At 68.3% G+C, this 83,281-nt stretch carries 85 protein-coding genes and 2 pseudogenes; 40 read left to right on the top strand and 47 right to left on the bottom strand.

Features of this window, described 5'->3' with window-relative positions; all coding sequences use genetic code 11:
- Positions 1-1,478: 1,478 nt before the first annotated feature.
- A complete protein-coding gene (locus A5780_RS14290) occupies positions 1,479-3,656 on the top strand; it encodes an SGNH hydrolase domain-containing protein (RefSeq protein WP_082976470.1) in 2,178 nt (725 codons plus the stop codon).
- Positions 3,657-3,898: 242 nt separating this feature from the next.
- On the opposite strand, the gene A5780_RS14300 is transcribed toward A5780_RS14290, so the two are convergent.
- From A5780_RS14300 to A5780_RS14315, 4 genes are all read right to left on the bottom strand, one after another.
- Complete coding sequence (locus A5780_RS14300; RefSeq protein ID WP_064908669.1) at positions 3,899-4,621, bottom strand: PHB depolymerase family esterase; 723 nt, start codon at positions 4,619-4,621, stop codon at positions 3,899-3,901.
- A gap of 127 nt (positions 4,622-4,748) precedes the next feature.
- A complete protein-coding gene (locus A5780_RS14305) occupies positions 4,749-5,369 on the bottom strand; it encodes a DUF6461 domain-containing protein (protein WP_146098807.1) in 621 nt (206 codons plus the stop codon).
- A gap of 1,008 nt (positions 5,370-6,377) precedes the next feature.
- The gene (locus A5780_RS14310; RefSeq protein ID WP_064906913.1) at positions 6,378-6,902 is read right to left on the bottom strand and encodes a hypothetical protein; all 525 of its coding nucleotides are present in this window, start codon (positions 6,900-6,902) and stop codon (positions 6,378-6,380) included.
- Between the two features lie 514 nt (positions 6,903-7,416).
- Complete coding sequence (locus A5780_RS14315; protein WP_064906914.1) at positions 7,417-8,097, bottom strand: TetR/AcrR family transcriptional regulator; 681 nt, start codon at positions 8,095-8,097, stop codon at positions 7,417-7,419.
- A gap of 81 nt (positions 8,098-8,178) precedes the next feature.
- Between A5780_RS14315 and A5780_RS14320 the strand changes: the two genes are divergently transcribed.
- The gene (locus A5780_RS14320; protein ID WP_064906915.1) at positions 8,179-9,588 is read left to right on the top strand and encodes an amidase; all 1,410 of its coding nucleotides are present in this window, start codon (positions 8,179-8,181) and stop codon (positions 9,586-9,588) included.
- A gap of 292 nt (positions 9,589-9,880) precedes the next feature.
- On the opposite strand, the gene A5780_RS14325 is transcribed toward A5780_RS14320, so the two are convergent.
- Positions 9,881-10,810, bottom strand: a complete 930-nt coding sequence (locus A5780_RS14325) for an AraC family transcriptional regulator (protein ID WP_064908670.1) — start codon at positions 10,808-10,810, stop codon at positions 9,881-9,883.
- 102 nt (positions 10,811-10,912) lie between these two features.
- Here A5780_RS14325 and A5780_RS14330 point away from each other — a divergent pair, with 102 nt between their 5' ends.
- The 4 genes from A5780_RS14330 (at position 10,913) to A5780_RS14345 (ending at position 15,685) form a co-directional block, all read left to right on the top strand.
- A complete protein-coding gene (locus A5780_RS14330; RefSeq protein WP_064908671.1) occupies positions 10,913-11,827 on the top strand; it encodes an MBL fold metallo-hydrolase in 915 nt (304 codons plus the stop codon).
- 232 nt (positions 11,828-12,059) lie between these two features.
- The gene (locus A5780_RS14335; RefSeq protein ID WP_064908672.1) at positions 12,060-13,007 is read left to right on the top strand and encodes a DUF1214 domain-containing protein; all 948 of its coding nucleotides are present in this window, start codon (positions 12,060-12,062) and stop codon (positions 13,005-13,007) included.
- Positions 13,008-13,174: 167 nt separating this feature from the next.
- Positions 13,175-14,263, top strand: coding sequence for a terpene synthase family protein (locus A5780_RS14340; RefSeq protein WP_082857176.1), 1,089 nt, complete (start codon positions 13,175-13,177; stop codon positions 14,261-14,263).
- Between the two features lie 135 nt (positions 14,264-14,398).
- Entirely contained in the window at positions 14,399-15,685 is a 1,287-nt protein-coding gene (locus A5780_RS14345) for a sensor domain-containing diguanylate cyclase (protein ID WP_064906918.1), read from the top strand.
- A 22-nt stretch (positions 15,686-15,707) separates the two neighbouring features.
- Here A5780_RS14345 and A5780_RS14350 read toward each other — a convergent pair whose 3' ends face one another.
- A complete protein-coding gene (locus tag A5780_RS14350; RefSeq protein ID WP_064908698.1) occupies positions 15,708-16,241 on the bottom strand; it encodes a dihydrofolate reductase family protein in 534 nt (177 codons plus the stop codon).
- A gap of 85 nt (positions 16,242-16,326) precedes the next feature.
- Positions 16,327-17,568 (bottom strand): cytochrome P450, encoded by a 1,242-nt coding sequence (locus tag A5780_RS14355; protein ID WP_064908673.1) that lies wholly within the window; start codon positions 17,566-17,568, stop codon positions 16,327-16,329.
- A gap of 338 nt (positions 17,569-17,906) precedes the next feature.
- On the opposite strand from A5780_RS14355, the gene A5780_RS14360 reads away from it, so the two are divergent.
- Together A5780_RS14360 and A5780_RS14365 are read left to right on the top strand one after the other, a co-directional pair.
- The gene (locus A5780_RS14360) at positions 17,907-18,902 is read left to right on the top strand and encodes an alpha/beta fold hydrolase (RefSeq protein WP_082976477.1); all 996 of its coding nucleotides are present in this window, start codon (positions 17,907-17,909) and stop codon (positions 18,900-18,902) included.
- A gap of 106 nt (positions 18,903-19,008) precedes the next feature.
- Positions 19,009-19,647, top strand: coding sequence for a TetR/AcrR family transcriptional regulator (locus tag A5780_RS14365; protein ID WP_064908700.1), 639 nt, complete (start codon positions 19,009-19,011; stop codon positions 19,645-19,647).
- Positions 19,648-19,671: 24 nt separating this feature from the next.
- Here the strand turns inward: A5780_RS14365 and A5780_RS14370 are convergent, their stop codons facing one another.
- The 4 genes from A5780_RS14370 to A5780_RS14385 form a co-directional block, all read right to left on the bottom strand.
- Entirely contained in the window at positions 19,672-21,195 is a 1,524-nt protein-coding gene (locus A5780_RS14370; RefSeq protein WP_064908674.1) for a bifunctional 3-(3-hydroxy-phenyl)propionate/3-hydroxycinnamic acid hydroxylase, read from the bottom strand.
- 73 nt (positions 21,196-21,268) lie between these two features.
- Positions 21,269-23,185 carry an acyl-CoA synthetase gene (locus A5780_RS14375; protein WP_064908675.1) on the bottom strand — a complete coding sequence of 639 codons (1,917 nt, stop codon included), beginning with the start codon at positions 23,183-23,185 and terminating at the stop codon, positions 21,269-21,271.
- The gene (locus A5780_RS14380; protein ID WP_064908676.1) at positions 23,182-24,120 is read right to left on the bottom strand and encodes a fumarylacetoacetate hydrolase family protein; all 939 of its coding nucleotides are present in this window, start codon (positions 24,118-24,120) and stop codon (positions 23,182-23,184) included. Before A5780_RS14380 ends, A5780_RS14375 begins: the two co-directional genes overlap by 4 nt.
- Positions 24,117-25,250, bottom strand: coding sequence for a VOC family protein (locus A5780_RS14385; protein WP_064908701.1), 1,134 nt, complete (start codon positions 25,248-25,250; stop codon positions 24,117-24,119). Before A5780_RS14385 ends, A5780_RS14380 begins: the two co-directional genes overlap by 4 nt.
- A 135-nt stretch (positions 25,251-25,385) precedes the next feature.
- Here A5780_RS14385 and A5780_RS14390 point away from each other — a divergent pair, with 135 nt between their 5' ends.
- Positions 25,386-26,057 carry a TetR/AcrR family transcriptional regulator gene (locus tag A5780_RS14390; RefSeq protein ID WP_064906923.1) on the top strand — a complete coding sequence of 224 codons (672 nt, stop codon included), beginning with the start codon at positions 25,386-25,388 and terminating at the stop codon, positions 26,055-26,057.
- Here A5780_RS14390 and A5780_RS14395 read toward each other — a convergent pair.
- The 3 genes from A5780_RS14395 to A5780_RS14405 are packed head-to-tail and all read right to left on the bottom strand — an operon-like array spanning position 26,037 to position 29,691.
- Entirely contained in the window at positions 26,037-27,800 is a 1,764-nt protein-coding gene (locus A5780_RS14395) for a bifunctional 3-(3-hydroxy-phenyl)propionate/3-hydroxycinnamic acid hydroxylase (RefSeq protein WP_082976472.1), read from the bottom strand. The two genes, A5780_RS14390 and A5780_RS14395, sit on opposite strands and share 21 nt — an antisense overlap.
- The gene (locus tag A5780_RS14400) at positions 27,797-28,825 is read right to left on the bottom strand and encodes a VOC family protein (protein WP_064906924.1); all 1,029 of its coding nucleotides are present in this window, start codon (positions 28,823-28,825) and stop codon (positions 27,797-27,799) included. Before A5780_RS14400 ends, A5780_RS14395 begins: the two co-directional genes overlap by 4 nt.
- Positions 28,822-29,691: an alpha/beta fold hydrolase gene (locus A5780_RS14405; RefSeq protein ID WP_231982955.1), complete on the bottom strand. Its 870-nt coding sequence runs from the start codon at positions 29,689-29,691 to the stop codon at positions 28,822-28,824. The genes A5780_RS14400 and A5780_RS14405 overlap by 4 nt, the downstream gene beginning before the upstream one ends.
- Before the next feature lie 145 nt (positions 29,692-29,836).
- Here A5780_RS14405 and A5780_RS14410 point away from each other — a divergent pair, with 145 nt between their 5' ends.
- A complete protein-coding gene (locus tag A5780_RS14410; RefSeq protein ID WP_063015740.1) occupies positions 29,837-30,703 on the top strand; it encodes an alpha/beta fold hydrolase in 867 nt (288 codons plus the stop codon).
- Between the two features lie 40 nt (positions 30,704-30,743).
- Here A5780_RS14410 and A5780_RS14415 read toward each other — a convergent pair whose 3' ends face one another.
- Positions 30,744-31,379, bottom strand: coding sequence for a TetR/AcrR family transcriptional regulator (locus A5780_RS14415; protein ID WP_064906925.1), 636 nt, complete (start codon positions 31,377-31,379; stop codon positions 30,744-30,746).
- 105 nt (positions 31,380-31,484) lie between these two features.
- On the opposite strand from A5780_RS14415, the gene A5780_RS14420 reads away from it, so the two are divergent.
- A complete protein-coding gene (locus A5780_RS14420; protein ID WP_063015741.1) occupies positions 31,485-32,267 on the top strand; it encodes an IclR family transcriptional regulator in 783 nt (260 codons plus the stop codon).
- A gap of 124 nt (positions 32,268-32,391) precedes the next feature.
- Here A5780_RS14420 and A5780_RS40015 read toward each other — a convergent pair whose 3' ends face one another.
- The 4 genes from A5780_RS40015 to A5780_RS14435 are packed head-to-tail and all read right to left on the bottom strand — an operon-like array spanning position 32,392 to position 35,814.
- The gene (locus A5780_RS40015; protein ID WP_156511404.1) at positions 32,392-32,529 is read right to left on the bottom strand and encodes a hypothetical protein; all 138 of its coding nucleotides are present in this window, start codon (positions 32,527-32,529) and stop codon (positions 32,392-32,394) included.
- Positions 32,526-33,662, bottom strand: a complete 1,137-nt coding sequence (locus A5780_RS14425; RefSeq protein ID WP_064908677.1) for a Rieske 2Fe-2S domain-containing protein — start codon at positions 33,660-33,662, stop codon at positions 32,526-32,528. The genes A5780_RS40015 and A5780_RS14425 overlap by 4 nt, the downstream gene beginning before the upstream one ends.
- 13 nt (positions 33,663-33,675) lie before the next feature.
- Entirely contained in the window at positions 33,676-34,581 is a 906-nt protein-coding gene (locus A5780_RS14430; RefSeq protein ID WP_064906961.1) for a VOC family protein, read from the bottom strand.
- Positions 34,582-34,629: 48 nt separating this feature from the next.
- Positions 34,630-35,814, bottom strand: a complete 1,185-nt coding sequence (locus tag A5780_RS14435; protein WP_063015744.1) for an acyl-CoA dehydrogenase family protein — start codon at positions 35,812-35,814, stop codon at positions 34,630-34,632.
- 406 nt (positions 35,815-36,220) lie between these two features.
- Between A5780_RS14435 and A5780_RS14440 the strand changes: the two genes are divergently transcribed.
- Positions 36,221-37,321, top strand: coding sequence for a TIGR03857 family LLM class F420-dependent oxidoreductase (locus tag A5780_RS14440; protein WP_082940930.1), 1,101 nt, complete (start codon positions 36,221-36,223; stop codon positions 37,319-37,321).
- A gap of 239 nt (positions 37,322-37,560) precedes the next feature.
- On the opposite strand, the gene A5780_RS14445 is transcribed toward A5780_RS14440, so the two are convergent.
- From A5780_RS14445 to A5780_RS14465, 4 genes are all read right to left on the bottom strand, one after another.
- Entirely contained in the window at positions 37,561-38,295 is a 735-nt protein-coding gene (locus tag A5780_RS14445) for an SDR family oxidoreductase (RefSeq protein ID WP_064908678.1), read from the bottom strand.
- Positions 38,296-38,530: 235 nt separating this feature from the next.
- Complete coding sequence (locus A5780_RS14450; RefSeq protein WP_064906929.1) at positions 38,531-38,806, bottom strand: hypothetical protein; 276 nt, start codon at positions 38,804-38,806, stop codon at positions 38,531-38,533.
- A 110-nt stretch (positions 38,807-38,916) separates the two neighbouring features.
- On the bottom strand, positions 38,917-39,837 hold the full coding sequence (locus tag A5780_RS14455; protein ID WP_064908679.1) for an NADP-dependent oxidoreductase: 921 nt from the start codon (positions 39,835-39,837) through the stop codon (positions 38,917-38,919).
- Between the two features lie 280 nt (positions 39,838-40,117).
- Positions 40,118-40,849: a hypothetical protein gene (locus tag A5780_RS14465; RefSeq protein WP_064906931.1), complete on the bottom strand. Its 732-nt coding sequence runs from the start codon at positions 40,847-40,849 to the stop codon at positions 40,118-40,120.
- A 526-nt stretch (positions 40,850-41,375) separates the two neighbouring features.
- On the opposite strand from A5780_RS14465, the gene A5780_RS40955 reads away from it, so the two are divergent.
- Positions 41,376-41,543, top strand: a complete 168-nt coding sequence (locus A5780_RS40955) for a hypothetical protein (protein WP_167356756.1) — start codon at positions 41,376-41,378, stop codon at positions 41,541-41,543.
- A 164-nt stretch (positions 41,544-41,707) separates the two neighbouring features.
- Positions 41,708-42,373, top strand: a complete 666-nt coding sequence (locus A5780_RS14470) for a maleylpyruvate isomerase family mycothiol-dependent enzyme (RefSeq protein ID WP_064908680.1) — start codon at positions 41,708-41,710, stop codon at positions 42,371-42,373.
- 76 nt (positions 42,374-42,449) lie between these two features.
- On the opposite strand, the gene A5780_RS14475 is transcribed toward A5780_RS14470, so the two are convergent.
- Complete coding sequence (locus A5780_RS14475) at positions 42,450-42,878, bottom strand: hypothetical protein (RefSeq protein ID WP_082940929.1); 429 nt, start codon at positions 42,876-42,878, stop codon at positions 42,450-42,452.
- Positions 42,879-43,309: 431 nt separating this feature from the next.
- Positions 43,310-43,591, bottom strand: coding sequence for a Sec-independent protein translocase subunit TatA (gene tatA, locus A5780_RS14480; RefSeq protein ID WP_064906964.1), 282 nt, complete (start codon positions 43,589-43,591; stop codon positions 43,310-43,312).
- 298 nt (positions 43,592-43,889) lie between these two features.
- Between tatA and A5780_RS14485 the strand changes: the two genes are divergently transcribed.
- Together A5780_RS14485 and A5780_RS14490 are read left to right on the top strand one after the other, a co-directional pair.
- Entirely contained in the window at positions 43,890-45,077 is a 1,188-nt protein-coding gene (locus tag A5780_RS14485; protein ID WP_063015756.1) for a CdaR family transcriptional regulator, read from the top strand.
- Positions 45,078-45,295: 218 nt separating this feature from the next.
- Positions 45,296-46,171 (top strand): Cof-type HAD-IIB family hydrolase, encoded by an 876-nt coding sequence (locus A5780_RS14490; protein WP_064908681.1) that lies wholly within the window; start codon positions 45,296-45,298, stop codon positions 46,169-46,171.
- 10 nt (positions 46,172-46,181) lie between these two features.
- On the opposite strand, the gene A5780_RS14495 is transcribed toward A5780_RS14490, so the two are convergent.
- A complete protein-coding gene (locus A5780_RS14495; RefSeq protein ID WP_082940928.1) occupies positions 46,182-47,033 on the bottom strand; it encodes an alpha/beta fold hydrolase in 852 nt (283 codons plus the stop codon).
- Positions 47,034-47,095: 62 nt separating this feature from the next.
- Here A5780_RS14495 and A5780_RS14500 point away from each other — a divergent pair, with 62 nt between their 5' ends.
- The 6 genes from A5780_RS14500 (at position 47,096) to A5780_RS41860 (ending at position 49,629) form a co-directional block, all read left to right on the top strand.
- A complete protein-coding gene (locus A5780_RS14500) occupies positions 47,096-47,632 on the top strand; it encodes a helix-turn-helix domain-containing protein (protein ID WP_063015759.1) in 537 nt (178 codons plus the stop codon).
- A 57-nt stretch (positions 47,633-47,689) separates the two neighbouring features.
- Complete coding sequence (locus A5780_RS14505) at positions 47,690-48,070, top strand: hypothetical protein (RefSeq protein WP_181064157.1); 381 nt, start codon at positions 47,690-47,692, stop codon at positions 48,068-48,070.
- Positions 48,071-48,193: 123 nt separating this feature from the next.
- Positions 48,194-48,349, top strand: coding sequence for a hypothetical protein (locus A5780_RS40960; protein WP_086007330.1), 156 nt, complete (start codon positions 48,194-48,196; stop codon positions 48,347-48,349).
- A 159-nt stretch (positions 48,350-48,508) separates the two neighbouring features.
- A complete protein-coding gene (locus A5780_RS14510) occupies positions 48,509-49,135 on the top strand; it encodes a nitroreductase family protein (protein ID WP_064908682.1) in 627 nt (208 codons plus the stop codon).
- Between the two features lie 141 nt (positions 49,136-49,276).
- Positions 49,277-49,417 carry a hypothetical protein gene (locus A5780_RS40020; RefSeq protein WP_156055825.1) on the top strand — a complete coding sequence of 47 codons (141 nt, stop codon included), beginning with the start codon at positions 49,277-49,279 and terminating at the stop codon, positions 49,415-49,417.
- Positions 49,418-49,473: 56 nt separating this feature from the next.
- Positions 49,474-49,629, top strand: coding sequence for a hypothetical protein (locus tag A5780_RS41860; RefSeq protein ID WP_231982956.1), 156 nt, complete (start codon positions 49,474-49,476; stop codon positions 49,627-49,629).
- Between the two features lie 16 nt (positions 49,630-49,645).
- On the opposite strand, the pseudogene A5780_RS41865 reads toward A5780_RS41860, so the two are convergent.
- Together A5780_RS41865 and A5780_RS14515 are read right to left on the bottom strand one after the other, a co-directional pair.
- A pseudogene (locus A5780_RS41865) lies at positions 49,646-50,032 on the bottom strand (alpha/beta fold hydrolase); the annotation flags it as partial.
- An 11-nt stretch (positions 50,033-50,043) separates the two neighbouring features.
- Entirely contained in the window at positions 50,044-50,733 is a 690-nt protein-coding gene (locus A5780_RS14515) for a DedA family protein (protein ID WP_051757078.1), read from the bottom strand.
- A 319-nt stretch (positions 50,734-51,052) separates the two neighbouring features.
- Between A5780_RS14515 and A5780_RS14520 the strand changes: the two genes are divergently transcribed.
- The 6 genes from A5780_RS14520 (at position 51,053) to A5780_RS14545 (ending at position 56,680) form a co-directional block, all read left to right on the top strand.
- Positions 51,053-51,850 (top strand): alpha/beta fold hydrolase, encoded by a 798-nt coding sequence (locus A5780_RS14520; RefSeq protein WP_197521754.1) that lies wholly within the window; start codon positions 51,053-51,055, stop codon positions 51,848-51,850.
- Positions 51,851-51,935: 85 nt separating this feature from the next.
- On the top strand, positions 51,936-52,706 hold the full coding sequence (locus tag A5780_RS14525) for a maleylpyruvate isomerase N-terminal domain-containing protein (protein WP_064908705.1): 771 nt from the start codon (positions 51,936-51,938) through the stop codon (positions 52,704-52,706).
- A 64-nt stretch (positions 52,707-52,770) separates the two neighbouring features.
- The gene (locus A5780_RS14530; protein WP_064908683.1) at positions 52,771-53,877 is read left to right on the top strand and encodes an FAD-binding oxidoreductase; all 1,107 of its coding nucleotides are present in this window, start codon (positions 52,771-52,773) and stop codon (positions 53,875-53,877) included.
- A 98-nt stretch (positions 53,878-53,975) separates the two neighbouring features.
- Complete coding sequence (locus A5780_RS14535; protein ID WP_064908684.1) at positions 53,976-54,344, top strand: nuclear transport factor 2 family protein; 369 nt, start codon at positions 53,976-53,978, stop codon at positions 54,342-54,344.
- Positions 54,345-54,388: 44 nt separating this feature from the next.
- Positions 54,389-55,204 (top strand): alpha/beta fold hydrolase, encoded by an 816-nt coding sequence (locus A5780_RS14540; RefSeq protein ID WP_064908685.1) that lies wholly within the window; start codon positions 54,389-54,391, stop codon positions 55,202-55,204.
- 42 nt (positions 55,205-55,246) lie between these two features.
- Positions 55,247-56,680 (top strand): MFS transporter, encoded by a 1,434-nt coding sequence (locus A5780_RS14545; protein ID WP_063015763.1) that lies wholly within the window; start codon positions 55,247-55,249, stop codon positions 56,678-56,680.
- Between the two features lie 53 nt (positions 56,681-56,733).
- Here the strand turns inward: A5780_RS14545 and A5780_RS14550 are convergent, their stop codons facing one another.
- Positions 56,734-59,478 carry an AAA family ATPase gene (locus tag A5780_RS14550; protein WP_064908686.1) on the bottom strand — a complete coding sequence of 915 codons (2,745 nt, stop codon included), beginning with the start codon at positions 59,476-59,478 and terminating at the stop codon, positions 56,734-56,736.
- 123 nt (positions 59,479-59,601) lie between these two features.
- On the opposite strand from A5780_RS14550, the gene A5780_RS14555 reads away from it, so the two are divergent.
- A complete protein-coding gene (locus A5780_RS14555; protein WP_063019192.1) occupies positions 59,602-60,030 on the top strand; it encodes a nitroreductase family deazaflavin-dependent oxidoreductase in 429 nt (142 codons plus the stop codon).
- A gap of 49 nt (positions 60,031-60,079) precedes the next feature.
- Here the strand turns inward: A5780_RS14555 and A5780_RS14560 are convergent, their stop codons facing one another.
- The 6 genes from A5780_RS14560 to A5780_RS14590 all read right to left on the bottom strand — a co-directional run bounded on the left by A5780_RS14560 (position 60,080) and on the right by A5780_RS14590 (position 65,889).
- On the bottom strand, positions 60,080-61,354 hold the full coding sequence (locus A5780_RS14560) for an MFS transporter (protein WP_064908687.1): 1,275 nt from the start codon (positions 61,352-61,354) through the stop codon (positions 60,080-60,082).
- Positions 61,351-62,460: a PLP-dependent cysteine synthase family protein gene (locus A5780_RS14565; protein WP_064908706.1), complete on the bottom strand. Its 1,110-nt coding sequence runs from the start codon at positions 62,458-62,460 to the stop codon at positions 61,351-61,353. The genes A5780_RS14560 and A5780_RS14565 overlap by 4 nt, the downstream gene beginning before the upstream one ends.
- Positions 62,461-62,559: 99 nt before the next feature.
- The gene (locus tag A5780_RS14570) at positions 62,560-62,970 is read right to left on the bottom strand and encodes a hypothetical protein (RefSeq protein WP_156769503.1); all 411 of its coding nucleotides are present in this window, start codon (positions 62,968-62,970) and stop codon (positions 62,560-62,562) included.
- Positions 62,971-63,211: 241 nt separating this feature from the next.
- Positions 63,212-63,820, bottom strand: a complete 609-nt coding sequence (locus A5780_RS14575; protein ID WP_063019167.1) for a sigma-70 family RNA polymerase sigma factor — start codon at positions 63,818-63,820, stop codon at positions 63,212-63,214.
- 485 nt (positions 63,821-64,305) lie between these two features.
- The gene (locus tag A5780_RS14585) at positions 64,306-64,506 is read right to left on the bottom strand and encodes a hypothetical protein (RefSeq protein ID WP_063019171.1); all 201 of its coding nucleotides are present in this window, start codon (positions 64,504-64,506) and stop codon (positions 64,306-64,308) included.
- Positions 64,507-64,698: 192 nt separating this feature from the next.
- Positions 64,699-65,889, bottom strand: coding sequence for an alcohol dehydrogenase catalytic domain-containing protein (locus tag A5780_RS14590; protein WP_064908690.1), 1,191 nt, complete (start codon positions 65,887-65,889; stop codon positions 64,699-64,701).
- 125 nt (positions 65,890-66,014) lie between these two features.
- Between A5780_RS14590 and A5780_RS14595 the strand changes: the two genes are divergently transcribed.
- Positions 66,015-66,389, top strand: coding sequence for a hypothetical protein (locus A5780_RS14595; RefSeq protein WP_064908691.1), 375 nt, complete (start codon positions 66,015-66,017; stop codon positions 66,387-66,389).
- A 4-nt stretch (positions 66,390-66,393) separates the two neighbouring features.
- On the opposite strand, the gene A5780_RS39135 is transcribed toward A5780_RS14595, so the two are convergent.
- Positions 66,394-66,843, bottom strand: a complete 450-nt coding sequence (locus tag A5780_RS39135) for an STAS domain-containing protein (RefSeq protein ID WP_181068631.1) — start codon at positions 66,841-66,843, stop codon at positions 66,394-66,396.
- Positions 66,844-67,080: 237 nt separating this feature from the next.
- On the bottom strand, positions 67,081-67,254 hold the full coding sequence (locus A5780_RS14605) for a CsbD family protein (RefSeq protein ID WP_030518399.1): 174 nt from the start codon (positions 67,252-67,254) through the stop codon (positions 67,081-67,083).
- Between the two features lie 185 nt (positions 67,255-67,439).
- Between A5780_RS14605 and A5780_RS14610 the strand changes: the two genes are divergently transcribed.
- Positions 67,440-68,036, top strand: a complete 597-nt coding sequence (locus tag A5780_RS14610; RefSeq protein ID WP_064908692.1) for a hypothetical protein — start codon at positions 67,440-67,442, stop codon at positions 68,034-68,036.
- Between the two features lie 37 nt (positions 68,037-68,073).
- On the opposite strand, the gene A5780_RS14615 is transcribed toward A5780_RS14610, so the two are convergent.
- The 6 genes from A5780_RS14615 to A5780_RS14640 form a co-directional block, all read right to left on the bottom strand.
- A complete protein-coding gene (locus tag A5780_RS14615) occupies positions 68,074-68,277 on the bottom strand; it encodes a hypothetical protein (RefSeq protein WP_030518397.1) in 204 nt (67 codons plus the stop codon).
- 62 nt (positions 68,278-68,339) lie between these two features.
- The gene (locus A5780_RS14620) at positions 68,340-68,714 is read right to left on the bottom strand and encodes a PLDc N-terminal domain-containing protein (protein WP_063019181.1); all 375 of its coding nucleotides are present in this window, start codon (positions 68,712-68,714) and stop codon (positions 68,340-68,342) included.
- A 192-nt stretch (positions 68,715-68,906) separates the two neighbouring features.
- Positions 68,907-69,644, bottom strand: coding sequence for a contact-dependent growth inhibition system immunity protein (locus tag A5780_RS40965; protein WP_231982957.1), 738 nt, complete (start codon positions 69,642-69,644; stop codon positions 68,907-68,909).
- A 124-nt stretch (positions 69,645-69,768) separates the two neighbouring features.
- Positions 69,769-71,721 carry a VWA domain-containing protein gene (locus A5780_RS14630; protein WP_064908693.1) on the bottom strand — a complete coding sequence of 651 codons (1,953 nt, stop codon included), beginning with the start codon at positions 71,719-71,721 and terminating at the stop codon, positions 69,769-69,771.
- Positions 71,718-73,112, bottom strand: a complete 1,395-nt coding sequence (locus A5780_RS14635; RefSeq protein WP_064906945.1) for an ATP-binding protein — start codon at positions 73,110-73,112, stop codon at positions 71,718-71,720. Before A5780_RS14635 ends, A5780_RS14630 begins: the two co-directional genes overlap by 4 nt.
- Positions 73,113-73,161: 49 nt before the next feature.
- On the bottom strand, positions 73,162-73,515 hold the full coding sequence (locus A5780_RS14640) for an STAS domain-containing protein (protein WP_146101037.1): 354 nt from the start codon (positions 73,513-73,515) through the stop codon (positions 73,162-73,164).
- 260 nt (positions 73,516-73,775) lie between these two features.
- On the opposite strand from A5780_RS14640, the gene A5780_RS14645 reads away from it, so the two are divergent.
- The gene (locus A5780_RS14645; RefSeq protein WP_063019190.1) at positions 73,776-74,744 is read left to right on the top strand and encodes a TIGR03557 family F420-dependent LLM class oxidoreductase; all 969 of its coding nucleotides are present in this window, start codon (positions 73,776-73,778) and stop codon (positions 74,742-74,744) included.
- Positions 74,745-74,821: 77 nt separating this feature from the next.
- Here A5780_RS14645 and A5780_RS14650 read toward each other — a convergent pair whose 3' ends face one another.
- Positions 74,822-75,268, bottom strand: coding sequence for an ATP-binding protein (locus A5780_RS14650; protein ID WP_227463021.1), 447 nt, complete (start codon positions 75,266-75,268; stop codon positions 74,822-74,824).
- 193 nt (positions 75,269-75,461) lie between these two features.
- Between A5780_RS14650 and A5780_RS14655 the strand changes: the two genes are divergently transcribed.
- The 7 genes from A5780_RS14655 to A5780_RS14685 are packed head-to-tail and all read left to right on the top strand — an operon-like array spanning position 75,462 to position 79,636.
- The gene (locus A5780_RS14655) at positions 75,462-75,950 is read left to right on the top strand and encodes a Na+/H+ antiporter subunit E (RefSeq protein WP_064908694.1); all 489 of its coding nucleotides are present in this window, start codon (positions 75,462-75,464) and stop codon (positions 75,948-75,950) included.
- Entirely contained in the window at positions 75,950-76,201 is a 252-nt protein-coding gene (locus A5780_RS14660) for an MrpF/PhaF family protein (protein ID WP_030518389.1), read from the top strand. The genes A5780_RS14655 and A5780_RS14660 overlap by 1 nt, the downstream gene beginning before the upstream one ends.
- Positions 76,194-76,490, top strand: coding sequence for a monovalent cation/H(+) antiporter subunit G (locus A5780_RS14665; RefSeq protein ID WP_063018962.1), 297 nt, complete (start codon positions 76,194-76,196; stop codon positions 76,488-76,490). The genes A5780_RS14660 and A5780_RS14665 overlap by 8 nt, the downstream gene beginning before the upstream one ends.
- Positions 76,490-76,732, top strand: a complete 243-nt coding sequence (locus tag A5780_RS14670) for a DUF4040 domain-containing protein (RefSeq protein ID WP_064906952.1) — start codon at positions 76,490-76,492, stop codon at positions 76,730-76,732. Before A5780_RS14665 ends, A5780_RS14670 begins: the two co-directional genes overlap by 1 nt.
- Positions 76,729-77,478, top strand: coding sequence for a hydrogen gas-evolving membrane-bound hydrogenase subunit E (gene mbhE, locus A5780_RS14675; RefSeq protein WP_064908695.1), 750 nt, complete (start codon positions 76,729-76,731; stop codon positions 77,476-77,478). The genes A5780_RS14670 and mbhE overlap by 4 nt, the downstream gene beginning before the upstream one ends.
- Complete coding sequence (locus A5780_RS14680; protein WP_063018968.1) at positions 77,475-77,822, top strand: sodium:proton antiporter; 348 nt, start codon at positions 77,475-77,477, stop codon at positions 77,820-77,822. The genes mbhE and A5780_RS14680 overlap by 4 nt, the downstream gene beginning before the upstream one ends.
- Positions 77,822-79,636: a complex I subunit 5 family protein gene (locus A5780_RS14685; RefSeq protein WP_064908696.1), complete on the top strand. Its 1,815-nt coding sequence runs from the start codon at positions 77,822-77,824 to the stop codon at positions 79,634-79,636. The genes A5780_RS14680 and A5780_RS14685 overlap by 1 nt, the downstream gene beginning before the upstream one ends.
- 6 nt (positions 79,637-79,642) lie before the next feature.
- Here A5780_RS14685 and A5780_RS14690 read toward each other — a convergent pair whose 3' ends face one another.
- From A5780_RS14690 to A5780_RS14700, 3 genes are all read right to left on the bottom strand, one after another.
- Positions 79,643-81,001, bottom strand: coding sequence for a TIGR01777 family oxidoreductase (locus A5780_RS14690; RefSeq protein ID WP_063018972.1), 1,359 nt, complete (start codon positions 80,999-81,001; stop codon positions 79,643-79,645).
- 72 nt (positions 81,002-81,073) lie between these two features.
- Positions 81,074-82,594 (bottom strand): class I adenylate-forming enzyme family protein, encoded by a 1,521-nt coding sequence (locus tag A5780_RS14695; protein WP_064908708.1) that lies wholly within the window; start codon positions 82,592-82,594, stop codon positions 81,074-81,076.
- 88 nt (positions 82,595-82,682) lie between these two features.
- Entirely contained in the window at positions 82,683-83,057 is a 375-nt protein-coding gene (locus tag A5780_RS14700) for a hypothetical protein (protein ID WP_369829525.1), read from the bottom strand.
- A 22-nt stretch (positions 83,058-83,079) separates the two neighbouring features.
- Between A5780_RS14700 and A5780_RS39140 the strand changes: the two are divergent.
- Positions 83,080-83,281, top strand: a pseudogene (locus A5780_RS39140) (phosphotriesterase-related protein); the annotation flags it as partial.

Consider the following 83,281-nt stretch of genomic DNA (forward strand, 5'->3'; position numbering starts at 1 on the left):
GGAGTGGGGGTTGGGTAGTTGCACAGGGCCTCTCGGGGTCAACGCCGACAGGCCCCGGCGCGGTTGCGCCGGGGCCTGGAATCTACGGAAGGGGGAATGATGTCATTACTGTTCACCAGCCCGTGAGGGCCGCTTCCACACACCGCATCCGCTGCTTTCCCGGATGCGGAACTGATGATCGTCTATTCAGTGACCACCTCCTGGATCGCCGATATTGCTGCGGTGCTCGGACATTCGATTGTTCGGTGATGCTTCGTCCCCTTCCGGCGGGTCCGGCCGACTGCTCCGGGTCTATCTGTCATCCGCCGGAAGGGGACGGTGGAACCTACTTCTTCCGGGCAGTTCACCTGCCCGGCCACTCGGACTCATTAATTCGAACAACAGCGACTCTACAACGGCATCGAGCGAATGTCTACACCCGACACGACAGATTTTCGGCTGCCAGGGGAAGTGTTTATGTCACATGTGTGGGCTGGGTTTCGCGGGCGTGGGGACCGGGTAGATCGGAAGTGCCCGAGCGGACGGAGGGGGCGAGGCTCATGGGCACGGCTCCACCCGGGCGCGGGTTCCAGGTCGTGGATCGACGGAGCGCAGCACGGCTATCGGGAGCCGACATGGGCAATGACCAGGTACTCGAAATCGCCACCGAGGCGATCCGGCGCTCATCAGCGCGGTTGATCGCCGCCGACGCCAGACTCGCCGCAGCTCAGGCCCGACTCACTCGGGCACAACAGCAACTCGACACCGCGCGCCGCACCGCGGCCCACCCCGGAAGACCCCTGTTTCATCCGTTCAGGCCCGTGAGCGGTCCCGCCAGCCTTCGCGGTTGAGCGTCGGCGAGTGCGCACAGCAGTCAGCAAGGAACACACTCGAAGTGGTAGCGTGGCCTGCGATTTCCCGGCTGGACACGGTGCCGGCGTGAGATGACCAGTGGCAGGGCTCCCTCGCCGGCACCGGGCCTTCCGGTCCCTCGATTCCCCGGCTCAATGAGGAAGTCGAGGGCACAACAAGCCGGCTTGGGCAAACCGGCCCGCGGAAACCCGTGGCACACACCAAAACATCGGCGAAAGCGCCGCCCCGACAGCGTGTGATGTTGTGGCGCTTCACAACCTAGCGCATCCCCCCGGACGAGCAAACCCGCATCCGGCAACTTCGCAGACATGAAATCGACAGCTCCGCTGCCTGTTTCGCTCGCGCGACCGCTCACCGTCTTCTACGGTGAGGTCGAGGGCCCCGGCGGACCGAGCCGCCGGGGCCCTCGTCGCGCTCGGGCGTGAAGGCGCCGGCGGTGACTTCGAGCGCAGACAACGGCCGGACCGGTTCGGACACAAGCGGTTACATTCCGATCCCGGATTCGTACAATTCAGCGACGCGAAAACCGCGTAATTCGACCATAAGTGGCACACCGGGCAGCGGCGAATTTCTTCAGGCCACGAAATCGGCACGTCGTCGCGTCATGACCGGGTCGATCCACCACAATGCTGCACATGACGGACACGGCCGTAAGCGGGTTGGCAAATCGGCAGGCAGACCGGGTTCACCAGGCATCGCAGCCCCGGGAGGGATTTCGGCCCGATATCGAGGGGTTGCGAGCAGTCGCGGTCGTGGCGGTTGTGTTGTTCCATGCCGGAATTCCGGGGATCAGCGGTGGATTTGTCGGTGTGGACGTCTTTTTCGTGATCTCCGGATTTCTGATCACCGGAATACTGTGCCGGGAGGTGAGGGCCGGCGGCACCGTCGCGCTGGCCCGTTTCTACGGCGCACGTGCTCGCCGGCTGCTGCCCGCGGCGGGCATCGTGGTGGTCGCCACCGCGATCGGCGCGGTGGTGCTGCTGCCGCCGCTGCAGGCGCGTCAGGTCCTCGGCGACGGGATCGCCAGTGCGTTGTATGTCGGGAACAATCGGCTCGCCCTGCGCGGCACCGACTACCTCGCGGCGAGCGAGCCCCCTTCGCCGTTCGAGCACTTCTGGTCACTCGGCGTGGAGGAACAGTTCTATCTGGTGTGGCCGCTGCTCATCGTCGCGGCGGCGTGGCTCGTGCGGCGCCGCCGCACCGGATCGGCCACCGCACTCCCCTACCTGATCATTCTGGCGGTGGTCGCCGCGCTCTCGTTCGCGATCTCACTGATCTGGACCGGCACGCTGCCGCCCTGGGCGTTCTTTTCGCTGCCCGCCAGGGCGTGGGAATTGGCCGCCGGCGGCCTGATCGCGCTCTCGGTTGCCGTGTGGTCCCGGTTGCCGCACTCGGTGGCCGCACCGGCCGGATGGATCGGCCTGGTTCTGGTCGTGGTGGCCTGCACCCAGTTGAACGGCAGGACACCGTATCCCGGCAGCGCGGCCCTGCTGCCCGTCGCGGGCACCACTCTGATGATCGTATCCGGCTGTGCCGGAGCACGTTTCGGGGTCGGCTCACTGCTGACCCGCGGTCCGGTACGGGCGATCGGCGGCTTGTCCTACGCCTGGTACCTGTGGCATTGGCCGGTGTTGCTGCTGGCGCCGCATATGCTGGGCCACCCGCTCGGGCGAGTCGGCGCACTCGGTGCGCTCGTGATGGCCGGCGGGCTTGCCATGCTCACCCAGTGGACGATCGAGAATCCGGTTCGCTTCGCGGCGCCGTTGCGGAACTCGGCCGTGCGCAGTCTCGCCTGCGGGGGCGCCTGCACCGCGCTCGCCGCGAGTGTGGCATTCGCGCTGCTCGTGCTCGTCCCCGCCCCGGTCGGTCACGGTGTGGCGGCACCGTCCCTCGTACTCACCACGCCCCGGGACTCGGCCGCGCCCGCCGCCGACCCCCGCGACGAGGCGGTCCGGCAGCTGATGGCACAGGCGCAAACCGCGGTCGCCGCCTCGGCCGAAATCCGTGCTGTCCCATCGAATCTCACCCCCTCGCTGGACAGCGCGCCCGGCGACAAGGCCGATGTGTTCACCAATGGCTGTGTCCGGTCGTGGCGCGAGGTCGGCCAGGCCGAGTGCGCCTCGGGTGATCCGGACTCGCCCACCACGGTGGCTTTGGTGGGCGATTCCCATGCGGCGATGTGGAATCCGGCGCTGGAGCCGATCGCCGAGGCGCGGCACTGGCGGCTGGAAACGATGGCCAAGGTCACCTGCCCGCTGCTGGACCTGCCCATCACCAGCCCGTACCTGGACCGGGAGTACACCGAATGCGAGCAATGGCGCGGCCAGGTGCTGAATCGGCTGCGAAACGAACACCCGCGGTTGATCGTCCTGGACATGTCCCGGCGCTACGGGGGCGATTTCGGTTTCGTCTCCTACGATCGAGCCTGGGTCGAGAGCCTGGGCCGCCTGGTTGCCCAACTCCGCGCGATCGGTTCGGCCGTGCTCGTTCTCGGGCCGATCCCCGATCCCCACACCACGGTGCCGACGTGCCTGTCCGAACACCTCGACGATGCCACCGCATGCGCACCCGCACGCCCGGCCGGGGTGAACGACGCCGGCGTCGCGGCCGAGCAGGCAGCAACGACGGCAGGCGGCGGCCAGTACGCCGATCTCACCCCGTTGTTCTGCACCGCCACCCGCTGTCCCGTCATCGTCGGCAATACCTTGGTGTTCCGCGACGACAACCACCTGACGGTCAGCTACGCCGAGACCCTCGAACCCGCGATCGGCGCCCTCACCGACCGCGCCTTCGCCCATGAATGACGCGCATCGGACGCCGGGAACGACGCACTGCCCGCTCGGCTCCTACGGGAGGGTCGTGGCGGACATGAAGTTCCACAGTCGATCTCGCAGGTCCTCGCCGGCCGCGCCGGACGGCCACTGATGCAATTGCCCGTTTTCCACCCGGTACTGCACGGAGGTCCCGCTCCGGCACGGTCCGTAGCCTGCCGTCGTGCCGAATGCGTCGCTGGACTTGGCCGGCGGGACGGGGCAGCCATCGCGATCTACCCATGCGTCGACGTTGGCCACACCGGCCAGCGGTCGGAGATCGGATCGATCTGCCCCTGGGCGATGCCGACGGAGATCGGCCGAGCGGGTTTGCAGGGCGATCCGGGACTGGGAATCAGCAGGGTTGGGTTCGGGAGGGTGGGATCGCCGCCCTCCCAGGAGGTTACGTCCGCGAAGACGTCGGGGGCGTCGCACGCCATCCGCTGCGACATGATGCCGCCGTCGGACCACCCGCTGCTGTAGACGCGTGCGGTGTCGACGCACCACGTCGCCTCGATGTCGGCGACGACCGAGCGCAGGAACTGGACATCGATCGAGCCCTGCTGAAACTCCCAATCGTTGCCCACCAGACCGTTACCGGGATCCAGCGGCAGATTGTTCGCGTTGCCCTGCGGGTAGGCGACGATGAAGTGGTGCGCGGCCGCATAAGGAGTCCAGCCCGAGACCTGCTCGAAATCTGCCGCATTGCTGGCATTTCCATGCTCGGCGAGCAGCAGCGGCACCGAGTGCCCCGTCAGGCCGGCAGGAACGTCGAGCCGATAGATCCTGGTACCGATAGTCCGCACGACCGTGCCGGCTGTCGGTGCCAGGCTGCACTGCGCCGCGGCGAGGCGGATTCCGGTCCGATCACTGTGTGCCACAGGCGCAACCTGGAACGACGTGACGACTGCTGCGATGGCGGCCACGGCCGCGGCGAGTCGAATTGCGATAGCGCGCATACTTTCCCATCGTCGAGCCGGCGACCGACAGCAGCCTACTGCGGCTGCGATTCTCACCAGTGGTAAACGGCCGAATCGGTACCGATGCGCGGTCGTGCCGGCAACGTGCGGCTGCGAGTAGCGGCGGCTATGCGGTCGGCGGTCGCAGCCGGCCGCTGAGGACGGGGCGTTGGATGAGGTCTTCCTGAGGGATGCCCACGCCGAGGTTCTCGGCCAGTTTGTAGAACAGGCCGCGGAATCCCAGGAGGCCGTATTCGCACTCGTCGCCGTCGAGCCGGGCGCCTAGTGCGTGCATCTGGTCGTCGAAGCGGTGCGGGTCGCTGCCGGCCCTGTCTTGTGGAGCGAGGTTCATACTCAGCAGCGTGTTGAGGCCGGTGACCAGCTCGCCGTTCTCGGCGTACAGGAACTCCACCATGGGGTTCTCGTTGTAAAGCAGTACGAGAGCAGCGGTTCCGGCGGAAGCCCGACGGACGAGGTCGCGATCCTCGGCACACTTCCAGCTGCCGTGTTCCCAGGCCCATGCCCACCGGCCGTACTGTCCTGCGCTCACCACATACGCGCCGTTCACGTAGAGGAGGTCACCGAACTCCGCGAAGAAATCGTCCTGCGCACGCACCGCCACCGTGTCCTGATCGACATCCATCCGCTCCAACAACTGCCGGGCCGTCATGTCGCGTGCGAAGGTGAGGCCGAGCAGAGGCAGATCGCGCCCGTACATCCACCCCAACCCACCGGTCTGGGCACTCATGATGCCCTGAGCTTCCCGAGAAACCCTGCTGGTGCGGCATTCTCGGCCACCGCGAGACAGGTACGCCTCGCGAAATCATCGGACACCGTGATCGGAATGCCAGGCGCCGTAGCAGCTGAAGCAGTCATAGCGGCAGATAGTGTCATGAAGCACCGACATTTCGGCGACGACCTCGCTCGCGAACCGCACCCACCGGCCTGATTCGACCTGTTCTTCGTGCGTCCGAGGAGACGCCGAACCGCTCAGCTCCGGCGCTCGAAATGTGCTGTCACACCGCCGGTTTCGCCGAGTGCGTCACGGACGATCCGGTCGATGACCTCGGCGGTATCGGTCGGATCGGCGCCGGGATTGCGTGCGCCGCGGCGGGGCCGTGGGAGGCCGCCAGGTCGGCAGCGGCGTCCAGCAGCGAGTCCAGGGTGTGCGTGGGTTTCGACTCACTTGGCCTCTCGTGTGGCGCCCGCTGCACGATGCACTGATGGAGGACTCGATCGACCTCGCCGAGACCACACTGGTTCCCGGATCGGCGCCCCGGAACCACCACAATCGAGCCGCTCGCTTCCCGCGTGGACGGATCCACCGTGATCAGGTCCGCAAGAGCAGGATCCGACTGTAAACGTGCCCGGATCGTCTGCGTCGCACTCGGAGCCGCACCCACGACGCCGGCATCGTCACCCTCGACCGAGTCTTCGCCACCCCCCTCGACCGAGGTAGCCTGCCATTGCCTGAGGGTGACGCGGAGGGAAACGCCGATTGAATACTTCGCTCAGCAGGTACTTTTCGCTCAATACTCGAGCGCTGAAGGTTTGCTAGCGATCGCGGAATGGGTAACAGAACAGTAAGGCCGGCGTCCTGCCCGGCGTCGGCCTGCGCGTGAGCCGGCAGGCATGACGGGTCACGCGAAGTCGTTGCGGTGCCGCCGGGCCGATCGCCACCCCGGCGGCATCGCTACGTTCGGTGAGACGGCAATGTTCGCCGACAACAGGCTGGGTCGCCGAGAGTCGGCCGTGGTCAGGGCGTCGGCGGCAGCATCGGGGACGGGGGCTCGTGAACCGTGACGAGAACGACGACGTCGCCGTAGGGGGCGCTGCCGCGTGCCAGCCGGTGGCCGAACTTCGCCAGGGGGATCTGCCACCGGTACTTGGCCTCGATCTCGGCTTGAACGAACGACACCAGCGTGCCTGCGGTCACCACCTGCGCGTGTCCCTGGCGCTGGTGGGACCCCAGCGCCGGATGTCCGCGCCAATCGCCGGCCTGGACGAGCACACGGCCGTCGCGCAGCAGATCGTCGGCTTCCGGAGCTCGGGAGGAGACGCGAAATGCCAGCTGGCCGAGTCCGATAGGGACAACCAGCCGTGGCACGGTCACCAACTGCTTCGGCCCGGCGACCCGGGTGACGAGCACCGTCTTGGCTTGCTGCCACTCCCGCGCGACCCCGGTCGCCGGAACCCGGTTTCGCGGCGTCGCCCGCGCCACCGGGACCGGGCGTGCGAGCCGAAGGGGTGCGGTGGGAAAATCGGTCAGGGTGTCTGTCATCTCATTCGCTCCTCTCCGCGACGAATTCCGTTGCTGCTATCGCCGCCAAGGCGTACCGGAGACCGGCCTGGACCACCGGCCGCGCCGTGCCGGGGCCGGCACGCGCCGTTCACGAAGGAGAGAGTGCCCAGTCCTCGAGGGATTTCACGGATTTGGCAGCTCGGGCTCGATCGGCCCCCGCACGAGCATCCTTGATCGGCCGACTTCGATAGTGCACGCACGTCGGCGCCGCGGCAACGATCCTGATCACAGCGGGCACGCGGCGGCGTGCAAGTGGGGCTCATCGACGCGCACTCGATCGCCGACGATTCCGAGTTGCGGCTGTCATGCCGACGCGGGCAACACGCCGCCGCGGACCTACTCGACCGAGTTCCACCCGTTAGCTGCGCCTTTGGCGTGCGGACCGGGGTGAGCACCTGGACCGCGCCTACAACCAGTCCGCCCAGCACCGCCGCAGGGGTGCGCACATCGGGATTCGTGCCCAGTAGGCGCACACGCGACGCGAATGACGTTGTCACGCATCGGATTCGGCGGGCGACGGATCGCCCTCGGATACCTGATCGTCCGCCGCGGCATGGCGCCGCAGTCGCAGAGCCAGCTCCACATGACCGTTGTCGAGCAAGAATCCCAGAAACAGCGCGCGAAACGCCGCATGCACCGAATCCGGCGGCAGCGTGCCCGGCACCGCCAGTTCGTGCAGTGCCAACCCGTGCGCCAGGGCCGTGAACGCCGGTGCGGCCGCATCGGGTTCCGGGGCTCCGGCCGCGCGCACACCAGCGGCGGCCGCCCGGCGTGCGGCATCGAGCGCCCGCGCGGCGGCATCGCGGAACTCCGGGTGCCGCGCGGCGTGCAGATAGGCCTCGAACAACGCCGGCGTCTCCGGTGAGCGCGGGGTCGCGGCCGACGACAGCGCGGCGGCGATCTCGTCGGGTGTGCTGTGCGCCTCGGCCAACGCCTCGGCGAGCGCGACCTGGGTATCGGCGTCGGCGTCGGTATAGACCCGCAGCGCTTCCTCGGTCAGCGCGTCGATCGAGTCGAAGAAGTAGCCGACCGTGGTCAGCGGCAGTCCGGCTCTTTCGGTGACCGCGCGATGAGTCACCCCGGCCACGCCCACGGTCGCGGCTACCTCGACAGCGGCCGCGAGCAGGGCTTCGCGTCGGGCCAGGGCACTGGGACGGTGGCGGCGCGCGGTCACGATGCAACCCTAGGCCATCTCTGTAACTTCTTACAGTTTTCCTCTGGGCAGAGTCTGTACATTCTTCTAGACTCAGCCGCCATGACGTCCCTTCACGCATTTCGCGACGATGCGCTCGCCGAGCACGACGCGGTCGCCCTCGCCGAACTGGTCCGCAACGGTTCGATGAGCCCGCAGGAACTCGCCGCCGCCGCCATCGAGCGAGCACGTGCGGTCGACCCGCAACTGGACGCCGTCGCCTGCGCGATCTACGACGCCCCGCGCTACCACTCGAAGTCCGATTCCGCCCTCTACGGCGTGCCGACGTTCGTCAAGGACAACACCGACCTGGCGGGACTGCCGACCAACCACGGCAGCGAGGCGTTCCGGGCGCGGCCGGCCGCGAAGAACGGCGCCTACGCCGAGCAGTTCCTCGGCACCGGGCTCACGGTGCTCGGCAAATCGCGACTGCCGGAGTTCGGCTTCAATGCCACCACCGAATTCATGACCGAACCTCCGACCCGCAACCCGTGGGATCTGGATCGCTCGATCGGCGCCTCGTCGGGCGGTTCGGCCGCACTCGTCGCTGCGGGCGTGGTCCCGATCGCCCACGCCAACGACGGCGGCGGATCCATCCGCATCCCGGCCGCATGCGGCGGGCTCGTCGGGCTCAAGCCGAGCCGAGGCCGCCACATCGACGGCGAACAGGCGCGGCATGTGCCGATCCACATGATCTCCGAGGGCGTGCTCACCCGCACCGTGCGCGACACCGCGGCCTTCGTCGCCGCTGCCGAAAACGTCTGGCGCAACCCGAAACTCGCTCCCATCGGCGAGGTCCGCGGCCCGGCACAACGACGGCTGCGCGTCGGGCTGCTCATGCACAGCGTCACCGGAGCCGAGGTCGACGCGCCCACCCGCGCCGCGGTCGAGCACACGGCCACACTGCTGGAGAAGGCCGGGCACGTCGTCGAACCGATCGCCCTCCCGGTCACCGAGCAGTTCGCGGTGGATTTCGTCCAATACTGGGCGCTACTGGCCGATCTCGCGGTGAGCACGGGCAAGCTCATCCTGGACCGGTCGTTCGACGCGGCCGCCACCGACGGACTCACGCGCGGACTGCGCGCCCATCACCGCCGCAATCTGCACCGCACGCCGGCGGCGCTGCGCCGGCTGCGGCGCATCCCGGCGGCATATGCGCGAATGTTCGCCCGGCTGGAAGTCGTTGTGTCGCCGGTACTCTCACACACCACACCGCCGCTGGGCCACATCGCCCCGACCGTCGCCTTCCCGGAACTGATCGACCGGCTCACCCGCTACGTCAGCTACACACCACTGAACAACATCGCCGGCACCCCGGCGATCTCCCTGCCGATGGGCCGCACCACCGAAGGCCTGCCGGTCGGCGTGCAACTATCGGCGGCCCACGGCGACGAACGCACCCTGATCGAACTGGCCTACCTCCTCGAAGCCGAACAACCCTTCCCCCGCATCCAGGAGCACCCGAACCCCTGACACCACGGTGCGGCGACAGGGTGTGGCTCCGTGCGTGCTGTATGGATGGATTGCGACAGCGGGTCGACGATGCGCTCGCATTGATGGTGCTCGCGCGCGCACCTCACATCGAGCGCACAAGGCGACGAAGTCGTGACCCGCATCATGGCCGCGATATGCGCACACCTCAGCTGAGTCGGCTCACCCGGGAGCCGGACGCATTCGAAGACGAATTCAGCAGCAGGACTGCATCATTCGTCACTTATCAGGGCTCGCTCGCTCTCCTCGGTGATAGAAGGGACCGGGGCGACGCTCACCGGTCGACAGCGGAAGGTTCGCGGTCGTTGCGGTAGCGGCCGGGGGATGTGCCGAATTGCTTCTTGAACGCGTGGGAGAAGGCGTAGGGGTTGGCGTATCCGACCTGTTCGGCGATGGTGGGCAAGGGGTCGGTGGTGTCGCGCAGCAGTGCGGCGGCTCGCGTCAGGCGCCACCAGGTCAGATATCCCATCGGCGGCCGGCCGACGAGGCCGGCGAATCGGCGGGTCAGAGTGGCGCGCGAGACTCCGGTTTCCGCGGCGAGGCTGTCGGTGGTCCAGGGCGCGGCCGGTGCGGAGTGCAGTGCCCGCAGGGCGGTGGCGGTGACCGGGTCGGTGAGCGCGGCCGACCAGAGACCGGCATCGTTGTCTCTCATCCACGCGCGGATCATGTAGACCAGCAGCAGATCGAGCAGGCTCGGAACGGCGATGCAGGAGCCGGGGCTGCGCTGGTCGGCTTCCAATGCGAGCAGGTCGATGGCGGCGCGCAGTTCGCGATGATCGCCGATGCGATCCGGGAGGTGGATGACGGTCGGCAACTCCGCGACGAGGGGATGCTGCCCTCGGCGGTCGAGCCGATATGTGCCGCACAACACCTCGAAACCGCCTGCGCCCGAGTCTGTTTCATTCGGCTGCGCGGCCCGCCATTGCTCGAACGGGATCGCCCGTGTCGTAGCCGGGGTGTCGGTGGCCCGGTCGGCGAGCAGATGCCCGGTCCCGTGGGGCAGCAGAACCGCGTCGCCGGTGCCGAGGGTCACCGGATCGCCCTGGTCGGGAAGCAATCGGCAGCTACCCCGCAACACGATGTGGAAGCCGGCGCCGGAGTAGGGCGCGAGCCGGGTGCACCAGTCGCGCTCGCGGGTGAACAGCCGGCTCGACGACGGCTGCCCCAGTCGCACGGCCGCGATCGCATCGCTCAGCACATCCACAGAGCAATCCTACGGAGAGCCGCTCACGGTTGATCCGTTTGCGTATTCAAGTGAGCATCCTGGGCATTGATCGGCTCGGTTGCGGTCCATACCGTCGCGAGTATGGAAAGTTCGCAGAGCATCGTGCTGGGTGATGTCGAAATCTTCCGCGTGATCGAATGGCACGGCACCCTGATGCCAGGCCCCGACCTGTTGCCGGACACGACCGATCGGACCTGGCGCGACAACGAGGACTGGCTCGCACCCGATCATTGGGATCCCGCTACCGAGTTGGCGGTCGCGGCAATCCAAACCTGGGTAATGCGCAGCGCCGGGCGCACGATCCTGATCGACACCGGCGTCGGCAACGGGCGCGAACGGCCCGCCCGCGCGTTGTTCCACCACCGTCACGGTGATTTCCTCGACCGTCTGGCTCGTGCCGGGGTGCATCCGGACGATGTGGATCTCGTGATCAACACTCATGTGCACGGCGATCACGTCGGCTGGAACACTCATGACGTCGACGGGCAATGGGTGCCGACATTTCCCAACGCGCGATACCTGATTCCGGCCGCCGACGACGCCTACTTCGGGCCCGACGGCGGCTACGCAGGCGGGCGCCGCCCCGACGACCGGCTGCTCTACGACGACAGCGTCGCACCGATCCACCGTGCCGGTCAGGCAGTCCTCTGGGACGACAGCTACCGGATCGACGAGAACCTGATCCTGGAATCCGCACCCGGCCACACCCCGGGTTCCGCGGTATTGCAGGTGAACTCCGGCACCGACCGCGCCGTCTTCGTCGGCGATATGGTCCACAGCCCACTGCAACTGCTCAAACCCTCGCACAGCAGCTGCCTGTGCCTCGACCCACACCGGGCCGCCACCACCCGGCGCCGAATTCTCGAACGCGCCGCCGACCGACGGCAATTGGTGATCCCCGCCCACCTCGCCGGGCCAGGAGCAGTCGAAATACGCCGCAGGGGAACACATTTCACACTCGGCGAATGGGCCGTGGCCGCAGCGGCACCACGCTGACATCGGCAACCCCGACCCCCGCATCGCCGACCCGGCCCGTTGGACGCCGCGGGCCACGCAGGGCCGTACGTGCAGTAGGCAGCACGATGACCAGCGCCGTCACCGGCCCGGCGCGGTGCCCATCGTTTCGAGACACGACTCGGGTCAAGATGCGCGAAGCGGCCCGGAACGGACCGCGTGGACCACAATAGGGACCGTATCGGGCTTGTCGGCAACAGTGAGGAGTACAGCGATGGCGGTGCATGTCAATGTCGACAATTTCGTGCGGGCCGAGACGGATCGGATGTTCGCCGATCTGCAGCGCGACGCCGGCGGGATCAACACCTTTCTGCACAATCGGGAACCGGCCTCGATCGATCGTCAGACCGTGATCCGCCTCAACCGCGACACCCTCTACAGCTTCGCCGTCGTCGACCTCGCCGCGGGCGCGACCGTGACGCTGCCCGAACACGGCGACCGATACCTGTCGGCCATGGTGGTCAGCGAGGACCACTACGTCGAAAAGGTCTTTCACGATGCCGGGTCCTATGAACTGCGGTCCGACGACTGCGGCACCGACTACGCCCTGGTGGCGGTACGGATCCTCGCCGACCCGAATTCCGCCGAGGACCTCGCGGCGGTTGCGGCCCTGCAAGACGGACTCTCGCTCACCGCCGGCTCGGCGCGCGAGTTCGTCCCACCCCACTACGACACCGCCGGGCTGGACGCCACCCGCACGGCGCTGCTGACCCTGGCCGCGGGCATGAACGGTTTCGACGCGACGTTCGGCCGCCGCGATCAGGTCGACCCGGTGCGTCATCTGATCGGTACGGCGGCCGGCTGGGGCGGGCTGCCCAGCGAGGAAGCCTCCTACGTCGGCGTGGCTCCCGACCTGCCGCCCGGCAACTACGAGTTCACCCTGCGCGAGGTGCCCGTCGACGGGTTCTGGTCGGTCTCGGTCTACAACGCGGCCGGCTATTTCGAGAGGAATCCGCGAAACAGCTACAGCGTCAACAACATCACCGGAGTGCCGAACGCGGACGGATCGGTCACGGTCCGGTTCGGCGACTTCCCCGACAGCGTTCCCAACGCGATCCCCACCCCCGAGGGCTGGAACGTCGTGGTCCGGTTGTACCGGCCCCGCCCCGAGATCCTCACCGGCGCATGGGCGCTGCCGGAGCTGGTGCCGGCGCGCGAGTGACCGCTCCACGACCGGCGGTTCGTGCCGGTTTCCGAAATGCGTTCGCTTCGCATACCCACTCCCCACAGCTGCCCCGGTGAAATACTGGTACCCGGTATCACCAACTGCCGGCGACAGTTTCGAGCCGGCGGATGCCGCTCACGGATTGGGAGACGTTTGTGCAGTACATGCCCCAGATCGCATCGGATATCGCCGCAATGCACGCCCAGTACCAGGAACTTCTCCATGAGGATCGATGGTCACTGCGCGCTCTGTTCAGTACCGACGACTGCGATATCGCGCAATATTGCAGCAGTTTCAGACCCAACCGGTTCGGCGCCCGAGCCTGCGCGGAGGTCGAGGCCTTCTGCCGCAGGCACCGGATCTGGCTGGAAAGGGGTGGTGCCGCCTACAACTCGATGACGCCCTACCTGCATCCACGCACGATCAGCCTCGCGCGGATGACGACGATCGGTATCTACAACGCAATCCTGTTCGCGCTCAACGACACCGTGGGCCGCGAGAAGTTCAGCCACCTGTCCGAGGCCGAGCGAGCGCAGGCACAACTCGAGGTCGACCGGCTGTGTCGATTATTCGAGTCCGGCCGGATCCGGCCGGACAACTCCACGCCCATTGTCGAGGCGACCGTCGAATTCTTGACGACCCTCACCGATCAAGCCGAGCCGGTGTGGCTGGAGCGATTCCGCGCATCGACGATCGACCATTTGCGCTCGGCGATCCGCGATCAGAATGTCGGCGCACGCGGTGACCTGCTCAGCGTCGACGACTACATCGCCCTGCGTAACGAGGTCTCGGGGATGTACCCCGCGATCCAGCTGTGCGAGTTCGCGCGCGACACCACCCTGCCCTGGGACCGGCTCGCGGCCGCGGGCCTCGCCGAGGATCTGCGCACGCTGGAACGTCTCACCGCCGAAGTCGGAGCGCTGATGAACGATGTCTTCTCCTTCGAGAAGGAGGTCATCGTGGACCGCTCGGATTTCAACCTCATCTCGATTCTGCTGCTCAATACGCCCGGCGCGACGCTGGCCGACGCCGTGCTCGGCGCCGCGCAGATCGTGCGCGAGCGATTCACCGACTTCCGCGGGCTACGGCAGGATCTGCTCGACCGCTGCCCCGCACTCAGCCCACCACTGGCCGCCGCCGTCACCGCCTACGCCGACGACCTCGATCAATGCGTCCAGGCGAGCTGGGTGTGGCAATGCGCCACCTCCCGCTACAAGGGCCGGTCGATATTCGCCGAGGCTCACCACCGGTGAGCAGTCCACCGATGACGTGACGAATCGGGCATGCAGTACCTTTGTCTGCAGCGTCACGATCAGCAGTACCAGCCGGGGGAAGTTTCGCCGGGCACCGAAGTAGCAGCAGAAGCGCATCGGACATGGGGAGTTGGAGTGGACGATCTGAGCACGGCACTCGCCCAGCAATGGGAGCGCGCGCTGGCGACGATTACCGCTCACCCTTCCTACGCCACCGTAGAAATTTCGTTTCTGCGCGATCTTCTGGAAGAACTCCACGCCAGTCTCACCGCGGAGACCTTCGACGCGGCCGCCGGCTCCCGAGCGGGAGCGGCGCTGGCGGGTGCCCGGCTCACCGATCCCGCCGTGCCGGTCGTATCCGCGCCGGTATTGCACCGACTCACCGAATTCAGCGATCACCCCGAGACCGGCCCGCGTATGGCCGCCCTGCTCGTCGCGTTCGGCCACGGCCACCACTTCCTCGCCGAAGCGATCCGGGCCGACGATGTCGAGGAAGGCCAGCGCCGGTTCCGGCTCGTGTTCGACCACGCGTCCATCGCCATCGCGATCGGCGACACGAATGGTGTTCTGCTGGAAGCCAATCCCCATCTGGCCGACATGATCGGGGTACCGGTCGAGTCGCTGCGCGGCATCAGCGTCTACGACTTCGCCCACCCCGACGATCAGGCCGCGATCCGCGCGATGGTCTACGACGACCTCGTGCCGGCCAGGGCGGGCACGGCGAAGATCGAACGGCGCCTGCAGCGCGCGGACGGCAGCACCGGATGGGCCACATTCGCGATCACCTATGTCCGGAGCGCCTTCGGGCCTGACTATCTGCTCGCCATCGGCGAAGACGTCACCGAACGCCACCAACTGCAGGAGCAGCTCCACTATCAGGCGCGCCACGACGCGCTCACCGAGCTGCCCAACCGCCGCCATCTCCTCGACACCCTCAAATCGGTGATCTCCGCGGCCGGCGAGGACGATCTGATGGGACTGTGCTTCACCGACCTGGACCACTTCAAAGAGGTCAACGACCGATACGGTCACGGCGTCGGCGACCAGGTGCTGGCCACCGTCGCCCGGCGCCTGCACGACAGCCTGCAAGACGACGGATGCCTGGTCGCGCGAATCGGCGGCGACGAATTCGTCACCCTCATCCCGCCCCCGGCCGACACCCGCAGAGTCGCGGCGGTCGCGGACCGCCTGCGCGGCGCCCTCTCGCATCCTCTCATCGTCGGCGGCCACCGGCTCCACATCTCCGCCAGCATCGGAGCCGTCGTCACACCGGTCGCCGGCAAGGACCCGGAATGGCTGCTCGACGCGGCCGACACCTCGCTGTACGACGCCAAATCCGGCGCCCGCGGCAACTGGATCCTGCACACCGTCCACGCGGCCGAGGGTGCCGACGACAGCTCCGCACGATGCGGAAACGCTTGAGGCGCACCGGGTTCGACGGCCGCTATGCGCGGGTAGGCAACACTCGATAGACGATCTCCACACCGCCACCGTCCAACGGCCGCGAACTCTCGAATGCCAGATCGGTCTGCGGATTCAGCGAATCGGTCAGGCGCATGCCGCTGCCCACGAAGAACGGCAGGATGACGAGTTCGAGTTTGTCGAGAACGCCGAGAGCGCGATAGGTCTCGATCGTGCCGGGTCCACCGATGAGATGGACATCACCGCCGCGATTGGCCGCACGCACCTTCTCCAGCAACCGGACCGGATCGTCGTCGACGATCACATCGTCGGGCGTGCCCTCGGGCCGATGCGAACCCAGGACGAAGACCTCCAGATCCGGCCACGGCCAGCGATCGGCGGTCAGCGCCGGTTCGAAGGTGGTACGGCCCATCAGGGCGGCCTCGCAGGTACGCAGGAATTCGGCGATGCCGTGGCTGCCCGGACCGTGCACCGGATCGACGACCTGAGGCGGCCAACCGTCCGGAGTCGTCACGTAGCCGTCGGCGCTCATACACAGGCGAGCCAGGATCCGCATCGATTCATCCATTCTGTCGAGTACGCAGAAGAGACGATGCCCGCGGCCGAAAATCATCGACGGTTCGCGGTGGTGGAGACGGTCCTCACTCGCCCCGGTAGCGCACCTGGAATTCCTTGATCCCGTTCAACCAGCCCGACCGCAATCGGCGTGGGTCCCCCAGTTTGCGAATGTCGGGAAGGTGGTCGGCGACGGCGTTGAAGATCAGGTCGATCTCCAGTCGGGCCAGGTTGGCGCCGATGCAGAAGTGCGCGCCCGTACCGCCGAATGCCAAGTGCGGGTTGGGATCACGAGTGATGTCGAAGGTGAACGGAGCGTCGAAAACCTCTTCGTCGAAATTCGCGGATCGGTAGACGATCAGGACCCGCTGACCCTTCCGGATCGGTACGCCACCGAGTTCGGTGTCCTCCAGCGCGGTGCGCTGGAACGTACTCACCGGCGTCGCCCAGCGGACGATCTCGTCGACGGTGGTCTTGGGCCGCTGCGACTTGAAAAGCTCCCATTGATCCGGGTTTTCGAGAAACGCGATCATGCCGTGCGTGATCGCGTTACGGGTGGTCTCGTTGCCCGCGACGGCCAGGAGGATGACGAAGAAGCCGAACTCCTCGGAGGTCAGCGCTTCCCCGTCGACGTCGGCGTGGACCAGTTCGGTCACGATGTCGTCGGCCGGCCGCGACTTTCGCGCCTCGGCCATCTGCCAGGCGTAGGCCAGGAGTTCGGCGGAGGCGGCCAGCGGGTCGACGCCGGCGTACTCCGGGTCGTCGTAGCCGATCATCTCGTTGGACCACCGGAAGATCTTCATCCGGTCCTCCTGCGGCACGCCGATCAATTCCGCGATCGCCTGCAACGGCAATTCGCACGCCACCTGCGTGACGAAGTCACCCGCGCCCGCCTCGGCGGCCGCGGTGACGATGGCCTCGGCGCGGGCGGACAACTCCGCGCGCAGCCCGTTGACCGCCCGCGGCGTGAACCCTTTCGAGATCAGCTTGCGCATCCTGGTGTGTTGCGGCGCATCCTGATTGAGCAGAACCAGCCGCTGCATCTCCATCCGCTCGGGGGTGAGTTCGACGCCGTATCGCGGCAGCGCGGTGTTCTCGGCATTGGAGAACACGTCGCTGCGCCGCGACACCTCCTTGACGTCGGCGTGCTTGGTCACGACCCAGAATCCGTCGTCCGGAAAACCGTCGGAACCGGGAGACTTGGCATTCCACCAGATCGGAGCCGCACGGCGCAGTTCCGCCAGCTCTTCGACCGGCACCCGCCGGGCCCACATATCCGGATCCGTGACATCGAAATCTCGCGGAATATCGGGACGCGTCGCACGCATATCAACCACCGGGCCGTCATCGCTGACTGAAACAGGTTCTAGAGGTATTCAAGCACAATCAGCGGCCGCTCATACCCGTCTCCAGCGACCTCGATGGTCGTGGCAACCGGCCGCGACGGTGGAATCCGGGGCATCCGGCGGCCGAAAGTCCTCCCGGCCGTAGACCAGTGGCCCGACCATGCCGGACATTGCACCCTTCCACCCGAACAGCGCTCTCGACGAGTCTGGATCCGACGCGGCTTCTTTTTCGTCCGAGGGCTTGCCGCATCCCGCGACGATGGGTGACCGGGTTGCGCAGCACCGACGGCGAGGCCGCCGAGACGACGTCAGGAGTTCCGATGCCCCACTGGCGAGGCCCGCTGCGACCCGACCGTCCGACCGAGGATGCTCTCACCCCGGCGGTTGCCGATGCGACTCTCGATCGAATCGCCGACGCCCCCGCCGCATCGGCGCCGCCGACCGGGTCAGAGCCACGACAACATCACCGCTCTGCGCGGCTGCGATCACGATCGGTTGTCGTCGAGGGCCGTATCGCCCGCTATTCGGCCGGCGGACACGGTCCCCGCGTGCTCTTCCTGCACGGCTGGGGATTGGGGAGATACGCCTATACCCGCCCGCTCGAGGAACTCGTTCGAATGGGAGTGCATGTCTTCGCCCCCGCGCTTCCCGGCTTCGGGGGCACGGCCGGGTTGCCGATCGAGAATCGCTCTCTCGCCGGCTACGCCCGGTGGGTCGGAGATTTCATCGAGGCGATCGACCTGCCGCTGCCGGTCACCGTGGTCGGGCACTCCTTCGGGGGCGGCGTGGCGATCCAGGCCGCGCACGATCTACCGGAGCTCGCCGAGCGGCTCGTGCTCGTGAACTCCATCGGCGGCTCGGCATGGACCGACGGTCGCGGGGTGGCACGCGCACTCCGTGAACGTCCGCTGTGGGACTGGGGCCTGCACTTGCCGGCAGACCTGCTGCCCGGTCGCCAACTGACCCGGGTCCTGCCGGTGATCATGCGTGACGCGGTGCCCAACGTCCTGCGGAACCCGACAGCGGTGTGGGAAGTCGCGCACCTGGCCCGGACCGCCAACCTCACCTCCGAGCTCAACGAACTCGCCGAGCGCCGGCTGCCCGTCTTCGTGGTGTGGAGCAAGCGAGACACGATCATCCCGGAATCCACGTCGATGTCGCTGCGGACCGCCCTGGGCGACCCCCGCACGATCACCGTGCCCGGCGGGCACGGCTGGCTCCTCGACGACCCGCACGCCTTCGGGGAAATCATCACCAACGTCGTCCGGGAACCGGATTCCGGCTTCGAGCCCGACACCCGGCCGACGGCACAGTAGCGATCGACACCGGCGAAGGGCACGCCGCCCCAGGGCTTCGGGCAGCACCGGTCTGATGTTTTCCTCAGATATGATTTCGGTGACGATTCCGACGCAGGAGGGCCTGATGACCACCGAATCCGTCACGCGCAACCGTGTCGATCGGCGCCGCGAGCGCACCCGCAACGCCCTGCTCGGTGCTGCCCGGAAGTTCCTGTCCGAGGGGCGAACCGCGGTGAGCATTCAGGAGATCACCGACGCCGCCGACGTCGGATTCGGCTCCTTCTACAACCATTTCGAGTCGAAGGAACAACTCTTCGACGCGGCGGTGCGCTCGGCGTTGCAGGTCTACAGCGAGATGCGCGACGCCATCGTCGCGCTCTACGACGACCCGGCAGAAGTGTTCGCGGTGAGTTTCCGCATGACCGGACGTTTGCAGCGGCAGGTGCCCGAGATGGTTCGGGTGATCCTGAACTCCGGGATGTCGGTATTGCTGCGCGAAGAAGGTCTGGCCCCACGCGCCCGTCACGACATCATCGCCGCGCAGGAGGCGGGCCGCTTCGACCCGATGGACCCGGATATGGCGGTGATGGCCGCGGGTGGGGCCCTACTGGGTCTCCTGCAACTGCTCGACGCGCAACCCGGCGCCGACGTCGAGACGCGGACCGACGACATGGTGTTCCACGTCTTGCGCATGTTCGGCATGAACAAGCGATCGGCGCACAAGCTCGCCACCAGCCCACTGCCACCACAGCCCCAGCTCTGAACACCGCCGGCCGACGCCGGCGCATCACCGCCGAACGCTCGGCGCGAAGTCCGGAAGCGAGGCACACAGCGCGGACAAGCTGCCGCGACCGTCCTGCACGGTGCCGTCGGGCCGCACGACAAGCGTCGACGCGTGACCGCTGCGCATCCACCGAGACAGCTCCGAGTTCGGTGCCGGGCACACGATGACACCGCCGCGTCGGCGGACCACAGCGCGGTCCCATGCCGTCGGATCTTCCAGGGTGATGACGGCGTATCGGCCGCCGATGACGTCGTCGACGCACTGCCCGTCCGGCATTCGATCGTTCGGAATCAAGCGACCGGCGAGAAGACCGTGTATCCACCTCGCCGTCACCGGTGAGGAGTCGCGCAGTGGTGGGGATTCACCGCTGGTGACCATCCGGGCGAATCCCGGGATGTGCTGCAGGTACGGCGCGATCAGGCCACGCAACCGGTTGCCCAGTTCGCCGCCTTCGGTCATGGTCAGCCCGGTGAGCTTCGCCAGCCGAATCATCTTGCGCGCGTGGGGTTTCCTTTCCCTTTCGTAGGTGTCGAGCACAGCGGCCGGCAACTCGGCGCGCAGCACTCCGGCCAGCTTCCAACCGAGGTTCGCGGCATCGCGGATACCCGCGCCCATCCCCTGCCCGATGAACGGCGGGGTCAAATGGGCCGCATCCCCGAGCAGGAACACGCGCCCCTGTCGCCACCGATCCGCGAGTTGCGCGCGGAAGGTGTATTCGGCGACGCGCACCACTTCCATCTGCTCGTACTCGGTCTCGCCGAGCCACGGGCCCAGGAGCGGACGGAGGGCAGCCGAATCCCGGTAATCGTCGGCGTTTTCACCCGGATGCAGCCGAAATTCCCATCGGTACCGCGTCTTCCCGATGCGCATATAGGTAGCCGCGCGATCGGGATCGCAGACTTGGTGGACACCTTCCCAGTGCTGCAGCTCGGTCGTGGCGGCGATATCGACCACAAGCCATCGCTGCTGGAATCGCAGGTCTCGCATATGTCCGCCGATTCGATTGCGCACCAGGCTGTTCGCCCCGTCGCAGCCCAAGACATATTCCGCTCGTACGGCCTCGGTCCGCCCGCCCGATCGATCGGTGAATTCCACGCGCACGCAGTCGTTCTCCCGGACTACGGCGGTGACGTCCGCATTGCCGCGCATTGTCACCTGCGGGTACCGAGCCAGGTTGCGACGAAGAATCGCTTCCAACTCCGGTTGGTCGAACAGGTTCGCCTCCGGATGTCCGTTGCGACCGCCCGTCGTATCCCGATCGAACTGTGCCAGCACGCGGTGATCCGGATCCGCCAATCGCAAACCCAGCGCCGGACGGGAGACGGCGTCGAATTCCGCACCGACACCCAGTCGTTCGAGGATCCGGCGGATTTCGCCGTCGAGGTGGACAGCGCGCGGCTGCGGGTAGACACCCTCCCACCGCTCGAGTACCAGCGATTCGATCCCGTACTGGGCGAGCAGCGTGGCCGCCGTCAACCCGGTCGGGCCCGCGCCGACGATCACGACCTGTACCACCGGCGAGGTCACGACAACACACCCCGCACCGCGGCGACGGACGCGATGGCAGCGGGACCGCCGCCGACCGCGGTGGGTCCGATCGTCATCGACGCCTCTCCACTCTCCAGGTGACGGCGTAGCGGGCCAGAACAGCTTCGACCGCGGCGCGGTCGGCGGTGGAGTCGAGCACCACCGTCGCGACGACGGCGCCGTCCTCGACCGCCGCGACGATGTCGGCAACACCGGCCGCATTCGCCAGCGCGTCGACCAGTTCGCACCGTGTCGCATCGGCGCGCAGGCCCAACTTGTACGGTTTGCCGACGTCGGTGACCGGCAGCGCGTCGAGGATGGTCACGGTCTTCGGTACGGCCGCGCGTTCGTGCATACGCTCGGCGGCCCAGCGCACCAGCTCGTCCTCGGTGACGTTCGCGTCCCCGGTGAGCGCGACGTAGGCGACCGGCACCTCACCGGAGTGCACGTCCGGGCGGCCGACGGCTCCCGCCGCGCCGACCCGGGGGTGGGACAGCAGGACGTCCTCGATGGTCGCGGGATCGATATTGTGACCGCCGCGAATGATGAGATCCTTTGCGCGACCGTGCAAATGGATGAAGCCCTCGGCGTCGATATGCGCCAGGTCGCCGGTGTTCAGCCAGCCGTCGATCACCGTGCCGAGTCCGTCGAGGCGGTGGCCGGCGTCGGTACGGCCGGTGACATAGCCCGCGAAGACAGTGGGTCCATCGACGACCAGCACGCCGATTTCCCCGGCAGGCAGGTCTTCCCACGCCCCGTTGTCGGCCGCGCGGACGACCGCGACGCGCTGGTAGGGCATGCGCTGGCCGACCGCGCCGGGTCGGGGAACGTCCGGAAAGCTGCGCGCGGTAGCGCACGTGGCCTCGGTGAGGCCGTACCCTTCGACGAGGGTCACGCCGGTATGTTTCTGAAAATCCTCGCGCACTGCCGCCGGCAGCGGCGAGGCTCCGACCATCGCGTAACGCAAGCTGGAGATATCCGCCTGGACCGGGCACCGGGCCAGCACCGCGTAGACGGTCGGCACGGCGCTCATCGCCGCAATCCGGTAGTGCGCCACGATGTTCCAGAACTCCGCGTACAGGGCGAGATCGCGGTATCCCAGCGGACCCGCCCACACGACCGACTGGCCGCGGAACAGCGGCGCGAGCAAGGTGACGACGAGCGCGTTGACGTGAAACAACGGCAGTGCCGCGAACCCCACCGCTTCGTCGTCGAGCAGCGAGTTGGCGGCGATCATCCACGCGTTGGCGACCTCACCGGAATGACGATGAGCGGCCAGCTTCGGCACACCCGTCGTTCCGCCGGTATGGAACAGCGCCGCCAGATCCGATCCCGTAGGCGGCTGCCCGGCGAATTCGGTCGAAACCTGTTCTGCGGCAAGCAGCTCGAGGTAGCCGACCACGACGCCGTCGATGACCGGCAGTGCCGGCCGAGGCTGCCCGGTAGCCGTCGGACGCATGACGAGCAGCGCGTCCAGCAGACCTCGCTCGGCCAGCTCACGCGCGGTGTCCCAGGTATCGGGCGCCAGCTCCGGACCCGCGGCGATCAGTGTCCTGGCGCCGGAACGGCGCAACAGTTCCGCGATGTGATCGCCGGACAGCCCTCCGTTGATGGGAGCGGCGATGCCCGCCAGCTGTGCGGCCAACGTCGCCGGAATCAGCTCGGCACAGTTCGGGGCGATGAGCGCGACCGCATCGGAGCGGCCCACACCCAGCTCGTGCAGCAGATTCGCGTAGCGATGGACGTCGGCGAGCAGCTCGGAGTAACTGCGCTGCAAAGGTTCTCGCCAGCGAGACGCATCGGGCAGCACAGTGAGTGCCCGTCGCCGCGGCCATCGCGTCGCGGCGCGGACGAGCAGCGCGTACGTCGATTCCGGCAAGCCACGCGCCTCGAGTGGAATCGACTCGATCGTCTCGAGGTCTGCCGGGCTCTCGTAGCGCGGCCACAACAGTTCCTCGGACGCGCCGACCAGGGACGCGGTGTCGGTCATCGGGCGTACCTCACGACCGTGCGCTGGCGGCCGAGGTCGAGCACGTCGTCGTCGGTGCCGATCGCGGCCTCCACCACGTCGCCGTCCCGCAGATACTTCGGATTCCGGGCCTGGCGGGAGAAGAACAGCTTCCACTTCACCTTCGGCGGCAGCAGGGAGCCGATGATCTCCACCGGCTTGGGCGGGGCACTGATCGCGGTGCCGACCGGCGTTCCGGTCAGCAGCAGGTCACCGGGGTCCATCCGCTGGAAGCGGGTCAGTTCCCGCAGCGCGTCGACCGGCCGGTAGATCATGTCGGCAACCGTCATGTCCTGCCGTAGTCCGCCGTTGACCCACAGCCGCAGCCGGAGGTCGGTGAACCGCTTCAGCTCGTCGGCGTCCAGCAGCACCAGCGCCGGCCCGACCGGGGTGAAGGTCGGGTACGACTTCGCCTCGTAGAACTGCGTTTTCGGCAACTGGACGTCGCGAGCGGAGACGTCATTGGTGACGACCAGCCCCGCGACGTAGTCGGCGAGATTCTCGGCGGTGACCTCCGAGCCGACCGGCATCTCCCGGCCGAAGACGAGCCCGATCTCCACCTCGTAATCCAGCAGGGACACATGGGCGGGCCGGATCACATCGTCGTACGGGCCACTGATCGAACCCGATGCCTTGCGGAAGAACGTCAGCGGCACGGTCTCGGGGTCACCGCCGGAATCCTTCACGTGGGAGGCGAAGTTCGTCATCTGCGCGACCACGCGGCACGGCGCGGTCACCGGAGATATCAGCGAAAGGGTCTCCACCGCAACGGTTTCGGAGCTGCGGGCTGCCGCGAGGACGGCGCCTCGATCCGCCAGCAGCTCCCGGGTGGTGGTCGCGGCGGTGTCGATCCGGGCGGCGCCCGCTGGTGTGCGCACCCACCAGCCGTCGACGGTGCGCAGTACGGAGATGGTCATGAGTTGGCTACTTTCAACAGGCCGCGCAGGCGGCGGAAATCGAATTCGTTGTCCTCGCGCAGCGCGGCGACGATCGCGCGTGCCTCACGCAACGACTCGGCTCCCGGCTTGATGCCGAGGAAGTCCTTCGTCGCGGGTGGTCCCCACTGGGCCAAACCGGACGCGCTCATCGGAGCCCAGCCCGGCTCGACGGTGGCATCGAACATGTCTCCGTCGCTGAAGTGTTCGACCATGAACCCGTCGGGGTCACGCCAATAGTCGAAGATCTGACTGCCCTGGATATGCCGGCCGATGCCCCAGGATCGGCGATAACCCTGCTCGCGCAGATACTCGCCACCCGCGGCGAGAGCGTCGAGGTCCGCCACCTGATACGCCGAATGCACGTACCGGTTCGACGGGCCCAGGGTCAGCGCGAGCGTGTGATGGTCGGCCGGAGTGCCCGCTCGATCGCAACGGATGAAACTCATGACCGGCCCGCGCTCCCGCTGGCCGGGGTAATAGAGGAAGTCGCTGACGATCAGTCCGAGATTGTCCAGGTACCAGTCGAGGGTCTCCCGGTATCTCGTGGTTTGCACGACGACGTGTCCCAGCCGCTGCACCCGCGCCGGCACTCTGGCCGGTCGCTGGGTGGCGTTGACCCGCACGATGTCGTGCCCCGTGTTCAGCAGGTGCGGTGGCTGCGGGGCGAGAGCATCGAGGTCATGCGCGCCGGCGACGACCCGCACCCGGAGCCCGCTCGGATCGGCAAGATCGACGGCCGCTCCCCCGAGTGACTCCGCCAGCGGCACGATCCGAGCGCCGCGCGCCTCGGACAGGCGCAGCAGGTCTGCGGAATCGGCGGCACGGAAGGCCGGGCCGACGAATCGGGATCGGGCGCCGCGCCGGATCAGGACACACGGTGCGCCCGGGTCCGTGCCCCGCAGGTGCAGCTGATCGGGCGTCCGCATCGCGGTCGTGAAGCCGAAAGCGTGAGCGAAGGTCTCCGCCTTGTCGAGATCGGGCTTGTCGAACTCGAGCCACGCGAGGTCGAGCACCTTGACGACCGGGTTGCGCGAACGCCCGGGGTGTTCACCCGGCAACGCGCCGTGCTCGCTGTGCAGGCCGCTGTGCACATCGTGATGGCCGCTCATCGGCCGCTCCTTCCCGTAACTGACGATATCGTCACTCACGAAGATATCCACAGTCAAGAGTTGATGAGAATTTCGTCAGTATTGACAAGAGCGGCTACTATGACGGGCACGGAGGCGAGAAGAGGTGATGCAGCGATGACCGCACAGACCGGAGCCCGGCCGAACCGGCTCGAGCGCCGCAAGGCACGCACCCGCGCCGCGCTCGTGACGGCCGCGCAATCGCTGCTGGCGGACGGAAAAGTGAACGTCCCGATCGTCGAGATCACCCAAGCCGCCGACGTCGGCATGGGCTCGTTCTACAACCATTTCCAAAGCCGGGAGGAACTGTTCCGGGCAGCGGTCGAGGAGGCGCTCGACCGGCACGGCGCACTGCTCGACCTGCTCTGCGAAGACCTCGACGACCCGGCGCAGGTGTTCGCTCAGAGCTTTCGGCTGACGGGCCGTATGCACCGGCGCAATCCGACCCTGAGCAAGGTTCTGATCAACAACGGGCTCGAGCTGGCCGGCTCGACGAAGGGGCTGGCTCCCCGCGCTCGCCGCGATATCGAATCCGCGGTCGAGGCAGGCCGATTCGACGTGCGGGATCCGGAACTGGCCATGACGATCGTCGCGGGCGCCACGATCTGCCTCGGGCGACTGCTGCACGACCAACCCGACCGCGACGACGGCGAGGCCACCGATTCGGTGACCGAAGATCTGCTGCACATGTTGGGCCTCTCGCGCGAGGACGCCCGCGAGATAGTCCAGCGTCCGCTGCCGTCGCTCGATACGTCCCCGCGCGATACGTCAGCGGCCGGCCTCGCCTAGCCTGCCGCTCGCAGCAGACGTCGAATGAGCAAGGGAGACAGCGGAAACAGGTGATCGCCTGACGTCGACGTCGAGCTGCCCGGTGAGTTCGGCGACCAATTCGCCTCCGTGCCCGGCCGGCGCGGTGCCGAAGACGAAGCGGTCCGGACGGAGCAGCACTATCCCGGCGGAACCGACGCCGGCCCTGGCGAACCATCGGATCAACGCGCCGGTGTGGTCTTCGACATCGGCATGGTCGTCACCCGTCGTGCGCCCGTCGCCAGGGGCACCCTGGGGCCGCCCGCCGAAGGGATAGACGGTGACGAATCGTGTTCCCAGCGCTTGCAACGCGGCCACATCGTCCGCATCGAGCACGGCACGGGGGTCGACGCCGTAACCGAGCACCGAGAAACCCAGGCCGAGTACATCGTCGAGACGCTGGTGACGGCCGTCGTAGGTGCGGACCTCCGGTTGCGGGGACAACGCCCCTTCCACGCCGCGCCACCCGAATCGCCGGCGGGGCAGTCCGAGGTATGCGTCGCGGCGGAACCGCGGACGCGGCTTCATCTTGGCGGCGCGGATCCAGCCACCGAGGCCGGGAGTGCGCAACGAGGCCTTCATCGCGATGTCGCGGGCCGCCGCGATCAGTGGGTTGTCGACCGACACCAGCGATTTGTTGAAGACCGAGAAGTCGATCATCGCCTCGGCGTGCGGGCGGCGTTCGGTTTCGTAGCTGTTCAGAATGTCCTGGCCGGCACCGTGTTTCAGGATCGCGGTGAGCTTCCAGGACAGATTGTCCGCATCGCGCACGCCCGAGCCCATACCCTGCCCGACGAACTGCGGTGTCATGTGCGCGGCGTCGCCGGCGAGCAGGATGCGCCCGACGCGCCAGCGATCGGCGACCACGGCGTTGAACGTGTAGACGAGCTTGCGCAGCACCTCGACCTCGTCCGGGTGCACGAAACGGGCGATATGCCGGCGGACTGTTTCCGGGTCCTCCATCTCCTGTTTCGTCTGCGATTCGGTGAGCATGAACTCGAATCGGTGATGTCCGTCCGGTTGGGGACACGACACGATCGGCAGATCGGGGTCACACACGAAATCGAAGTACGGCAGGTGCCGGAAGGCGTCCACTCCGTCTTTCGCCTTCAGGTCCACCACCAGCCACCGTTCCGGAAAACTGGTGCCGGTCATGTCGATTCCGAGCTTCGTGCGCACGACACTGCGCCCGCCGTCGCAGCCGATCAGGAACTCGGCCCGCACTCGCTCGGTGGTGCTCGGATCGGTTTCCGATTCGCGCTGACCGTAGCCGGTGCCACCGCATCCGACGTGCTCGACGACGACACCGTCGGGGCCCTGGTCGACATCGACAACCTCACGGCCCCGGCGCACCGTCACATGCGGGTATCTGCCGAGGGCGCGTTCGAGACCGTTCTCCAGATAGGGCTGGTACAGGAAGTTGACCACCGGCCAGCCCAGCGGGCGCTGGACCTGTTTGAACTGCACCAGCACACGTCCGTCGCGGCGCACCCATTGGACGGCGGAGTCGGTGTTCATATCCGCGGCGAGTTCGTCTGCGGTACCGGCGGTTTGGAAGATCCGCATACATTCGTCGTCGGTGTAGACCGCTCGGGCCAAGCCGTAGAATTCCGGTTCGCGTTCGAGCACCAGCACGCTGATCCCGCGACGGCCGAGCAGATTGGCCAGGGTCAGGCCGGTCGGGCCCAGGCCGACGACCACGACGTCGTAGTCGGTGGTACTCATCGTGACAATCCTTCTGCGAGCTCGGGAACGGTGATCTCCGGAGTTCCGATCGTCTGCAGCGCCTGCCGGAACTGGGCGAATTTGCCCAGGACGGTCTCTCCCACCGGGGTGTGGCCCCAGATGCTGATGCCCTGATAGGTCCTCGGCTCCCAGGTGGATTCGAGTTCCGGGCCGACCACGATCGGGTTCCAGCCGACCTCCAGCTCGAAACCGGAGGGGGTCACGCAGTAGAACGACAACTCCCTGTCGTTGGTGTGCTGACCGACCGACCATTGCATCCGGAACCCGAGCGCGGTGACCCGCCCGAAAGCGGCGAGCATATCGTCCAGCGTCGCGGATTGAATGTTGATGTGCTGCACCGAGGTTCGAATCGGATCGAGCTTCACACCGCGCACGTTGGCGATGGCGATCGAGTGGTGTCGCTCGTTGACCCGCAGGAATCGGATCTTCATCTTCAGCCCGGACACGGTCTCGTCGATGTAGTCCGACAACCGGGAATCGAAGACGGTCTGGTAGTAGCCGCGCATCGCCTCCGGTTCGCGCGAGATCATCGCCACGTGCCCGAGTCCGGCCTCACCCGTCACCCAGCCGGAGCTGATCATTCGCAGCGGCTCCGGGGTGGTGACCGGTGTCGTGAAGATTTCCTGGGCGATGCCTTTCGGGCCGGCGAAGCGCCACAACCGCTCTACCCCTCGCAGTACCGCGTCCTCGGGTGTCGCCTCGATGACCGGGATCCCGCGCTCGGTGACCCGCGCGACGATGCGGTCGAAGGTTTCATGATCGTCGACCTGCCAGCCCAACGCGATGACGTCCTCGGCCGAGCCCCGGCGGATCAGGAACCGGCAGGAGCGATCGTCGAGGCGAAACCGCACGGTATCGCTGTCGAGATCGTCGACGTGCAACCCGATCGCATCGGCCCCGAAGCGCCGCCAGTCGGTCAGCCGATGCGATTGCACGACAACGTATCCCAGGTGCACCGCACCGAACACCGAAGCATCGGTGCGCGGGCGGAGGAACTCGCTCATCGGTCCGCCTCGAGAAAGGCGGTGGCCAGGGTGTTGAACAGGTCCGCACGTTCCCACTGCACCCAGTGGCCGGCATTCGCCGCCAGGTACAGATCACAGTCGGGCATGGCGTCGGCCAGCATGCGCCCACCGGCGGGCCGATTGACCTTGTCGTCGGCCCCCCACACGACCAGCGTCGGATGAGCGACCTTGCGCAGGCGCGAGTCACGCGTGAAGTCCATTCTCCACAGCGTGCGCAACGCCAGCGGGCCCGAGGGCCGGCGCAGCGGCGGGTCCGCTATCACTTCCGGGTCGAGGCTGGCCCGGTAGCGGGCCTCGATGAGCTCGTCCGGCACCGCACTGCCGTCGTAGACCAGATACTCGCGAATGAACGTCGAGAGCTTCTCCCGGCTGGGTCCGGAGCCGGTGTAATAGCTCAACAATTCCCGCAGCCCCGCCGTCGGCAGCGCCCGCGTGGTGCCCACGCCACCGGGCCCCATCAGGATCAGCCTGTCGACCTTCTCGGGCCGATCCATCGCCAGCCGCAAGGCTGCCGCGCCACCGTAGGAATTGCCGACCAGGTGCGCGGACGCGATGCCCAGTTCGTCCAGCAGCCGGCCGATCGCCCCGGCGAGGTCACCGAACGGATCGGACTGGTTCACCCGCTTGGACGACCGGCCGTAGCCCGGCATGTCCGGCACGATCACACGAAACTTTCGCGCCAGCGCGTCGATGTTGCGGGAGTAATTCGACAACCCGGTCGCGCCGGCGCCACCACCGTGCAACAGAACCACAGCCGGGCCGGATCCGACCTCACTGAAGAAGATCTCCCGATCGCCGACCCGCACGGTCCGCCCGGTTCCGACGCCCTCGTCGATGCTAGTCACGACACCTCCACACCTCTTTGTTGATGAAATCATCAACTGTGGAGCACGGCCGCGTCAAGCTTTTCTGATGAAAATGTCAGAATTAGCCGACCGCTGAACGGGAAATATCGCCGGTGCCGCGCCTCGGCGATGGCAGGCTCGGCATATGAGTACCTCCGTCGACGCCCACGCCGTCCCCGAACTGCTGGAATTGCCCACCGAACACGGCGTCCTGCGCTACCGCGACACCGGCGAGGGCCCGCCGCTGCTGATGCTGCACGGATCCGGACCCGGTGTCACCGGCTGGCGCAACTTCAGCGGTAACGTGCCGACGTTCGCACAGCAGTACCGCACGCTCGTTCTCGAGTTCCCCGGATTCGGGGTCAGCGACGACTTCGGCGCGGCACATCCGATGATGTCGGCGCAGCAGGCGGTCACGGCGTTCCTCGACGGGCTCGGACTCGAGACCGTCCGGATCATCGGGAACTCGATGGGCGGTTTCGTGGCAACGGAATTCGCTCTCGCCGCGCCGCAGCGAGTCGAGCGCCTGGTGACCATCGGCGGCATCGGCACCACGATCTTCGGTCCGCAGCCCGGCGAGGGAATCATCCGGCTCAGTGAGTTCGTCGAGAATCCGACCCGCGACAGCTTGGTCGCCTGGCTGCGCTCGATGGTCTACGACCAGAACATGCTCACCGAGGAGCTGATCGAACAGCGCTGGCAGCAGGCCACCGAACCCGGCGTCCTGGAGAATTCGCGGCGGATGTACGGACGTGCGGCGCTGGCACGGATGGCGGAGGCGGCGCGTGCCGCCGATGTCACACCGGGCTGGGCGAACTTGCGCCGGATCTCCGTTCCGACGCTGATCACGTGGGGGCGTGACGACCGGGTGAGCCCGGTCGACATGTCGTTGATCGCGATGCGGACCCTGCCGCACGGCGAGGTGCACATCTTCCCTAACTGCGGGCACTGGGTGATGATCGAGCAGAAGCAGGCGTGGGAGGCGACCGTCTCGGCGTTCCTCGCCCGCTAGCCACAGTGCCGGCGCCGGTTCCGCCGCACCTGTTGTGCGGCTACGGGACCGGCGCCGAGGGCTGCCCCATCACCGCTCGCAGACCGACGAGCAGCATCTTCATGCCGCGCAGCTGCAAAGCCTCCACCTCGGAGAAATCGCCGCCGACCTCCTGGTCGACCCACTGGATGTAGGCCTGACGGCTGGTGTGCACGATCAGCTCCGCCGGAAGTCGGCGCAGAAACGGATCGTCGCCGAGTTCGACTCTCGCCGAAAGGAATTCCGTGATCGGCCCGCAGAGCTGCTCGCCCCATTCCAGCCAGCGCAAACGGTACTGCGGCGTATGGATCATCAACGTCATGAATGTGCGGTCGGACTCGGGCGTCCGGCGCTTGTAGACCTCGGTGGTGAACGCGCGCGCCAGCGTTTCGGCGACGTCGGCGTCGGCCGGCGCATTCTTCAGGAAGTCGATGATGATCGCCTGGCTGCGCCGGAACAGCGGCCCCATGACGTCTTCCTTCACCGGGAAGTGGCGATGGAAAGTCCTCGGCGCGATGCCGACCGTCTCGCAGATGCGCTCCACGGTCGCGGAGGTGTCACCGTCGGCGACGAACATATCGCGCGCGGTGTTCGCGATGGCCAGACGCAGTTCCTCCGCGCGGCGTTCGGTCAGCGTCGGCCTGGACGACTTGCTCACGGCCTCTGTCCTCCTTGATCGCAGTCCACAGTAACGCTTACACTCAAGTCTGTCAGAATCTGACATATAGTCACATTCTGCCGGTGTGGCGCTTGGAGGCAACAGATGGCAACGGTGCAGCTCGAACAAACCCCCAACGCGATGATCGATCGCGTGGCGTCGCTGCTGGAAGCATTCGTCGGGCAGCGGCCCATGACGCTGGCCGACATCACACGGCGGTCCCAACTGCCTCGCTCGTCCGCGCATCGAATCCTGCAGCGGCTCGTGGAACTCGGCTGGGTGGAACGCCACGGCTTCGAATATGTCCTGGGCATAAGGATGTTCGAGTTCGGGTCGCAGGTGGTGCGCCAGCGCAGCCTCAACGACGTGGCGACGGCCGTCATGACCGGATTGCACCGGCGCACGGGTCTGACCGCACATCTGAGCCTGCTGTCCGGCGCGGAAATCCTGCATCTCCATCGGGTCGGAGCCTGGCCGATGCCGGGGCGGCAGTGGGCGGTCGGCGCACGCCAGCCCGTCGAACTCACCGCGGCCGGTCATGCGCTGCTCGCGGCGATGGATCCGGAGCAGTGGCCCGAGTTGCCGTTCGCCGTCGCCCCCACCCGCTACAGCGTGCGGACTCGCCGGCAACTGGAACGCGAGTTGGAGAAGGTCCGCGATCGCAGCGGGGTCGCCGTGGACTCGCAGGGCTGCGCACTGGGAGTCACCGTGGTAGCGGCCGCGCTCGACATCGACGTGGACCGCGGTCGCATGGCGGTATCTCTGTGCGGTCCGACGCGCTCGATCAAAACCACGGCGGTCGTATCGGAAGTGCGCCTCGCGGCGAACGAGATCCGGCGCGCGGCCTCGGCCTCGCGCCGGATCGAGCCGCGGGCGGTGCGCGTCTGACGGTCGCTGCGCCGATGCAGCGATGCGTCCTCCCGCGGGGATGGCAGCGCATCGCACCTTCGGACACGCGCAGCAGAACGGGCCCCTGCCGTCGGATGACGGCAGGGGCCCGTTGCCTCCGCGCTCAGCTCACCGCGCTGTCGAGTACGCGCAGTTCCCCGGATTCCGCGGCAGCCCGGATGGATTCGCGAAGTTGCGAGCACTGCCGGCACTCGACCGGCGCCATCGGCACCTCCCGAACGCGTTCGTCGATCGGCGTCACGAAGTCGCCTCCGCCGCTTTGCGGGCGATGTTCTCGCGGACCTGCTCCTCCCAGCCGGCCAGCGGTCGCGTGGTGTCGAGTTCGAATTCGAACCTGTCGACCATTTCGGGAGCGACATCGGCGACATCGACGTAGAACTGCTGATACCAGCGGCGCAGCTGATATACCGGGCCGTCTTCCTCGCAGAGCAGCGGATTGTCGATGCGCGCCTTGCTCTTCCAGATCGCGACGTCCTGCTCGAAGCCGAGCTTGACCCAGTCGCCGAGCGCGACGGCAGTGGCCATCGCCTGCTCCTCGGGCAGCGTCTCGGCCTTCTCGACGATGATGCCGTATTGCAGGACGAACGAATTCTCGTCGATCGGATAGTGGCAGTTGAGCAACACGGTTTTGTAGTCGCCGTGTTCGTAGTGATAGACGAGGTCGTCGATCATGAACGACGGCCCATAGTAGGAGGCCACCGACGAGGTGCCGAGCAGTTGCGGCTGGCCCACCGGTCCGGGTAGGTCGGCGCGAGCGCCGCTTTCGAAGTACTGGGTCGCCACCGGTCCCTCGAAGACATTCTTGAAGAAGGTCGGCAGGGAGCCGTGGATGTAGAAGAAATGCGCCATATCCACGACGTTGTCGATGATTTCGCGGCAGTTCGTGTCGACCACCGTGGTGTACCAGTGCCAATCGGTCCAGTTGTCGGCGCCAGCACCCGCGATCCGCGGGATGGTGACGTCCTCCGGCGGCGGATTGCCCTCCGGATCGTTCCAGACGAACAACATGCCGTCTTGCTCGAGCGTCGTCCAGGCCCTGGTGCGCGCCAGTGGCGGCACCCGGCGGGCGTACGGGATCTGCTTGCAGCGCCCGTTGCCGCCCCAGCGCCAGTCGTGGAAGGGGCAGGCGATCTCGTTGCCCTTGACCTCGCCGTCGGACAGGTCGCCGCCCATATGCCGGCAGAACGCGTCGAGCACGTTGACCCGGCCGTCCTCACCGCGGAAGACCACCAGCTTGGTGCCGAAGGCCCGGATCGAATGCGGCCGTCCGTCGGCGAAATCTCTGATCAGCCCGAGACAATGCCAGCCGCGGGCGAATCGCGTGGGCACTGCCCCTGCCTCGATCCGGCGTACCTCGTCATGCGTCGTTGTCATGTCCACCGTCCTTTCACGCCTGTTTCATCTGCTTGGCCCACAGCCATTCATGTCCCCAATAGCTGTCGGCGGTGATCTCCTCGGCGGTGTAATAGGACTCGTCGACCAATTCGCCCGCGGTGCCGTATTCGATATCCCAGCCGCCGGGCACCCCGACGTAGAAGGACACCATTTTGTCGTTGGTGTGGCGGCCGAGTGTCGACGACACCGGGAAATCCCGTGCCATCACCTGGTCGAGCGCCTGCCCGACGGCATCGAGCGAATCGACCTCGACCATCACGTGAATCAACCCGGGATCACGGCCTTCCAGCGCGGGCATGATCGCCAGGCTGTGGTGGCGCTGATTCACTCCCAGGAACCTGATCCGCAGCGGTCCGGCACCGGGAGGTGAGGGCATCCGGAACGCCCCGCGCGACAGGAAGCCCAGCGTCTCGGTGTAGAAGGTGTAGGACTCCTCGAAGTTGGCGGTCGGCATCACCACGTGCCCGAGTCCCTGTGCGCCGGTGACGAATCGCTGCGCGTATTTGGTGACCACCGGACTGTGCTCGAGTACCGGACCGTGGAAGAACTCCAGCGGCGTCCCACCGGGGTCGGTCATGCAGATACCGGCTTCGACCTTGCGGCGGTCGGCCAATTCCTGTGACATGGCGGTGTATTCGTATCCGGCGTCCCGCAATGTCGCTTCCAGCCGGCGCAGCGCCGGCCCGTCCCGCAATTCCCAGCCGACCGCGCTCACCCGGTCGACATCGGAACGTTCGACGGTGATCCGCGACGGGCGCTCGTCCATCCGGAAATGCAGCGCGTCCTTTTCGTCCCCGAATCCCGGTGCGAAGCCGAGCACATCGAAGCCCAGCTCCCGCCAGCGATCCACATCCGTGGCGAGCACCCGGATGTAGCCGAGCCCCTTGATTTCACTCATGGACAACTGCTTTCACTCATGAAGACAACTCGCATTCGGTTCGCTCGGTCAGATCATCACGCGCAGGGGACCCTGCGGTACTTCCACACCCAGCGAGGCCATGGCCGACGCGTGATAGGTCGTGCTGGTGACGTGGATGGCGTGGTGCAACCCCGCGTGAGCGTCGCGCCAGAACCGTTGCAGCGCATTGTCCATGCGCAGCGCGTTGCCTCCGGCGCGGTCGAAGATGTCGTCGGCGGCCCGGACCGCCCGCCATGCCGACCGGATCTGATCCCGGCGCACTGCGGCGCGCATCGCGAAATCGATCTCCTTGCCCGCGTCGACCAGGTCCCAGATGCGGTCGACGTTGGCGAGCAGCTGCTGACGGGCGGCATCGATCTCCGATGCGGATTCGCCGAGCGCGTGCAGAACGTAGGGGTCGTCCTTGACCAGAGTTCCGGTGGCCCCCACCCGATTTCGCTGATAGTCGATGCCGGCGGCCAGCACGCCTTCACAGATGCCGATCGTCGCCGACGTGATGCCCAGCGGGAACATGGTCGACCACGGCATCTTGTACAGGGTCTCGGTGACGCCGTATTCCACGGCGGCACTGCCGTCGATGACCTTGCCCTGGTCCATCACCCGGTAATCGGGGATGAACGCGTCTCGCACCACGATGTCCTTGCTGCCGGTGCCCCGCAGCCCCACCACATCCCAGGAGTCCGCCACGATCTCGTAGTCCGAGCGGGGCAGGATCACATGCAGGGGCTGCGGCGGCATGATCGGTTTGCCGTCCGCGTCGCCGACCAAGGCGCCGAGGAAGATCCAGTCACAGTGATCGGTGCCGGAGGAGAACTGCCAGCGCCCGCTCATGACGTATCCGCCGTCGGCAGGAACCGCGACACCACCGGGCATATACGGTGATGCCATCCAGGTGTCGGTGTCCGCGCCGAGAACTTCCTCCTGCACCTTGGGATCGGCGAAGGCGAGCTGCCACGGGTGCACGCCGACGATGCCGGCCACCCAGCCCGCCGAACCGTAGAGGCTCGCGGTCTTCATCACCGTCTCGGCGAACTCGCGCGGATGCGCCTCGTAGCCGTTGTACTTCTTGCGCTGCAGCATCCGGATGACGCCCGCGTCCTTCAGCCCTTTGGCCATGTCGTCGGGCAGCCGGCCGAGCGAGTCACCCTCGTCGGCCCCGTTGCGGATCTCCTCGGCGATTCTGTCGATATTGCCGATCACTGTGTTGGACATACAGCTCAGCTTGGCCGCTGAACCCGCATTTGTGACGTGAGTCTCCTACTCATCGGAACACCGGATCACCGCCCGAGCTGATCGCGGACCCAACCGGATTCGCGTAGCGGCGCCGGGCGGATGTGCGCGCCGGCGTCCGCGCCTTACCCACCGCAGACTGTTGACACTCGGCAAGACACGTGTCTATTTTCGGTGAGTCCGCAAGCCACATCCCCTCTCGGGTGCCGCAGTTCCGACGCGTCGTGGCGAACAGGCCCTGTGATCGGAGAGCCGGTGACCGAAGCCGAACGCGAACTCGGCGGGACACCACACCCGATCGAGGAGGCGATCACGGACGCCGCGAGGTTCTTCACCCGCAGGAGATCGACCATCCGCGCAGTGGTCCGCAACGAGAAAGGACTCGCAGATGACCGACCCCTCCGACGGCAGCGGCCGACCAGAGCGGCTCGACGCCGATTCGTCTGTGCCCGAACAACTTTCGGAACTCGGCTACTATCTTCTCGCGGGAGCGGGGGGTGAGGGGCCCGCGGCGCTGGTCCAGGAGGCCCGCCGAGGCGAGGAGCTCGGCCTGGGCACCGCGTTCATCTCGGAACGATGGAATATCAAGGAAGCATCCTCACTGACCGGTGCGGCATGCGCCGTCACCACACGCATGCGGATCGCCACCGCGGCCACCAACCACAACACCCGCCACCCGCTCATCACCGGCTCGTGGGCGACCACCATGCATCGCCTGTCGGGAGGCCGCTTCACCCTCGGCATCGGCCGCGGCATCGGCGCGCTCTATGCCGGCTTCGGCATTCCCGCGGTGACGACCGCGCAACTGGAGGATTTCGCCGGCGTGATGAGACGGCTGTGGCGCGGTGAAGCCGTGATCGGCCACGACGGGCCGATCGGGAAATACCCGGTTCTGTTCCTGGACAGCGATTTTCGCGAACACATCCCGCTCGGACTGGTCGCCTTCGGACCGCGCACACTCGAACTCGGCGGCCGCGTCTTCGACGACGTCATCCTGCACACCTACTTCACGCCACAGACCCTGCAGCGCTGCGTCACCACGGTAAAAACGGCTGCCGAACGAGCCGGACGGGACCCCGCCACGGTGCGAGTGTGGTCCTGCCTGGCCACCGTCGGCGACCACCTGCCCGAGGAACTGCGCCTGAAGAAGACAGTGGCACGCCTCGCGACCTATCTCCAGGGCTACGGCGACCTCCTGGTTCGCACAAATGACTGGGATCCCGCTGTGCTGCAACGCTTCCGTGCCGACCCGATCGTGCAATCGGTCGCCGGCGGAATCGACAGCAAGGCCGGCGTCACCCAGATCGAACACATCGCCGGCCTGATTCCGGACGAGTGGCTCGCAGCCGCCGCCACCGGAAGCCCAGAACAGTGCGCCCGCCGCATCCGCGACGAATTCGGTTACGGCGCAGACCGAGTCATCCTGCACGGCGCCACCCCGGACGAACTGGCACCGATCCTCGACGCCTACCGCACCGGCCGGACGTGAGGGCAGTCCGGTCGCCGCACCGACCCTAGGTCCGGCCTTCGCCTTGCAGCACCCGCTCGGTGTGTGCGGTCGACGACGGCATCGGGAAGGTCGAGACCGTGGAGGTCGCCGTGGACGAGTTCGATCGGTTCCCCCGCCCGGACCGGTCGCCGCGGCGAAGCCACGCAGGTCCGCCCCAGGCCCGCCATTAACCATGTCGAAGGTACCGATGCCCTGCGCAAACCGGCAGGCGCGTCCGGTCAGTGCGAGCGCAGCCAGTCGCGGTAGTGGGTGCTGGCCAGGTGGGCGTCCGGGGGCGCTGTCAGCTCATCGCCTTCGACCGCGGCGAACAGGCCCGCGGTGTTGTCGGTGACGACGTGGCGGTGGTCGCCGGTGGCTTCCAGTGTGATGCGGCCGAGTTCGTCGAGAGCGAAGACATCCGGACCCGCGATATTGCGAATGCCCCGCAGTGGTGCGCCGGCGGCCACCTCCGCGACCTCGGCGGCGACCTCCGCGGAGCTGATCGGCTGGATCGGGGTGGCGGGCAGGCGCACGGCGTCGCCGTCGGTGGTCGCGTCCATCGTCGGTGCGACGAACTCCATGAACTGGGTGGCGCGCACGATCAAGTACGGAATCGGCCCCGCCTCGACCAGATTCTCCTGCAGGGTTTTCGCCCGGTAGTAGGCCAGGGCCGGCACACGGTCGACACCGACGATGGACAACGTCACGAGATGCCCGACACCGGCCGCCTCCGCGGCGGCCAGCAGATTGGTCACCGTGGTGCGGAAGAAGTCGATGGACGCATCGTCGAAGGTCGGTGAATTGGTCACGTTCACGACGACCTCGGCGCCGCTGAGCGCGTCGTCGAGGCCCTGCCCGGTGAGCAGGTCGAGGCCGGTCGAGCGGGCGTGCCCGGATGCCTCGTGTCCTGCGGCCGTGAGGCGCTGGATCACCTGGGAGCCGATCAGTCCGGTGCCGATGACGGAGACTTTCATGCTGCTCCTACGGTTGGGTTCGAACTCGGAGGCCCCGGATTGCCCGGGGCGACAGGTTTTTCCGCGTGCTGCCGGCATCGGTGGACGGGGCGCGATCACCGTGGCGGCGTCGTAGTCGAGCGCGGCAATACTATCGACGCGCGGTCGCCTGCCGGGGGCCTCCGAGGGGAGGGTTTCGACGCCGCCGCCGAGTTGCGGCCATCTCGTGATCCGACGCGGACGCGGCCGCCACGGCTCATCGTTTTCCGGGCGGCGTGATTCCGGCGAGGAGGACATCGGCGACATGGTCGGCATAGGTCAGGGGGTCGACATCCGGATTGGTGTCCAGATAGTCGAGCATGCTGTCGACCATCCCCTGATACGTCACCGCCAACAGCTGCGGATCGAGGTCCGCGCGCAGCTGTCCATGGTCCTGACCGCGCCGTAGTAGTGCGGCTTGCCGGGCATACAAGGCGCTGTACTCCCGGTCGCGCAGGGCGGCACCGCCGCCGAATGCGCCCAGATTCAGCACGATCTGGCGGATCGTGCGCAGCTCGGCACCGTGGGTGGCGGGCAGCTGCGCCGCGCGCCGGATCGCCGCGCGCAGCAGATCATCGACATCGGCGTCGAGGTCGTGTCCCGCTACTCGTCTGCGACCCGGATGATCGTCCGGCCCGGTGTGCGGTGGCGGCGAGCGAATGCGGACGCCGTGTCGGCGAGCGGTCGCACGGAGCCGACGATGGGCTCGAGCCGCCCCGACCGCACCCGCTGGGCGAGATCGGCCAGCCGCGCGCGGTCGGGTTCGACGACGAAGAAGACGGCGCGCCCGTCCCTGGGCTGCGTGGTCGGCGGCATGGCGATGGTGACGAGAGTGCCACCGGGACGGACCATTTCGGTCGAGCGCTCGAGGATCGCGCCGCCGATGACGTCGAAGACGACATCCACCGCACCGGCGTCCCGGCGGTCGTCGCTGTCCAGATCGAGAAAGGCCTGTGCGCCGAGTCCGAGGACGAGGTCACGGTCGCCGGCTCGGCCGGTGCCGATCACGTGCGCGCCCACCTCGCGCGCGAGTTGCACCGCGATCGAGCCCACACCGCCTGCGGCGCCGTGAATCAGGACCGTCCGGCCGGTTGTCAGGTGGGCGTGGTCGAACAACCCCTGCCATGCGGTCAGGCCGGAAATGGGCAGCGCGGCGGCCACGATGTAGTCGATATCGGCCGCGAGCGGGGCGAGGTTGCGGGCCTCCACCGCGGTGTATTCGGCCAGCGATCCGTTGCGCGCCCAGTCGGTCGGCCCGAATACCCGCTGGCCGACGGTGAGACCGGTGGTTCCGTAGCCGAGTTCGACGACGACACCGGCCAGCTCGTGTCCGGGAATGGTGGGTGTCCGGTCGCGGCCGGCACGATCGGACCACGTTGTCGGCCAGTCGAGTTCGCCGGGCGTGAAGCCGGCGGCGTGCACCCGCACGACGACGTCGTTCTCCGCGGCGTGCGGGTAGGGCATATCGGTCGAGGTGAGCCCGGCGATACCGGAATCACGGTCGCGCACGGTCATCGCTCGCATGCTGGAGTCCTTCCCGGGACATCCCCGTCGGCAGCGGCAGATAGTCGGGCCGGCTCGGCCGGGGCGAGCCGAGAACGCTCTCGACCGCCGTCGGACGCCGGAAGCCGGGGGCGAAATGCGCGAGCACATCGGAATTCACTGTGCCGTCGATACTTTCGGGCCGGTTCCGGAGTCCGTCGATGACCTCCGGCATGACGTGCGGCCTTCCGGCTGACGACATCCCCATTCCCTCGCAGTCGCGAAGACCGCGAGGGGGTAGGGAGGTCGCGGTGACCGTGCGCTATGCCGCCGCGGGGGTGGATGCATCGGCGGGGATAGGCGCATCGGTGGGAGTGGATTTCGGCGGGAGCGGCGCGGTGATCCCGACGATCGCGCCGACCGCCGCACCGAGTGCCCCACCGAGCGCGGCAGCGGGTGCGGCGACGACCGCGGCGCCGACGGCCGCGCCGATCAGCGGGCCGGCCACCAGACCGGTCGGCAGGAACGGGATACCGACGACGAATCCGGCCGCCGCACCGAGCGCCGCGGCGGGGATCGCGAGGGGCGCGGACACCGCCGCGCCGATGCCTGCACCGATGGCCGCACCGACCCCGGCATCGACCACCGTGGCGGCACAGCGATCGGGATCGGCGGGAACCTGTTCACAGAACGTCTCGATCGGATGCTGGTCCTCGACGGGCAGCGCATCCGCGATCGGGGCCGGCGACGCGGCCGTCGTGTCGACGGGCGCCGGGGCCGTGACGGCAGCAGCCGCGGTGGCGACGGACGGCACGTCTGCTGTCGCCGCCTGGGCCGATCCGTCGTCGCCGGGTGCGTTCTGCGGGGCGACGGCCGAATTGCCCTGGACGACAGGAGCGTCGGCGGGCGGCAGGGGCAGCGGCACCGGGACGGGAATCAACCCCTGCACATCGTGCGCCAGTGTTTGCCAGTCCACTGCCAGCGGCGGCACAGCGGGTGCCTGCGCGGCGTCGGCCGGGGTGAGAACGAGATCGCCGGGAGACGCCGTGGCCACTCCCGTGCCTAAAAAGACCGCAAGCGGCAACATGCTCGCAATCAACAATGGACGTGACATGCGCCGATGACCAGTCTCCGGCATTTCACACCTCCCGGGTGTTTATCTTCGAGTTTTTCCCGACCCTCTCGAATGGTTGTGCACGTTGCGGCTGAGGTAGTTTAAGCTCCAACCCGGACCGGGCAGTGGAGAAACGGCGAATCCACGTGCGTCGATCGAATGACGATTTCGCCGCCCGAAACCGTGAATCCCAGCGTGCGGCGCGGTCGACTACGAATTATCGGCAAATTTGTGGCAGAGTCCGATCGGAACGCGATCCGCAACGCTTCCGCGCTCTCCGGGACCGGTTTCGCCACGCAGGCTTCCGATTAGCTGTCAAGCTGCCGTCGATCGCGAGCGGGTTCACCGCGACGGGCTACGCTCAGGACCCGAGCACGGGACCGGCGGCCGAGTAGACGGGTCGGATCGTGGGCCGCCTTGCTCGAAATCCTCTTCCACGGCGGCTACTCGGCGTAGAAAAGAGGTCATGGGAAGACAGGCGACCGTTGTTGTCTACGTGCTCGCACTGGTGGCCGTCGTGGTCGGCGTGGACGTGCTGTTCTTCAGACACCATTTCTGGGCGCGGCTGCTGGTGAATATCGGGATCGTGCTGGTGTTCGCCGCGTTCTACCTCAGGTTCGTGCAGCGTTCGTGACGTGCCGGAAACGAGACGGTCGACGGTTCGGGCGCACATCGCCGATATCGCAACCGCCGAGCCGATGAATTCGCCTCCGCCCCTTCGTCTGTAGTGGGAACGCTCGTCCGCCCTGCGGGGACACCGTTGATCAGCGGCGCGGGCACCCGGACTGGAGGTCGTGGATGTCGAACAGGATCGCTCGCGCGGATATCTGGGCTATGGTCCGGGCCGAACGGGCAGCGCTGGCCGAAGAGCTCGCCGGCTTGGACGAGCAGCAATGGGACCGGCCGACGTTGTGCGGGGAGTGGACGGTGGAGGAGGTCGTCGCCCACCTCACCGCGACGGCCACCATCGGCCGGTTTCGCTGGCTCCGGAGTGTGCTCGGCGCCAGGTTCGACTTCGACGAGCACAACAATCGGCGACTCGCCGAGCATCGGGGCGCGACTCCCGCCGAAACTCTGGCACGGTTTCGAGCCGTCGCCACCAGCACGGTCGCGCCGTCGGGACATACCGCGGCCTGGCTCGGTGAGGTGGTGGTCCACGCGCAGGACATCCGCCGCCCCCTCGGACTGTCCGGCACGCCCTCCGTGGACGCCGCCACCGTGGTCGCCCGCTTCTACGCCGGACGCAATTTCACCGTGTCCAGCCGCAGCAGGATCGAGGGGTTGCGGCTGGAGGCGACCGACGGCCCCTTCACAGCCGGGACCGGTTCACCGGTCGCCGGCAGCACGATCGCACTGACCATGGCGATGGCCGGCCGAATCACCTACTGCGACGACCTCTCCGGTTCCGGAGCGGCCGTTCTGCGCGATCGGCTGAGCACGGCCACCGATCACACCATCGCATGAGTCCGGACCGGGATGAGGCCCGGAATACGCTGTAGCTCAGTGTATTCCGGGCCTACTCACGCGCGCGGTGCGGCGATCAGGGTTGAGGTTGCGCGCTGCGCGACATCCCGCGCCGGGTGAAGGGATTGCGCAGCCGCGGCTTCGGCGTGGCCGCCGATTCCGCGGGCGCGGTCTTCGCGACGGCCGGCTGCGCCGGCGGTGTCTTCGCGAGATCCTGACGAGTGGCGGTCATTTCGCGGCGCGACTGCCGCAGTTCGCGGCGTATCTCCGCATGCCGGCGCGCGGAGGAGAACGCCCCGCTCAGGGCGATGCCCAGGCCGAGCATGCCGACGGCACCGACCGCGGCACCGGCGGCGAACAGTTCGTTCTGAGTAGGGGTGAAATGGGCTCCGAACACGGTGAATTCGCTCGCCAGCACGTGCGTGTCGCCGGAATTGGCCAACGCTGCGGCGATTCCGACGACCAGCGCGGCGAACAGAATGATCAACCCGATGAATACGATCATGGCTACTACCGATTCTTAACATCGATGGACTGGTGTAGTTGGGAAATAACCCGCTTCCGGATCGTCAAACAGCAGTCTCGGCAAGCGCTTCGGATGCGCACTGGTGTCCCCGCCTCCGGAACCGGTCCCACTCAACGCTTTCGGACGGGGTCTACACCCTACGCGCGGTGGAGCTCCTGGACGCCGGGCCCGACCCCTTCCGGCACCCCGTCACGAACACCCAGCCGATCGAATATCCGAGAAAATCAAGAACAATTCATTGGCAAATACATCGCGCACGGCCGCACGCGCTATTCGGTCGTGGGCGCAGCGTTCGACTGCTGTAACCGCATCTTCGAATGATGCGCGTCCCGGGGCGGTCGCGCGGCGACAATGGGCCCTCGAGAACGTGTCGTCGAGCATGCGGCTTCCGGCCGCAGCGAACGATCCGGTCAGCTCGGGTGACGATCCTCCACGGCGGACGACGACGGAGTCGCCGGTTGCGCGGGCGGCAGCGGTGCCGCGGGCGCCGGCCGGTGACCCGCACCCGGGGCGCTCGGGGATGCGGTGTTCGGTGGGCCGGAGTCGCCGGACTGCATTTCGCTCATTTCGCTCTTGAAGATGCGCAACGAGCGGCCGAGACCGCGGGCGGCGTCGGGCAGGCGTTTGGCGCCGAACAACACCACGATCACCAGTGCGATGATCAGCCAGTGGGTCGGACTCAACGAACCCATCGAAACCTCCGTTCGTGCGCCGCAGTCGCTCCGACGGCGACCACCGGCTCGGCGGATTCCGCCGACGAGATCGTTCGCTCCGGCGGCATCATTGAACGAGTCCATGATAACTTGCTGAGCCGATACGCACAGCGAATTGCTCTCTTACCTGCTTCGATCAGTCTCACCAAAAAGGCCAGAGAACGTGAATATGAAGTAACATACGTGCGTTGCCGACATGGTTGCCACCAGGCCGGCAGGTAGAGAGTCGAAGAACCGGCCGCGGTTGACGTGCGCCGGACCGCAGCTGGAGGTTGCCATGGGTGTCGAGATCGCCGCGGCCCCGTCGTCCGTCGAGCAGCTGCCCGTCCAGTGGGCCGAACACGATGGGGAACGAACCGCCCGGGCACCGAGCCCACACCTGCCGCACGCCACACCGGCCGACGAGATCACCGGGCTCTGCCACGAGGTGCTGCGCGAATTGTCCTCCGGTGGACGCTGTTCGAGCGCGGCCGCACGACTGGCCGAGGCCGCGGACCGCTGGGCCCGGCGCGGCTCGAGCCTGGAGACCGTTCATCACACGGTGTTCGAAACATTCCGGCTGCACCTGGAGGCGCTGCGGACTTCCGGCGACAACCTCGACACGATCATGACGTCGGTCGGCCGTGTGCTGGACGCCCTCGAAATCGTGACCACCGGTGTCGCGGACGCCTATTCGGCGACGGTCCCCGATGCGCCCGAGGACTACCGGCCGAGCAGCGACGCGGTGACCTCCGCGCTGCTCGGCGGCCGGTCCGCCGCAGCGGCGGCGAGGGAATGCGGAGTGGAACTCGCCGACCACTATCACGTGCTGGCGATCTCGCTGCCGGCCGAATCCGCCGGGCACGCTCCGGCGGCCGATGTGTCCGTTCAGGCGCGACTGGCGATGCGCCGGGCCCGGGCCGTCCTGGAACGAATGGGCAACGGCGCGGTGTTGTTCCAGTTGTCCCCGAGCGGCGGCACCGTCTTGCTGCCCTACCCGTTCGTCGGTTCCGACCGCTGTCTCGATCACGTCGTGCACACGCTGGCCACGGCGACTCGGACACCGATCACCGCCACCGCGGTCCACGCCGCCCGCGCGGCTGTCCCCGCGGCGGCCACCCAAGCCCACGAACTGCTGGACACCGTGCACGCGTTGCGATGCCGGCCCGGGCTCTACCGCATGCGCGACCTGGCCCTCGAATACCAGCTCACGCGGCCCGGACCGGCGCTGGAAATCCTCGGCACCCTCCTCGACCCGCTCGACGACCATCCGGAACTGACCGAAACCCTGGTGCGGCACTGCGGCAACGAACTGAATCGGCAACGCACCGCACACGAGATGCGGGTCCACACCAATACGGTCGACTACCGGCTCAAACGCATCGGCCGGCTGATCGGAGTGGATCCGACCTCCCCGTCCGGGCTGCTCCAGGTCCGCGCCGCGCTCGTCGCCCGCGCCTATCGTGCGCACACACCGGCCCGCTGAGAATCCGACGGGCCGGATGCGGCCGAGGTGGAGCGCGGCGCTGCGGCTCAATGCGCGGCACGGGCGCGCGGCCGGGGGCATCGCACCGTCGCACCGGACGGCGTACATACTGGCCACGGAGAGACCAGACACGACGACCTCGCACAACGCTGTGGCGCGTTCGGGGCGGCGTGGTCGACGACGAAAGTGGGCAGGTGCGTAGCGGATCGACGGATGACATGCCGGAAGACAGTGGCGCCCTGGCCCGTTCGACGGTCCCGGCACCACCCTCGTGGTCCTCGATCCCGCCCGGTGACCAGGATGTGCGACTGGTCGTCTGCGATATGGACGGCACTCTGCTCACGGATTCCGGGACCGTGCCCGACACGTTCTGGCCGCTGCTCGACGTGATGCGGGCGCGGGGAGTGACCTTCGTGCCGGCCAGCGGGCGGCAATACGCGACACTCGCCGCCCTGTTCGAGCAGGCTCCGGACGAGGTCTCGTACATTGCCGAGAACGGTTGTCTCGTCGTGCATTCCGGCGTCACCGTGTCCGCGACCTGCCTCGATGTCGAGATCGTGCACCAGGTCGTGCGGGCGGTGCGGGAAGCACCCGCCGCCGCCGAGCTCGGTCTGGTGGTGTGCGGTCTGGACAGCGCCTATATCGAGCGTACGGATCCGGCATTCGTCGACGAGGCGGCGAAATACTACGCCCGCCTCGAGCGCGTCGACGACCTCACCGCGGTGACCGACAAGGTGCTGAAATTGGCGATCTACGACTTCACCGATGCCGAGCGGACAGCCGAGCGGGTGTTCGGATCGATCGCCGCCCGCGAGCAGGTCGTGGTGTCCGGGCACCACTGGATCGACATCATGAGCCGTGACGCGGACAAGGGTCGCGCGGTGCAGTCGCTGCAGGAGGCGCTCGGGATCCCGCCCGCCCGGACCGCGGTGTTCGGCGACTACCTCAACGACCTCGAGATGCTCGATGCCGCGCGGTGGTCGTTCGCGATGGCCAATGCGCACCCCGAGGTTCGTGCCCGCGCCCGCTACCTCGCACCCGCCAACCACGAGGACGGCGTCGTGACGGTGCTGGCGCGGATGTTCGGTTCCTGAGCACCGTTCGTCACACCGCGCGCTCGGGTGCGCCGGCCATCCGGAGCACCGCGGCGGCCACCTGATCCGGGCACTCGGCCGGCACGATGTGCTCGGAGTCGGCGTCCTCGAATCGGCCGCTCACCTGATCGGCGAATCGGCGTTGGTACTCGCGAATGGTGTCGTGGTGGCGAGCATGCAACCGGTTGGCGCGCCGCGCGGAGATGAGCACGACCTCGCCGCGCGGCGGCTGCGGCGGGTTGTCCCGGAACGGGCCGATGCCGGTGGCGAAGGCATCGAATTCGCTGCGCGTGCAGGCGATGCCGGCGGGGCTGAAATCCTCCCGCAGCATGGTCTCGTAGGTGTCGGCGGGAAACATCCGTCCGTAGGAGGCCGTCAGCACCCGCATCACCGGGCGCACGCGGGCGAGCGACTGTTGCACCGCGAGAACGCGATCCGTCTTCGCCGCGGTCGCCGCCCAGTCCGCGTAGAAGGGAGCCGCTTCCGGAGTCGGATCGACCAACACCATACCGATCGGCTGCGGCACAAGATTTTCCGCGGCGCGGCGCACGATCAGCCCGCCCATGCTGTGCCCGGCCAGGATCAGCCGACGCGGCGCCAGCGCCTCGACCAGCGCGGCCAGCGTGGCCGCCATCTCGTCGATGCTCTGCGGCGGCCGCACCCGGGCGCTGCGGCCGCGACCGGCACGGTCGTAGGTGACGGTCCGCACGACATCGCCGAGCCGGGACACCACCGGATCCCACAGGGTGCGCCCGGCGCCGGCGCCGGATTCGAAGAGCACGCAGGTCTCCCCCGCACCGCCCTGCTCGACATAGATCTCGATGCCGCGCACCGTCATTCGTTCGCCTGGCACGTTCCGCATCCGAATCCCCTCTCGATCAATCCCAACTTTGGAAATGGTACCAATAATGGGATAGTTGAGCGATGGACCCTGCCGATCTCCTTCTGCATCCGGTGCGACTGCGCATCGTGCACGCGCTGTCCGGGGACGCGCCGCGCAACGCGGGCGAGTTGTGCGACCGCCTGCACGACGTGCCCCGGACGACGATCTACCGGCACCTCGGCCTCCTGGTGGAGGGCGGCATCCTGGAGGTCGCCGACGAGCGGCGGGTTCGCGGTGCGGTCGAGCGGTCCTATCGGCTGCGCGCGGACCGTCCCGTGATCGACGCCGAAGCGGCCGCGGCCATGACACTCGACGACCACCGCCGCGGATTCGCCACCGCCATGGCCGTCCTGATCGCCGAATTCGACGCCTATCTCGCCGAGCCGGACGCCGATCCGGTCGCGGACTCGGTCGGCTATCGCCAAGGCACGCTGTGGCTTTCACCCGAGGAGCGCAACGCCATGCTCGACGGGTTCCGCCGCGTCGTCGCCTCGGTCAGCGGCAACGGTCCCGGCCCGGATCGCCGGCCCTATCTGATCAGCCCGATCATGTTTCCCGGCGCGCGAACGCCCGGCTGAGGCAGTCGCACGGCGTTCGTCATGCGTGCGGGAGGTGGACGTGCGAGGCTGAGCGACATGTCCGAACGTGCGGATGTCTCACCGAATCTCACCGAGCAGGGCCGCGGGCCGGCCATCGCGCGCGTCGCCATCGAACTGATCGCGTGGGTCGCAGCGCCGTGGGCGCTGGCGTCGTGGTCCGTGGTGGCGGCGGCGATCGCGGTGGTCGTGCTGATCGGCGTCCCGGCGATCTTCGCGACCCGCGGCGACAAGAAGCAGGTCCTCGTCGCCGTCCCCGGCTGGGCCACCATCGCGATGATGCTGGTGCTGATCGCCGCGGCGGTGCTGGGCGCCTGGTTCGCCTGGCCGGCCTGGGTCGCCGTGCTCGTCACCGTACTGGCGGTCGCGACCGTCGGCACCGAGCTGCCGCGCTGGCGGTGGCTGGCCCGCGCGCCCTGACGCCGCTTTCTCTCCCGAGACGTTCTGTTTACGGCCTTCGAGGCCGGGTATTTGCGATTTGTTATCGCAGTACGGCCGAACGCGGCAGCGCCTGGATAACAAAAGGCAAAGGGAGAGTTTCACATGATTATTCTGGGAGTCATCCTCCTCGTACTCGGGTTCGTTTTCAGCATCCCGATCCTCTGGACTCTGGGCATCATCGCCGTCGTGATCGGCGCGATCCTGGCCCTGCTCGGAGCGTTCGGACGTCCGGTCGCCGGCCGCGCACATTATTTCTAGCGACGGCGAATTCCTTTCTCCGGAGCGCGTACTCCCACCGTGTGGCGGGAGTACGCGCTTCGCCATTCGCGGGTGCGGACCGCATCGCTTCGGCTCAGGGAACAAAACCCGCGTCGGGCATCCTTGGACGGTATACGCCGACCCAGAAGGAGACCCGTAGTGACCGAACTGCTTCCGCTCACCCCGGACGAATTGCTGACCACCACGCGTGCGGTGCGCCGCCGTCTGGATCTGACCCGGCCCGTACCGCTGGACGTGATCCGCGAGGCGCTGGAGGTGGCCTTGCAGGCACCGTCCGGAGGCAACCGGCAGCATTGGCACTGGATCGTTCTCACCGATCCGGAAGTCAAGGCGCAGGTCGCGGAGCACTACCGGCGCTCACATCTGGCCTACCGGGAGGCCGGGGGCGAACCCGCCGACGAGAGCGCCGCCCGCATCGCCACCAGTTCGGATTATCTGCGCGAGGTGATGGCGGAGGTCCCGGTGCTGGTGATCGGCGCGATCAGCACGGGCAACAGCGGGGCGCTGCCCGACAACCAGGCGGGGCTGTGGGGTTCGCTGCTCCCGGCGGCGTGGAGCCTGGCGCTGGCACTACGCGCACGCGGCCTGGGAACCACTTGGACCACACTGCATTTGCAGTACGAGCGCGAGGTCGCGCAGATTCTCGGCATTCCCGACGACGTCCGTCAGGGTGTGCTCCTCCCGGTCGCCTACACCAAGGGCACCGACTTCCGGCCCGGCCCGCGCGTCGATCCGGACTCGGTGCTGCACATCAACGGTTGGTGAGCGCGTTCCGGAAGACGTTCGAAGCCACCGGGTTTCCGGATGTTGTGAGACAACCCATATGCCACTCAAGTGAGACATGTTGTGGCGCTTGGGGTTCGGGGTAGGTCTGGAGTATCGACCGATCGCGGAAGGAGAGAGCTCGTGAACGTTTCGATCACCGCTTCCCACCGTCGCCGCCGGGCCACCCCGAACGACACCGAGGACGACCGTTCCGCCGTCCTCGTCTTGATGGTCTGGGCCGCCTTGATCGTCGCGGCCGGGGTGCTGCTGATCTCGCTCTAGCGTTTGCCGCTCGGCTGTCGAGGTAGTCCGCTACGAACCTCGAGAAAGGACGCATCATGTCCCATCCGAATCATCCGAACGACAACGACACCGAGGAACCGCGGGGCGGGCGGCCCGGACCGGTGGACGAGGGCGACAACGGCGGGATGGCGACCCGGGAGGTCGCCGACGATGTCGGCACCGAGGAGAACGCCCAGGAACCACCCGACTGAGTCGGGACTTCAATCGGGCGGGCCGCTCGGCGGCGACAGACCACGCGAGGGCGGCACCCCAGTCGTGGCCGACCAGATGAAAGCGCTCGACGCCCGCCGCGTCCACCAGGGCGTACACGTCACTTGTCATGCGAGCCGTGGCATAAGCCGAACGCGCCACCGGGCGCGCACCCGGCGAGTAACCCCGCAGGTCCGGTGCCAGCACCCGATAGCCCGCCGCGGTGAGTGCGGGTGTCATCGCATCCCAGCAGTGGCGATCCTCCGGAAATCCGTGCAGCAGCAACACGGTGTCCGCCGCTTCGCTGCCCGAGTCGGCGGCGTATCGGTGACGTCGAAGACGAATCCTGCGTGCGTGAACGTGTCCATGTCCGTGCCTTCCCCTGACTGTGCGCGAACAAGTCACCGCCGCGAGCGTCAGGAGCCTTGTCCCCGGCGCGCTTCCGCCCGCTCCCCTGCCTCGTCCTCTCGCCGGCTGTCGTCGTGACGGGTGTCGCCGGATTCTTCCTCACCCGTGCCCGGAAAGAAGTGCCGCACGATCCGGTCGACGAGGAAGCCGAGGACGATCGCGCAGGCGATGCCGATCACGGCGGCCAGGAGTGGCTGATCGCGCAGCCAGCGCCCGAACGCACTGGCGATCGCCACCGAATACACCGCCCAGCTGACACCACCGATCACCGTCAGCGGCACGAATTTCCGGCGAGGGTATTCGGTGGCCCCGGCCGTCATGTTGACGGCGATGCGACCGACCGGGATATAGCGGCCGGTGATGACCAGCAGGGCCGCTCGTTTGTCGAGCATGCCGCGCGCCCAGTCGAACGCCCGCCGGATCTTCGGCTTGCGCATCCACGCGAACCGATCCGTGCCGATGGCGCGGCCGATCGTGTAGGCGAGGTTGTCGCCGATGATCGCGCCGACCGCGGCGGCGAGAATCAGCAGCCACACCGAGGGTTTCCCGGTCGAACTGCCGATGGCGGCCAGCGCGGCGATTACCGATTCGCTGGGGACCGGGGGGAAGAACGCGTCGACGATGCAGACGCCCAGCAGCGCGAAATACACCCATGGCGACCCGGCCGCGCCGGTGACGAGATCCTGCAGTTGGTTCATCCCATCGACACCTTCCTGGTCTTCTGGCGAGTGCCCAGGATCGCGTCCCCGAACCCGATCCGGCCGAGGGCGCACTCGGGTGGCGAGCGACCCGCTCATCGCTCCAGCGGGGCCCTCGCCACCACCTCGGTGCCAGCTCGAGGTTAGGCTAACCAATGTGATTGGGAGCACACAGGGGGCTCGGCCGGGACGATCCGTACGACCGCGAGCCGATCCGGCCGCACCGCACAGCCAGGGCGCGGCGAGCACGGCGCCCACCCGCGACGGGCGCCGGCTGTACTACATGCATCGGCCGGGACGGAACGAAAACCGTTCGTCCTTGGTCGTTTTCGAGAGTGGACTTGCCTGCACCCGCTCGTACTGGGCGGCGGTGCAGCGAGAATTCGACGACTACGCGGCGACCGTCGTCTACGACCGCAGTGGTCTGGGCCGCAGTGCCCCCGACACCGCGCCGCGCGGACTCCGGCGCCTGGCCGACGACCTCGTGGATCTGCTCGACCACCTCACCGAGCGCTTCGCCGCACCGCGGCTCGTACTGGTCGGCCACAGCTGGGGCGGCCCGATCGTGCGAGTCGCCGCCGCGGACCGACCGGACCGAATCGTGGGCACGGTGCTGGTCGATCCCACCGACGAGTTCTGCGACGAGCTGTTCACCGCGGCGTCGCGCCGGGCGGCCAGGACCGGGCAGCGGCTCAGCGCCGCACTCGCACGTCTCGGCGCATTGCGACTGGCCTATCGCGACGTCCTCGCCGCGCTGCCCGCCGATGCCCGCGCCGACTTCCGCGCCGAGGGCTTCACGGTCGCGGCGATGCGCACCCGCGCCGCCGAATTAGCCTGTCACACCACCGATCTCGAACTTTTGCGGCGCACCGACCCCGACCGACGCGAGCTCGCCGTCACGATCGTGTCCGCCGACTCGCCCTCCACCGGTATCTCGGCCCGCTCGCGTGCGGCGATCGACGCCGCGCACCGACGGCGGGCCGCCCGCACGCACGGCCGGCATGTCGTCGCCGAGCGATGTGGCCATATGGTGCCGACCCAGCGGCCCGGGCTGGTCGCCGCCGAAATAGTCCGGATCATCGAGGAATACGGGCCGGGCGGCCGAATCGTCCGGTGACATCCGGCAGCCGCGGGGTATGCCCGGATCAGAACGGATCCGCCGCGACACCGGGCTCCGAAAGGCCCGGTCGGAGGAGATGCCGATGGTTTCACACAGTGCCGCCGAGGCGTTGCCGGAATGGGAGGCCTTCGCCCGCGCCGTACAGTCGCGCCGGCCCGACGCGGGTACCTGGTGCGAAGGCTGGACCGTGCGCGATGTCCTGATCCACAACACCGGCAACGCGGAGGAGCTTGCCCGGGTGCTCGCCGCCCACGCGGCGGGCAGCCCGGTGCCGACCCGCGGTTTCGAGGAGCGGGAGGCGCCCTACCGCGCGATGCCGGACGCCGAGTTGTGGGCGGCGTTCGTGGACCGGTGCGAACAACTCGTCGAAACCGCCGAGGTGATCGACACGCTGTCTCCGCTGGAGGCGATCGGCTGGACCGGGCGAACCGTCGCCCCCGACTTCTTCCTCGAGCACTTGCGTCAGGAGATGGTGTTGCACCGCTGGGATATGACCGGCGACGACGCGACGGCGATCGACATGCTCATGCAGCCGTGGATAACTCGCCACAGTGTGCGCGACGTCGGCCTCCCGTTGCTCGCGCGCGGCAGCAGGGATATCGATTTCGGCCCCGAGGGCCGCATCGAGGGCCGCTTGCGCGCACCGGGTACCGACGACGTCCTGGTCGTCGCCGAGCCGGACGGCAACTCCATCGAGTTGGTGCCGCCGCACGGGCAGGCGACGGTGGAAAGCGATCCGGCCGTGCGCGCGCTGTTCCTGTGGGGCCGCCGCCCCGCCGATCCGACGCGCTGGCACAGCAGCGCCGGCCCCGAGGAACTGGGCCGGCTGCGCGCGCTGCTCACCGGATACTGAATCCCCGTCCATCGGCCGGCGCCGTGCCGGGATTGCGCACCGCGGGGGCGGGTAGTCCGCGGAGATGGGTGCCGCAACCGATGTCGCCGTGGTCGGAGCCGGAATCGTCGGCCTGGCCACGGCTCACGCGCTACGCCGGGCCGGGCTCTCGGTCACCGTGTACGAGTCGGGCCGGCCCGGCGGCGGTCAATCGGCCGGTCAGTCCCGGATCTTCCGCCACGCCCACACCGATCCCCGGCTGGTCGAGATGGCGGTGGCCGCCCGTCGCATCTGGCGCGAGTGGGAAAGCGACTTCGGCATCGAACTGATTTCGCGGGACGGGGCAGTCGCGCTCGGGGCCGGCGTCGCGGACAAGCTGGAGATCCTGCGGCGGACGCCCGGAGTCGATGCCCGCAGTATCGACTCCGAGGAGCTGGCGACCCGGCTGCCACCGCTGGCCGACTACGACGGCCCGGCCATGCTGGACGCGACCGGCGGCTCCATCCGCACCGTCGCCGCGATCGACGCACTCACCGATCGGTTGCGCGATGCGCTGGTCACCGACCACGTCCTCACGCTGCGGCACACCGCCGCCGGGACCGTCGAAGTACGCACCGGCACAACCTGTTCGGAATTCGGCAGCGTCGTCGTCTGTGCGGGCCGCGGTACCGCGCCGCTGGCCCGGTCACTCGGCCTCGCCCTGCCGGTCCAGGTGTCAGCGCACGTCCGGGTGACCTTCCGCCCGCGATCGGCGCCGCCCACCACACTCGCCACGCTGCAGGACAGCAGCGGCGCATTCGGCGAAACCGGCATCTACGCCGCCGCCTTCCCCGGCAACACGCAGTACGGGCTCGGACTGAGCGATTCCGTGCCGAGCAGCGACGGCGGATCGGTCGATCCCGCGGCTCTGGCCGGGCTGGCCGACCGCGCCGCCGGCTACGTCTGCCGCGCACTCCCCGGACTCGCACCCGAACCGGACGGCTATGTGCACTGCTGGGTGACCCGGCTGCCGTGGGGTGAGGACGGTCTGGCCGCCTGGCAGGACGGCGCCGCCACCTTCCTCGCCGGGCACAATCTGTTCAAACTGGCCCCGGTCCTGGGCGCCACACTGGCCGACAGCATCACCACCGGACAACCCGCCGCCACCGTGCACCCGTCGCGGCGCCTCGGCGATCCCGCCGCCGACCGGTAGAGCACTACCGTCGAAAGTACTTAAGCGCGACAGATTCCCGGTCGCCCGGAACTCCATAACTTTGTGGTCGGAACGTCACCACCACGAAGGAGAATCCCGTGAGCGACATCAACGACCTGGTCGAACGCTACCTCGCCGTCTGGAACGAGACCGATCCCACCGCCCGCGGCGCGCAGATCGCCGACCTGCTCACCGACGACGCCGAGTACACCGATCCGCTGGTGTCGGTGCGCGGTCACGCCGGCCTCGACGCGGCCGTCGCCGCGGTCCAGCAGCAGTTCGCCGGACTGGAATTCGGTCTCGGCGGCCCGATCGACAGCCACCACGGCATCGCCCGCTTCACCTGGCACCTGGGCCGGCCCGGTGAGGAGCCGCTGGTGATCGGATTCGACGTCGCCGTGCTCGGTGACGACGGCCGCATCCGCCAGATCCTCGGCTTCCTCGACAAGGTGCCCACCGGCGCCTGATCCCTCCCCGACACTTCTCTCCCCCTCCCAGAAAAGGACCGGTCATGTACTTCACCACCACCGACGGAACCACCCTCGCCTACGAGGACTACGGCACGGGCGAGCCGATCGTCTTCGTCGCCGGCGCCATGCTCAACACCGAGATGTGGGAGTACCAGATTTCGTACTTCACCGATCGCGGCTACCGCTGCATCGCCCTCGACCGGCGCGGCCACGGCCGCTCGGATCGCCCGTCCACCGGCTACGACATCGACACCACCGCCGACGATCTCGGTGCCCTGCTCGATCATCTCGACCTGCACGACGCCACCCTGGTCGGGCACTCCACCGGCGGCGCGGAGATCGCCCGGTATCTGGCCCGCCACGGTGAAAGCCGCGTCGCCCGAGTGGTTTTCCTCGCGGCGATCCTGCCCTTCATGAAGGCCACCGACGACAACCCCGACGGCATCCCGGAGGCGATGCTCGACGCGCTGCTGGACAGTGTGCGCACCGATCGCGGCCGGTGGCTGGCCCGCCAGTCGCAGATCTACTTCAACACCCACCTCAACCCGGACGTCTCGCCGGAACAGGTCGACGTCACCTACCGTCAGTGCCTGTCCACCGCGCCATGGGCGACGCTGCACATGCAGCAGGCGGTCTTCCACTGCGACAACCGGGAAGCGTTGCGCGGCATCACGGTTCCCGCGCTGATCGTGCACGGCGCCCTGGACTTCTCCGCACCCGCCGAGGTCACCGGCCGGCGCACCGCCGAACTGATGCCGCAGGCCGTCTACAAGGAGTACCCGACCGCCGGTCACGGCCTCTACACCTCGCACGCCGCCGAGTTCAACAACGATCTCCTGGAATTCGTCAAGGGCTGAGCGAACCCCTTTGTCCCGCAGCACAATCCCCGAGGAACACCCATGTCCACACCCACCCTTCTCGCCTCCGGCACCCGCCCGGCGAGCGCACCACCCGCACGCGCCACCCTGCTCGTCCTGCTGGCCGGGATCTTCATGGCCACTCTGGATTTCTTCATCGTCAACGTCGCGATCCCCGATACCCAGGCCGACCTGCACGCGAGCAGCGCCACCATGCAGTGGGTGGTCGCCGGCTACGGCCTCGCGGTCGCGGCCGGACTGATCACCGGCGGGCGACTCGGTGACCTGTACGGCCGCCGCCGGCTCTACGGCCTGGGCATGGCGGTGTTCACCGTCGCATCGCTGGCCTGCGCGCTGGCCGCGGGCGCCGGCGAACTGGTCGTCGCCCGGATCGCGCAGGGCGCCGGGATGGCGCTGCTGATGCCGCAGGTTCTGGGCATCATCAGCGTGGTGTTCACCGGCGCGCGCCGAGTGCGCGCCTTCGCCGCCTACGGGCTGGCGATGGGCCTGGCCGCGGTCTTCGGCCAGCTGATCGGCGGGCTGTTGATCCAGGCCGATCTGTTCGGACTGGGCTGGCGCACCATCTTCTGGATCAATGTGCCGGTGGGTGCGCTCACCCTCGCGGTGCTGGCCCGGCTGGTTCCCGAATCACGCGGAGACGGCGGCACCCGGCTGGACCGGCTCGGCGTCGGCCTGATCGCGACCGCTCTGGTGGCTGTGGTGTTGCCGCTGATCCAGGGCCGGGAACAGGGCTGGCCGCTGTGGACGTGGATCTCACTGGCCGCCGCGGCCGTGCTGGTCGCCGTCTTCGTCGCCGCGGCACGGCGATCGGCGGCCCGCGGCGGGGAGCCGCTGGTGAATCCCGCCCTGTTCGCCGAACGCTCGTTCGCGGTCGGTTCGATCATCGCGCTGAGCTACCAGATGACCATGGGATCGTTCTTCCTGTTCCTGGCGCTGTATCTGCAACAGGGGCGCGGCCTGTCGGCCCTGGGGTCGGGCCTGCTGTTCCTCGCGCTGGGCGCGGCGTACCTGTGCACCTCGATGCTGTCGGAGCGAGTGGCGGCACGGATCGGACGGCAGGTCGTCGCCGTCGGGGCGATGCTGCAGGCCGGCGGATATCTGCTCCTCGCGCTCACCGCGCACGAACTCGGCGGCAGCGGTTCGGTGCTCGACCTGCTGCCGGCGATGATCGTCGCGGGGGCGGGGATGGGCCTGGCGTTGGTGCCGATGCCCGGCATCGTGCTGGCGGGCGTGACGCCGGAGCACGCGGCCGCCGCGGGGGGCGTGCTGGCCACCGCACAGCAGGTCGGTGGCGCGGTCGGGATCGCGGTGGTCGGCATCGTCTTCTACGACCGGCTCGCAGCGCCCGGCGGATTCGTCCCGGCGTTCGTCGCGAGCCTGGTGCCGATGGCGCTGCTGTGCCTGCTCACCGCGGTGCTGGTGCAACTGCTCCCGTCGCCTCGCCTCCGCAAGTAGACAATCGCGGCCCCCGGTGTTCGCCACCGGGGGCAGCGGCATGTCCGCATCCGTCAATGCAGTTGCTCCGCAATGGTTTTCAGCTCGCCGCGCGAGGTGACCCCAAGTTTCGGGTACGCCTTGTAGAGGTGGTAGCCGACGGTGCGATGACTGAGGAACAACTGGGCGGCGATATCGCGATTGGACAGGCCCTGGGCGGCGAGGCGAGCGATCTGCAATTCCTGCGGGGTGAGTCCCGTTACTGCGGGCGGTCGCGAATCCGATTGTGTGCCGGGCCCTCCCGGGGCGGCGCCGGTCGCGACGAGCTCGGTGCGAGCGCGTTCGGCCCAGGGGCGCATGCCGATTCGCTCGAACATGTCCAACGCCTCGGCCAGCACCGTTCGCGCCTCGCTCTTGCGGCGGGCCCGGCGCAACCATTCGCCGTAGAGTTGCGCGGTGCGGGCGTATTCGACCGGCCGCGCCTCGCGGTCGTGCAGCCCCAGCGCCCGTGTGAAATGCGCTTCGGCGCTGTCGTCCTCGGACAGCAGTGCGCGGCAACGCAAGAGGAGCGCCTCGGCCCACGGCTGCCGGACCGCCTCGGCCCAGTCGGCGAGCCGATCGGCGTGGGGTTCGGCCCGGCCGGCGGCGCCGACCCGCACCGCCGCCTCGACCAGATCGGGTATCGAGCGCATCGCGCACAGGTGATGGCGCAGCGGGTCGCGGGTCAGCCGCTCGAAGCGCGACAGCGCGGATTCGGCTCGGCCCGAACCGAGTTCGAGCAAACCCAGCGACCAATGCGCCCACGCCGCACCGGGCGAGACGGAACCCGGTGTGCTGTCGGCGAGCCCCGCCTCGGCGTACTGCCGGCACCGCTGCTCGTCGCCCTCGGCGGCGTGAATATGCGCGAGGACGCTGCTGAGCTGGCTGACCCATTGGCGCTGGCCCAGATCTTCGGCCAGCCGCAGCGCCTCGGCCGCGGTGGTTCGCGCATCGCGCAGACGACCGGTGAAGATCTCCACTTCGGCAGCGAAGAACAACGTGGTCGGCAGGCGGCCCGCGGCACCGGCGCTGCGATAGTCCCGGGTCAGCGCGTCGGCCGGACCGTAGACGGCGGCATCCTGGCCGCTGGCCAGCGCCACGCCGCACAGCATCAGCCGCACCTGATCCGGTATCGGTCCGCGCCGCGCGGATTCTTCCAGCGTTTGCGTCAATTCCGGTGGCGCGCCGACGGTGTCGCGAGGATCCAGAACGCTCGCCATATAGGTCACGACCGGACGCAGGGGATCCGTGTCGGCCAGCGACACGGCGGTCAACTGCGCCACGCAGTCGCGGACATGCTGTTCGCCCAGGTACCAGCCGGTGTGCAGGGCCTGGACGAGCATGGTCGCCGCCAGCGTGGGATCGCGGTCGGCGACCTGCGCGGCGCCGTCGCGCAGCAGGGCGTCCGCCTCCGCGAAACGGCCCTGCCAGAAGTGCGCGAGACCTTCGACATGCGCGAGGCGAGCCCGCAATTCGATTGTCGCACCGGCTCTTCCGACCGCACGGCGGGCGAGCCCCGCGGCGCGCTCCAGATCGCCCGCGTTCAAGGCGGATTGGGCGGCCAGCGCCTCGCGGTGCGCGCGCAGTCCGGGCTCCGCGGTGAGCCGGGCGGCGCGTTCGTAGGCTGCGGCGGCCGCTTCGTGGCCACTGCGGGCGAGCGCACGCGCGGCCGTATCCTCCAGGGCCGCGGCGACTTCCGTATCCGGGCCGGTGGCCGCGGCGGCGGCGTGCCAGGCACGGCGGTCGGCGTCGGCGGGACCGTCGAGCGCGGCCGCCAACGCGCGGTGCGCGGTCACTCGCTGTCCCAGCGGGGCTCGCTGGTACACGGCGGCCCGGATCAGCGGATGGCGGAAGGCGATCGTCTCCGCCGTCTCGCCGCGCACCAGCAGTCCTGCCTCCTCGGCCGGGGCCAGATCGTCGATTCCGGCGCCGACGGCGGCCGCGGCGCACAATACCGCCGACAATTCGCCGGACTCCTCGGCCGCGACGATCAGCAGCACGTCCTGCGTCGACTTCGGCATCCGGCTCACCTGGCCGTGGAAGGCCAGCTGCAAGCGATCGGTCAACGCCAGCGCGGCGGGTTGGGCCGCGCCGGGCCCCTCACCGCGGGTGGCATCGGCCAATTCGAGCAATGCCAGCGGATTGCCCTGTGCCTCGGCCAGGACCTGCCGGCGTACCCCGGCGGGCAGTGCGCGACGGCCGAGCAGCGCGGCGGCGGCCTCGGAGTCGAGCCCGGCGATGCGGCGTTCGGGCAGATCGGCGGCCCGGGCGAACGCGGCACCGTCGCGGGCGGCGAGGATGATCACGACTCCCTCGGCGTACAGCCGCCGGGCGGCGAACAGGATCGTGTCCAGTGAGGCACGGTCGAGCCACTGTGCGTCGTCGATCAGGCAGACCAGCCCGGTCTCGCCGGCGTATTCGGTGAGCAGCGACAACACCGCCAATCCGACCAGCATCGCATCGCCGCCGGGATCGTCGCCCAGGCGCAGGGCCGCCTCCAGCGCCGCCCGCTGGCGCACCGGCAGGGCGGGCAGATGTGCCAGCGCCGGCCGCAGCAGCAACTGCAGTCCGGCGAACGGAAGTTCGGCCTCGATTTCCACCCCCGCGCCGCGCAGCACCCGCAGGTCGCCGCTGAGGTCGGCGGCGTGGTCGAGCAGGGCGGTTTTACCGATTCCGGGTTCGCCGCGCAGGACCAGCCAGCCGCTCTCTCCCGCGCGGGCCCGATCCAGCAGGGCGGCGATCGCCGCGGTATCGGCCGCGCGCCCGTACAGCTCAGCCATGGGACCGCGGGGTGGCGGCCGCCACGAAATGGATCACGAACACCGGACCGATGATCGCATACCGCGCATCACCGGTATTCCCACGTGCGCGCCTCCCGCCGCGGCCGCCGGTTCGACAGCAGAATGCAGCTCATGAGCGATTGGAACACCGCGATCATCGAGGAATTTCGAGCCAACGAGGGCCGCGTCGGCGGCGATTTCGAGGGCGCGCCGATGGTGCTGGTGCATCACCGCGGCCGCAAGTCCGGCCGCGAACTGGTGACACCGATGATGTACCTGGCCGACGAGGAGAACCCCGACGCCATCTACATTTTCGCGTCCAAGGCCGGGGCTCCGACCAATCCGGACTGGTACTACAACCTGACCACCGCCGGGTCGGCGGAGATCGAACGCGGCACCGACCGCTATCCGGTGTCGGTGACCGAGGTGACCGGTGAGCGCCGCGACCGGATCTTCGCCGAACAGGCCCGCCGCTATCCCGGATTCGCCGGCTACGCCCGCAAAACCGAAGGTATCCGCACCATTCCGGTGCTGGAACTGCGACGCGCATGACCTGTCCGGTACTCGTCCGCGGCTGCGGACGAGTACCGGACACCGCCGATCACGCGGATTCGCGCACCGACTCCGTCGAAACAGCTTCTTCGTCAAGGGATTGCGCGCGTGCGGTCCGCTCGAGCACGGCCAGCGCGACGGCCGCGAGGGCCCCGATCGCGGCGAAGCCAGCCCACACCAGCGCGTCGAGTCCGGCCGACCGCGCGGCGTCGACCACCACGCCGGTGACGAGGTTGCCGGTCAGGATCCCGACTCCGACCACCGTGTTGTACAACCCGTAGTGCGTGGCCACGAGTGCGCCTCCGGACAGCGAGACCACCGTATCCATTTCGAACGGGAAGACCGCCGCGGTTCCGACCGCCAGAATCGCCGCCGACATCAGCAGCGCCGCAACGGCAGCCACCGTGCCGAACGGCCGCGGCCCCGGTATCAGCAGCAGCGGCAGGAAGGACGCGGCCAGCACGCCCATGCCGGCCACGAGACCGCGGCCGGTCCCCCACCGGCGGCGAAACCATGCGGTGATGCGCAGCTGCCCGGCCACCGCGACCACCCCCGACACCACGAACAACGCCGAAGTCAACGCCTGCGCGTGGGCGGGGCTCAGATATTCGGCCTGCAACGGCAGCGCCAGATAGACCTGGAAGGACAGCACGTACGAGCCGATCATCGCGACGGCGAAGGCCAGGAATCGCCGGTTGGCGAGTACGGTCCGCCAATCCTCGAGCACCGTCGTGCGCACCGCGGGATCGCCCGCCCGCCGCGGCGGCAACGCGAACAGTTGCGCGAGCGTCAGCACGGCGAAGACGACGGCGGCGGCCGCGGCGGTCACCCGGAAGTCGGTGACCAGCAGGGCGAGCCCGGCCAGCGGACCGACGAGGATACCGGCCTGATAGAAGATGTTGAAGACCGCGAATGCCTCGACCCGGCGTTCACCGGTCTCCGCGGCCAGGTACGCGCGCACCGCCGGATTGAACAGCGCACCAGCGAAACCCGTTGCGGCCGAGGCGATCAGCAGCATCGGCAGGGAGGTGGCGAAGATCAGCAGGGCGAATCCCGCCGTGCGCAGCAGACAGCCCGCCACGATGAGCGGTTTGTACCCGAGCCGGTCGGCGAGCGTGCCGCCGACGAGGAACATGCCCTGCTGGGAGAAGTTGCGCACGCCCAGCACCAGCCCGACCGCCCACGCCGCCAGACCGATCGGCCCGGCGAGATATCCGGCCAGGTACGGCATGAGCATGTAGAAGCCCAGGTTGATGCCGAACTGGTTGATCATCAGCAGCCGAGCCGCCGGGTCGAAGCTGCGGAATCGGGCGAACAGACTCATGCGGCGGGCTCCGGGTCGAAGGTGCGGGGGTCGACGACGGTGGTGCAGCGAGTCCACGAGGTCACCACTCGCTCGGCGGGATGGCCGATCGTGTCGGGTTCGACGGGTGGATCGGCATCGAGCAGACCGTGTTCGTCGCAGTAGGCGTCGTTGTAGACGGTGTCGGCGTAGCGATGCGGCCCGTCGGGAAAGACCGCGGCGATCCGGGTGCCGGTGTCGTGCACGCGCGCGGCCCAGCCCGCCACCAGCGCCACCGCGCCGACACTCCAGCCGCCGCTGGCGTGATGGGTGGCGGCCAGTGTCCGGCAGGCCCACACCGCCTCGGCCGGTGCCACCCAATGGATTTCGTCGAAGGCGGCGTAGTCGACGTTGCGCGGATGGATGCTCGAGCCCAGCCCACGCATGAGGCGCGGCCCGGTCGGCTGGCCGAAAATCGTCGAGGACACGGTGTCGACGCCGATCAGCCGCAGCCGCGGATTGTTCCGGCGCAGCACCCGCGCCACGCCCGCGGAATGCCCGCCGGTCCCGACCGCGCACACCAGCACATCGACGCGGCCCAATTGCTGCACCATTTCCAGGGCCAGCGATTCGTAGCCGTCCACATTGTCGGGATTGCTGTACTGGTCAGGACTCCAGGCCTCCGGTTCGGCGGCCAGGAGAGCCGCGACCCGGTCGCGTCGCGCCTGTTGCCAGCCGCCGGCCGGATGCGGCTCGGTGACCGTCTCCACCTGCGCGCCGTAGGCCCGCAGCAGTCGCACCACCATCGGTTCCATGCCGGGGTCGGTGACCACGGTCACCGGATGCGCATACACCATCCCCGCCAGCGCAAGACCCAATCCCAAGGTGCCGCTCGATGATTCGACGATGCGCGCACCGGGGCGCAGGTCGCCGCGATGTTCGGCGCGGCGCACCATGTGCAACGCCGGGCGGTCTTTCATACCGCCCGGATTGGCGCCTTCGAGCTTGGCCCAGAAGCCGCGGCCGCGACCGCTCAGCGGTTCGCCGATCCACAGCACCGGTGTATTGCCCACCAGTCCGCGCGGACGCTGCGCCGGGATCGGTGCTGCCGGAATCGGCTGTGGGTGGTCGAGCACGATGTCGTCCATGACTGTCGCTTTCGGTGTCTCCGCCCGGTGCGGGCGGTACGGATGCGGGCAGCGGACACCGGCCGCCGGCATGAGGGCCGGCGGCCTGTCGCTGACCGATCAGCGGCGGGCGATACCGAAATGCGTCAGAATGTCGCGACCGGTGCGCGGCGGCGGGCCCGGCGGTCCGCGCACGGCGGCCGCGAGAAAATGCGACGTGGCGGCGGTGGCGGGCTCCGCCGCAGCCCACAGCTGACCCGGTGGCCAGAGTTTCGCCGGATCGGCCGGGAGCACCGAGTCCAGCACCATGTGCCGGTCGTGCGCACAGCAATCGTCCCAGGCGGGCAGATGGGAACCGAGGTGGACGAGTGCCGATTTCGCGGCGGCGGAGGAGGCAGCGGCGCCGGATGTCTCCGCGTCGGCGACCGTGCAATCGGTGTGCAGCGCGACGAGAGTGAGGAGGAAGACGAAGATCAGGGCCGCGACACCTCGCCGCGGCCGGGGCACGGGCCGGGTCGGACACCGATCCACCAACCCAGCCTCCTCACCGCGAGTGTCTTTGCCGCACAACACCTTCGCACGGCGCTGCCGAACACCGAACCGGTGGCCGTCCCAGCAATGGGGACCGCCACCGTAGCCTCGTTTACATCTACTACTTATGTACGTAACTAGTAGATCATAGCCGTCGAGAAGGCGGGCGCCGCCGCCGAAGCGACACCTCGCAATATACCCCTAGGGGGTAGAAATACCAACTACCGGGAAGCGGCTGCGCTCACTTCGTCTCGTCGCGCGACTTCTCCGAAAGTCTGGAACCGAGTGTTTTCAAACCGGCCCGGATACGGGCCTTCGCGGTAGGCAGCGGGATACCCAGATCCTGCGCCACCTCCGGATAGGTGCGACCACCGTAGAAGGCGAGCAGGATCGCCTCCCGCTGGCGATGACCCAGCCGGTGCACCTCCCCCGCGACCGACCGCTCGTCGAGCCGCTGCGTCACCTCGTCGAACACCACATCACATTCCGGCTGATACTGATTGCGACCGAACGCGCGCTCCCGGTCCGCCAGCGATTGCTCCGAGCGCACCCGGTCGACCGCACGCCGGTGCGCGAACATCATCAGCCAGGCCATCGGGCTGGCCCGCCCGGCGTCGTATTCGCCGGCCGCGGCCCACGCCTGCAGATAGACCTCCTGGCTCACCTCCTGAGCCAATCCGGGGCTGCGCAGAATAGCGGTCAACCGTGCCATCAGACGGGAATTGGTGCTGCGATAGAAGGCGGCGAAGGATTCGGCGTCCCCGGCCGCGGACTTGTGCAGCAAGGTAGCCAGCTCCGCTGCGGTGATGGTGGTCGAACTACTCTGACGGTAACGCTGATCGATGTCCATCGCACACCGTTTCGTTTCGCGGGATAGTCGTTACCTGCGGTGAGAATCGGCTTCATTGCCGAACCGCCCTGTTCAATCCTTGCGCCACCGAGCGCCGATGCTCGCGGCCGAACGCGTGATACCCGATCCGAACCGCCGGAACCGGCGGACCGGTGCCGTCACATTCAACGACATATCTAGCATCGAGAGATGAGTGCCAGATGTTAACCACAAAAATGGAACAATCTCGAGAACGTCGGAATTCCGCGATCGGAGCAGCCGCGGCGACCGAAATTCCCGAGGGCTTCTCGGGCTCCGCCTCCGGCACCTCCGCGAGGCGCGAATCCGAGCCCGAGAGTTTTCACACCCGCCCGACGCCGTACCGCGAAGACCGTGCCCGAACCCGGGCCGGCGGCTGAAGACATCGTGGTGTGCGGGTCCCGACAGCCGCGTAGGCCGGATCGATGATCCGGCCTACGCTGTCGAGTCCGTCGTGGCGATTCGTGTCAGCGACCGCCGTGGCTGTGCTGACCGCCGGCCTGCTTGGCCGCGGTCGGCTGCGCCTGGGCGCCCTTGCGCCCGGCTTCGTGCGGATCGGCGGCGTTGCGCTGGCCGAAGCTACCCGTGCTGGCCTGTCCGCCGCGACGAGCCTGTTCCTCGGTGTCGCTGCGGTTGCCGAACTGTCCGGGATTGTTCCGGTCGGCCATTGCGGACCTCCTTCGCAGTAGGGACTTCTTCGATCGCGACCGGCGTACTGCCCGGCCACATCAGAGGCTCTACCCGGGCCTCCCGAGGCTATGCGCCGAGATCTCGACCGATTGCGAAAGCACTGGTCGGACGCGGAAATATCTTGCGGCACCACGCAATTCGGACACCGAGGCCGAGGACCGCAGCCGCGATCACGCGGCGGCCGGGTCGAGCACCACCTTCACCATGCCGTCGGCCTTGCGCTGGAAGTCGTGATAAACCCGCGGCGCCTCCGACAGCGGAAGCCGATGGGTGGCAAAGGTTTCCACCCCCAGCGGATCACCGTCCTGCAGGAGCGGAAGGATGTCACCCACCCACCGCTTGACGTTGGCCTGACCCATCCGCAGCTGAATCTGCTTGTCGAACAGGATGCGCATCGGCAACGGGTCGGCCATCCCGCCGTAGACCCCGGACAGCGAGATCGTGCCGCCGCGCCGCACGATGTCGATGGCGCTGTTCAATGCCGCGAGCCGGTCCATACCGACGGTGTCCATCAGCTTCTGCGACACCATCGCCGGCAGATAGCCGGCCGAGCGCTGCGCCAATTCCGCGACCGGTGATCCGTGCGCCTCCATACCCACCGCGTCGATCACACTGTCGGGGCCCCGCCCGTCGGTGCGGTCGCGGATCACATCCCCGATCGAGGCGCCGATCTGTTCCATATCGACCACCTCCACACCGCGATCGGCCACCCGGCGCAATCGTTCCGGCACCCGGTCCACGCCGATCACGCGGTATCCGCGATGGGCGGCGATCCGGCACGCCATATCCCCGATCGGCCCCAGCCCCAGCACCGCCACCGAGCCGCCGTCGGGCACGCCGGCGTATTCCACTACCTGCCACGCCGTCGGCAGTACATCCGACAGATACAGGAAGCGGCTGTCGTCGGGGCCGGCCGGAATCGGGATGTGGGTGAAATCGGCGTGCGGAACCCGCAGGTACTGTGCCTGCGCGCCCGGCACCTGCCCGTAGAGCTTGGAATATCCGAACAGGGCTGCGCCGCTGCCGTATTCGCGCACCTGGGTGGTCTCGCACTGCGTCGGCAAACCGGTATCGCACATGACACAGTGCCCGCAGGCGATCTGGAACGGCACCACCACCCGGTCGCCCACCGACAGCGACCGCACTTCCGAGCCGACGTCGACCACCACCCCGATCGGCTCGTGGCCGAGGACATCACCGGCACTCATGTACGGGCCGAGCACCTCGTAGAGGTGCAGATCCGACCCGCACACACCCGAGGAGGTCACGGCGATGATGGCATCGGTCGGTTCCTCGATCCGAGGGTCGGGCACCTCGTCCACCGAAATCTTGCGGCGGCCCTGCCACGTCACTGCTTTCATCGTGTCACCTCGATCTGCATGTGTGCTGGATACGGCCACCGTCGGCCTACCCGCCGCCCGGATGGCCAAACGAACGGGCGCGCCGCCGACGGTTTGCGGCAGGCGATTGGGGGCACGCGGAGCACATGGCTGGAAACGAATCCGACGAAGACCTGCTCACCTCGACCGAGGGACTGGACTCCGACGATGTGGGCAACGACGACGGCGACGAGATCGTGGAACCGCCCGACGACTGGTCGGGCGTCGACAGCTACGGCATGACGGCCGGCGAGCAGCGCACGGAACGGCCACTCTCCCAACGTCTGGCCGAAGAGGAACCCGATGTGGGGACCAGGCCGCCGGCCGAGCCGGCGCTTCCGGAATCCGGTGCGACCGAAGGCCTGGATTCGATCCGCACCGGATCACCCGGCGGCGCGAGTGACACCGATGCCGTAGAGGAGATCGCGCGGCGCGAATCCGGCACCGACGACGATTCCTACTTCCCGCTGCCCGACGAGTAGCGACTCACCCGGGGGTGGCGGCGATCGCGGGCCCGGTCACGTCGTGCAGCGCACGGCTGACCGCGCTCACGACCGTCGAATGGATCGGCAGTTGCCGAGTCACCGAATCCAGTTCGGCGATCCGCTTGATCGTCCGGGACTGGGTGACCAGGCACAGATGCACGCCCGCGGACCGGTAATCCTCCGCCTCGCGGGCCAGCGTCAGCAGGGCGCGCCAAGACAAGAAGCTCAGGCAATTGGTGTCGATCACCACGATGCGCATACCGCTCTCGGCGGCGGACCGGATGCGTTCGCACCATCCGGACATCGTGTAGCTGTCGGCCTCACCGCGGAACGACAGCACCAACGCCGGGCCGCGAGTGCGCACAACTGCGGACAGGCGCGCTTCGGCAACGTGAGAGGTGCCGGGTTCACCGGCGGGGGTTACGGGTCGTACTTGGGCGCTCGAGCTCATTGAGGTCTCCAACCGGAGCCGAGGGCAACGGGCGCGAGCCCGCTGCGGGCGTCCTACCACATGAAGACCGACCCGCCCTACCTTCATAACAGAGACACAGCGGTCTGTACAGCCGAAACGGCATAAGCCCAGCTCCAGCGCATGTGCCGCGAGCGCCGCGGAACGCGGCGAGGCCCGGACCGGGCGCATCTGCTGCACCGGTCCGGGCCTCGGGAGGAGGAGTTGTGCCGGACGAGATCAGTGATCGAAGGCGTCCTTGACCTTCTCGCCCGCGTCCTTCAGGTTCGACTTGGTCTGATCGGCCTTGCCCTCGTTCTTCTTGTCCGGATCGCCGGTGGCGGCACCGAGCTTCTCCTTCGCCTGGCCGGCGGCGTCCTCGAGCTTGTTCTTGGCCTTATCGATGGCACTCATACCGTGCTCCTTCCGAATTTGCCGGACCACCCGCACGATGCGGGTCGCATTGATGGCGATAACCACGCAGGTGCGGGTCAAACATGTGGCCGATCGTGGCGAAGATCCACTCCGAACGCCGTTTGTCCGGGGCGGGAACGGTTATTCTCCGACCGTGCCTCTGCCGGTCGTGGTGGGAGAGTGAAATGGTGCGTACTACCTACGCGGTGCTGCGGGCCGGACGGATCGCGCCGTGGACCCGCTCGCCGTTGATGCGCCGCGCCGACCGCGTCGAACAGGCGCTGCGGCTCGCACTGGTGGTGGGCGCGTTCGCCGCGATCCTGCTGGCCGTCGCCGCCGGCACCGCCCAGTATCGGGCCGAGCTCGCCTCGATCCACGCGGAAAACGCCACGAAAACCGCTGTGACAGCGGAGGTTACGAGCGATCCGATCCGGATGCCGGCACCCAGCGGTATGTTCGCCGATCAGCTCCGCGCCGAGGCGCAGTGGAGCCGCGACGGGCAACCGGGCCAGGCGATGGTCGACGTCGACGGCACCACGCATCGCGGCGACCGGATCCCGTTGTGGCTCACCACCCACGGTGATCCGACCACACCGCCGGTCGCCGACGACGCCGCGGTCGCCAAGGGCATCGCCACCGGCACGGCCGCCCTGCTCGCCTGCTGGGCGCTGGCCTACGCGCTCGCCCGAGGCACCGGTTACGCACTGGATCGGCGCCGGGCCGGCGAATGGGAACGCGAATGGCGGCGGATCAGCCCGCACGTGGGACACGGGCACTCCTGAGCGCCGACGTCGGCCGAAGGCCGTCGCACGTGTTGCCTCAATCCGGCAGTCGGCGCATCTCGATCAACGTCAGTCCCAGGGCATCGATGCGGGCCAGCACGCTGCGCATCGCGGTGTAGTCCTCGAGTGGGCCGAACAGCGCGGTGGTGCCGGGCGCGGCCACGCTACTGCGGGCCAGTTCGGGAAATTCGGCGCAGATGTCGCCGGACAGCTCCCCGGCGACGATGAATTCGTAGCGCACCGCACCGCCTCTCGATCCCCTGTGCCGTGCGGTGGGCGCAGGCACCCTGTCGTCACCGCGGCTCAGGCCAGGGCGCGGCTCTTCAGCTGCTCGAACTCCTGCGCGGTGATCGTGCCCTCGTCGAGGAGCCGTTTGGCGTCGGCGATCTGGGTGGCCGAATTGGTTCCGGCCACCTCCTTGATGTAGGCGTTCTGCGCCTCCTCGGCCTCCTTCGCCGCCCGGGCCGAACGCTGCGCCATGCCGCCGCCACGCACGATCAGGTAGACGAGCGAGGTGAGCAGCGGCAGCACGAACATGAACACCACCCACACCGCCTTCACCCAGCCGGACGTGCCGCGATCCCGGAACAGATCGGTGAAGATCCAGAACAGCAGTATCAGATACGCGGCGAACGCGAAACTCATGATGATCAGCCAGAACACATCCCACACGGGCATGACGTCTCCTCGATGACAGCGTCCGGCTTCCTCCGAACGGCTTCCCGCGACCGTGCTTCCACCGGGGCAGCGACCACCGCGGTACGCCGACCAGTTCACGCCGCGGACCCCGTGCGGCGCCTCACCCGTTGCGGGTGAGCTCGTGCGCGACGCCACCGGACTCGAGGGCCGGACCGTTCACCGGCGATCCGTTCAGCCTTCGCCGGGCAGCTCGGTGAGGAAATCTGTTACAGCGCGCCATATTTCCTCGTGCGGTGCACCGTGCTGGGTCAGATCCCCCAGATCTCGCACCTTGTCGACGACGTGTCGTATCCGGACGAGCGCGACGGGATCCTGCTCCCAGTGTTCCCGGTCGACTCGCAGGGTTGCGACCAGCAGGTCACCCGGAAACAGATCGCCCGCGAGCAGCGGATCCCAGTTCAGCCGGACCAGCACGCGCGGCAGCAGTACGCCGACACCTACGCGTTGCTGCAGAAGGGAGCGCATATCCTCGACGGTCAGATCGCCGATCGGCTTGCGCCGCAGTTCGTCGACGGTGCGCATCAGGGCGGTCGCATCCGCCGGCAAGGCCGGCCACACGTCGTCTTCGAACTGGTCCACCGACAGGTCCTCGTCGGCATCCGCGCACACCGTCCACCTCCCGGCTTCGTGCCGGAAGAACAGGACGGCGACGTTGTCCGGTGCGTGGGTGATGCGCGCGAGGGCCACATCGCCGTAGACGCGGATACCGGATACCTCGAAAGCGGGCGCACCGATCGGATCGACCGGCGGCCCGTCGTAGTCCGGATCGGACACGTCGTCCAGGAATTGTTCGGCTTCTTCGGCGCACATCAACGCCGCCATCTCGCGAGGAATCCCGCGCTCGGTCGCCACCCAGAACTCGGTGATCAGCTCCGAGATCACAGACGCGTCGTCCACCGAAGATCTCATGCCGACATCCTGCCCCGAATCGCCGACCGGACTCCTGCCCGTGATGGGAAACCCGCACGCCGCTGGGCTCACGGCGGCGACGCGAGCGGCGCCACCGCGAACCACAACATTCGTCCTGTCGACGCTATCGGCGCCGCCCGCTCAGGTAGTCCGACACCACTGCCGCGCCCAGGCCGTCGAGATCCGGGGCGATGACGCGGCCGCCGCTGCGGCGGGCCATCAGGTCGACGAACGCGGCGAGCCTGGGGTTTTCGCCGAGGATGAACACCGAGACCGACGCACCGAGCTTCGCGAGGACGTCGACCTGGGCCATGGTGACCGCGAGGGTCCGCGAGTCGGGCGGCCAGTTGAAATACGAGCTGCCGTCGGGTTCCAGGTGGGCGGTGGGCTCGCCGTCGGTGACCACCAGGACCACCGGCACCGCGTCGGGGTGGCGGCGCAGGTGACGGGCGGCGAGCAACAGGGCGTGGTGCAGGTTGGTGCCCTGTTCCCAGACCGCCTCCAGGCCGGTCAGTTCCGCGATGTCGACCGTGGTGGCGTGGCGGCCGAAGGTCACGACTTCCAGTGCGTCGGAACGGAATCGGGTGCTGATCAGCTGATGCAGCGCCAGGGCGGTCCGCTTCATCGGCAGCCAGCGTCCGTCCTGCACCATCGACCACGACGTGTCGACACAGAGGGCCACCGCCGCGCGGGACCGCTGATCGGTTTCGGTGATCTCGACATCCGAGACCGACAGCGATACCCGGCGGCTACCCGTCGACGCCGACCGAAGAACCGCGTTTCGCACGGTCTTCGACACATCCCACGGTTCGGTGTCGCCGAAGCGCCACGGCCGCGTCGCGCCCGTGGGTTCGCCGGCCGCCCCGGCTGTCACCGTCGCCCGCTGTCCGCGCTGAGCGCGCAACCGCCCGATCACATCGCGCAGCGCCACCTCACCGAGACGGCGTAACGCCTTGGGCGTCAAGCGAAGCGACCCGTCGGGAGCACGTTCGAACAGACCCTGGCGGCGCAGTTCGCGTTCCAGCTCGGCCAGCCGCGCGGCGTCGACGGCGGCGTCGGCACCGAGCTGACGGGTGAGGGCGTCGAGGTCGATATCCTCGAGCCGGGCGCCGGGATAGGACTGGCCGAGTTGTTCGGCCAGCGCGTCCATTTCGGCCAGATCCTGCATCGCCTGTGCGCCCTCGCCGAGACCGAGCGGATCCTGGCCCCGGAACCGCTGCCCCGAATCCCAGTCCTCACCCGGACGCAGCGCGCGCAGCGCGGCATCCAGCGCCGAAACCTGTTCGGCGATACGCGGATCGCCGAAGGCCTGGCCGATCAGTTCGCTCAACTCCGCCTGCTGCTGCGGCGAGAGCGAATTCATCATCCGCTGAGCGGCGGCCGCCCGCGCCGCCAGCGCGTCGATCAATTCCTCGGTGTTGCGGGGGTTTTCGGGAAAGAACTCGCCGTGTTCGGCCATGAACTCCGCGAACTGGCGCTCGGTGTTCTCCCCGCGGGCGTGGGCGGCGAGCAGCTGGTTCAGATCCGACATCATCTGCCGCACCCGCTCGACATCCTCGGGCGTGGCATTCTCGAGCGCCTGCTTCATTCCCTGGAAGCGGGAGTCGAGCAGTTCGCGGCCGAGCAGTTCCCGTATCCGCTCGTAGTTGGCGCGCCCCGTCTCCGAGCGCCACTGGTAGTCGGCGAGTTCGGTCACCGCGGCGGCGGTACTCGACGGCAGCGCGTCGAGTTGCGCCTCCGCGAAGCGGGCATCATCGGCCGGGTCGGGGAACAGCGCGGTGCGTTCGGCCTCCAATGCCTGGTCGAGCAGTTCCCGCACCTGCTGCAAGGTACCGTCGAGGCGGTGCTGCCGGGTGAGCTCGGCACGGCGTTGCCACAACCGCCGGGTCAGCTCGTCCAGCCCGGGCGTGCGGCCGGTGCCGCGGCGCAGCAGCTCCTCCAGGGCGGTGCGCGGGGAGCTGCCGTCCATCACGTCGCGGCCGATGGAATCCAGCGCCTCCCGGAGATCGACCGGCGGCGCTAGCGGGTCGGGACCGTCGTGATAGGGGCCGTAGGAGTAGCGGTCGGGGGTCGTCATGAGCCGTAGGTCGCTGTGCCGTCGTCGGAATCCTTGGCCAGCTGACGACTCAAATACAGTGACTCCAAAGCGAATTCGACGGCCGCGGCGATACGCGCCGGCGAATCGGTGGACTGGGTGCCGAGCCGCTCGGCCACCCGCGCCAGCACCGGCAGCTCGGGCAGCGCCGAGAGCACCTCCTGGCCCGGCACCCGTTCGCCGGTGGTGACCGGATGGCCGGCGCTCACCGCCTCGGCGAGCGGTCGCAGATCCACCCCGGCCAGCCGCCGGCGTGCCGTCTCGGCGAAGGCGCGCCGCAGCAGATGGGTGAGGTGCTCGGTTTCGCGGCCCTCCTCGCCGGATTCGAATTCCACCTTGCCGCGCAGCACCGCGGGCACCGACTCCAGGTCCACCGGGCGGGCGACGGCGGGATGTTCACCGGTCAGCGCGGTCCGGCGCAGTGCGGCGGCGGCCACGGTCTCGGCAGCCGCCACCGCGAAGCGCGCCGAGACACCGGAACGCTGATCGACCGCCGGCGATTCCCGCAGCTGGCGCACGAAGCGGGCCAGAACCTCGAGCAGCGGATCGCCGACCTCGGCGACCAGCTCGGCCTCCTGGCGCACCAGCGCGGTCTCGGCCTCCACATCGAGCGGATAGTGGGTGCGGATCTCGGCGCCGAAGCGGTCTTTGAGCGGAGTGATGATGCGGCCGCGGTTGGTGTAGTCCTCCGGGTTGGCGGTGGCGACCAGCAGCACGTCCAGCGGCAGCCGCAGCGTGTAACCGCGCACCTGGATGTCGCGTTCCTCCATCACGTTCAGCAGCGCGACCTGGATCCGTTCGGCGAGGTCGGGCAATTCGTTGATGGCGACGATGCCGCGGTGGGCGCGCGGGACCAGCCCGAAGTGGATGGTTTCCGGATCGCCCAGACTGCGGCCCTCGGCCACCTTCACCGGGTCGACATCGCCGATCAGGTCGCCGACCGAGGTGTCGGGTGTGGCGAGCTTCTCGGCGTAGCGTTCGCTGCGGTGACGCCACGCCACCGGCAGGTCGTCGCCCAGTTCGGCCGCGAGCCGCCGGCCCGCCGGGCTGATCGGCGCCAGCGGATGTTCGCCGAGTTCGGCGCCGTCGATCACCGGCGTCCATTCGTCGAGCAACCCCACCAGGGTGCGCAGCAGCCGGGTCTTGCCCTGGCCTCGCTCGCCGAGCAGGACCACGTCGTGGCCGGCGAGCAGCGCCCGTTCCAGTTGCGGGACGACGGTGCGGTCGAAGCCGACGATGCCGGGCCACGGATCGGTCCCGGATCGCAGTGCGGCGAGAAGATTCTCGCGGATTTCGGATTTCACCCCGCGCGGCTGATAACCGGCGGCGCGCAGTTCGCCCGCGGTGGCGGGCAGATGCTGAGGAACACTCACCCCAGCGACGCTACGACGATCTTGCGAGTCCGACAACGATTGTGTCGGCTCACTTCGCGGCGGCGGGCGGGGCGGGCAGGCTGTGCAAGGCGCCGACCACGGTGGAATGGATGGGCAATTCGGCGGTCAACGGGTCGACCGCCGCCATCCGCGCGATCGTCGGCGTGCGGCTGACCAGGCAGATCGCGACACCACGTCGACGCTGGTCGGCGGCCTCCTCGGCCAATACGACCAGTGCGCGCCAACCCAGGAAGCCGAGCCCGCCGGTATCCACGACGAGCGGCCCGCCGTGGGCTGCCGCGAGCGCCGCACCCTGGTGTACGAGGCGGCGCCAATCATCGAGAGTGCACGCATCGGCCTCGCCTCGCACCGACAGGACGACCGCGGCTCCGTGGGTGCGCATGATCGCACTGAGCCGGGCCTCGGGGCGACCCGGGACGGGAAGGGAACGGTGATGACCGATTCGGAATGTGGCGTTCGTCTTCATGTGCGATCTCCCAGGCGAAATCGACATGTGCAGTGCCCCGCTTTTTCGAGGCAAATCCCGCTGTCACATTTCTAACAAAGACGAAGCGGTCTGTATAGCCCGTCGGCGTACGGTTGCCGACCGCGACGCTGGGTAGCCGAGACTCGACTGTCCCACGCATGTGAGGAGCCCCCGCAATGCAGATCGGTTACAAACTGGCGTCGGAATCCTATGGGCCGCGCGAACTGATCCGACAGGCGATTCGTGCCGAGGCGGCCGGATTCGACTTCGTGGAAATGAGCGATCACTATCATCCGTGGCTCGACAATCAGGGCCACTCCCCCTTCACCTGGACGGTCTTCGGCGCCATCGCCGAACGCACCGAACGCATCCGCCTGGTCACCGGCGTCACCTGCCCCACCATCCGGTATCACCCGGCGATCGTGGCGCAGGCCGCGGCCACCTTGGCGCTGGTGTCGGACGGACGCTTCGATCTCGGGGTCGGCTCCGGTGAGCGGCTCAACGAACACGTGGTGGGCCGGGAGTTCCCGCCGATCGATATCCGCCAGCGCATGTTGCGCGAGGCCCTCGAGATCATCCGGCTGCTCTGGCGCGGCGGGTATCACACGTATCGCGGTGAGTACCTGTCGATTTCGGACGCGCGGGTGTTCGACCTGCCCGAGCGGCTGCCCGACATCATCGTCGCCGCCGGTGGCCCCGACGCCGCCCGCCTCGCCGCCGAACTCGGCGACGGGCTGTTCGCGACCGACCCCGAAGCGCAGATCGTCGACACCTATCGCGGCGCCGGCGGGCGCGGCGGCGGCTACGCCGAGGTCGGAATGGCCTGGGCCCCCGACGAACAGACCGCGGCGCAGGCCGCATTGGACACCACCCGCTGGGCACTCACGGGATGGAAGGTGATGAGCGAGTTGCCGAATCCGGTGAATTTCGCCGCGGCGACCACCACCGTGCGGCGCGACGATATTCTCGAACAATTCGCGTGCGGTTCCGATCCGAAACGCTATCTGGAAGTCGCGCAGCAATATGTGGATGCCGGATTCGATCATCTGGTGATGCAGAACGCCGGACCCGATCCGGAAGGATTCATCGACTTCTATCGCAGCGAACTCGATGCCCCCCTGCGAGAATTGACTCCGGCGAGCTGAAATTCGACGGCCGGCGCGCAACTCGAGGGTCCGGCAATACGATTGCCGGACCCTCGCCGTGCCCCGTGCGGTGATACTCAGGCGGTGCTGCCGTGCCGGCGCAACCGCCGGAATTCCACCGTCACCGGATAACCGGCCACCGCCGAATCGAAGGGTGCCGTGGTGGCCTCTAGCGAGTCGGTGATGGAGGTGAGCACATGCCAGCCCAGTCCGTCCCGGTGCAGCGCCTCCGGCGTGACCGCTACCGCGGTCACCGCCACCGACATCCGGTCACCGTCGTAGCCGAAATCGCATTCGATCGACGATCCGGGCACGGCGCGTTCGATCAGCGCGGTGGCGATCTCGTCCAGCGCCACCCGTATATCGGTCACCTCGTCGAGTGCGAATTCGGCCATCAAAGCGACCGTTTCGGCCAGAGCGCGCAGCATGAGCAACTGGCGCGCTTGGGCGAGTACTCGCACGCCGACGACCGAACCCGCAGGCGCCGGGTCCGCCGACGGCGAAATCCACTCGCTCAAGGACACGTCATCTCCTTCCGCCCCGCAGGCGCGTCTCCGCATTTTCCGCTCGTCGTCGCCGATACCCTGCCATCCGGGGAACCAAACGTCGGAGGGGGACCGGGCAGGCGGCGGTCCGCGATTGACGGCGGCATCGCCGGGTACCCGCAGGCCGAGCGGGTATGCGCCGTTCCGGTGCGGCCCCGAGGAGGAGGTGCGGATGCGGCGCGGCGGTGTCGTGGCGGAAGCGGCGGCCTGGTGGCTGATCTGTGTGCTCATCTGGCAAGCCACGGTGACGGTCGCGGCGTGGGAGGAGTTGATCGCCGCCGCGGTGCCGGCGCTGCCGTGCGCGGTGGCCGCGTGCGCGGCGCGACGTGCGGTCGGCGGGAGTTGGCGGCCCCCGGCCCGGTTGCCGCAGTGGGTGGCGCGCACCGCCCTCACCGTGGTTCGAGACGGCGCCGGAGCACTCGCGCTGGTGGCGCGCGGTCGGCGTCCGGCCGGGCGGTTCATCGAATTACCCTTGCCCGCAACCGGTTCGACCGCACAGCGAGACGGACGGGAAGCGGCCGCGACGATTCTGCTCTCGGCGACACCCGGTTCCCTGGTGGTCTACTCCGATCCCGAACATTCCCGGATCAGGCTGCACACCCTGCCGCTGCCCGAGTCCGCGCTGCAACGCGCGGTCCGCGACCCGGACCTGCGACGCTGATGTGGACCGTCGCCTCGATCGCCCTGCTGGCGGGCGCCCTGCCGCCGGGAATCTGGTTGTCCGCACGCGGTATCGCGGCCCACCGGCTGGTCGGAATGCAAATGGTCGGAACAGTCGCGGTGCTGGCGCTGATCACGATCAGCCTCGCCGTTCGCCGCCCCGATTATCTGATCGTGGCGACGGTGCTGGCATTGCTCGCCTTCGCCGGAACCCTGGTGTTCACCCGGTTGACCGGGGCCGGCGATGACTGATGCCGCCACGATCGCGGCCGGCGTCGTACTCGGCGCGGCGGTCGTGGTGGCGGTGGCGGCGTCCTGGTCGGCGCTGCGACCGCGCGGGGTGTACGCGCGGCTGCACTATCCCGGCATGCTCGCGTCGGTGACCGGGCCGCTGCTGACACTGGCGGTCCTGCTGGACTACGGCGCCGGTCTCACCACCGCGATCGTCGCCCTCACCGCGGCACTGCTATGGGTCACCGCGCCGGTGTCGTCGGCGGCGATCGGCAAGCTGAATGTCGTTCTGGGCGAACGGAAATCGTGATGGACGTACTGATCATCCTCGCACTGGTCCTGGTGGCGGTAGCGGCCACCGTCGTGGTCTGCACCGAGAACCCGCAGCGCCAGGCGGTGACGCTGGGCGTCTACGGGGCGCTGTTGTCGCCACTGTTCCTGCTGCTCGGCGCACCCGACGTCGCACTGTCGCAGATCGCGGTCGGCACCGCGGTGGTGCCACTGATGGTGTTGCTGGCCGTGCGGTCGGTGCGCCGGCGGAGACGCTCGTGAGCACCCGGGCGCGCCTCGTGGTGGTCGCCGCCGGAGCCCTCGGACTGGGTGTCGCGCTGATCGTCGCGATACTGCGAATTCCGAGTTTCGGCAACGACTTCCACCCCTACCGCGATGCCGCGGTGACCGAGGCGCTGCACCGCAACAGCCCGAATGTGGTGTCCTCCATCAACTTCGATCAGCGCGGGTTCGACACCCTCGGCGAGGAAGCCATCCTGGTGGCGGCCGTGGTCGGGGCCGCCACACTGCTGCGCCGCACCTCCCAGCCCCGGCCACCGCGTGCGGCGATCGACCCGTCGTCGCGTCCACCGCTGCTGGCCGCCACCCGCCTGGCCGGCTATGTCCTGCTGCCGGTGACCTTGCTGATCGGCGCCGACGTCGTCGTGCACGGCCACCTGACCCCCGGCGGCGGCTTTCAGGGCGGGGTGGTGCTGGCCACCGGCCTGCACCTCTTATATGTGGCCGGCGACTATCGCGCACTGCGGCGGGTCCGGCCGCTGGTCTGGTACGAGACGGGGGAAGCGGTCGGCATGGGCGCGGTCCTCGCACTCGGCGCCGCCGGGCTGGCGGCCGGCACCGGATTCCTGTCCAACTTCCTGCCGAAGGGCACGAGCGGACATCTGTTCTCCGCGGGCACCGTCGCGCTGTTCAGCTGCGCGGTCGGCATCGCGGTGGGCAGCGGCATCGTCGTACTGCTCGCCCAGTTCCTCGACGAGTATCTGGGCGCCGACGAAGGGGCGAGATGAGCGTATTCCCGTATCTGGTCGCGGTGTGGATCCTGCTGATGGGACTGTTCGGCGTCGTCCGCAGCCGCCATCTGGTCCACACCGTGGTGTGCGTATCGGTGACCCAGTCGAGTACGTACGTGCTGCTGCTGGCCGTCGGATATCGGAAGGGGGCGACCGCGCCCATTTTCGGGCAGGCCAATCCGCCCGGTTCGCCGGTGGTGGACCCGGTGGTGCAGGCCATGGCCCTGACCGACATCGTGGTGTCGGCGACGGTGAGCGCGCTGCTGCTGGCGCTGGTGATCCAGGTGGCCAAGCGGCACGGCACCGTGGTGCCCGATGAGCTGCACGCCCTGCGCGGCTGATGGGCGGTTCCGCGAGCGCGCTGCCGCCGTTGATCGTCACGGTGCCGATCGCCGGCGCCTGCGTACTGCTGCTCCTCGGGCGGATCGCACCCCGTCGCCCTGTCGACGCCCTGGCGCTGCTCACCGCATTGGCCACCGCGATCCTGGCCGGGTGGCTGCTGGCCGCGACGGGGTCGGGCGCGGTGGTGACCTGGGTCGGCGGCTGGCACCCCGGGCCGCGGTTCGCGGTGGGCATCGTGCTGATCGCCGACCGGCTGGGCGCGGCCATGGTGCTGCTGATCGCCGTGCTCGCGACCACGGCGCTGCTGTTCGGCTGGCGCTATTTCGACACCGTGCGCGCGCACTATCCGGCTCTGCTGTTGCTGTTCACCGCGGGCATGGCGGGCTACGCCCTCACCGGCGACTTGTTCGACATGTTCGTCTTCTTCGAGCTGATGAGCGTGGCCGCGTACGCCCTGACCGGTCTCGAGATCGAGGAGCCCGAAGCAGTGCAGGACGGCTTGAACTTCGCGGTCGTCAATTCGCTGGGCGCCTATCTGTGCCTGTTCGGCATCGGACTGCTCTACGCGCGAACCGGTCAGCTGGGTCTGCCGCAGTTGAGCCTGGCGCTGTCGCAGCGCACGCCGGATGCGCTGGTGCTCATCGCATTCGGGCTGATCGCGACGGGCTGGCTGGTGAAAGCGGCGGCGGTGCCGTTTCATTTCTGGCTGGCCGACGCGCACGCGGTCGCCCCCACTCCGGTGTGCGTCCTGTTCTCGGGCGCGATGGCGCCGCTGGGGATCTACGGTGTGGCGCGGGTCTATTGGGCAGTGTTCGACACCGTGCTGCCGGCCGCGGGCGTCCATCGGATGATGCTGGTGCTGGCCGTGTGCACCGCGCTGCTGGGCACCGTGATGTGTGTCCTGCAGCGCCATATCAAGCGACTGCTCGCCTATTCGACCATCGCGCACATCGGACTGTTCCTGCTCGGCCTGGCCGCATTGACTCCGGAGGGCGTGGCGGCCGCGGCGGTGTATCTGGCCGGGCACGCCGCGGTGAAGGGCGCGCTGTTCCTCATGGCGGGAATTCTGTTGTCGCGGTATCGATCTCTCGACGAGGTGCGGCTGTACGGTCGCGCCCGGCGACACCGGGTGGTGGGCGCGGCGTTCCTGCTGGGCGGACTCATGCTGAGCGGAATTCCGCTGTCGGGCACCGGTTTCGGTAAATCGCTGCTGGAGGAGTCCGCGCATTCGGTACCGCTGACCGTGCTCGTGGTCGCGGTGTCGGCGCTGACCGGCGCCGCTGTGCTGCGGGTGGGGTTGCGCGTATTCTTCGGCGTCGGCCGTCCACCCCGGCCGGCGTCGGAGGCGGACGAAACCACCGGTGCGCACGAGACTCCCGATGCCGACACCCCGCCCGGCCGCATTCCGGCGACGATGCTCGCGGCGGTGTTCGCGCTGTTGAGTGCCGGTGTGCTGAGCGGACTTCCGGGACGATTCGGCCGTGAAGTGGCCGCGGCGGCCGCGCAATTCTGCGATCGGATCGGCTATCGAGACCGGGCGTTGTCGGGAGTCGTCTCGGCGCAGTCCGCGCCGGACCTGAGCTGGACGCTGCACGGAACGATCCTCGGCCTGGTGTCCGCCGGGGCCGCGGTGACGCTCGCCCTGCTCGGCATCCACCGGCGAAACAGACTGGGCGACAATACTTCTCGATCATCCGCGGTGATGGCGGTGCGGCAGGGACTGCACCGATTGCACAGCGGGCATCTGGGCGACTACGCGGCGTGGCTGGTGTTCGGCTGCGCGGCCGTCATCGGACTGCTGTGGGTGGGATGAGGCGGTCTACTCCCCCGGCGCCTCGAGCCGGCCCAGCACATGCCGCAGCGCCGGTTCGAGACGGTCGGTGCGGAAGTGATGGCCCGTGGCCAGCAGCCGGGCCGGCTCCACCCGCTGACTCGCCGCGGCCAGCTCCCGCGCGCCCTGCCCGCCCAGCAGCAGCGCCGGACCGACCTGCGGCACCGGCAGAATCGCGGGCCGGTGGACGACGCGGGCCAGCGTGCGGGTGTATTCGGCGTTGCGGACGGGATGCGGTGCCACCGCGTTCACCGGACCCGACAGCGCGGTATCCCACAGCGCGCGGTGGTAGATGTCGATCATGTCGTCGATGCCGATCCACGACATCCATTGCCGCCCACCGGCGATGGGCCCGCCCAATCCGGCACTGAACAACGGCCGCAACAAGCGCAGCAGCCCGCCGGCCGGCGACTGCACCAGCCCGGTCCGCACCCGCACCACCCGGACCCCGGCCTCGCGGGCGGGCCGATCGGCGTCCTCCCAGGCCGAGACCACCTCGGCCAGAAATCCGTCACCGGCCGGACTGTCCTCGGTGAGCACGCGATCGCCGAGGTCGTAGCCGTAATAGCCGATCGCGGAGGCCCCGACGAAGGTCGGCAATCCGGTTCGCGCGGCCAGCTCCGCGAGCGCGCGCGTGGGTCCCACGCGGCTGTCGCGCACGCGGCGTTTGTGCTCGTCGGTGAACCGGCCCGCGATCGGCGCCCCGGCCAGATGGATCAGCGCGTCCACTCCGTCCAGCAGATCGGCGGCGGGCGCGGCCGGATCCCACTGCCGCTCGTCGCGTTCGCGCGCGGTCCCGCGCACCAGCCGGATCACGCGATGGCCGCCGGTTCGCAGAAATGCGGTCAGGGCCGTCCCGACCAGTCCCGAGGCGCCGGTGATCGCGATGGTCGACGATCGCAGGCCGTTCTCGGCGGCCCGGGCGTGGGCCGCCAGATCACCGGCCAGCTGCCGGTGACGGTATTCGAACATGGGCCGCAGCAGCGCGGCGGGCACGGGCGTATCCACCTCGTCGACGATCCGGGTGCGCCCCGCGTCGACGGCCTCGAAGCCGTGGGTGTGGCGCCACGGCACCACGTGCGCGAAGGCCGAGGCGGGGCCCTCGGCGACGAGTTCGTCGGCGAAACGGTGCGGCGGGTCGTAGGCGACCGGGTCGTGGCGGGCCACCCAGCGCAGGTTGCCGGGCAGCGCCAGTTCGGCGCGCCCGTCCTTCAGCGATCCCGCCTCGCGGACCACCCGCACCGGTTGCCACGGCGGCGCCAGCCTGGTCAGCGCACCGGGCCGGGTGAACCATTCGAAGACCTCGGCCTGCGGAAAGTCCACGACATTCGCCGATTCGAAACCCATGAGGCGGCAGTACCCCCGCCACACCGGCCCGAAACTGCCGGCCACCGGCACCGCCGGGCGGCGTCGCCGTTCTCACCGCAGCGGGTCGCCCCACGTCGTCCGCTCCCGCAACGCGGCCTTGAGCAGTTTGCCGCCGGCGTTGCGCGGCAACGGCTCGCCCACCACGGTCACATACTGCGGCACTTTGAAGTCGGCCAGCCGTTCCCGGCAGTGCTCGATCAGAGTGGGGATGTCGAGCCCGTCCGGATCGGGGACCACCACGGCGCCGACCTTCTCCCCCATGACCGCGTCCGGCACGGCGAGTACGGCGGCGTCGGTGACACCCGGCGCCGCGAGCAGGACCGCTTCGACCTCGACGCTGGAGACGTTCTCCCCGCCACGGTTGATGATGTCCTTGATCCGGTCGACGATGTGCACCCGCCCCGCGTCGTCGACGCGGACCACGTCACCGGTGTGCAGCCAGCCGTCGATGATGGTGACGGCGTCGGCCTCGGGCCGATTCCAATAGCAGCCGGTGACATTCGCCCCGCGCACGACCAGTTCGCCGACGCCGGGCTCCTCGCCCAGCGGGGCGATGCCGAGCTGGACGGAGGGCACCGCGTAGCCGACCGAATCGGCGTGGTCGACGGCGTCGCCGTCGGGCAGCACCGTCATCAGCGACGCGGTCTCGGTCATGCCGTATCCGTTGAAGACCTGGGCGTTGGGAAACGCCTCTTTCAACGACAGCACCAGCGACGGTGCGATCGGCGCGCCGCCGTAGCCCACCCAGCGCACGGTGGCGGTGTCCGCGCCGGCGAAGTCGGGGTGCCGCAACATCAGCGCATAGACCGCCGGCACCGTCACCAGGAACGAAATCCGCTCCGTCGACAGCGCGGCGATCAGCTCTGGAACACCGAGCGCCGGCATGATCACCGCGGTGCCACCGAGATGGACGGCGGTCAGCAGCTGGGAGTTGCAGCCGGTCACGTGGAACAGCGGCACAGAGATCAGCGTCCGCATACCCTCGCCGATATCGCGTGGCAGTCCGATGCAGCGCACCATGTTCTCGGCATTGGTCACGAACGCCTCGTGCGTGGTGGGCACACCCTTGGGATGGCCCGTGGTGCCCGAGGTGTAAAAGATCGCCGCGCTGTCGGAAGCCGAAAGATCCTGCGTCACAACCGGATCGCCGTCGGGAAGGGGTACGCCGGGAGCGAGGTCGATCCGTGCGCCCGAATCCGCCAGCACGAACTCGACCTCCGGCCCGGCCGAGCGGATGTTGACCGCGACGGCGATTCCGCCCGCCATCACCGTGCCCCAGAAGGCGAGCACCCAGTCGACCCCGGCCGGATACCGCACCGCGACACGGTCTCCGCGTTCCAATCCGGCCGCACGCAGACCGCCGGCGACCCGAGCGGCACGCTCCCACAACTGCCGATAGGTCAGGCGATCCGCTCCGAGTTCGACGACCGCTTCACTCTCGGGCCGCGTCTCCACCTGGGCGCGCAGCATATCCAGCAGTGTCGCCGGGAGGCCGGTGTAGTGCGCGACACCGTCACGTTCGGCGATGCCGGTGCGCGGAAAGGGATTGTCGCGGCGCGAAATCTCGATCACCGCGGGTTCGGTTGTCATCAGTGCATCTCCTCGATCGGCCGCGTTCGCACTTCGCCGGGCGCGCAACACATCACGGCCCGTGCAGAGCTCAGGCACCGAAATAGCGGCGCGGGTTGTGGACGAGCATGGTGTCGATCTGCTCGTCGGTGACGCCACGCGCCCGCAGCGCCGGCAGCACGTCGTCGCTGATATGGGTGAAGTTCCAGTTCGGCACGGCGGCGGCCTTGCCCTCCTCGGAGAACCAGTCGATGAAACACGCCGCGTCGTGGGCGAGGACCATCTTCTCGGCGTACCCCCGCTCGACCAGTCGCACCACGGTGTCGACTCGCTGCTCGAACGGCAGCAAGACGTCGAGTCCGAATCGGTCCATGCCGAGATAGGAGCCGGCGTCGGCGAGTGCGCACAGATAATCCAGATCGGTGCTGTCGCCCGAGTGCCCGATGACGACCTTGCCGAGATCCACCCCCTCCTCCGCGAGCACCTTCTGCGCGATCGAGGAACAGGGCCTGACGCCCGGAGTCGAGCGGGTGATGCGCGCGGTCGGCCAGGCCCACGTGGAGACCGGGGCGCCGGTCACGGTGCACACGAACGTCCACAACCAGTCCGGCCTGATCGCGCAGAAGGTGCTCGCGGAGGAGGGGGTGGATCTCGGCAAGGTCGTCATCGGGCACTCGGGCGACAGCCGCG

Origin of the sequence: Nocardia sp. 852002-20019_SCH5090214, assembly GCF_001665865.1 — a bacterium.
Lineage (GTDB): Bacteria > Actinomycetota > Actinomycetes > Mycobacteriales > Mycobacteriaceae > Nocardia > Nocardia nova.

Excerpts from the sequence above, each read along its gene's own strand:
- A5780_RS14290 (WP_082976470.1), top strand. The coding sequence starts at position 1,479 with ATGCTGCACATGACGGACACGGCCGTAAGCGGGTTGGCAAATCGGCAG.
- A5780_RS14300 (WP_064908669.1), bottom strand. The coding sequence starts at position 4,621 with ATGCGCGCTATCGCAATTCGACTCGCCGCGGCCGTGGCCGCCATCGCA.
- A5780_RS14305 (WP_146098807.1), bottom strand. The coding sequence starts at position 5,369 with ATGAGTGCCCAGACCGGTGGGTTGGGGTGGATGTACGGGCGCGATCTG.
- A5780_RS14310 (WP_064906913.1), bottom strand. The coding sequence starts at position 6,902 with ATGACAGACACCCTGACCGATTTTCCCACCGCACCCCTTCGGCTCGCA.
- A5780_RS14320 (WP_064906915.1), top strand. The coding sequence starts at position 8,179 with ATGACGTCCCTTCACGCATTTCGCGACGATGCGCTCGCCGAGCACGAC.
- A5780_RS14330 (WP_064908671.1), top strand. The coding sequence starts at position 10,913 with ATGGAAAGTTCGCAGAGCATCGTGCTGGGTGATGTCGAAATCTTCCGC.
- A5780_RS14335 (WP_064908672.1), top strand. The coding sequence starts at position 12,060 with ATGGCGGTGCATGTCAATGTCGACAATTTCGTGCGGGCCGAGACGGAT.
- A5780_RS14340 (WP_082857176.1), top strand. The coding sequence starts at position 13,175 with ATGCCCCAGATCGCATCGGATATCGCCGCAATGCACGCCCAGTACCAG.
- A5780_RS14350 (WP_064908698.1), bottom strand. The coding sequence starts at position 16,241 with ATGCGGATCCTGGCTCGCCTGTGTATGAGCGCCGACGGCTACGTGACG.
- A5780_RS14355 (WP_064908673.1), bottom strand. The coding sequence starts at position 17,568 with ATGCGTGCGACGCGTCCCGATATTCCGCGAGATTTCGATGTCACGGAT.
- A5780_RS14360 (WP_082976477.1), top strand. The coding sequence starts at position 17,907 with ATGCCCCACTGGCGAGGCCCGCTGCGACCCGACCGTCCGACCGAGGAT.
- A5780_RS14365 (WP_064908700.1), top strand. The coding sequence starts at position 19,009 with ATGACCACCGAATCCGTCACGCGCAACCGTGTCGATCGGCGCCGCGAG.
- A5780_RS14375 (WP_064908675.1), bottom strand. The coding sequence starts at position 23,185 with ATGACCGACACCGCGTCCCTGGTCGGCGCGTCCGAGGAACTGTTGTGG.
- A5780_RS14380 (WP_064908676.1), bottom strand. The coding sequence starts at position 24,120 with ATGACCATCTCCGTACTGCGCACCGTCGACGGCTGGTGGGTGCGCACA.
- A5780_RS14385 (WP_064908701.1), bottom strand. The coding sequence starts at position 25,250 with ATGAGCGGCCATCACGATGTGCACAGCGGCCTGCACAGCGAGCACGGC.
- A5780_RS14390 (WP_064906923.1), top strand. The coding sequence starts at position 25,386 with ATGACCGCACAGACCGGAGCCCGGCCGAACCGGCTCGAGCGCCGCAAG.
- A5780_RS14395 (WP_082976472.1), bottom strand. The coding sequence starts at position 27,800 with ATGAGTACCACCGACTACGACGTCGTGGTCGTCGGCCTGGGCCCGACC.
- A5780_RS14400 (WP_064906924.1), bottom strand. The coding sequence starts at position 28,825 with ATGAGCGAGTTCCTCCGCCCGCGCACCGATGCTTCGGTGTTCGGTGCG.
- A5780_RS14410 (WP_063015740.1), top strand. The coding sequence starts at position 29,837 with ATGAGTACCTCCGTCGACGCCCACGCCGTCCCCGAACTGCTGGAATTG.
- A5780_RS14420 (WP_063015741.1), top strand. The coding sequence starts at position 31,485 with ATGGCAACGGTGCAGCTCGAACAAACCCCCAACGCGATGATCGATCGC.
- A5780_RS14425 (WP_064908677.1), bottom strand. The coding sequence starts at position 33,662 with ATGACAACGACGCATGACGAGGTACGCCGGATCGAGGCAGGGGCAGTG.
- A5780_RS14430 (WP_064906961.1), bottom strand. The coding sequence starts at position 34,581 with ATGAGTGAAATCAAGGGGCTCGGCTACATCCGGGTGCTCGCCACGGAT.
- A5780_RS14435 (WP_063015744.1), bottom strand. The coding sequence starts at position 35,814 with ATGTCCAACACAGTGATCGGCAATATCGACAGAATCGCCGAGGAGATC.
- A5780_RS14440 (WP_082940930.1), top strand. The coding sequence starts at position 36,221 with ATGACCGACCCCTCCGACGGCAGCGGCCGACCAGAGCGGCTCGACGCC.
- A5780_RS14445 (WP_064908678.1), bottom strand. The coding sequence starts at position 38,295 with ATGAAAGTCTCCGTCATCGGCACCGGACTGATCGGCTCCCAGGTGATC.
- A5780_RS14455 (WP_064908679.1), bottom strand. The coding sequence starts at position 39,837 with ATGCGAGCGATGACCGTGCGCGACCGTGATTCCGGTATCGCCGGGCTC.
- A5780_RS40955 (WP_167356756.1), top strand. The coding sequence starts at position 41,376 with ATGGGAAGACAGGCGACCGTTGTTGTCTACGTGCTCGCACTGGTGGCC.
- A5780_RS14470 (WP_064908680.1), top strand. The coding sequence starts at position 41,708 with ATGTCGAACAGGATCGCTCGCGCGGATATCTGGGCTATGGTCCGGGCC.
- A5780_RS14475 (WP_082940929.1), bottom strand. The coding sequence starts at position 42,878 with ATGATCGTATTCATCGGGTTGATCATTCTGTTCGCCGCGCTGGTCGTC.
- tatA (WP_064906964.1), bottom strand. The coding sequence starts at position 43,591 with ATGGGTTCGTTGAGTCCGACCCACTGGCTGATCATCGCACTGGTGATC.
- A5780_RS14485 (WP_063015756.1), top strand. The coding sequence starts at position 43,890 with ATGGGTGTCGAGATCGCCGCGGCCCCGTCGTCCGTCGAGCAGCTGCCC.
- A5780_RS14490 (WP_064908681.1), top strand. The coding sequence starts at position 45,296 with ATGCCGGAAGACAGTGGCGCCCTGGCCCGTTCGACGGTCCCGGCACCA.
- A5780_RS14495 (WP_082940928.1), bottom strand. The coding sequence starts at position 47,033 with ATGCGGAACGTGCCAGGCGAACGAATGACGGTGCGCGGCATCGAGATC.
- A5780_RS14500 (WP_063015759.1), top strand. The coding sequence starts at position 47,096 with ATGGACCCTGCCGATCTCCTTCTGCATCCGGTGCGACTGCGCATCGTG.
- A5780_RS14505 (WP_181064157.1), top strand. The coding sequence starts at position 47,690 with ATGTCCGAACGTGCGGATGTCTCACCGAATCTCACCGAGCAGGGCCGC.
- A5780_RS40960 (WP_086007330.1), top strand. The coding sequence starts at position 48,194 with ATGATTATTCTGGGAGTCATCCTCCTCGTACTCGGGTTCGTTTTCAGC.
- A5780_RS41860 (WP_231982956.1), top strand. The coding sequence starts at position 49,474 with ATGTCCCATCCGAATCATCCGAACGACAACGACACCGAGGAACCGCGG.
- A5780_RS14515 (WP_051757078.1), bottom strand. The coding sequence starts at position 50,733 with ATGAACCAACTGCAGGATCTCGTCACCGGCGCGGCCGGGTCGCCATGG.
- A5780_RS14525 (WP_064908705.1), top strand. The coding sequence starts at position 51,936 with ATGGTTTCACACAGTGCCGCCGAGGCGTTGCCGGAATGGGAGGCCTTC.
- A5780_RS14530 (WP_064908683.1), top strand. The coding sequence starts at position 52,771 with ATGGGTGCCGCAACCGATGTCGCCGTGGTCGGAGCCGGAATCGTCGGC.
- A5780_RS14540 (WP_064908685.1), top strand. The coding sequence starts at position 54,389 with ATGTACTTCACCACCACCGACGGAACCACCCTCGCCTACGAGGACTAC.
- A5780_RS14545 (WP_063015763.1), top strand. The coding sequence starts at position 55,247 with ATGTCCACACCCACCCTTCTCGCCTCCGGCACCCGCCCGGCGAGCGCA.
- A5780_RS14550 (WP_064908686.1), bottom strand. The coding sequence starts at position 59,478 with ATGGCTGAGCTGTACGGGCGCGCGGCCGATACCGCGGCGATCGCCGCC.
- A5780_RS14555 (WP_063019192.1), top strand. The coding sequence starts at position 59,602 with ATGCAGCTCATGAGCGATTGGAACACCGCGATCATCGAGGAATTTCGA.
- A5780_RS14560 (WP_064908687.1), bottom strand. The coding sequence starts at position 61,354 with ATGAGTCTGTTCGCCCGATTCCGCAGCTTCGACCCGGCGGCTCGGCTG.
- A5780_RS14565 (WP_064908706.1), bottom strand. The coding sequence starts at position 62,460 with ATGGACGACATCGTGCTCGACCACCCACAGCCGATTCCGGCAGCACCG.
- A5780_RS14575 (WP_063019167.1), bottom strand. The coding sequence starts at position 63,820 with ATGGACATCGATCAGCGTTACCGTCAGAGTAGTTCGACCACCATCACC.
- A5780_RS14585 (WP_063019171.1), bottom strand. The coding sequence starts at position 64,506 with ATGGCCGACCGGAACAATCCCGGACAGTTCGGCAACCGCAGCGACACC.
- A5780_RS14590 (WP_064908690.1), bottom strand. The coding sequence starts at position 65,889 with ATGAAAGCAGTGACGTGGCAGGGCCGCCGCAAGATTTCGGTGGACGAG.
- A5780_RS14595 (WP_064908691.1), top strand. The coding sequence starts at position 66,015 with ATGGCTGGAAACGAATCCGACGAAGACCTGCTCACCTCGACCGAGGGA.
- A5780_RS39135 (WP_181068631.1), bottom strand. The coding sequence starts at position 66,843 with ATGAGCTCGAGCGCCCAAGTACGACCCGTAACCCCCGCCGGTGAACCC.
- A5780_RS14605 (WP_030518399.1), bottom strand. The coding sequence starts at position 67,254 with ATGAGTGCCATCGATAAGGCCAAGAACAAGCTCGAGGACGCCGCCGGC.
- A5780_RS14610 (WP_064908692.1), top strand. The coding sequence starts at position 67,440 with ATGGTGCGTACTACCTACGCGGTGCTGCGGGCCGGACGGATCGCGCCG.
- A5780_RS14620 (WP_063019181.1), bottom strand. The coding sequence starts at position 68,714 with ATGCCCGTGTGGGATGTGTTCTGGCTGATCATCATGAGTTTCGCGTTC.
- A5780_RS40965 (WP_231982957.1), bottom strand. The coding sequence starts at position 69,644 with ATGAGATCTTCGGTGGACGACGCGTCTGTGATCTCGGAGCTGATCACC.
- A5780_RS14630 (WP_064908693.1), bottom strand. The coding sequence starts at position 71,721 with ATGACGACCCCCGACCGCTACTCCTACGGCCCCTATCACGACGGTCCC.
- A5780_RS14640 (WP_146101037.1), bottom strand. The coding sequence starts at position 73,515 with ATGCGCACCCACGGAGCCGCGGTCGTCCTGTCGGTGCGAGGCGAGGCC.
- A5780_RS14645 (WP_063019190.1), top strand. The coding sequence starts at position 73,776 with ATGCAGATCGGTTACAAACTGGCGTCGGAATCCTATGGGCCGCGCGAA.
- A5780_RS14655 (WP_064908694.1), top strand. The coding sequence starts at position 75,462 with ATGCGGCGCGGCGGTGTCGTGGCGGAAGCGGCGGCCTGGTGGCTGATC.
- A5780_RS14660 (WP_030518389.1), top strand. The coding sequence starts at position 75,950 with ATGTGGACCGTCGCCTCGATCGCCCTGCTGGCGGGCGCCCTGCCGCCG.
- A5780_RS14665 (WP_063018962.1), top strand. The coding sequence starts at position 76,194 with ATGACTGATGCCGCCACGATCGCGGCCGGCGTCGTACTCGGCGCGGCG.
- A5780_RS14670 (WP_064906952.1), top strand. The coding sequence starts at position 76,490 with ATGGACGTACTGATCATCCTCGCACTGGTCCTGGTGGCGGTAGCGGCC.
- A5780_RS14680 (WP_063018968.1), top strand. The coding sequence starts at position 77,475 with ATGAGCGTATTCCCGTATCTGGTCGCGGTGTGGATCCTGCTGATGGGA.
- A5780_RS14685 (WP_064908696.1), top strand. The coding sequence starts at position 77,822 with ATGGGCGGTTCCGCGAGCGCGCTGCCGCCGTTGATCGTCACGGTGCCG.
- A5780_RS14690 (WP_063018972.1), bottom strand. The coding sequence starts at position 81,001 with ATGGGTTTCGAATCGGCGAATGTCGTGGACTTTCCGCAGGCCGAGGTC.